This is a genomic window from Pectobacterium odoriferum (assembly GCF_009931295.1).
GTDB lineage: Bacteria > Pseudomonadota > Gammaproteobacteria > Enterobacterales > Enterobacteriaceae > Pectobacterium > Pectobacterium odoriferum.
Genome location: NZ_CP034938.1, coordinates 3631451 through 3746793, shown reverse-complemented (window position 1 = coordinate 3746793; position 115343 = coordinate 3631451). Strand labels below are relative to the sequence as shown.

At 51.4% G+C, this 115343-nt stretch carries 113 protein-coding genes, 8 tRNA genes, 3 rRNA genes, 8 pseudogenes and 1 other annotated feature (1 of these 133 cut by a window edge); of the genes and pseudogenes, 58 read left to right on the top strand and 74 right to left on the bottom strand.

Annotated elements, in window-relative coordinates; genetic code table 11:
- Positions 1-265 precede the first annotated feature (265 nt).
- The 3 genes from EO763_RS16950 to EO763_RS16940 form a co-directional block, all read right to left on the bottom strand.
- Complete coding sequence (locus EO763_RS16950) at positions 266-1864, bottom strand: sensor domain-containing diguanylate cyclase (RefSeq protein WP_161529645.1); 1599 nt, start codon at positions 1862-1864, stop codon at positions 266-268.
- Positions 1865-2012: 148 nt separating this feature from the next.
- Positions 2013-2687 carry a MarC family NAAT transporter gene (locus EO763_RS16945; protein ID WP_161529644.1) on the bottom strand — a complete coding sequence of 225 codons (675 nt, stop codon included), beginning with the start codon at positions 2685-2687 and terminating at the stop codon, positions 2013-2015.
- Between the two features lie 82 nt (positions 2688-2769).
- The gene (locus EO763_RS16940) at positions 2770-3258 is read right to left on the bottom strand and encodes an SRPBCC family protein (RefSeq protein ID WP_161529643.1); all 489 of its coding nucleotides are present in this window, start codon (positions 3256-3258) and stop codon (positions 2770-2772) included.
- A gap of 479 nt (positions 3259-3737) precedes the next feature.
- Here EO763_RS16940 and EO763_RS16935 point away from each other — a divergent pair, with 479 nt between their 5' ends.
- The 14 genes from EO763_RS16935 to luxS all read left to right on the top strand — a co-directional run bounded on the left by EO763_RS16935 (position 3738) and on the right by luxS (position 14234).
- Entirely contained in the window at positions 3738-4073 is a 336-nt protein-coding gene (locus tag EO763_RS16935) for a hypothetical protein (protein ID WP_039494471.1), read from the top strand.
- A gap of 235 nt (positions 4074-4308) precedes the next feature.
- Positions 4309-4803 (top strand): nicotinamide-nucleotide amidase, encoded by a 495-nt coding sequence (pncC, locus tag EO763_RS16930; protein WP_161529642.1) that lies wholly within the window; start codon positions 4309-4311, stop codon positions 4801-4803.
- 107 nt (positions 4804-4910) lie between these two features.
- Entirely contained in the window at positions 4911-5984 is a 1074-nt protein-coding gene (gene recA / locus EO763_RS16925) for a recombinase RecA (RefSeq protein ID WP_039494475.1), read from the top strand.
- A 45-nt stretch (positions 5985-6029) separates the two neighbouring features.
- The gene (gene recX, locus EO763_RS16920) at positions 6030-6515 is read left to right on the top strand and encodes a recombination regulator RecX (protein WP_039494478.1); all 486 of its coding nucleotides are present in this window, start codon (positions 6030-6032) and stop codon (positions 6513-6515) included.
- A gap of 137 nt (positions 6516-6652) precedes the next feature.
- Positions 6653-9280: an alanine--tRNA ligase gene (gene alaS, locus EO763_RS16915; RefSeq protein ID WP_103199359.1), complete on the top strand. Its 2628-nt coding sequence runs from the start codon at positions 6653-6655 to the stop codon at positions 9278-9280.
- Between the two features lie 333 nt (positions 9281-9613).
- A complete protein-coding gene (gene csrA, locus EO763_RS16910; protein WP_005972168.1) occupies positions 9614-9799 on the top strand; it encodes a carbon storage regulator CsrA in 186 nt (61 codons plus the stop codon).
- 294 nt (positions 9800-10093) lie between these two features.
- Positions 10094-10186: transfer RNA gene (locus tag EO763_RS16905), tRNA-Ser, on the top strand.
- An 8-nt stretch (positions 10187-10194) separates the two neighbouring features.
- Positions 10195-10271 (top strand) — tRNA-Arg (locus EO763_RS16900).
- Between the two features lie 71 nt (positions 10272-10342).
- Positions 10343-10419 (top strand) — tRNA-Arg (locus EO763_RS16895).
- Between the two features lie 52 nt (positions 10420-10471).
- A tRNA-Arg gene (locus EO763_RS16890) sits at positions 10472-10548 on the top strand.
- A 389-nt stretch (positions 10549-10937) separates the two neighbouring features.
- A complete protein-coding gene (yqaB, locus tag EO763_RS16885; protein WP_039494482.1) occupies positions 10938-11504 on the top strand; it encodes a fructose-1-phosphate/6-phosphogluconate phosphatase in 567 nt (188 codons plus the stop codon).
- Positions 11501-11929, top strand: coding sequence for a YqaA family protein (locus tag EO763_RS16880; RefSeq protein ID WP_161529641.1), 429 nt, complete (start codon positions 11501-11503; stop codon positions 11927-11929). Before yqaB ends, EO763_RS16880 begins: the two co-directional genes overlap by 4 nt.
- An 82-nt stretch (positions 11930-12011) precedes the next feature.
- Positions 12012-13565 (top strand): glutamate--cysteine ligase, encoded by a 1554-nt coding sequence (gshA, locus tag EO763_RS16875; RefSeq protein WP_161529640.1) that lies wholly within the window; start codon positions 12012-12014, stop codon positions 13563-13565.
- A gap of 153 nt (positions 13566-13718) precedes the next feature.
- Positions 13719-14234, top strand: coding sequence for an S-ribosylhomocysteine lyase (luxS, locus tag EO763_RS16870; RefSeq protein ID WP_010286009.1), 516 nt, complete (start codon positions 13719-13721; stop codon positions 14232-14234).
- Positions 14235-14303: 69 nt separating this feature from the next.
- Here luxS and EO763_RS16865 read toward each other — a convergent pair whose 3' ends face one another.
- A complete protein-coding gene (locus EO763_RS16865; protein ID WP_161529639.1) occupies positions 14304-15098 on the bottom strand; it encodes a cytochrome C assembly family protein in 795 nt (264 codons plus the stop codon).
- A gap of 23 nt (positions 15099-15121) precedes the next feature.
- A complete protein-coding gene (locus EO763_RS23425; RefSeq protein ID WP_158020512.1) occupies positions 15122-15262 on the bottom strand; it encodes a hypothetical protein in 141 nt (46 codons plus the stop codon).
- Positions 15263-15267: 5 nt separating this feature from the next.
- Between EO763_RS23425 and ffh the strand changes: the two genes are divergently transcribed.
- From ffh to rplS, 5 genes are all read left to right on the top strand, one after another.
- Positions 15268-16629: a signal recognition particle protein gene (ffh, locus tag EO763_RS16860; protein WP_161529638.1), complete on the top strand. Its 1362-nt coding sequence runs from the start codon at positions 15268-15270 to the stop codon at positions 16627-16629.
- A 157-nt stretch (positions 16630-16786) separates the two neighbouring features.
- Complete coding sequence (rpsP, locus tag EO763_RS16855) at positions 16787-17035, top strand: 30S ribosomal protein S16 (protein WP_010285998.1); 249 nt, start codon at positions 16787-16789, stop codon at positions 17033-17035.
- 18 nt (positions 17036-17053) lie between these two features.
- A complete protein-coding gene (gene rimM, locus EO763_RS16850; protein ID WP_010308358.1) occupies positions 17054-17602 on the top strand; it encodes a ribosome maturation factor RimM in 549 nt (182 codons plus the stop codon).
- Positions 17603-17640: 38 nt separating this feature from the next.
- The gene (gene trmD, locus EO763_RS16845; RefSeq protein WP_039360953.1) at positions 17641-18396 is read left to right on the top strand and encodes a tRNA (guanosine(37)-N1)-methyltransferase TrmD; all 756 of its coding nucleotides are present in this window, start codon (positions 17641-17643) and stop codon (positions 18394-18396) included.
- Between the two features lie 63 nt (positions 18397-18459).
- Positions 18460-18807, top strand: coding sequence for a 50S ribosomal protein L19 (gene rplS / locus EO763_RS16840; protein WP_010285987.1), 348 nt, complete (start codon positions 18460-18462; stop codon positions 18805-18807).
- Between the two features lie 172 nt (positions 18808-18979).
- Here rplS and EO763_RS16835 read toward each other — a convergent pair whose 3' ends face one another.
- The 13 genes from EO763_RS16835 to EO763_RS16775 all read right to left on the bottom strand — a co-directional run bounded on the left by EO763_RS16835 (position 18980) and on the right by EO763_RS16775 (position 30521).
- Entirely contained in the window at positions 18980-19198 is a 219-nt protein-coding gene (locus EO763_RS16835; protein ID WP_072010066.1) for a DNA-binding transcriptional regulator, read from the bottom strand.
- Positions 19199-19280: 82 nt separating this feature from the next.
- Entirely contained in the window at positions 19281-20444 is a 1164-nt protein-coding gene (locus tag EO763_RS16830) for a phage late control D family protein (protein ID WP_161529637.1), read from the bottom strand.
- Positions 20441-20926 (bottom strand): phage tail protein, encoded by a 486-nt coding sequence (locus EO763_RS16825; protein ID WP_161502206.1) that lies wholly within the window; start codon positions 20924-20926, stop codon positions 20441-20443. The genes EO763_RS16830 and EO763_RS16825 overlap by 4 nt, the downstream gene beginning before the upstream one ends.
- A gap of 1 nt (position 20927) precedes the next feature.
- Complete coding sequence (locus EO763_RS16820) at positions 20928-23756, bottom strand: phage tail tape measure protein (RefSeq protein ID WP_161529636.1); 2829 nt, start codon at positions 23754-23756, stop codon at positions 20928-20930.
- Positions 23749-23871, bottom strand: a complete 123-nt coding sequence (locus tag EO763_RS16815; protein ID WP_010310409.1) for a GpE family phage tail protein — start codon at positions 23869-23871, stop codon at positions 23749-23751. Before EO763_RS16815 ends, EO763_RS16820 begins: the two co-directional genes overlap by 8 nt.
- A 14-nt stretch (positions 23872-23885) precedes the next feature.
- Positions 23886-24182 carry a phage tail assembly protein gene (locus tag EO763_RS16810; protein ID WP_116167077.1) on the bottom strand — a complete coding sequence of 99 codons (297 nt, stop codon included), beginning with the start codon at positions 24180-24182 and terminating at the stop codon, positions 23886-23888.
- Positions 24183-24249: 67 nt separating this feature from the next.
- Entirely contained in the window at positions 24250-24771 is a 522-nt protein-coding gene (locus EO763_RS16805; protein WP_039512476.1) for a phage major tail tube protein, read from the bottom strand.
- Positions 24772-24783: 12 nt separating this feature from the next.
- A complete protein-coding gene (locus tag EO763_RS16800; protein ID WP_161529635.1) occupies positions 24784-25953 on the bottom strand; it encodes a phage tail sheath protein in 1170 nt (389 codons plus the stop codon).
- 365 nt (positions 25954-26318) lie between these two features.
- Positions 26319-28025, bottom strand: a complete 1707-nt coding sequence (locus EO763_RS23675) for a phage tail protein (protein ID WP_244322008.1) — start codon at positions 28023-28025, stop codon at positions 26319-26321.
- Positions 28022-28633 carry a phage tail protein I gene (locus tag EO763_RS16790; protein WP_161529634.1) on the bottom strand — a complete coding sequence of 204 codons (612 nt, stop codon included), beginning with the start codon at positions 28631-28633 and terminating at the stop codon, positions 28022-28024. The genes EO763_RS23675 and EO763_RS16790 overlap by 4 nt, the downstream gene beginning before the upstream one ends.
- Positions 28626-29534: a baseplate assembly protein gene (locus EO763_RS16785; RefSeq protein ID WP_161529633.1), complete on the bottom strand. Its 909-nt coding sequence runs from the start codon at positions 29532-29534 to the stop codon at positions 28626-28628. Before EO763_RS16785 ends, EO763_RS16790 begins: the two co-directional genes overlap by 8 nt.
- A gap of 4 nt (positions 29535-29538) precedes the next feature.
- On the bottom strand, positions 29539-29883 hold the full coding sequence (locus tag EO763_RS16780; RefSeq protein ID WP_039475889.1) for a GPW/gp25 family protein: 345 nt from the start codon (positions 29881-29883) through the stop codon (positions 29539-29541).
- On the bottom strand, positions 29880-30521 hold the full coding sequence (locus EO763_RS16775) for a phage baseplate assembly protein V (protein ID WP_161529632.1): 642 nt from the start codon (positions 30519-30521) through the stop codon (positions 29880-29882). Before EO763_RS16775 ends, EO763_RS16780 begins: the two co-directional genes overlap by 4 nt.
- A gap of 98 nt (positions 30522-30619) precedes the next feature.
- Here EO763_RS16775 and EO763_RS16770 point away from each other — a divergent pair, with 98 nt between their 5' ends.
- Positions 30620-31678 carry a hypothetical protein gene (locus EO763_RS16770; RefSeq protein WP_103161047.1) on the top strand — a complete coding sequence of 353 codons (1059 nt, stop codon included), beginning with the start codon at positions 30620-30622 and terminating at the stop codon, positions 31676-31678.
- Between the two features lie 44 nt (positions 31679-31722).
- Here EO763_RS16770 and EO763_RS16765 read toward each other — a convergent pair whose 3' ends face one another.
- Positions 31723-32361, bottom strand: a complete 639-nt coding sequence (locus EO763_RS16765) for an ORF6N domain-containing protein (RefSeq protein WP_103161046.1) — start codon at positions 32359-32361, stop codon at positions 31723-31725.
- A 343-nt stretch (positions 32362-32704) separates the two neighbouring features.
- Here EO763_RS16765 and EO763_RS16760 point away from each other — a divergent pair, with 343 nt between their 5' ends.
- Both EO763_RS16760 and EO763_RS16755 read left to right on the top strand, forming a co-directional pair.
- On the top strand, positions 32705-33019 hold the full coding sequence (locus tag EO763_RS16760) for a type II toxin-antitoxin system RelE/ParE family toxin (RefSeq protein ID WP_103161045.1): 315 nt from the start codon (positions 32705-32707) through the stop codon (positions 33017-33019).
- Positions 33020-33097: 78 nt separating this feature from the next.
- Positions 33098-33439 (top strand): HigA family addiction module antitoxin, encoded by a 342-nt coding sequence (locus EO763_RS16755; RefSeq protein ID WP_103161044.1) that lies wholly within the window; start codon positions 33098-33100, stop codon positions 33437-33439.
- Positions 33440-33467: 28 nt separating this feature from the next.
- Here EO763_RS16755 and EO763_RS16750 read toward each other — a convergent pair whose 3' ends face one another.
- The 11 genes from EO763_RS16750 to EO763_RS16705 form a co-directional block, all read right to left on the bottom strand.
- A complete protein-coding gene (locus EO763_RS16750; protein ID WP_161529631.1) occupies positions 33468-33917 on the bottom strand; it encodes a phage virion morphogenesis protein in 450 nt (149 codons plus the stop codon).
- The gene (locus tag EO763_RS16745; protein WP_161529630.1) at positions 33910-34365 is read right to left on the bottom strand and encodes a phage tail protein; all 456 of its coding nucleotides are present in this window, start codon (positions 34363-34365) and stop codon (positions 33910-33912) included. Before EO763_RS16745 ends, EO763_RS16750 begins: the two co-directional genes overlap by 8 nt.
- A complete protein-coding gene (gene lysC, locus EO763_RS23670) occupies positions 34328-34570 on the bottom strand; it encodes an Rz1-like lysis system protein LysC (protein WP_244322099.1) in 243 nt (80 codons plus the stop codon). Before lysC ends, EO763_RS16745 begins: the two co-directional genes overlap by 38 nt.
- The gene (gene lysB / locus EO763_RS16740) at positions 34455-34898 is read right to left on the bottom strand and encodes an Rz-like lysis system protein LysB (RefSeq protein WP_161529629.1); all 444 of its coding nucleotides are present in this window, start codon (positions 34896-34898) and stop codon (positions 34455-34457) included. Before lysB ends, lysC begins: the two co-directional genes overlap by 116 nt.
- On the bottom strand, positions 34895-35404 hold the full coding sequence (locus tag EO763_RS16735) for a lysozyme (RefSeq protein ID WP_161529628.1): 510 nt from the start codon (positions 35402-35404) through the stop codon (positions 34895-34897). Before EO763_RS16735 ends, lysB begins: the two co-directional genes overlap by 4 nt.
- Positions 35388-35606, bottom strand: a complete 219-nt coding sequence (locus EO763_RS16730) for an HP1 family phage holin (protein ID WP_039537277.1) — start codon at positions 35604-35606, stop codon at positions 35388-35390. Before EO763_RS16730 ends, EO763_RS16735 begins: the two co-directional genes overlap by 17 nt.
- Entirely contained in the window at positions 35597-35800 is a 204-nt protein-coding gene (locus EO763_RS16725) for a tail protein X (protein ID WP_161529627.1), read from the bottom strand. Before EO763_RS16725 ends, EO763_RS16730 begins: the two co-directional genes overlap by 10 nt.
- Positions 35800-36303, bottom strand: a complete 504-nt coding sequence (locus EO763_RS16720; protein ID WP_161529626.1) for a head completion/stabilization protein — start codon at positions 36301-36303, stop codon at positions 35800-35802. The genes EO763_RS16725 and EO763_RS16720 overlap by 1 nt, the downstream gene beginning before the upstream one ends.
- A gap of 91 nt (positions 36304-36394) precedes the next feature.
- The gene (locus EO763_RS16715; RefSeq protein WP_161529625.1) at positions 36395-37054 is read right to left on the bottom strand and encodes a phage terminase small subunit; all 660 of its coding nucleotides are present in this window, start codon (positions 37052-37054) and stop codon (positions 36395-36397) included.
- A gap of 3 nt (positions 37055-37057) precedes the next feature.
- Positions 37058-38185 carry a phage major capsid protein, P2 family gene (locus tag EO763_RS16710; RefSeq protein ID WP_161529624.1) on the bottom strand — a complete coding sequence of 376 codons (1128 nt, stop codon included), beginning with the start codon at positions 38183-38185 and terminating at the stop codon, positions 37058-37060.
- Positions 38186-38235: 50 nt separating this feature from the next.
- Positions 38236-39090 (bottom strand): GPO family capsid scaffolding protein, encoded by an 855-nt coding sequence (locus tag EO763_RS16705; RefSeq protein WP_161530425.1) that lies wholly within the window; start codon positions 39088-39090, stop codon positions 38236-38238.
- A gap of 139 nt (positions 39091-39229) precedes the next feature.
- On the opposite strand from EO763_RS16705, the gene EO763_RS16700 reads away from it, so the two are divergent.
- Positions 39230-40999: a terminase ATPase subunit family protein gene (locus EO763_RS16700; protein ID WP_161529623.1), complete on the top strand. Its 1770-nt coding sequence runs from the start codon at positions 39230-39232 to the stop codon at positions 40997-40999.
- Positions 40996-42009 (top strand): phage portal protein, encoded by a 1014-nt coding sequence (locus EO763_RS16695; protein ID WP_161529622.1) that lies wholly within the window; start codon positions 40996-40998, stop codon positions 42007-42009. Before EO763_RS16700 ends, EO763_RS16695 begins: the two co-directional genes overlap by 4 nt.
- A gap of 34 nt (positions 42010-42043) precedes the next feature.
- Here the strand turns inward: EO763_RS16695 and EO763_RS16690 are convergent, their stop codons facing one another.
- The 12 genes from EO763_RS16690 to EO763_RS23315 all read right to left on the bottom strand — a co-directional run bounded on the left by EO763_RS16690 (position 42044) and on the right by EO763_RS23315 (position 49832).
- Entirely contained in the window at positions 42044-43297 is a 1254-nt protein-coding gene (locus EO763_RS16690) for an ATP-binding protein (protein ID WP_161529621.1), read from the bottom strand.
- 278 nt (positions 43298-43575) lie between these two features.
- A complete protein-coding gene (locus tag EO763_RS16685) occupies positions 43576-43797 on the bottom strand; it encodes a 3-isopropylmalate dehydratase small subunit (protein WP_044208969.1) in 222 nt (73 codons plus the stop codon).
- A 158-nt stretch (positions 43798-43955) separates the two neighbouring features.
- The gene (locus EO763_RS16680; protein ID WP_161529620.1) at positions 43956-44294 is read right to left on the bottom strand and encodes a hypothetical protein; all 339 of its coding nucleotides are present in this window, start codon (positions 44292-44294) and stop codon (positions 43956-43958) included.
- 192 nt (positions 44295-44486) lie between these two features.
- Positions 44487-44840, bottom strand: a complete 354-nt coding sequence (locus tag EO763_RS16675; protein WP_161529619.1) for a hypothetical protein — start codon at positions 44838-44840, stop codon at positions 44487-44489.
- Positions 44833-47091, bottom strand: coding sequence for a replication endonuclease (locus EO763_RS16670; RefSeq protein WP_244322007.1), 2259 nt, complete (start codon positions 47089-47091; stop codon positions 44833-44835). Before EO763_RS16670 ends, EO763_RS16675 begins: the two co-directional genes overlap by 8 nt.
- Positions 47088-47837 carry a hypothetical protein gene (locus EO763_RS16665; RefSeq protein WP_039491325.1) on the bottom strand — a complete coding sequence of 250 codons (750 nt, stop codon included), beginning with the start codon at positions 47835-47837 and terminating at the stop codon, positions 47088-47090. Before EO763_RS16665 ends, EO763_RS16670 begins: the two co-directional genes overlap by 4 nt.
- Positions 47834-48118 (bottom strand): hypothetical protein, encoded by a 285-nt coding sequence (locus EO763_RS16660; RefSeq protein ID WP_167521827.1) that lies wholly within the window; start codon positions 48116-48118, stop codon positions 47834-47836. Before EO763_RS16660 ends, EO763_RS16665 begins: the two co-directional genes overlap by 4 nt.
- Positions 48115-48540, bottom strand: a complete 426-nt coding sequence (locus tag EO763_RS16655) for a Lar family restriction alleviation protein (RefSeq protein ID WP_161529618.1) — start codon at positions 48538-48540, stop codon at positions 48115-48117. The genes EO763_RS16660 and EO763_RS16655 overlap by 4 nt, the downstream gene beginning before the upstream one ends.
- Before the next feature lie 2 nt (positions 48541-48542).
- Positions 48543-48848 (bottom strand): DUF5405 family protein, encoded by a 306-nt coding sequence (locus tag EO763_RS16650; RefSeq protein ID WP_161529617.1) that lies wholly within the window; start codon positions 48846-48848, stop codon positions 48543-48545.
- Positions 48848-49096 carry a DUF2732 family protein gene (locus tag EO763_RS16645; RefSeq protein ID WP_161529616.1) on the bottom strand — a complete coding sequence of 83 codons (249 nt, stop codon included), beginning with the start codon at positions 49094-49096 and terminating at the stop codon, positions 48848-48850. Before EO763_RS16645 ends, EO763_RS16650 begins: the two co-directional genes overlap by 1 nt.
- 62 nt (positions 49097-49158) lie before the next feature.
- Positions 49159-49659 (bottom strand): replication protein B, encoded by a 501-nt coding sequence (locus tag EO763_RS16640; protein ID WP_161529615.1) that lies wholly within the window; start codon positions 49657-49659, stop codon positions 49159-49161.
- A complete protein-coding gene (locus EO763_RS23315; RefSeq protein WP_165708442.1) occupies positions 49656-49832 on the bottom strand; it encodes a hypothetical protein in 177 nt (58 codons plus the stop codon). Before EO763_RS23315 ends, EO763_RS16640 begins: the two co-directional genes overlap by 4 nt.
- Before the next feature lie 132 nt (positions 49833-49964).
- On the opposite strand from EO763_RS23315, the gene EO763_RS16635 reads away from it, so the two are divergent.
- Positions 49965-50216: a hypothetical protein gene (locus EO763_RS16635; RefSeq protein WP_039491335.1), complete on the top strand. Its 252-nt coding sequence runs from the start codon at positions 49965-49967 to the stop codon at positions 50214-50216.
- 224 nt (positions 50217-50440) lie between these two features.
- Here EO763_RS16635 and EO763_RS16630 read toward each other — a convergent pair whose 3' ends face one another.
- Positions 50441-50950 (bottom strand): phage regulatory CII family protein, encoded by a 510-nt coding sequence (locus EO763_RS16630; RefSeq protein ID WP_161529614.1) that lies wholly within the window; start codon positions 50948-50950, stop codon positions 50441-50443.
- A 38-nt stretch (positions 50951-50988) separates the two neighbouring features.
- The gene (locus tag EO763_RS16625) at positions 50989-51213 is read right to left on the bottom strand and encodes a hypothetical protein (protein ID WP_161529613.1); all 225 of its coding nucleotides are present in this window, start codon (positions 51211-51213) and stop codon (positions 50989-50991) included.
- 118 nt (positions 51214-51331) lie between these two features.
- Between EO763_RS16625 and EO763_RS16620 the strand changes: the two genes are divergently transcribed.
- From EO763_RS16620 to EO763_RS16610, 3 genes are read left to right on the top strand one after another with little or no spacing between them, the layout of a single operon-like run.
- On the top strand, positions 51332-52195 hold the full coding sequence (locus EO763_RS16620; protein ID WP_161529612.1) for a helix-turn-helix domain-containing protein: 864 nt from the start codon (positions 51332-51334) through the stop codon (positions 52193-52195).
- A gap of 18 nt (positions 52196-52213) precedes the next feature.
- Positions 52214-53251: a site-specific integrase gene (locus EO763_RS16615; RefSeq protein WP_161529611.1), complete on the top strand. Its 1038-nt coding sequence runs from the start codon at positions 52214-52216 to the stop codon at positions 53249-53251.
- On the top strand, positions 53248-54243 hold the full coding sequence (locus EO763_RS16610) for a GTP pyrophosphokinase (protein WP_161529610.1): 996 nt from the start codon (positions 53248-53250) through the stop codon (positions 54241-54243). The genes EO763_RS16615 and EO763_RS16610 overlap by 4 nt, the downstream gene beginning before the upstream one ends.
- Positions 54244-54746: 503 nt before the next feature.
- Here EO763_RS16610 and EO763_RS16605 read toward each other — a convergent pair.
- From EO763_RS16605 to btsR, 3 genes are all read right to left on the bottom strand, one after another.
- The gene (locus EO763_RS16605; RefSeq protein WP_161529609.1) at positions 54747-55685 is read right to left on the bottom strand and encodes an SAM-dependent methyltransferase; all 939 of its coding nucleotides are present in this window, start codon (positions 55683-55685) and stop codon (positions 54747-54749) included.
- Between the two features lie 262 nt (positions 55686-55947).
- On the bottom strand, positions 55948-56295 hold the full coding sequence (locus tag EO763_RS16600; protein ID WP_103158077.1) for a DUF2799 domain-containing protein: 348 nt from the start codon (positions 56293-56295) through the stop codon (positions 55948-55950).
- 46 nt (positions 56296-56341) lie between these two features.
- Positions 56342-57058, bottom strand: coding sequence for a two-component system response regulator BtsR (btsR, locus tag EO763_RS16595; RefSeq protein ID WP_010306189.1), 717 nt, complete (start codon positions 57056-57058; stop codon positions 56342-56344).
- A gap of 249 nt (positions 57059-57307) precedes the next feature.
- Here btsR and EO763_RS16590 point away from each other — a divergent pair, with 249 nt between their 5' ends.
- Positions 57308-58381, top strand: coding sequence for a 3-deoxy-7-phosphoheptulonate synthase (locus EO763_RS16590; protein WP_161529608.1), 1074 nt, complete (start codon positions 57308-57310; stop codon positions 58379-58381).
- Positions 58382-58387: 6 nt separating this feature from the next.
- On the top strand, positions 58388-59509 hold the full coding sequence (tyrA, locus tag EO763_RS16585; protein WP_161529607.1) for a bifunctional chorismate mutase/prephenate dehydrogenase: 1122 nt from the start codon (positions 58388-58390) through the stop codon (positions 59507-59509).
- 81 nt (positions 59510-59590) lie between these two features.
- Here the strand turns inward: tyrA and pheA are convergent, their stop codons facing one another.
- The 3 genes from pheA to bamD form a co-directional block, all read right to left on the bottom strand.
- Complete coding sequence (gene pheA, locus EO763_RS16580; protein ID WP_161529606.1) at positions 59591-60751, bottom strand: bifunctional chorismate mutase/prephenate dehydratase; 1161 nt, start codon at positions 60749-60751, stop codon at positions 59591-59593.
- A gap of 28 nt (positions 60752-60779) precedes the next feature.
- Positions 60780-60905: a sequence feature (Phe leader region), on the bottom strand.
- A 194-nt stretch (positions 60906-61099) separates the two neighbouring features.
- The gene (gene raiA, locus EO763_RS16575) at positions 61100-61438 is read right to left on the bottom strand and encodes a ribosome-associated translation inhibitor RaiA (RefSeq protein WP_010306175.1); all 339 of its coding nucleotides are present in this window, start codon (positions 61436-61438) and stop codon (positions 61100-61102) included.
- 326 nt (positions 61439-61764) lie between these two features.
- The gene (gene bamD, locus EO763_RS16570) at positions 61765-62499 is read right to left on the bottom strand and encodes an outer membrane protein assembly factor BamD (RefSeq protein ID WP_161529605.1); all 735 of its coding nucleotides are present in this window, start codon (positions 62497-62499) and stop codon (positions 61765-61767) included.
- A 134-nt stretch (positions 62500-62633) separates the two neighbouring features.
- Here bamD and rluD point away from each other — a divergent pair, with 134 nt between their 5' ends.
- From rluD to EO763_RS16505, 14 genes and pseudogenes are all read left to right on the top strand, one after another.
- Complete coding sequence (gene rluD / locus EO763_RS16565; protein ID WP_039475975.1) at positions 62634-63611, top strand: 23S rRNA pseudouridine(1911/1915/1917) synthase RluD; 978 nt, start codon at positions 62634-62636, stop codon at positions 63609-63611.
- Positions 63612-63654: 43 nt separating this feature from the next.
- A complete protein-coding gene (gene yfiH / locus EO763_RS16560; RefSeq protein WP_161529604.1) occupies positions 63655-64380 on the top strand; it encodes a purine nucleoside phosphorylase YfiH in 726 nt (241 codons plus the stop codon).
- A 133-nt stretch (positions 64381-64513) separates the two neighbouring features.
- On the top strand, positions 64514-67090 hold the full coding sequence (clpB, locus tag EO763_RS16555) for an ATP-dependent chaperone ClpB (RefSeq protein WP_161529603.1): 2577 nt from the start codon (positions 64514-64516) through the stop codon (positions 67088-67090).
- 486 nt (positions 67091-67576) lie between these two features.
- A 16S ribosomal RNA gene (locus EO763_RS16550) occupies positions 67577-69118 on the top strand.
- 73 nt (positions 69119-69191) lie between these two features.
- A tRNA-Ile gene (locus tag EO763_RS16545) sits at positions 69192-69268 on the top strand.
- A 42-nt stretch (positions 69269-69310) separates the two neighbouring features.
- Positions 69311-69386: transfer RNA gene (locus EO763_RS16540), tRNA-Ala, on the top strand.
- A 224-nt stretch (positions 69387-69610) separates the two neighbouring features.
- Positions 69611-72515 (top strand): 23S ribosomal RNA (locus EO763_RS16535).
- Positions 72516-72644: 129 nt separating this feature from the next.
- Positions 72645-72760 (top strand): 5S ribosomal RNA (gene rrf / locus EO763_RS16530).
- Together the 16S, 23S and 5S rRNA genes with 3 tRNA genes alongside form the textbook arrangement of a ribosomal RNA operon.
- Positions 72761-72812: 52 nt before the next feature.
- Positions 72813-72889, top strand: a tRNA-Asp gene (locus EO763_RS16525).
- A gap of 221 nt (positions 72890-73110) precedes the next feature.
- Positions 73111-74336, top strand: a protein-coding gene (locus EO763_RS16520; RefSeq protein ID WP_244321988.1) for an IS3 family transposase whose coding sequence is annotated in 2 segments (ribosomal slippage) — positions 73111-73453 and positions 73453-74336 — 1227 coding nt in all. Because the reading frame shifts where the segments join, the coding sequence is not laid out codon by codon here.
- Between the two features lie 78 nt (positions 74337-74414).
- Positions 74415-74540 carry a transposase gene (locus tag EO763_RS23965; RefSeq protein WP_161530423.1) on the top strand — a complete coding sequence of 42 codons (126 nt, stop codon included), beginning with the start codon at positions 74415-74417 and terminating at the stop codon, positions 74538-74540.
- 119 nt (positions 74541-74659) lie between these two features.
- Positions 74660-74797, top strand: a pseudogene (locus EO763_RS23960) (hypothetical protein); the annotation flags it as partial.
- An 81-nt stretch (positions 74798-74878) separates the two neighbouring features.
- Positions 74879-75052 carry an IS3 family transposase gene (locus EO763_RS23665; protein ID WP_244322006.1) on the top strand — a complete coding sequence of 58 codons (174 nt, stop codon included), beginning with the start codon at positions 74879-74881 and terminating at the stop codon, positions 75050-75052.
- Positions 75053-75188: 136 nt separating this feature from the next.
- Positions 75189-75986, top strand: coding sequence for an endonuclease/exonuclease/phosphatase family protein (locus tag EO763_RS16505; protein ID WP_161529601.1), 798 nt, complete (start codon positions 75189-75191; stop codon positions 75984-75986).
- A gap of 59 nt (positions 75987-76045) precedes the next feature.
- Here the strand turns inward: EO763_RS16505 and mltD are convergent.
- Positions 76046-77420: pseudogene (gene mltD / locus EO763_RS16500) on the bottom strand (murein transglycosylase D).
- A gap of 71 nt (positions 77421-77491) precedes the next feature.
- A pseudogene (gene gloB / locus EO763_RS16495) lies at positions 77492-78245 on the bottom strand (hydroxyacylglutathione hydrolase).
- Between the two features lie 43 nt (positions 78246-78288).
- Between gloB and EO763_RS16490 the strand changes: the two are divergent.
- Positions 78289-78997: pseudogene (locus tag EO763_RS16490) on the top strand (class I SAM-dependent methyltransferase).
- 19 nt (positions 78998-79016) lie between these two features.
- Here the strand turns inward: EO763_RS16490 and rnhA are convergent.
- A pseudogene (gene rnhA, locus EO763_RS16485) lies at positions 79017-79584 on the bottom strand (ribonuclease HI).
- Between rnhA and dnaQ the strand changes: the two are divergent.
- Positions 79538-80275 carry a DNA polymerase III subunit epsilon gene (gene dnaQ / locus EO763_RS16480; RefSeq protein ID WP_161529599.1) on the top strand — a complete coding sequence of 246 codons (738 nt, stop codon included), beginning with the start codon at positions 79538-79540 and terminating at the stop codon, positions 80273-80275. The pseudogene rnhA and the gene dnaQ sit on opposite strands and share 47 nt — an antisense overlap.
- Positions 80276-80446: 171 nt before the next feature.
- Positions 80447-80523, top strand: a tRNA-Asp gene (locus tag EO763_RS16475).
- Positions 80524-80633: 110 nt separating this feature from the next.
- Here EO763_RS16475 and nrdF read toward each other — a convergent pair.
- The 7 genes and pseudogenes from nrdF to EO763_RS16440 form a co-directional block, all read right to left on the bottom strand.
- A pseudogene (nrdF, locus tag EO763_RS16470) lies at positions 80634-81596 on the bottom strand (class 1b ribonucleoside-diphosphate reductase subunit beta).
- Positions 81597-81620: 24 nt separating this feature from the next.
- Entirely contained in the window at positions 81621-83702 is a 2082-nt protein-coding gene (gene nrdE, locus EO763_RS16465) for a class 1b ribonucleoside-diphosphate reductase subunit alpha (RefSeq protein WP_244322098.1), read from the bottom strand.
- A 77-nt stretch (positions 83703-83779) separates the two neighbouring features.
- Positions 83780-84187, bottom strand: coding sequence for a class Ib ribonucleoside-diphosphate reductase assembly flavoprotein NrdI (nrdI, locus tag EO763_RS16460; RefSeq protein ID WP_010280810.1), 408 nt, complete (start codon positions 84185-84187; stop codon positions 83780-83782).
- Between the two features lie 9 nt (positions 84188-84196).
- Positions 84197-84435 (bottom strand): annotated as a pseudogene (gene nrdH / locus EO763_RS16455) (glutaredoxin-like protein NrdH).
- A 608-nt stretch (positions 84436-85043) separates the two neighbouring features.
- Positions 85044-85838 carry an adenosylmethionine decarboxylase gene (gene speD / locus EO763_RS16450; RefSeq protein ID WP_125232994.1) on the bottom strand — a complete coding sequence of 265 codons (795 nt, stop codon included), beginning with the start codon at positions 85836-85838 and terminating at the stop codon, positions 85044-85046.
- Between the two features lie 45 nt (positions 85839-85883).
- Entirely contained in the window at positions 85884-86747 is an 864-nt protein-coding gene (speE, locus tag EO763_RS16445; protein WP_161529598.1) for a polyamine aminopropyltransferase, read from the bottom strand.
- Between the two features lie 107 nt (positions 86748-86854).
- Positions 86855-87202 (bottom strand): YacC family pilotin-like protein, encoded by a 348-nt coding sequence (locus EO763_RS16440; RefSeq protein ID WP_011094845.1) that lies wholly within the window; start codon positions 87200-87202, stop codon positions 86855-86857.
- A gap of 294 nt (positions 87203-87496) precedes the next feature.
- Between EO763_RS16440 and EO763_RS16435 the strand changes: the two genes are divergently transcribed.
- Positions 87497-89119 carry an ABC transporter permease gene (locus EO763_RS16435; RefSeq protein ID WP_161529597.1) on the top strand — a complete coding sequence of 541 codons (1623 nt, stop codon included), beginning with the start codon at positions 87497-87499 and terminating at the stop codon, positions 89117-89119.
- Positions 89120-89123: 4 nt separating this feature from the next.
- Complete coding sequence (locus EO763_RS16430) at positions 89124-90209, top strand: ABC transporter ATP-binding protein (RefSeq protein ID WP_161529596.1); 1086 nt, start codon at positions 89124-89126, stop codon at positions 90207-90209.
- On the opposite strand, the gene EO763_RS16425 is transcribed toward EO763_RS16430, so the two are convergent.
- Positions 90210-90644 carry a GNAT family N-acetyltransferase gene (locus tag EO763_RS16425; RefSeq protein ID WP_161529595.1) on the bottom strand — a complete coding sequence of 145 codons (435 nt, stop codon included), beginning with the start codon at positions 90642-90644 and terminating at the stop codon, positions 90210-90212.
- A 152-nt stretch (positions 90645-90796) separates the two neighbouring features.
- On the opposite strand from EO763_RS16425, the gene hpt reads away from it, so the two are divergent.
- Positions 90797-91330: a hypoxanthine phosphoribosyltransferase gene (hpt, locus tag EO763_RS16420; protein ID WP_029369092.1), complete on the top strand. Its 534-nt coding sequence runs from the start codon at positions 90797-90799 to the stop codon at positions 91328-91330.
- 59 nt (positions 91331-91389) lie between these two features.
- Here hpt and can read toward each other — a convergent pair whose 3' ends face one another.
- Positions 91390-92031: a carbonate dehydratase gene (gene can, locus EO763_RS16415; protein ID WP_010280785.1), complete on the bottom strand. Its 642-nt coding sequence runs from the start codon at positions 92029-92031 to the stop codon at positions 91390-91392.
- Positions 92032-92293: 262 nt separating this feature from the next.
- Between can and EO763_RS16410 the strand changes: the two genes are divergently transcribed.
- Positions 92294-93232 carry an ABC transporter ATP-binding protein gene (locus EO763_RS16410; RefSeq protein WP_161529594.1) on the top strand — a complete coding sequence of 313 codons (939 nt, stop codon included), beginning with the start codon at positions 92294-92296 and terminating at the stop codon, positions 93230-93232.
- Positions 93229-93999 carry an ABC transporter permease gene (locus tag EO763_RS16405; protein ID WP_039360891.1) on the top strand — a complete coding sequence of 257 codons (771 nt, stop codon included), beginning with the start codon at positions 93229-93231 and terminating at the stop codon, positions 93997-93999. Before EO763_RS16410 ends, EO763_RS16405 begins: the two co-directional genes overlap by 4 nt.
- A gap of 60 nt (positions 94000-94059) precedes the next feature.
- Here EO763_RS16405 and panD read toward each other — a convergent pair whose 3' ends face one another.
- The 9 genes from panD to thpR form a co-directional block, all read right to left on the bottom strand.
- Entirely contained in the window at positions 94060-94440 is a 381-nt protein-coding gene (gene panD, locus EO763_RS16400; RefSeq protein ID WP_010299570.1) for an aspartate 1-decarboxylase, read from the bottom strand.
- 17 nt (positions 94441-94457) lie between these two features.
- A complete protein-coding gene (gene panC / locus EO763_RS16395; RefSeq protein ID WP_161529593.1) occupies positions 94458-95312 on the bottom strand; it encodes a pantoate--beta-alanine ligase in 855 nt (284 codons plus the stop codon).
- 337 nt (positions 95313-95649) lie between these two features.
- Positions 95650-96447, bottom strand: a complete 798-nt coding sequence (gene panB, locus EO763_RS16390; protein WP_161529592.1) for a 3-methyl-2-oxobutanoate hydroxymethyltransferase — start codon at positions 96445-96447, stop codon at positions 95650-95652.
- Between the two features lie 108 nt (positions 96448-96555).
- Positions 96556-97098, bottom strand: coding sequence for a 2-amino-4-hydroxy-6-hydroxymethyldihydropteridine diphosphokinase (gene folK / locus EO763_RS16385; protein ID WP_161529591.1), 543 nt, complete (start codon positions 97096-97098; stop codon positions 96556-96558).
- Positions 97098-98510, bottom strand: a complete 1413-nt coding sequence (pcnB, locus tag EO763_RS16380) for a polynucleotide adenylyltransferase PcnB (RefSeq protein WP_205621384.1) — start codon at positions 98508-98510, stop codon at positions 97098-97100. Before pcnB ends, folK begins: the two co-directional genes overlap by 1 nt.
- Positions 98511-98649: 139 nt before the next feature.
- Positions 98650-99582: a tRNA glutamyl-Q(34) synthetase GluQRS gene (gluQRS, locus tag EO763_RS16375; RefSeq protein WP_161529590.1), complete on the bottom strand. Its 933-nt coding sequence runs from the start codon at positions 99580-99582 to the stop codon at positions 98650-98652.
- A gap of 128 nt (positions 99583-99710) precedes the next feature.
- The gene (dksA, locus tag EO763_RS16370; RefSeq protein WP_039493379.1) at positions 99711-100166 is read right to left on the bottom strand and encodes an RNA polymerase-binding protein DksA; all 456 of its coding nucleotides are present in this window, start codon (positions 100164-100166) and stop codon (positions 99711-99713) included.
- Between the two features lie 539 nt (positions 100167-100705).
- A complete protein-coding gene (gene sfsA / locus EO763_RS16365) occupies positions 100706-101410 on the bottom strand; it encodes a DNA/RNA nuclease SfsA (protein ID WP_039493377.1) in 705 nt (234 codons plus the stop codon).
- 36 nt (positions 101411-101446) lie between these two features.
- Entirely contained in the window at positions 101447-101977 is a 531-nt protein-coding gene (thpR, locus tag EO763_RS16360) for an RNA 2',3'-cyclic phosphodiesterase (RefSeq protein WP_161529589.1), read from the bottom strand.
- 92 nt (positions 101978-102069) lie between these two features.
- Between thpR and hrpB the strand changes: the two genes are divergently transcribed.
- The 5 genes from hrpB to fhuB all read left to right on the top strand — a co-directional run bounded on the left by hrpB (position 102070) and on the right by fhuB (position 111413).
- Positions 102070-104532 carry an ATP-dependent helicase HrpB gene (gene hrpB, locus EO763_RS16355; RefSeq protein WP_161529588.1) on the top strand — a complete coding sequence of 821 codons (2463 nt, stop codon included), beginning with the start codon at positions 102070-102072 and terminating at the stop codon, positions 104530-104532.
- A gap of 102 nt (positions 104533-104634) precedes the next feature.
- Entirely contained in the window at positions 104635-107112 is a 2478-nt protein-coding gene (mrcB, locus tag EO763_RS16350; protein WP_161529587.1) for a bifunctional glycosyl transferase/transpeptidase, read from the top strand.
- Between the two features lie 549 nt (positions 107113-107661).
- Complete coding sequence (gene fhuC / locus EO763_RS16345; protein WP_010299547.1) at positions 107662-108459, top strand: Fe3+-hydroxamate ABC transporter ATP-binding protein FhuC; 798 nt, start codon at positions 107662-107664, stop codon at positions 108457-108459.
- A 16-nt stretch (positions 108460-108475) separates the two neighbouring features.
- Positions 108476-109402: a Fe(3+)-hydroxamate ABC transporter substrate-binding protein FhuD gene (gene fhuD / locus EO763_RS16340; RefSeq protein ID WP_161529586.1), complete on the top strand. Its 927-nt coding sequence runs from the start codon at positions 108476-108478 to the stop codon at positions 109400-109402.
- Positions 109395-111413, top strand: a complete 2019-nt coding sequence (gene fhuB, locus EO763_RS16335) for a Fe(3+)-hydroxamate ABC transporter permease FhuB (protein WP_161529585.1) — start codon at positions 109395-109397, stop codon at positions 111411-111413. Before fhuD ends, fhuB begins: the two co-directional genes overlap by 8 nt.
- A gap of 42 nt (positions 111414-111455) precedes the next feature.
- Here the strand turns inward: fhuB and EO763_RS16330 are convergent, their stop codons facing one another.
- Positions 111456-112046, bottom strand: a complete 591-nt coding sequence (locus EO763_RS16330) for a LysE family translocator (protein WP_105879422.1) — start codon at positions 112044-112046, stop codon at positions 111456-111458.
- A gap of 136 nt (positions 112047-112182) precedes the next feature.
- Between EO763_RS16330 and EO763_RS16325 the strand changes: the two genes are divergently transcribed.
- The gene (locus EO763_RS16325; protein ID WP_161529584.1) at positions 112183-113652 is read left to right on the top strand and encodes an aminotransferase-like domain-containing protein; all 1470 of its coding nucleotides are present in this window, start codon (positions 112183-112185) and stop codon (positions 113650-113652) included.
- Positions 113653-113668: 16 nt separating this feature from the next.
- On the opposite strand, the pseudogene EO763_RS16320 reads toward EO763_RS16325, so the two are convergent.
- Together EO763_RS16320 and hemL are read right to left on the bottom strand one after the other, a co-directional pair.
- A pseudogene (locus EO763_RS16320) lies at positions 113669-114127 on the bottom strand (glutathione S-transferase N-terminal domain-containing protein).
- A gap of 173 nt (positions 114128-114300) precedes the next feature.
- On the bottom strand, positions 114301-115343 hold the 3' portion of the coding sequence (hemL, locus tag EO763_RS16315; RefSeq protein ID WP_161529583.1) for a glutamate-1-semialdehyde 2,1-aminomutase. It continues 238 nt past the right edge of the window; the window shows 1043 of its 1281 coding nt (coding positions 239-1281); its start codon lies off the right edge, out of view; the stop codon is at positions 114301-114303.

Sequence of the window (115343 nt, the reverse complement as noted above, 5' to 3'; positions counted from 1 at the left end):
CAATCGGAGGAAAGCAGGCTGAAATAGCCAGATATGGTGGCTGGGAAATCTCGCCAATGTTGTTTTACAACCGGTAGATTAACCTTACTTGCCGATGACAATACTATACATTTGGCTTGCTATAGTCCTTGCATCCCTTGTCAGTACCTCACATCTCTGTGAGTGTTGTTTAGTTAACCATCCCTGTCATTAGAATGACCTTACCCGCCTCGTGCGGGTTTTTTTTGTCTACACCTCGCTGGTGGCTGATTAGCTCTGCGCGTGCCTATACCGTATCGTTTTTGACTGAATGATCGGGGACTACTTTGGTAACGACTCGGTTTCTTCCTTCATGCTTGGCCTGATAGAGGGCGTCGTCCGCGATTTTCAAAACGCTATCGATCTGCTCCATTCCAGGAATAAAACAGGTGACGCCTAGTGAAATCGTGATGTTTTCAGGAATCGGCAGCGGCATTTTTTCCACTTTTTTACGCAGCCGTTCAGCAATATCAGCGGCTTGCTTTATGTCCGTATCGGGCAAGAGCGCGAGGAACTCCTCCCCTCCGGTACGACCGATCAGATCGGATTCGCGTGAGCCCTGCTTTATGTTTTTAGCCAGTAGCCTGATGACATCGTCGCCAACATTGTGCCCATAGGTATCATTCACGCGTTTGAAGTGGTCGATATCAATCACGATGGCGGCAACCTGATGACTCTTCGACAGTATGAGTTCGATGTTTTCATAGATACCACGGCGGTTGAGTAACCCGGTGAGCGGATCGGTGTGGGCTTGCAAACTCAGTTTGCCGATTCGTTTGTGCAGCAGCAGAGTACCGAAAAGAATGACGCGTTTTAGCTGGTCAACCTCAAAATACCAGGAAGGGACTTTCTTAATTTTTTCAATGACGTCAGGTTCCTCCATTTTACTGGCAGAAACGGCCAGTAAGCGCAGAGGGTTGGCAATAGAGAAAGCGAGTAGGGTGAGAGCAATAAGCGTTAATATCATCACTGGCGCACCTTCATATAAGACGGAGCGCATCACACTGTCGAGCGAATCGATAACAGTTTGAGAAGGGTGCAAGGTAATGATGATCCAGCCGGATGAATTGACCGTATCAAAACCCGCCAGAGACGGCATGCCCTGCATATCGGGCATGGCGGCGGTGCCACTTTTCTTGTTCCGAAACGCTTCTTTGATTCTTTCGTCGCTGACGGGCTTACCGACCCACTGCTTATCTTGATGGTAGAGAACAACCCCATTTTTATCGATCACGTAAACGCTGGAGTAATCGTTATAGAAATGGGTATTCATGAATTCGTTTAAGACGCTTTCACTCTTTAAATAAATTGTCCCGCCGATGTAACCGAGATAATTCCCCTGTTTGTCTTTTATCGGGGAAGACACCAGTACGATTAAATTCCCTGTCATAGAGACATAAGGCTGGCTGATTAACGGTTTCTGTTCCGCCAATGCCAGCTTACTGGCCTCTGAAGTCAGTGTATTTCCTTTCAGGTTCAGCGAGGTTGGGTAAACCGCGTGTATCTTATTCTGGGTATCCGCAATGAAAATAGAATTAAAACTTTGGCTCATGCGGTATGTCTGTTCACTTTTCTCCAGTAGCGCAGCATTGTCACTAAAACTCTCGGCGACGGATGTCGCGCTGTAAGCCAGCTCCTGCTGTGCCGAAGATAAAAAACTTTCTGTGGTAGCCGCTAATTTGGACGAATAGTTAAGGTTTGAACTCAGTATCTGATCGGTAATGAGCTTCTTCTGTACGTTATAAACGGCAACATAAGCGTTAGTCAGCGTAATGATCATGCTGACAATGGCGAGGGATAAAATGAGTGAACGTAAATTGATTGAGAACCGTTTTCTTATTTTCATGGTGGCCGCACCTACTTTCCGCTAGGTAAGCAAAAATTAATCTTTATTGTTATTATGTAACACTGGCTGAACATCTCTTACGGCCGTTAAATAAACCCCGCTATTCAAAGTTATAGACGCTAATTGGGCTATCTTGCAACGTTTCAACTTAATGGAGAGAATGCACGATCTCCAGCGTACCGTTAATGATGAACTGTACGCCCATGCAAACCAGCAGGAATCCCATCAGCCGTGAAATGGCTTCAATGCCGCTTTTCCCGATCAGACGCATAATCAGGCCAGAACTTTTCAGGCTGAGCCAGACGATCAAGCTGATCAACATAAACGTGAGTACGGGGGCAACGGTAATCACCCATGGTGTGATGTCGACGCCGCTCTTGATTTGTGAGGCAGAACTGATGATGAGGGCAATGGTTCCTGGCCCCGCGGTGCTTGGCATCGCCAGTGGAACGAAGGCGATATTGACGTCATTGGCAGAGAAACTGTCGTTAATTTCTTCTTTCTTGCTTTTGACTTCAGGTGCATGTTCTGGCTTTTGCTGAGGAAAAAGCATGCGAAAACCGATAAATGCGACGATGAGCCCGCCAGCAATGCGCAACCCAGGAATGGAAATTCCGAAGGTATTCATTACGACCTGACCCGCGTAGTACGCGACGGTCATAATAATGAAGACGTAGAGCGAGGCCTGAAAGATCTGGCGATTTCGTTCCCCCTGGCTCATGTTGCCGGACATCGCTAAAAATACCGCTACCGTTGTCAGTGGGTTCGCGAGTGGCAGGATTAACACCAGACCAAGACCAATGGTTTGAATCAATTCCAGCATTCTACGTTCCTTTTAGTGGGGCGCTTTCGTCAGTTCAGGAAAACGGTCAATGATGACCTGTTGCTATGGTGTCTGATGCGGCTTACGCCAGCTCATCCTCCGCTAATTTTTTGAAACGATAGAGCGTTTTCGTCAGCATATCGCGAGAAAACATATCAAACATTTGGCCGATCTTTTTCCCGATCAAGCCCCCTGGTGGGTTGTAGCGAATAGTCAGCGTTACGGTTGTACCCACTTCCGATGTGGCCGGTTGAAAAGAAAGTCGGCCTTCATTGGGAACCCGTGCCCCTGCCAGCGAACGCCAGTGGATATACTCCCCCAGTTTTTCATCAATAATACGAGCCTGCCATTCAATAAACGCGCCAATCGGCGTGTTAATCCGCCAGTTAGAGTCGGTATAGTTCAGTATCTCGATACTGGCGAAATGGCCCATCAGAATCGGCAATGTTTCCGGTTTGCGCCAGAGATCAAACAAGCGTTCCGCTGGGCGATTGATCGTAATGCTGCTGCTGATTTCATTGGCATAGCTGCCGTTTTTCGCTGCTGTTCTTCTTAAAAAAGAGGGAAACACCCGTCATCCTCCCTAATGGATTATTACCCCTTTATGGGCATATGCAGGCCATTCTGACCGATCTCGACCAACGAAGCAAAGCGTAGACGGTGGCGATAGTGTTTGTGCAGGCTATCACAGCAATCGTCAGAATTTTTCCACGCCTAATGTTGCGTTAATGTTCGTTAGGTACTGTAAGTATCAGACAGAAGCCGAATGACGTGCCGCAAAACACCAGGGTTTTTACATAACGATAATAGTCGTACCCCGCCCACTATTTTTAGTGGGCTTTTTTTATTTGAATCCCCCGTTTATATATTTTATTTTTATGTGAATTGATATTTGTCAATTTATTGTTAATGGCTTCGTACCTATTAAGGTGTAATGAATTTGCATCCCTATATTTTGGCGTGTAAATGACACGTTGATTGTGAGGTGATTTACTTTATAAATATGTCGTGATAGGTTTATAACCAGCTTTTATGCTGGTAGGAATAAATATGAGTAACCCATTTTTTGCTAAGTGGAGTCGCAATGGCAACCTGCTTTGCCACGGCCACTGGTTAATATCTTACAAAGAAAAAGAGTTCACGTTACCGGAAAAATATAAAGAAAATCATATGGGAACGATGGGGATTTACTCTATCATCGATCCTGATGATGAAATGTATCGGGACGGGTTAGATGAGGATGATTGGATTCTGGAAAATATCGACTGGCTGGCCGATAGCTTTGAAGAAAATAATATCCCTATCGAAGAGTGCTATTTTAGATATTTCTTTCAGGCTATAAATAAGCAGGACTGGCGATGCACCAGTTGCGCTGGCTGTATGTAAATTGTCCCATCACTATTAATGACTCCTATTTCCTCTGTATTCCTGCCGACCGACAACCTATTAGAGTAGTGCTATTTTCTCTCTGACTATTCGGCGGCGTTTTATTCGATCTTCTTCGGTTTTCATCCCTTTTTCATCTTCTTTGCTATGCGCTTCGCATACCGTGCAGCGGGACGTCTTTTTCGGGGAAAAGTGTTACCCTGACCCAACAATCCTTGATTAAGATGAGGCAGCAATGATGGAAGCTGACATTCTGCGGTTAAGTGCTTTGGTGGGCGAAAAACTGAAGGCGCGTGGTGCCACGTTGACGTGTGCAGAATCCTGCACCGGAGGCTGGCTGGCTAAATCTATTACCGATATCGCAGGTAGTTCTGGCTGGTTTGACTACGGCTTTGTGACATACAGCAATTTAGCCAAGCAGCGTCTGGTGAATGTAAACGCAGAGACACTGGAACGGCATGGCGCGGTGAGTGAAGCCGTCGTCAATGAGATGGCCGCAGGGGCTTTACAGGCCGCCGATGCCGATTTTGCCATATCGGTAAGCGGCGTCGCGGGGCCAGACGGGGGGACCGAAGAGAAGCCTGTCGGCACGGTGTGGTTTGGCTTCACAGATAAACAGGGTGGGGCATTCGCTCGGACAATGCGGTTCAGCGGAGACAGAAACGCGGTACGTCTGCAATCGGTCCATTTTGCGCTACAAACGTTGCTCGACACGTTTCTGAAAAAATAACCTTGATGCTGTATGCGCATACAGTATAATGTCAGTAATTATTCGGCAATTCATGATTAAGCAGCCGCGTAGAGACAGCAGCGCTACGCCGCATGACAGGAGCAGAAATGGCTATTGATGAGAACAAACAAAAGGCACTTGCGGCAGCACTGGGCCAAATCGAAAAGCAATTTGGTAAAGGTTCTATCATGCGGTTGGGCGAGGATCGCTCAATGGATGTTGAAACCATTTCTACAGGCTCTTTGTCCCTTGATATCGCTCTGGGCGCCGGTGGTTTACCGATGGGGCGTATCGTTGAGATTTATGGCCCGGAATCTTCCGGTAAAACAACGCTGACCTTACAGGTGATTGCTGCCGCTCAGCGCGAAGGTAAAACGTGTGCGTTTATCGATGCTGAGCATGCGCTGGACCCGATTTATGCGAAAAAACTTGGCGTAGATATCGATAATCTGCTGTGTTCTCAGCCGGATACCGGCGAGCAAGCGTTGGAGATCTGTGATGCATTAACGCGCTCTGGCGCTGTTGACGTTATCATCGTCGATTCCGTTGCAGCACTGACGCCGAAAGCCGAAATTGAAGGCGAAATCGGCGACTCCCACATGGGGCTGGCTGCACGTATGATGAGCCAGGCGATGCGTAAACTGGCGGGTAACCTGAAGCAAGCCAACACGCTGCTGATCTTCATTAACCAGATTCGTATGAAAATCGGTGTGATGTTCGGTAACCCTGAAACCACTACCGGTGGTAACGCACTGAAGTTTTACGCCTCTGTTCGTCTGGATATTCGTCGTACTGGCGCTATTAAGGAAGGCGAAGAAGTTGTCGGCAGCGAAACCCGCGTGAAAGTGGTGAAGAATAAAGTAGCAGCACCGTTTAAACAGGCTGAATTCCAAATTCTGTACGGCGAAGGCATCAATATCCACGGTGAGCTGGTTGATCTGGGTGTGAAACACAAGCTGATCGAAAAAGCTGGTGCTTGGTATAGCTATAACGGCGACAAGATCGGTCAGGGTAAAGCCAATGCCTGTAATTTCCTGAAAGAGAACCCGACGATTGCTGCGGAACTGGATAAGAAATTGCGTGAAATGCTGTTGCACAAAGGCAATGAGCTGGCGCCAGCCACAGCGGGAAATAGCCGTGACGAAGATGAATTCGCTGGTGAAGGCAACGAAGAGTTTTAATGGTGGCTAAGTGGCTTGTGACAGAGCACTCCAGCGGATAGGTGGATGAATAAACCATTACGCTATGCGATGAATGTGCTTTCTGTTCGCGATTATAGTGAAACCGAAATACGCCGCAAATGTGCGGCGTATTTATATAAATCAGAAAGTGCAGAAGCAGCAGATGAAGCCACGGCTCGAACTGCGGCAGAAGATGTGGAAGCAGCTATTGCGTACTGCAAGGAACACGGTTGGCTGGATGACGAGCGCTATGCTCGCCGTTATATCAGCAGCCGGAGTCGTAAAGGCTATGGCGCCCAACGGATAAAAATGGAGCTAAGCCAGAAAGGAGTCGATAAGACAACGTTAGCCACAGCATTAAACGAGAGTGATATCGATTGGTGTGCGCTTGCGAAATCGGTTGTGGAACGAAAATTCGGGCATCCTCTGTCCGATGAATGGAAAGACAAAGTCAAACATCAGCGATATCTGCTCTATCGTGGCTTCTTTCATGAAGAAATCCAGTCAATTTATACGAATTTTTCAGATTGAACGCACACGGGATTTTACTTCCCATCGAAGAAAATTTATCTTATTCCCACTTTTTGTTCGTGAGTTGCTCGGTAACGTCAGCATGCTGGACTAACCTTGCCCGCGATCTGTTCTTCTAGCTTGATTCCAGGACAATTATGAGCAAGAGCACCGCTGAGATCCGTCAAGCGTTTCTCGATTTTTTCCACAGTAAGGGACACCAGGTTGTTGATAGCAGCTCTCTGGTGCCGAACAACGATCCGACATTGTTATTCACCAATGCGGGTATGAACCAGTTCAAAGATGTGTTCCTCGGTCTGGATAAACGTAGCTATGTCCGAGCGACGACCTCGCAGCGCTGCGTACGTGCCGGTGGTAAACATAATGACCTGGAAAACGTAGGTTATACCGCACGCCACCATACCTTCTTTGAAATGCTGGGTAACTTCAGCTTCGGTGACTATTTCAAGCATGATGCGATTCGCTATGCGTGGGAATTGCTGACGTCTCCTCAGTGGTTCAATCTGCCGAAAGAAAAATTGTGGGTAACGGTGTACGCAACGGATGATGAAGCCTACGACATTTGGGCTGATGAAGTTGGCGTGCCGCGCGAAAGAATTATTCGTATTGGTGATAACAAAGGCGGACCTTACGCCTCTGATAACTTCTGGCAGATGGGTGAAACGGGGCCGTGCGGTCCATGTACCGAGATTTTCTACGATCACGGTGAGCACATCGCAGGTGGCCCGCCGGGAAGCCCTGATGAAGACGGCGATCGCTATATCGAAATCTGGAATCTGGTGTTCATGCAGTTCAACCGTCAGGTTGACGGTACAATGCAGCCACTGCCAAAACCTTCCGTCGATACAGGCATGGGGTTAGAGCGCGTTTCTGCCGTCTTGCAGCACGTCAATTCAAACTATGACATTGATTTGTTCAAAACGCTGATTGATGCGGTAGCGAAAGCCGTCGGAACGACGGATTTAACCAACAAGTCGTTGCGCGTTATCGCTGACCATATCCGCTCTTGTGCGTTCCTGATTGCCGATGGCGTGATGCCATCTAATGAAAACCGTGGTTATGTTCTGCGTCGTATTATCCGCCGCGCTGCGCGCCACGGTAATATGCTGGGCGCTACGGATGCTTTCTTCTACAAACTGGTTGCGCCGCTGATTCACGTCATGGGGCCAGCAGCCGAAGAATTGAAAAAGCAGCAGTCTGTAGTTGAGCAGGCGCTGAAGACGGAAGAAGAGCAGTTTGCCCGCACGTTGGAACGCGGCTTGTCTCTGCTGGACGAAGAAATTAAAAACCTGAAAGGGGATACGCTGGATGGTGAAACAGCCTTCCGCCTGTATGACACCTATGGTTTCCCTGTCGACCTCACTGCGGATGTGTGCCGCGAGCGCGGCCTGAAAGTCGATGAAGAAGGCTTTGAAGCTGCGATGACGGCTCAGCGCCAGCGCGCACGCGAAGCCAGCGGATTTGGCGTAGATTACAACAGCCTCATCCGTGTAGATGAAAACACACCGTTCTGCGGCTATGAAAAAACGCAGCAGCAAGCGAAGGTTATTGCGATTTATCACAATGGAAACGCGGTTGATCAGATTGCGGCAGGTGATGAAGCGGTTGTGATTCTGAACGAAACGCCATTCTATGGTGAATCCGGTGGTCAGGTTGGTGACCAGGGTGAACTGAAAAATGCGGGCGTCAGCTTTGCCGTTCAGGATACTCAGAAATACGGTCAGGCAATTGGTCACGTCGGTAAACTGACTCAGGGTACGCTGCGTGTTAACGACAGTGTCGATGCAAACGTTGATAACCAACGCCGCGATCGCATTCGTCTGAACCACTCTGCGACGCACCTGCTGCATGCCGCGCTGCGTCAGGTTCTGGGCGATCACGTTGCACAGAAAGGCTCTCTGGTTAACGATAGCTATCTGCGTTTTGACTTCTCACATACGGAAGCGATGAAACCTGAGCAGATTCGTCAGGTTGAAGATATCGTTAACGCGCAAATCCGCCGTAACCTTACCGTGCAAACGGATGTCATGGCGCTGGATGATGCAAGAGCGAAGGGCGCAATGGCGCTGTTCGGCGAGAAGTATGACGACCATGTCCGTGTTCTGACGATGGGTGATTTCTCCATTGAACTGTGTGGCGGCACGCACGCAAGTCGTACCGGTGATATTGGCCTGTTCCAGATCATTTCTGAATCAGGCACTGCTGCCGGCGTGCGTCGTATTGAAGCGACCACGGGTGAGAATGCGCTGTCTGCGCTGCATCGCCAAAGTGATGTTTTGCAAGACATCGCGCAACTGCTTAAAGGAGATAGTCACAACCTGACGGATAAGGTACGCTCTGTTCTGGATCGTGCCCGCGCGTTGGAGAAAGAGCTTCAGCAGTTGAAGGCTCAGCAAGCGGCGCAGGAAAGCTCGTCGCTGTCTGGCAAAGCAAAAGAGGTTAACGGTGTGAAGTTGTTGGTTACGCAACTGGACAACGTGGATCCTAAACTGCTGCGCACGATGGTTGATGACCTGAAGAATCAGCTTGGATCTGCTGTTATCGTTCTTGGAACGGCGGCAGAAGGTCGGGTTAGCTTGATTTCTGGTGTAACGAAAGATCTGACTGACCGCGTAAAAGCCGGTGAACTGATTGGGTTTGTTGCCCAGCAGGTTGGCGGTAAAGGCGGTGGTCGCCCAGATATGGCTCAGGCTGGTGGTTCAGACGTGTCTTCACTGCCTGCTGCGCTGGCAAGCGTTGAATCTTGGGTTGCTGCTAAGCTGTAAAACGACAGATAACGTTTTATTCGCGTTATCCGACAAAACGCCATAACTTTCTGGTTGTGGCGTTTTTGTCTGCGGAAAAGGATCCGGCAAGCAGGATAGAAAGTGTGTTACCTTCAGATATTCTGAAGCTTTACATGCTCAGTTCTGTTGTTGTGATAACAGTGATAACAACAGCACAAGCTACTGATATCGACTAAACTAACAAGTAGTGACAAACCGGAGTGTGATGGTGTGGTTATACCATCGTCTAGGTTTACGTTTTCACGGCACATGATGGATAATGGCGGGGAGACAGAGAGACCCGACTCTTTATAATCTTTCAAGGAGCAAAGAATGCTTATTTTGACTCGTCGAGTTGGCGAAACCCTCATGATCGGCGATGAGGTAACGGTTACCGTATTAGGAGTGAAAGGCAACCAGGTGCGTATTGGTGTTAATGCACCTAAAGAGGTTTCTGTCCACCGTGAAGAGATCTATCAGCGTATTCAGGCCGAAAAATCTCAACCAACGTCATATTGATTGACAATGCGTCTCGTGTTCGCGGGACGCACTTGTTATTTCCCGCTTTTCCCCCACACATTTATCGATATATCCATTTTTACTGTGCGCTTCCTTTGGCAAGGTAACCGCCTGTTTTTCTGTCGATAAAATAGACTTTTTGTTGTGAAAGTGCGCGTCTTGGATGCGAATTGTTCAAACGAACACAAGGTGGGAAAAATTGTTTGACTTATAAGTCTGGGAAAGTAATATGTGCGCCACGCAGTACCGGTGAGCACTAACAAGAAGTTCTTAGTAGCAAATCAGGTAATGTAAGGTGAGGTGGCCGAGAGGCTGAAGGCGCTCCCCTGCTAAGGGAGTATGCGGTCAAAAGCTGCATCGAGGGTTCGAATCCCTCCCTCACCGCCATTTAATATGCATCCGTAGCTCAGCTGGATAGAGTACTCGGCTACGAACCGAGCGGTCGGAGGTTCGAATCCTCCCGGATGCACCATTAAATACTGCCTTTGCAAGGCAAGTAGTATTAGTGAAAGCAAGTTTTGTCGCAGATGAAGAATTATCAATGCATCCGTAGCTCAGCTGGATAGAGTACTCGGCTACGAACCGAGCGGTCGGAGGTTCGAATCCTCCCGGATGCACCATTCTTAAGTATCTCGTTTAATTGCTCACCCCTTTATTTCTGCACCACACTCTGCATCCGTAGCTCAGCTGGATAGAGTACTCGGCTACGAACCGAGCGGTCGGAGGTTCGAATCCTCCCGGATGCACCATATTTCGATGTAAATAAAACTCTTACCTTAGTGTTAATTGATAAGCGTAGAGTAATCTTGCTTTAGCAACGTCCTGAAGTACTCAGCAAGCCAGATAATTTTCTCCGATGTACCATTTCTGTTTTAGCAACTGCCCTCTACCATACTTTTAGCGCTACAGTGGCACAGGCTCCTATTCTGCTGATATCAGAACGATATTTTTCTCATCACTCCCGTGTATTAATTCTTACCTCTCCCCTGCCTATATATTGAGATTACGCTGAAGCGTAAATGAAGGCTGCCTACTACTATGGAGGTAATAACCTGTTTTTTATAAGGTTATTGAGTAAGCGACAACGTTTTCACTTTACGATAAAGTAAGCTCTCTTTTCAGTGATCATGGAGTCATGATGTACGATCGCTATCAAGGGCTGATCTTTGATATGGATGGCACCCTGCTTGATACCGAACCGACGCACTATAAAGCGTGGGATCAGGTTCTTGCCCGATATGGTATGAGATATGATGCCAGTGCCATGACTGCATTGAACGGCTCGCCCACCTGGCGTATTGCACAGCATATTATTGACAGCCATCAGGCTGAGATTGATCCTCACCAACTCGCGGCTGAAAAAACGGCTGTTGTTGAGGAAATGCTGCTGGATACCGTAAAACCACTGCCGCTGATTGATGTTGTTAAGCATTATCGCGGACGGCGTCCGATGGCAGTTGGCACGGGTAGCACGCATGGCATGGCTGATAGATTGCTAACGCATTTGGGGTTGCATGATTATTTTGATGCAATCGTTGGGGCAGATGATGTTATTCAGCATAAGCCTTTCCCCGATACCTTTCTGCGCTGCGCAGCATTGATTTCTGTCGCACCAGAACACTGTATCGTGTTTGAAGATGCAGATTACGGCATTGAAGCCGCTAAGCGCGCTAACATGGCCGTGGTTGACGTTCGTACATTGTGAGTGAGTTCTGGGCCGTTTTTTCTCTTTTCTGGAGTAGCCTGCTTAGTGCAACACTGCTGCCTGGCAGTTCAGAAGTGCTACTGGTAACGTTATTGCTTTCGGACAGCGCAAAACCCTACCTGTTGGTTGCTGTGGCAACGGTAGGAAATACGCTGGGCGGGTTAACAAATATTTTTATAGGGCGCTTACTCCCTCAGCCAAAACAACAAGCTGGGTATTCGGTGGCCATGCGCTGGTTACAGCGCTATGGCTGCGCTGCGCTGTTATTTAGCTGGGTGCCGGTAGTAGGCGATTTATTGTGCGTGTTAGCGGGTTGGCTACGCATGCCCTGGGTGCAATCGGCGGTTTTCATCGGTATTGGAAAAGCGCTGCGGTATATCGTATTGGCAGGTATAACGTTACAGGGGATGGCGTGGTGGTCTTAACCAGATTGCAATGCGAACTGGTGAGTGCTGCTGAGTTTCAATTATGCTTACAACCATTACATTTTAACAACGGGAGGTCGATTTGATCCCGGACATTTCAGAAGCACTTTCTTGGCTGGAAAAACACCCACTGGCAGTGAAGGGTATTCAGCGTGGAATTGAACGCGAAACATTGCGCGTAACAGCAAACGGACATCTTGCTACAACAGGGCACCCAGAAATATTGGGCTCGGCGTTGGCACACCCGTGGATCACGACAGATTTTGCTGAAGCGCTGTTGGAGTTCATTACGCCAGTCGACAAAGATGTCGATCACCTGCTGACGTTTCTGCGCGATATTCATCGTCACGTTTCCCGCAATCTGGGCGATGAGCGGATGTGGCCATTGAGCATGCCGTGCTTTATCGACAGCGAGCAAAATATCGAGCTGGCGCAGTATGGTTCATCAAATGTTGGGCGCTTCAAAACGCTTTATCGCGAAGGGCTGAAAAACCGCTATGGCGCGTTGATGCAGACTATTTCTGGCGTGCATTATAACTTCTCTCTTCCGCTGTCATTCTGGCAGGCGCGAGAGGGTGTCGCTGATGCAGATAGCGGGAAAAAAGCCATTTCTGCGGGATACTTCAGGCTGATCCGCAACTATTACCGCTTTGGCTGGGTGATCCCTTACCTGTTCGGTGCTTCTCCGGCGATCTGTTCTTCTTTCCTAAAAGGGCGGGAAACCTCACTGCCGTTTGAGCGTACGGAAAAAGGCATGCTTTATCTGCCTTATGCAACCTCTCTACGGCTTAGTGACCTAGGCTACACCAATAAATCACAGAGTAATCTGGGAATTACGTTTAACGATCTTGATACCTATGTCGCCGCGTTAAAGCGCGCGATAAAAACGCCGTCTGAGGAATATGCCCAGGTTGGTATGAAGAAGGATGGCCGTTATCTACAATTGAATACGAACGTCTTGCAGATTGAGAATGAGCTCTATGCGCCGATTCGTCCGAAGCGTGTGACGCGTGCGGGTGAAACGCCATCTGATGCCTTGCTGCGTGGCGGAATTGAATATATCGAAGTGCGTTCACTGGATATCAACCCGTTCTCTCCGACAGGAGTGAGTGAAAGCCAGGTGCGTTTCCTGGATTTATTCCTGATCTGGTGTGCGCTGGCAGATGCACCTGAAATGAGCGCGGATGAGCTACTGTGTACGCGTAAAAACTGGAACCGAGTGATTCTGGAAGGGCGTAAACCTGGGCAAACGGTGGGGATGCGGTGTGAAACCATCCAGCAGCCGATTGCTGAGGTGGGGAAATCTCTGTTTGCGGATTTACGTCGCGTTGCGGAAGTGCTGGACGCTGAAAACAATCAACCGCACTATCAGCAGGTATGTGATGAACTGCTTGTTGGTTTTGACGATCCAGAAACGACGTTCTCTGGTCGACTATTAACGTTGATGAAGCAAGAAGGCAATGGTAGCGTGGGGCTGAATTTAGCGGAAGAATACCGCAAAATGCTCAGCAGTGAGCCGCTGCAAGTGTTGACGGAAGAACAATTGGCTGTTGCGAGTGAGAACTCCTGGCAGCGTCAACGTCAGATTGAGTCTGAAGATCCGATGAGTTTTGACGACTATCTGGCGACGCATTAAAAAGAAAAGGCCACAGAAGCTGTGGCCAAATAAACATCTCTAATAGGGATGATGATAATAAATGCGCGTCTTTCAGTAAGTCAGACTCGCATAAAAAGGAAAAGTTCTCGGAAACGAGAAAAAATGAATTTTTTTCTTTGAGGAGGTGAAATTATGCCGTTACTAGACAGCTTTACCGTTGACCATACTCGTATGGCCGCACCCGCAGTTCGGGTCGCTAAAACCATGAAAACCCCTCATGGCGACAATATCACGGTATTTGACCTGCGCTTCTGTCGTCCGAACATCGAAGTCATGCCAGAGCGTGGCATCCATACGCTAGAGCACCTGTTTGCTGGCTTTATGCGCGATCATTTAAACGGTGATGGCGTTGAAATTATCGACATTTCTCCGATGGGATGTCGTACGGGTTTCTATATGAGTCTGATTGGTACGCCGGACGAGCAACGCGTTGCCGATTCTTGGAAGGCGGCGATGGCGGACGTTCTGAAAGTGACTGACCAGCGTAAAATTCCTGAGCTGAACGAATTTCAGTGTGGCACCTATGAGATGCACTCACTGAAGGAAGCACAGGAGATTGCTCAGCACATCGTGGATCACGATATTGGTATCAACCAAAATGACGATCTGGCGTTGCCGAAAGATAAACTGGCTGAGCTACATATCTAGTTTGTTGGATATGCGCAGATAAAAAAGAGAGCCGAACGTTGGCTCTCTTTTTTTGTACTCGTGAATGTGTCAGACCGCGAGAAAGTGCTGTATAACCCGGCTGCCGAAGTAGGACAGCGTTAGCATCAGTGCGCCGATTAGACTGAACCAGACGACGCGCCGTCCCCGCCATCCTTCATGGTAATGTCCCCAGAGCAGCAGAATATAGATGAACCAGGCAAACAGGGAGAACACGGCTTTGTGCAGGTTCTCTTTGTTATCGATCAGGTCATCCATATAAAACAAACCGGTACAGAGCGTTAGCGTGAGCAAGATGACACCAATCTGCGTGATGTGAAACATCTTACGTTCAATGCCCATCAGCGGCGGCATGTCAGCGGCAAAACCCAGCTTTTTATTCTTGAGCAGATAATCAAGCCAAGCAAGCTGGAGCGCATAAAGTGCCGCAATCAGCAAGGTTGCATAAGAGAAAAGTGCCAGACCGATATGGACCATCAAACCCGGTGACGCTTCCAGATGCGTAATAAATTCACTCGGCATGAAGCTAGCGAAGGCTAAATTGATCAACGCAAAGGTGTAGACGATAGGAAGAATAAACCAGCCGCGATCGCGCGCGGCGACAATCGTCATAACCGTACAGATGATGAGACTGACCAGCGAGCCGATATTCAGCAGGCTAAGGTTTTGACCTACCTGAACATCGAAAATACGTTGATAGAGCGCCACCGCATGGCAGAGTAGCGCAGCGCTGGCCGAGAGTATTGCCAGCCGACGATATGCACTGTTCTTGCGCAGCAGACTGGGGATAATCAGTCCGAGGCTGAGTGTGTAGGCGACAAGCGCCACAATAGCGAAAACAGACATACAAATAGGTTATTAAATATCAACTAGGTAAAATAGAGAATCAGTATAGCGTTAGTCGCCGTAGGCACCAACAGTTCTCCATCAGCAGCGCTGAGATCGTTGCCGCTTTTGTGTATAATCTCTTCCATTCGTGTCGCGCTGGCGGCCTGTCTTACGTTGAGCATGAGATATGTTTGAAAATTTAACCGATCGACTCTCGCGCACATTGCGCAATATCAGCGGCCGCGGGCGGTTGACTGAAGAAAACATTAAAGAAACGCTGCGTGAAGTGCGTATGGCATTGCTGGAAGCCGACGTCGCGTTACCCGTGGTGCGTGATTTTATCAATCGTGTAAAAGAACGTGCTGTTGGGCATGAGGTCAACAAAAGCCTGACGCCGGGTCAAGAGTTCGTCAAGATTGTTAAGAATGAACTCGTCAGCGCAATGGGTGAAATTAACGCCGAGCTGAATCTTGCCGCACAGCCGCCTGCGGTTGTTCTGATGGCCGGTCTGCAAGGTGCGGGTAAAACGACCAGCGTGGGCAAGCTGGGTAAATTCCTGCGCGAAAAGCATAAGAAAAAAGTGCTGGTGGTTTCAGCTGACGTTTATCGCCCTGCGGCGATTAAACAGTTGGAAACATTGGCAGAGCAGGTGGGGGTCGATTTCTTCCCGTCAGACGTGCAGGAAAAGCCGCTTGCTATCGTACAACGTGCGTTACAGCACGCTAAGCTGAAGTTTTACGATGTCCTTTTAGTCGATACCGCGGGTCGTCTCCACGTTGACGATGCGATGATGGACGAAATCAAGCAGGTTCACGCGGCGATTAAGCCAGTTGAAACGCTGTTTGTGGTTGATGCCATGACGGGGCAGGATGCGGCGAATACGGCGAAAGTCTTTAACGAAGCGCTGCCGCTGACCGGTGTGATCCTCACCAAAATTGATGGTGACGCTCGCGGTGGTGCGGCGTTGTCTATCCGCCATATTACTGGCAAGCCAATTAAATTCCTCGGTGTTGGCGAAAAAACCGAAGCGCTGGAACCGTTCTACCCTGAGCGCGTTGCCTCGCGAATTCTTGGTATGGGAGATGTGCTTTCACTGATTGAAGATATTGAAAGCAAGGTCGATCGTACACAGGCAGAAAAACTTGCCAATAAGCTGAAGAAGGGCGATGGGTTTGATTTGACCGATTTCCTGGATCAGCTCAAGCAGATGCGCAATATGGGCGGCATGGCAAGCATGATGAGCAAAATGCCGGGCATGGGCCAACTGCCTGATAATGTGAAGTCACAAATGGATGACAAGGTGCTGGTGCGTATGGAGGCGATCATTAATTCGATGACGCGTCAGGAGCGTGCCAAACCTGAGATTATTAAAGGATCGCGTAAACGTCGTATCGCGCAGGGTTCTGGTATGCAGGTACAGGACGTGAACCGTCTTCTGAAACAGTTCGATGATATGCAACGAATGATGAAGAAGATGAAAAACGGCGGTTTGGCGAAAATGATGCGCGGTATGAAAGGGATGATGCCACCTGGATTCCCAGGACGTTAATCACCAAAATAGATGGTGTAGAGAAACTCTTGGCGTGATTATACGCTTTAGATTGCTTTTTGCGCCAAAATGAGTAAAATTTTCGGGCTTTTTATATGACATACTGGGCTCCGTTCCTCGATGGAGCCCAGTTGTTTTATTCACTAAAGAGGATGTTATGGTAACAATTCGTTTGGCACGTGGCGGCGCGAAAAAACGCCCCTTCTATCAAGTAGTCGTGACTGATAGCCGCAATGCGCGTGATGGTCGTTTCATCGAGCGCGTAGGTTTCTTCAACCCAATCGCATCTGGTCAAGCAGAAGCCCTGCGTCTGGATCTGGACCGTATCGAGCATTGGCTTGGTCTGGGTGCAACTGTGTCTGATCGCGTATCTTCGCTGATCAAAGACGCTAAAAAAGCAGCATAATCTGTTGCGGTGGTGATAATGAGCAATCAACTCAGCCCAAAACCTCCCGTTAACCCGATTGTGATGGGGAAGATTGGGTCGGCATATGGCATCCGAGGTTGGCTCAGAGTGTTTTCATCCACCGAAGATGCCGAGAGCATTTTTGATTATCAACCTTGGTTCATCCAGAGTAAAAGCGGTTGGCAGCTTGTCGAGATTGAAGGCTGGAAGTATCACAATCAGGATCTGATCATCAAAGTGAAAGGTGCTGATGACCGTGATGCGGCTAATTTACTGACTAATTGTGAAATTGTCGTAGATTCGTCACAACTGCCCGATCTGGGCGAAGGTGATTATTACTGGAAGGATCTTATTGGCTGTCAGGTCGTGACCGTAACGGGTTATGAGTTAGGTAAAATCATCGACATGATGGAAACCGGCTCGAACGATGTGATGGTAATAAAGGCTAACCTGAAAGATGCCTTCGGAGTCAAGGAACGGCTGGTTCCGTTCCTCACCGAACAGGTTGTTAAGCGCGTCGACCTTTCTGCTCAAACTATTGAAGTAGATTGGGATCCTGGTTTTTGAACTCTGAATCGACCAGTAGTACCCAGCGGAACGAGACTATGTGGATTGGGGTGATTAGCCTGTTTCCAGAGATGTTCCGGGCAATTACTGATTACGGAGTCACTGGCCGGGCAGTTAAAAATGGCCTGCTGAACGTACAGTATTGGAGTCCTCGCGATTTCACTTACGATCGGCATCGCACCGTGGACGATCGACCTTATGGCGGCGGTCCCGGAATGCTGATGATGGTGCAACCTTTACGGGATGCGATCCACGCAGCAAAAGCAGCGGCAGGCGAAGGCGTGAAAGTGATTTATTTATCACCTCAGGGCCGTAAATTAGATCAGCAAGGCGTACATCAACTCGCTACGAACCAGAAGATGATTCTGGTCTGTGGACGGTACGAAGGGATTGATGAGCGCGTAATTAAAACCGAAATCGATGAAGAATGGTCGATAGGAGATTACGTACTCAGCGGTGGGGAACTGCCAGCGATGACCCTGATTGACTCCGTTGCCCGCTTTATACCGGGCGTTCTGGGGCATCAGGCTTCAGCAGAGGAAGATTCTTTTGCTGATGGATTGCTGGATTGTCCTCATTTCACTCGCCCTGAAATACTGGAAGGCATGGACGTTCCGGCAGTGTTACTGTCTGGCAACCATGCAGAAATACGCCGCTGGCGATTGAAGCAGTCGCTGGGCCGAACCTGGCTTAGAAGACCTGAACTTCTGAAAAGCCTAGCTCTGACTGACGAGCAAACAAGGTTGCTGGCTGAGTTCCAACGTGAATATCAGTCTGAGCAACAAGAGTATTAGGTGGTTACGCCGATTTGACCTGGCGAACCCAACTATCAGTTTACCTAGGGTAAGAGACATATTATGAGCAACATTATTAAGCAAATCGAAGACGAACAAATGAAGCAGGACGTACCTGCATTTCGTCCGGGTGATACCGTAGAAGTGAAGGTATGGGTTGTTGAAGGTAGCAAAAAACGTCTGCAGGCATTCGAGGGCGTGGTTATCGCTATTCGTAACCGCGGTCTGCATTCTGCATTCACTGTTCGCAAAATTTCTAACGGCGAAGGCGTGGAGCGTGTATTCCAGACTCACTCTCCGGTTGTTGACAGCATCGCTGTTAAACGTCGTGGTGCCGTGCGTAAAGCCAAACTGTACTACCTGCGTGAGCGTACTGGTAAGTCTGCTCGTATCAAAGAGCGTCTTAACTAAGATAGCGCTTTCGCAACATCCGAAAGTTGTTATTTTTCAATGGCCTAGCGAATTCGCTAGGCTTTTTTTTGCCTTGATGTCCACATTATGTCCACGGAAAAATAAAATTCAGGTGTCATTGTTATCTAATGGACGTAAAAAACCCGCTTTCGCGGGCTTCGTGGTTGGCTCATCAAATCCAAAGCGACCCTTGATTTGACCGATCAGGATGTGGCGGTACGGGTTTAACATCGCCCGGTGTCATAATAATATCCGCTATAGTTTCCATTGATTTGAATGTACAACCACAGTTGATATTCTGGCACTGGTGATAACGTTCTTTTGTTTTATTTGTAATGTAGCGACTGGATCTCGCGTGCGCTGCATTTTGGCAGAGCGGACAATGCATCATAGAAATCACCTGTCTTGTCTAATAATGTCCGCATTATAGACAAAAACATGAAACTTAAAAATTTAAACTTAATGTTATTTTTTTAAGATTCCTCATCACTCTCATACTCAATATCAGACAGCAACACTTCCAGCTCCAGCGCGGTAACGTACCCTGAATTACTCAAACTGTGCGTCACTTTTGAGATTGTCCATTCCTGCTCATCGATCACCTGTTTGAATCCGCTCACCTGAACGGGCGTTTCCGGGAACAGGTCAGCGCGTCCCATCGCCAGCGTAATAGAAAACTCCGCGACACCGCGTTGCAGCTTGTCCCACTTTGCCTGTGCAGCACGCGTGGCCTGTGCCTTAGTCGCAAAAACCGTGGTCAGCGCCAGCACGTTTTCATCCGTGCCAACCAGATAATCCCCCTCACGGGCTTCTGGCTCCTTCTTTGCCTTTTTCGCTTTAGGGTGCGGCTTCTGGGGTTGCGCTCCCTGATGCAATAACACTTTTTTCTGACGCTTTACCTTTACCGTTTTCGGCTTTTCAGGTTGCGGCTCTTTGGTATGCAGCCAGCTTGCCGTTACGCCTGTGTACGCGCCCCGGTCAGCCAGGCTAAAACTGTGCTGATCGCCGTCGCTGCGTTCAATAATCTGCTGTGGGATAGGTTTGCCGCTGGCCGTCTTCCCCGTTCCGGGACGGATAAACAGCAAACGCCCGGCTTTGATCGCCACAATCGCCCCGTTGCGCTCAGCCAGGCGCGTAATAAATACCGCGTCGGTTTCCTGCGTCTGGTCGATGTGCGGAATTTTTATCCCCGCGAATCCGTCGGCCAGCATCGGCGCAAGGTTGTTACGCTTCGCCACCTGTTCAACAATCGCCCCCAGCGTCGTATCGTGATACGACTGCTCACGCCGGGCGTTCAGCGACCCGCGAAAATCGGCACTCCGCGCCCTGATGGTGAGCGTATCCGGCGTGCCACGGTGTTCTATTTCATCCACCGTAAAATCGCCTTTGCCGATCAGCGCGTCTCCTTCCCAGCCCAAAAACACCGACAGCACCGCGCCCCGGCGGGGTAACTGCAACAGCCCGTCGCTGTCGTCCAGCTCGATGTCGAGCTGATCGGCTTCAAATCCCCGGTTATCGGTCAGGCTCAGTGATAGCAGGCGCGGGCTGATAACGGTTGTGATGTCCTGCTCATTGAGTCGCAGCAGGTACGCCGGGGCAGTTTTACTGCCTGCGCGAACGTTCAGCGGGTTAATCATGCGAATAATCCCCCGAGGGCGGATTGTGCCCGGTTAGCCATTTCCCCGGCGCTGCCGATCAATCCCTCCGCCTGCTGGCGTAAATCGCCCAGCATCGCAGACAGCGACGAGTCAACGCGGGTCAGCGTGATGGTGAACTCAATCCGCCGGGCGCGGCCATCGGTGAAAAAATCGGTTTTCGTCTGGCTGATACTGTTCACCACAAATACACCGTAAATGGTGCCGCTACCCTCAATCAGCGGCCATGCGCGTCCCTGATCGGCCATCGTCTCCAGCATCAACAATGACAGCGTGCCGCCTGTGATTTCCGGCAGCAGCTCCCCTGACAGCGTGATTTTCTCATCTTCAATGCCTAAGAACTGCAACGCCGGGCGCTGGCCGACGCGACTGTTTGACGGCCAGCGGTAATCAACGTTGCGCTGCATGTTCTGGTAAGGCAGGGTCTGGAGCTGGAACACAAACAGCCCTAACGTGAGCATCATCTTATTCACCTCCCTGATAACTATACTGACTGAAGGCGCGTGACCGCGCCGCCCGTTCCCGCTGTTCAAGCTGACGGGCGACTTCCTGCGCGATGCCTTTTTCACTCTGGCCGGGTTGGGCAACGATACTGATCGGCGCGTGAATGCTGACCGGGGATGATGCCGTACTGGCCTGAACTGTCGGTGCTATCGGCCGATAAGCCGACATGTTCATGTTCGCTGACGCCATCGCCGCCGTGTCCTGACGGTGGGTGATGGTCGCCGGATCCGCTACTGTTTTCGGTTTACTCACTCCGCTGTATCGGGCAGCAATCGCCTGTGCGTCATCGCCCTGCGGAACCGGTGCACGGCTCACGCCGACCTTGAGCGCGGCGGCCTCTTGTGGCGGCAGGATACTGTCAGCGGTTGGCAGCTTCTTCGATTTCTCGTCAACCAGCCCCAGTTTTTCCAGCAGCCACGACACGCCTTTTTTCAGCGACTCCAGCGGGTGCATGATAATGTTCAGCCCGTTAGCCAGTGCCTCACCGAACCGTTTCCCCATGCTGGCCGCACCGTCCAGCTCGGCGGCAGTGGATTTGACCGGATTCAGCAGATCGCCGAACCAGCCAAACAGCGCCCGGATTTTGTCACCCATCCACGTAAAGACAGGCTGGAGCGGCTCAAACGCCGCAATAATGGGCGCACTTGCTGCAACAAATCCCTCAACCACGCCGCCGATAAAGGCCTGAATCGGCTCCCAGTATTTCCAGATAAGTAGCGCACCGCCGACAATCGCCGCGACGGCCAGCCCGACGGGAGACAGCAGGACGCCTAACGCACTGCCAACCAGCGTAATGCCAGTGCGCAGCAGTGCCAGCGGTGACGTAAACAGCCACATCAGCACCCGGCCAAACCCTGACATCGCGCCCCGGATAATGGTCAGCGGGTTACTGACCGCCCCGAACACCGAGGTCAGCGCAGAGGTTCCGGCACGTAGCAGCATCAGCGGCGACTTTGCCAGCCAGCCGATCATGCCGCCGAGGCGGTTTAATCCCCCTGACAGCGGCGTAATACCGCGTGTTCCGGCGAACCGTAATCCGGCACTCAGTAAACCCGCTCCGCCGACTAATGCGTTAATCCCACTCATGACAGGCCACGCAACCAGCCCGATCCCGCCCAGCACAGTAATTAACGCCGTGGCAGCGCCACCCACCATCACTATCTGCCGTGTCAGCTCCGGGTTAGCCTTGACCCATTCATTGACGCGGGTTAACCATTCTGTCGCGGCCTGCGTCAGTTTGCGCAGTGCGCCGTCATCGTCACTGAACAGGTTAAATCGCAGGCTGGCCATTGCGCCCTGTAGCCGCCCGATATCCCCCTCAAGGTTATCGCGCAGGGTATCGCCCATGCGATCAGCCGCCCCGGACACATCACCCAGCTTGTTCTCGGCTCCGGCCAGTGCGGTCAGAAATTTCGGTATCTGGTCAATCGACAGGTCTTCAATCGGCGTACCGAACAGGGCGATAGCGGCATTTGCCCGTTCTGCCGGATCTTTAATTTTCAGCAGCCCGTTGGCGGTTTTCTGCATCGCGACCCGCGCCTTATCGCCGCCGCTGGCAATCGCGGTAGACATTTTGGCGGCATTGAGTCCGGCGGCGTCATACGCTTCAATGCTGGCTTTGGACATGTCCGACCCACGGATCGAGAACTCTTTAACCGCGTCGCCTGTCTTGTCCAGCGCAAACTTGCCTTGCTGCGCCATCTCAACCAGCAGCGTCATGGCTTCCGATCCGCTGAATCCCATGTTGCGGAAGTGGGTCGAATATTCGTGCAGGATTTCCGGCAGTTCGCCGCGCATCTGCGCCGACACGCGCTGCATCCCGGATACCATCAAATCAAACGCCTCGTCGCTGTTCTTCGCGAGGCCGTTTTTCATCATGATGGTGGCTATCTGGATACTCTCGGTTGCATCGCCACCGAGCGCCGTTTGTATGTCCAGCGCTTTCCGCGATATCCGCGCCAGCTCGGTTTCCCCGACGTCTCCCATCGCCCCCAATGTGCTGCGCACCGCAGCCACCGCGTCCGCTATCTGGTTGAGGTCGTTACTTACACCCGAGGCGTTAACCTCTTTGATAACGCGGGTGTACTGTTCGCCGTCGGCAGCATTTCCGCCCGTCTGTGCCGCGATACGCGCCCCGTGTCCGTCGGCCTGTACCGAGGGCGCAATCAGGCGGCTTTCGGCATACAGCGCCGCGGAACCGAGGCCAAACGCCGCCGCACTGGTATTGCGCACACCTGCGGTGATTTCCGCGTCTTTCTCGTAGCGCTTTCTGACCGCGTTCAGTTTTTCCTGTTGCTGGCTGACGCGGGAAAGCGCGGCGCGTTGCTGGTCAAGCAGCGTCGTTGTCTGGGTGATGTCCGTGCGTAACTGGCGTTCCGCGCCGGACAGATTGCGCGTGCTGATGCCTGCCTGCTCTAACTCAGTACGCTGGCGCTGTACCGACTGGCGCAGTTGGCCATACTCCGTTTTTAGCGTGGCGGCCTGACGTTTCGCCCGCTCCAGCGCCTGCGCCTGCCGTTTGGTGGGATTCTCGCTATTGCGCAGTTCCGCCGACAGTTCGGCGGCTTTGGCCTGCGCCTGCTGGAGTGCTGCGCCTGTTTCGCCGAGCTGGTTTTTTGTCTTGCGGAAACCGTCGATACGCCCGGCCTGTGCGTTCAGGTCTTTGAGCTGGGTCTGTGAATCACGGATATCGCCCGACAGTTTTTTACTGGCGGTTTGCACCGCCTTAAACGGGCGAGTCGCACTGTCCACGGCTTTCAGCAAAACGCTTAACTGTAGAGTGTTACTCATTGTTATGGTGTCCGCTGCGTTTCAGCGCCTTGTCGCGCCACAGGATCAACTCGGTGAGGGTCATTGGGTACAACTCCGATGGCGGCCAGTGAAAAATTACCGCGATATCCGCCATCAGCTCATCAACACTCAGGCCTCGGGGGAGGTCTCCTGTTGCGATTTCGGCGTCAAAAAACCGATCACCTTGCCTGCGATGGCAATCATATCCGGCAGTTCAAGGCGGGTGATTTCGCTTTCGGTCAGTGCTGGTAGCGTCATGCGCGGAAGTACTTTAATCATCGCGTCGACGTCCGACCCGGCCAGCGCCGCCAGGCTGACGCCGCGCAGTGTTCCGGTAGTCGGTTTAATCAGGGTGATAGTATCGATGACGGTTTCGCCGCGCTTGATAGGGGTTTCCAGTGTGACCACGTTGTCGTTTTTGTTCATGATGTTGCCTCTGTGTTCAGATAGAAAATAGAAAGAAGACGGCCAGCGCCGGGCTGGCCGGATAGGGTTACGCCAGACCAATCGCCCGGCGGTGTTGTTCCAGACGGTCAACGCCGTTGACACGTTCAATCATGTTGATGGTGTCAATCTCGATCATTTCTTTGCCGTCCACGGTCAACTTGTAATAGGTACATTGAGTGGAAATTTTGGTTTCTGTGTCTTCGCCCTGCTTGCTTTCGCCGCCGTCGATTTCTTTATGACGGCCACGCATCACAACCTCTACCGTCACAATTGCCCCGGTGTCGTCACGCTGATACGACCCGGTAAAGCGCAGCAGCACCGCATCGGCACCCGGTGCGGCATACTGTGCCAACAACGTTTCGTCAGCGAATCCGCCCATTGTCCATTCCATCGATAGCGCGTCATCGTCCAGACCAAAATCAATCGGCGCGGTGCCGTTCATGCCGCCGCCGCGATAGTTCTCCAGCTTGCGCGTGAGTTTCGGCAGCGTAACCGCGGTGGCGACACCCATGTAGCTCATGCCGTCATTGAACAGGTTCATAAATTTTAGTTTGCGAGGCAGTGCCATAGCGCTAGCTCCTTAGCTGTTGACCGACGCGGCCAGATTCACCAGATATTTATCGGTGATGCGCTGGCGCAGGGTGAGATTTTCCAGAGGTGGAACGGGGGTATAGTCGTAATCGATATACAGTTTCCCCGATTTCAGCGTTTCCTTATCGTTGGCGGTGTCGTCATACCAGCAATCGGCATCAATGATGTAGCCGTTAGATTTCAGCTCACGGAATTTCGCCTTGATACCTTCGATAATGTCTTTGATAAGCGTGGGTGTAACAGGCTTATCAACCGCCCACATGTGCGCTTCGGCCATCGTATCGGCCAGTACCTGTGCGGTGCGGGTGTAGTTCTCAAACAGGAACAGCGGATCGTCAGAACAGGTGCGGTTACCCCAGAAGCGGAAGCCGTCTTTACGAACCAGCGTGGTGACACCTGCTTCATTCAGTAAATCCGCGTCGGTGCTGGGTGCCTGCAAATCCCAATACACCGAGGCGCTGATACCCGTCACGCCGTTCACGCCGACGTTAGACAGGGTTTTATGCCATCCTGTTTCTTGGTCGATTTTGGCGCGCAGACCGAGGGCGCGGGCGGTGGCATACGCCGTGGCACTGGCGTTGGCAGTGGTGTCCCACGCGATAAAATCCGGCCAGATCACCATCAGTTCCCGCTGGCTGAAATTGTCGCGGTAGTTGATGGCGTCCGACAGGGTTTTGCAGCCCCATGCGCTGACGTAACCGAATGCGCGCAGCGACTGACAGATGGAGGCTAACGCCGTGGCAACGGGCAGCGAGTCCAGCCCCGGCGCACCGAGAATGCGCGGCTTCACGCCTGTTACCGACAGGGCATCTAACAGGGCTTTCATCCCGGTGTATTTGCCGTTTTCGTCACTGCCGCCGATCACATTGCTGATGGTTTTGGCTTCGTCGTCGCCCTCTTCAACACGCACCACAACGGTGACGGGTTTGGACTGGTCGGCGATGGCGGACAGGGCGGCGGCCAGCGTGCCTTTTTTCCCGGCCTTGCCGACGGCGGACAGCACGTTGGTAATCAGTACCGGGGTATTCAGGGGAAAGGTGGCTGCGTCGGCATCGGGTGCGGTACACACCATGCCGATAATGGCCGTGGATACGGTGGAAATAACGCGCGTGCCGTCGTTAATCTCGACGACCTGCACGCCGTGGTGAAAATCACTCATACATTCAGGCTCCAGCTAATAGCACTATTGCTGCATTAGGAGCGGTTATTGTCCGGTGTGGTGCGAGCATGGGCGAGTGATGCGGGTGCGGTGGGGGCTGGTACAACAAAGAGACGGAAAACAGGCACAAAAAAAGCCCACCGTCTCGCTAACGGTGGGCTTTGCTTTCCCTGATATGTCATTATTTTTTAAAACCAACAACATAATGACATTTTGGGGGACTACTTTATAAACGTTTATACAGATCGATTAAGCGTTATTGATCGGCGATGACGATCAATTTGTGTTTGCGTATGAACTGACTGCATGCGATACAACATCAGGTAAATGCACGGTATGCTGATAAATCTTTATCTCTCCATCAACTAGATTCCATAGGCAATGTATGAATATCTACTAACCGCACTCGCATTCACTTTAAATCCCGCTCTTGTAATTGAATTTGGAATAATATTGGCAATTTCAGCTAGACCACTTGTATCCTGACCGGCTCCCATTATTACTGTAAAAACTTTAGCATCGAACGAGCGTGGAAAACTGACTTGGAGTCCATCAACTTCAATGTAAAAACTCCCCCATTGAATAATCAACCCTCCTGGTAAAACCTGATATCCATTCTCAGCTAACAGCGCCTCTCCAAAACCAAGATTTTCAGGGGGCAGTGTAATATCAGCCGTCCCATCGAACGTCACGCCATTAATTTTTCGTGGGGTCGCTAGTTTAGTCGCTGCTGCCGCAGTTCCATCCGCTGGCAACGCTGCGTTCGCTTTTGCAAGTGCGTTAGTTGCAACATTATTAGCTATAGAAACCTGCTGCGCTGTCGCAGCCATAGTTCTGCTACTACTGCTAATTGACGAGCTCAACAACACCACACCCGCCACGTCATATGATGCCGCGGGAACGTTTTTAATCTGTGACCAGTCAGAATCAACGCTAATATCTGCCGAACCGTCAAATGCCACGCCGTTGATTTTGCGGGCTGTAGCAAGCTTAGTCGCCGCAGCCGCAGTGCCACCCGTAGTCAGCGCACCAACGTCACCAGCAGTGAGCGCGATATCTGCCGACAGCGCTTTACCGTTGACAGTACGGCCAGACGGCACGCGGCCATTGGCATTCGTGTTGGCGTTAGCCGCTGCCGTAGCGGCATTATTCGCGGCGGTGGTTGCTGCGGTGACGCGTGTGTCGGTTTCGGCTTTGGTGTATGCCCCCACATCCCCGGCACCCAGCACGATATCTGCCGACAGCGCTTTACCGTTAACGGTACGCCCGGACGGCACGCGGCCATTAGCGTTCGTGTTGGCGTTAGCCGCTGCCGTAGCGGCAGTGTTCGCGGCAGTGGTGGCGACAGAAACAGCCGTATCGGTTTCCAGTTTGGTATATGCCCCGACATCTCCGGCACCCAGCGTAATGTCAGCCGTCAGCGCCTTACCGTTTACCTTGCGGCCAGACGGTACGCGCCCATTGGCGTTATCATTCGCTGCTTTCACCGCTTTAGGGGTTGCGGCCAGTAGCTCACTGTCGCTGTTCGTCGCGCTGCTCAGTTGCACGAACCCTTTTGCCGTCAGTGTCCCGTCAGGGTGTTTGCGGCTCTTTTCATGCTCCGCCAGTGCATCATCCACATAACCCCGCGTTGCCAGCACGACAGCCGGGTCGATTTTCAGCGTCACTGCGTCGGTACTGCTGACAATCAAAATCATGCGCACGGTCTGAATGCGGCCGCTTCCCTGCTGCAATAGCGGTTTGTACGTTTCAGGGCAATTGGCGACAGCAATCAGATTGCCGTCGTCATCAAACAGGCCGACTTCCCGCACCCACCAACCGCCCTCATTTTCGGGGATCACCTGCTCGGCGATAATCTGGCTGGGGTTTTTCGGGTCAATGCTCAGGTTGTTAAGTGCCGCCCGGCGCTTTTCGTTAATCAGCGAGGTTTGTGCCGGGTTTGGGGTTGGCAATACGCCGCCGCCGTCACCGACCGCCATTTGGGTAATATTCAGACGACTACCCAGCGCGGTCGCGTTAGCCAGTTTGGCCGCGCCGATGTTAGTTAACAGGGCAAAATAGATTGCACTCATGCGGTTACGCTCACGTTGTCGATTAAATGAAGTGCTGCCCCGGTCACATCCAGACCGGACACAGTAATGGTTTCAGGAAAATAGGGGTAAATGGTCAGGTCATCGCCGCTGTATGTTGTAGCGGCAACATAGGCCGCACCTTGTGTGTCGAGGTTGATATTCAGCCCCAACATGTGGCGGGAGGCGGGTTTGGCGTCGGCAATCAGGCGCTCCAGCTCGTAAAAGGTTTCTTCGGTGATGCCGTTATCCTGCACGCCGATGTCCAGTCGGAACGTGCCAGGCTCTCCGCCGTTCTGAAACCATTCGCTGATGCGGATCAGATAGCCGAACGGCTCCACCACGCGACGCAGCGCACCAATCGTGCCTTTGTGACGGTGGATAAAGAACGCATCGCGGATCACCTGACGTTTCACGCTTTCCGGCCACGCCTCATCCCAGCGGTCAACGGAAAACGCCCACGCCAGATACGGCAGCAGGTGTGCCGGGCAGGTATCCGGGTTCCACAACTGGCGCAGCGGAACCGGTACGCGGGTAATCTCGGCGCAGGCCGTGGCGGCGGCCACTTCCAGCGCAGACGACCCGACAGGCAGCAGGCGGGTATCACTCATCGGCACCACCTACACCCAGCCGATAGCCGGAACAGTAGGACGCCTGCGCGGCGGTCAGCACGATATCAGCGGCGGGTGTCGTCAGCTCGACCCGTTGCACGCCCTCGACGTGCAGCGCAGCGTAAATCGCCGAGCGGCGAATATCCCGCCCCAATCGGTGCTGCGCACTGATATAGGCTTTCAGCTTCTGTTCGGCGGCGGCGCGCACTGGCTCCGCTTCAGGACTCCGATATAGATACAGCGTGGCATCAATCTCATACGGCACAATGGCGGCGGATTGCACCGTTACCCGGTCAGCCACCGGGCGCACGTCTTCGCCGTTCAGCGCAGCGGCAACGATGGCGACCAGTTCCGCACTGGCGCTGCCGTCGCCCTCGCGTGACAGTACCGACACCGTAACGCTGGCCGGGCTGGGGCTGATAACCGATACATCTGCCACACGTCCATCGGCGCTGCGTCCGTGATACTGATAGGCACCAACCGACCCGGCAACGCTCAGCCCTTCGAAAGACTGCTGAACACGCAGGCGAAAATCGCTGTCGGATTCCATCAGAGCAGGCGTTGGCGGCAGGGTTGAATCGTCAGCTGGGGTGATAACCAGCCGAGACACGCTGAAATTGGCGCCGAGCTGGTCGAGGTCATCCCCCTGCGCAAACGCCACCATCACGGCGCGTGCGGCTTCATTAACGCGCTGGCGCCACAGCAATTCCCGATAAGCGTTTTCCTGTAGCAACTTGACGAGTGGCTCTGATTCCAGCGTCAGCGTGCGGGCAACGGCGGTGCGCTGGTCTTCCGGGTAGAGTGATAGCAGCATCGCCTTGCGCTCGGTGTAAATTGCCTCGTAGTCCAGTTCTTCCACTACGGCAGGCGCGGGAAGTTGGCTTAAATCAATCATCGCCATCGTGTCAGCTCACAGGAACAGAAAGAGAAACGGCGTTGCTGTCAGCCAGCACGCCCGTAATATCAACGGCCAGCTTGCCGTCGAATGTGCTCGTCAGGTTGATGGCCGTCAGCGTGATGCGTGGCTCCCAGCGCAGCAGCGCCATGTAACACGCCGCCATCACCTGCAATTTCACGGCGGGGTTTTGCGGCTGGTCGATTAATGCTGACAGCAGCGAACCGTAATCCCGGCGCATCACCCGCGACCCGACGGGCGTGATGAGAATATCGCGCACGCTCTGGCGAATGTGCTCAAGGTCGCCGAGGGTCTGGCCGCTGTCACGGCTCATGCCGAGGTAGCGTGCTGTCATCGCGTCCCCTCCGTCCAACCGCCGCCGTTCTGTACGCTACCGTGATTGTGTTTATCCACTTGCACGCCGTTTGAGGTAAACGCGCCGCCGGAATGCTGAATAGTGCCGCGCATTTCCCCGCCTTGTTGCACTTCCAGCGTTCCCGTAATTAGCTTGTTGGTGCAGACCACTTCCGGTGTATCCAGCGTGATGCGGGTTGACGCTCTGACCGTGACCAATGGCACCGTGGCGGTGAGGGATTCAGATGCGGTGATATCTGCGGTTTTAATCCCGCTGACGGTCAGCGCCCCGGTGGCGGGTTCGTACTCGACAACCGCACCATCGGGAAAGCTGATATGTAACGCATCGGCAGACGCCGACGGCGCGGGGTGGTCATTGGAATAGATGCCGGGCAGCACAAAGGCGGTGTCCAGTTCGCCGCCGATGGACAGGATCAACACCTGCTCACCGATGGACGGTGCCCACCAGTCGCGGGAACGGCCAGCACGGCGGGTTAACCAGTTCAACCAGCCTGTCGTCATGCCTCCGGTTTGTACCCGGCAGAGGACGTCCGCTGTGTTGACGTGGGTCACGACGCCGACACGGATCAGATTGCGCAATAAGCGCTGGATTTCGTTAAGGGTGGCTTGTGTTTTCATTGCTTCATGGTGGATACTTTTTGCGACTCACACAAACCTTTGACGTTGTTTCATGCTCGAAACAACGCTATTAATTACTCTAAATGAGATGTATTGAAATGGATGAATTCTTTAAAATAAAAGAAACAAAAACATTAATTCAAAGAAAAATAGCCTCCATATCCGAGGTTATTTCAGGAGGGGATTTCAAAGCATCAAGAAGTTATTATTGTACTGTTATTTTGAAAAGTATGTTCAGCAATGCTGACGATTGGGATAAATACACATCCTTTAATATAAGGGAGATGTCTGGTAATTTAAATGAGTTGCTTGAATTTGGTGGTACTGATGATAATAGTTTAAATCTTTTATTTTCAACTTTATTCAGGTTTTTAATGGAGTATAGTTTTAAAATAGATTTTGAATTAGGCCCCCCGCTAAGTGAGGTTAAATTCTTCGCGATAAAAGAAAGAGGGGAATTTAACGGGACTGCTCTAACAAGAATAGATTTCTCGATAAACATTCTGCCATTTTATTTAATGCGTGAAAAATACCAATCTGATGATGTGAAACATTTCATAAAAGCTGCTGAATCAGAAGGCTCAATGAAAGAGCTTATGACTAGTTGGAATAAAAAAATAGAAACGCAAACCAAGAAAGTTGAGGCTTTAAGTACAATACTTGAAAGGCAAGAAATTGCTTATAATTTTGTGGGGCTGAGTAAGGCTTTTAATAATTTATTAATCATAAAAAGAGTTGAGTCAAGAAACGCTCTTGCATATGTTATTATTTTAGCTACATTAGCATTGTTACCATTAGCTTCTGAGTTTTTTTATTTTCTATCGATTAAGGATGATGTGAAAATTGACCAATCAAAGTTGGCTTTATTAATACCAGCTGTATCAATAACTGCTATAATGGTTTATTACTTTAAGGTTTCACTAAGTAACTTTCAATCAATAAAATCTCAAGTGGTACAAATCGAACTTAGAAAATCGCTATGCACATTTATTCAAAACTATTCAGAATATGCTGAAGATATGAAAGATAAAGAATCATTGCGAAAATTCGAAAATGTAATTTTTTCAAACATCATGCCATCAGAAGATAAGATCCCTTCAACCTTTGACGGAATTGAGCAAATTGCTAAATTGATTGAAAGCGTGAAGGGAAAATAAATGCGTAAGTAGCCCCGCCACAAAGCGGGGCAGTTACCAATAAATCAGTCCTGCTTACTCAATTCCTCACACTCTGCACGTTTATCCTTCAACAACCGCATCAGCAGATTCACGGTATTAACCGCTGAACCGTGTTTGCAATCCAATGTTGGGAACAGCGCTTGCATATGCGGCCAAAAATCCATGGTCAAATATTCCACAGATTTGAATAACGCATTGAGTTGCGAGGTTTGGATATGGTTGAAGATAAGCGGCGTCTCAGGAATATAAAATTCCAGTTCGCAAGGGTGAACAGGTTTTTTAGGTTCTGGCTGAACAACTTTTGCTTGCGGATTGAAGTAGCATTCTTCCAGTTTCTCGAACACATCCCACGCCTGATCGGTTTCAAGCATCTTCGCGTGACGGGCAGCGCCGCGTTCTGTCCAGAGGATGAGGCTACGAGCATTACGGGAAACTTTCACTGAAGGTCTTAAAGACATTCTGTTCTTAAACTCACGAAGAGTATCGCCTTCAAGCAAAAAGTAATGTTTTCCAGCAACGAAACGCTCGGTATTACGACTGTAGTTTTTACGGATGTAATCTGGTTGCGTATTGTACAGATTTGCCAATAACTCAGTCGTGATTACTGGAGCATTTGAGTACAAGATAACGGACAGGCTTTCTACAGATAGTTGGGTAGTCATAACGACCTCACTGATTTCTTTGAGATAACCACTTTTGATGGTGGTGTCGGGAGGCTCAAAACGGCTCAGTGAAGCCGCGGACTTATTCCCCTTTCGGGTGTTGTATTCGTCGCCCTCCCGACATTGATCGGGGTGTGACCGCGCTATGCGTTCACTGAATGACAGGCATAAAAAATCCAACACTAACGGGGTTGGTTCTGACCGCACTGAGAAGAGGTTTTGAGTCCTCGTGGAGCGAACCATAGCGGAAACTGTCAGGTAAAATCAACCGTTTTGTTTATGCACTTGCGCACAGTGCATGAGTGCATTACAATTGCACGCACAACAAATGAGGGAGCGACGGATGCAAAAAATGCGCAGCATTCATAGCTTTCGGGATCAGTGGCTGGAAGATTTTTTTATGTATGGCAAGTCGCATAAAAAGATACCTGTCGATGTGGTTACATCCTTGTCCCGCAAGCTGGATATCATCAACGCGGCGGTTTCAGCAAAAGACCTTAGATCGCCGCCGGGGAACCGATACGAGAACCTTAACCCACCATTGGGGGAATATTCATCCATCAGAGTAAATATCCAATATCGCCTGATTTTTAAATGGGTTGATGGTAAAGCAGAGGATATCTACCTTGACGACCATGGTTATAAAAAGCACAAATAACCCGTAGACCCGTAGACCCGTAGACCCGTAGACCCGTAGACCCGTAGACCCGTAGACCCGTAGACCGAAGGAAAATATATGGCACAGGCACAACGCAAGCCGACATCCGTAGGCGATGTCTTGTTATATGAATATCTAGAACCTACAGGTTTGAAGATTAATGACTTGGCGGAAATGCTGAATGTCCACCGCAACACGATAAGCGCACTGGTCAATAACAACCGTAAGTTAACGGTTGATATGGCGTTCCGGTTGGCGAAAGCATTTGATACGTCAGTTGATTTTTGGCTGAACCTGCAAAATAGTGTTGACGTGTGGGAAGTAGAAAACGACGCACGTACTCAGGAAGAAATTAGTCGGATTACTACGCTGGAAGATTTTCTGGCGCAGCGTGATGAAAATGTGAAAGACGTAGCGTGATGTTTGCCCCGCACTCGCGGGGCTGATTTCATTGACTCAGGTGTTCTATCAGTAATCCCTCAACCTCTTTTATCTCCCGATCGCTAAACCCCAGCAGCGGCCTTGCCTCGTATTGCACATCAGCACCGTTGCGGCTAGGCCGATCACGCAGGCCGTAGTGATGCACCCGCGCCATACGCTGCACCCGTCCGATAAATTCCACGCTGGCCACATCGGCAGTGCCTTTGGCTTTCAGGTATTTAGCGGTGCGCAGTTTCTGGAACATCTGCCGCTTCACCCGACCTTTTTTGCCCTTGATTGGCTGGGCTTTACGCGGGGCATAGGCCGTACCATCCGGTGCGGTCTGCGCTTTGATGTGCTGTTGCTGGCTACCGCGCAGGGCTTTTGCCACCGTTCCGGCCAGCTTTCGACGGCCAGACGCCGACAGGCTGGCAAGCAGCCCGGCCAGCTTGTCGTCAAACGGTTTCAGCTCATTCATGCCACTGACTCACTAACTTGCCGCTGATATACATGGAATCTGGGCGCGTGACGGGAAGCGGTAACGGCGGCTCTGGCGCGTGGGTGACGTGCAGCGCTTTATCTACCTCCCTGACGATCACACGCTCGGTGAGTTTCAGGCTGATGCTGATATCACAGCTACCGTTATCGTTAATGTCGGCGATGTAGGTAAAGCCCTTAGGTTCATGGGCGATATCGGGCTGATTCTCACGTATCCACGCCTGAATCGGCACAAGTAGCCAGTCGATATCGTCAGTAAAATCCGTGATGACCAGATTCAGCGTGTACTGGTTCTCAAACGACAGCGACGCGGCCAACGTGGACACTACCGCGCCACTGTCGATAAAGATATGCAGCATATCCGGGTTATTTTTCAGTACCGGCACCGCGTCACTTAAGGCGCTGCGCAGGCTGTTGGGTTTCAGCATCGTGTTGCTCCTGACAGTGTTTGATGGTTTCGACCTGTAGCGCACAGCTCACCAGCGCGCCTTCTAACTGGCGGTTATCCGCGCTTAAATCACCGTTCGTTTCCGGGCGGCTGCCCGGTATCGGGCAACTGGTGACTTTCGGACAGCCAACGTAAATAATCGTCGGGGTTGTCAAAGGCGGGGCGGTGGTGCAGCCGCTTAAGATCGTCAGGCAAATTAGCGCTGTACCAGCGGCGTAAATCGGCGTTTTCATTAAGCAACCTCGTTAGTGTACGTTCGCGCCCGGCGGCCAGTTGCCCGGCCTGTGACAGTTTCGTGCGGAGTTCCGCCTGTGCCTGTTCATTGCGTATCGCGCTGGACTGCAACGTGTCGATCACCCCCTCCCTGACCAGCAGTTCAAGCGACTGTTTAACCAGCGTTGTGCTCTGTTCGCTAATCAGTTTTTCCGCGTCAGACAGTTGCCGCTTAGTTACGTACAACAGCGCGAGGAACAACACGGCAACAACAATGATTACGCGGGTAAACGTGCTCATGCTGCCCCCTTCAGGCATACGGCGCGCTCACGCTGGCGACGGGTTTCAATACCGCGTGATATCTGGCCGTTGACATAGACCCAGCGTAATAGCTGGTCACAGGCGTTGCGCCACTGGCCTTTGTTGATAAAAAACGCCAGCGTAGATCGGCACGCCGCACCGACGCCGACATTAAACGCAAAGCTCACTATTGCGTCATAGACGGCCTGCGGCATATCAACGGCCATACAGCGCGCTAGCGCCTTTTCGACCCGCAACACATCGGCAACCAGATTAACCGCCGCCTCACGCTCGGTGATGGTTTTTCCCGGCACCACGCCTGCGGTGTGTCCGATCCCGTTTGTCCACACGTTCGCGCTGCACTGATACGGGCTTAAGCGGCATCCCTCAAGGTCGGCAATCAGCGCCAGCCCCTCTTGTGACGTTTTCAGCAAGGAAAAATCCGGCACTAACGCGGCCAGCGCTAACACAGTGGCGATAACGCAGCGTTTAACGAGTGATTTCATTGATAACCTCGCGGGGATCGATAGTCTTCAATAGCTGGTAGCTCTTGCGGCGGTAGTACCAGTTAACACCGACAGTGAACACCACCCCCAGCGCCCCGAAATAGGCCGCGAAATCCTGCGGCGTCATGGCACCAAAAAAGGCCATTGCGACGCTTATCCAGTACGCGATAAACGACGTGATTTTTTCCATATTCAATCCCATAAACTCACCGTTTCTGCGACAGGGGCGGCGGCAATATCCGGCAGGGTGACGGCGGTGCCGTGGGGCAGAATCGCCCCGTATTCGGCTAACCCCGGATTGGCGGCTAATACCGACTCGACAGCACCCTGCGTGCGCCCGTAGTGGCGATAACACAGGGCGTCCAGCGTGTCGCCCTGTTGGGCGATAACGTTCATCAGATATGCCCGATGATGCAGCGGGGCTTGTCCTGCAACTGACTGATTGACCAGCGCGCATCGCGCCACAGTTCATCAATAGTGCCGTCGAGTGCATCGGCTTTGCGGTCGCCTTTGGCGCTGGCGTCATAGCACCGGTAACGCTCGTACAGCGTCGCCGTGGTAATGGCGCTGACGGCGCGTAGGTAGTGATGGTGTTTCTCGCTCTGGCCGTCGAGTCGCTCGGCGGGAACGGCGTCCAGTGTGGTGAATCCTGCCGCTATCTGCTCTCGGCGGAACTCGAACAGCTCCGCGTTAACCTCTGAAATTGCGGTTAATGCCGCATGGCGCAGGCGCTCCGGCGTGACGGTGTTCTCAAGGCGCATCAGCGTGCGCAGCGTTCCCGGCTCCACGGCAGGCCAGAAAAAGGTGTTTTCGATTACGGCATCCTGTTTTACAGGCACAGGGATAACCACCGCATCCGGGTGTGGCTCCGCTTTCGCGGGGAAAATCATTGTCGTCATGACAACCTCTGAATAGGTGGGCGGTGGACACAGGCACAGAAAACAGTGAGCTGTTCCGACCTGTGTGCCGCCCGGCGCGGGGCGCGTTGGGTTAACGGCTGGCCGCTGCTTTGCGCAGCGCGGTTTCCAGCCGCTCTATGTCTTTTTTTACACCGCTTCGGCTATCAAGCTGAAAGGCGCGTTTCAGGTGAAACAGGGCTTGCTCCGGCTTGCCGCTACGCAGTATCAGGCCAATGATTTTGTGCAGCTTGGCGCGCACCTGATCGGGCATGTCCTCTGCATCGGTGAGCGTCAGCGTGTCGATCAGCAGGTCAATGTTGACCGTCTGCCCGGCGGTATGGGCGCGGGTTGCGGCGTCGGCTACATCTTCGGCCAACAGGTACGGCGTCGGGCGGGTGTATCCCTCCGGCATCACCAGTTTGTGCTGAATGGCATAACGGGCAATCTCCAGCGCACCGGGGATGTCTCCGGCGTCGAGCTTCCAGACCATGACCGTCATCAATACCGCATCTTGTGCGCCGCGACCGCTGGCGAGGACACCCGCCACCCACGGTGCATAGCCCGGCAGCAAGACATTTTTCATCTCGGCTTTACGCTCGATTGAGCGCACCTGTTTTAACGTGCGTTTGTCAGCCGCAAGCCGGAACAGCATTTGCTCGTATCCGGTGGCCTGTCGCAGCGGATCATTCTCCCGCTGCGACGCCTCAGCAGCCGACACCCGCATCATGTGACGCTGGGCGGGGCTTAGCATGGTTTAGGCTCCGGCGTTATCGGTTGAGGTTTCAGTCGGGTTTTCAGTACCTGACGGGGCTGGCTCAGCGGCTTTTTCCGCTTCCGGCGGTTTCGGGAACTTACCGAGCTGGATGTTTTCGATCACGCAACCACAGCCATAATCTTCCACGACGTAATCCTGTTTAATGGATTCGTAGTTTTCGATACGGTCACGTTTAGCGACTTCCTCAATGTGTCGGCGGTGGCTATCGTCCATGTAGTAAATGGACAGGTTATCCAGACGGTTCACCATCAGGGCATTGGCCGGGAAATACGGCACACGCACCGCAGGCAGATTGCCGATGCGCTTCTGGCTGACAATCACATCAGCGGCCAGTATTTCGCTGTTTTCCTGCTGTTTGTTGACCAGTGGGAAATATTTATCAGACAGCAACTGACGGCCACAAATCACCACCAAGTCGGGGTCTTCCTGATGCCATTCGTCGATCATGGTGTTGGTCGCATCCATCACCAGCGCGTCGAGGCTTTCATAATCGCCGTTCTCACCGACACGGATTTGCTCGGAAATCACGGTGCCATCCTCCGCGACAACACGCCCCATCACGCGCTTGGCTGATTCGTTACGGTATTTTTGCAGCCAGCCCACCGCCACATCCTGCAACAGCGGGTTTTTAGCACGGTCAGAGGTCGCCGCACGTTTCACGCCATGCCATCCGGCCATGATGTAATCCAGCGACTGACGTTTGGCGATGGCGTTACGTAAACGCAACTGGAAATCCTGAAAACGCGCCCACAGGTCAAGGGTGTTGTAACGGATATGGAAATCAAAATTCATCTGTTCGCACTTGTACTGACGCGCCTCAAGACTCAGTAGATCGGCAGTTTCGCGCTCGTCACCGCTTGAGGTGTCCGTGGTGCTGGCAACTGACCCGGACACGCCGAGGCCGATTTTTTCCCCGGTCAGCTCGGCAACCGGCACGATGTTGATACGGGTCAGGAAGTCGGACGACTCTTGCACAACTTCCATCAGCGCCTGCGTGACGGACGGCTCAACGCTGAATTTCTTGCTCAGGGTTTCCACCTCAACACCATTCAGCGCAGCAAGCTGGGTCATGTAGGCATTAAATTTAAAACGGGTTTCTTTACGCATTGTTTTTCCTGTTCTTTCTGAAAAAGGGGGGCGAGGGGGCTACACCCCGGTTAGCAGTTGGTCAGCAACGAGGCTTCACCGTCGCCACCTGTCGCCGGGGGGCGTCGCTTCTGCGACAGGCTTTCGGTGCCGTCCAGCGTCGCTTTGAGGTCGGTTAACTGCTGCTCACTGGCGCTCAGCTTCTGCGTCAGCGTGGCAACGTCCTGCTGCTGGCGCTGCTCAAGTTGGGTAAAGCGCTGCTCCACGTTGTCGGCATTGGTCTGCACCTGTCCGGCCACTTCGGCCACGGCTTCATGCACATCAGTAAAACGGGTGTCATCGCTGGACTGTTTTCGGCTCAGTAGGGTTTTGATGCGTGACAACAGTGTCGGCTCCACGTCCGGCAGATCTTCAAACTCCAGCGTCACTTCGGTGGCGACAGAAAAGAGGTTTTCCGGGGACGATTTACGGGTTGCCAGCGGGTTGTGTTTGGCTTTGGCGCTGAACTCCAGCATTTCCGTGCCGAGGCTGGCCGGGTCATCAGTGACCGCCAGACCGACCAGATAGGTTTTGCCTGTGTTGGCAAAATTGGGCTGGATCTCCATGGAGGTATAGATTTTCTGACTGGCTTTATTCATTGCCACCAGTTCATCTGTCGGGGTGATTTTGGCGAACAGCGCCAGCTTGCCGTTAAGCACCGAGTCATCTTCAATCTTCTCGGCTTTCAGCTCGACCACATCGCCGTAGCGCCGGAAGGGACTATCGGGCAGCAAGCCTTTCACGTGTTCAATGTTGATGCGGCAACCGTAGACACGCGGATCAAATCCCTCGCCCATCTGTTGAATATCGTTCGCATCAATGATGCGACCATCGCAGGTGTCACCTTCAACACCGACGCGGAACCACTTAGAAATTTTCTTTGCCATTTTCTCATCCGTTGTTTGCGGGAAGTCGGGGCGAGTATCCGGCGTGACGGCATGCCATTCCATTAGTCATGGTTTGCTAAGCGCTTGCACAACAAGGGGTTAAGGCGGTGAGGGGCGGCGCGGACGTAACCTTGCCGTCATGAATACAGCCATCGATACCACCATCATCAGCGACCCACGGCGACAGGCGGCCTTGCTCTATTGGCAGGGCTTTTCGGTGCGTCAGATTGGGGAAATGCTGAACCAGAAAACGCCGACCGTTCAGAGCTGGAAGCAGCGCGACGGCTGGGACGCTATCGCCCCGGTATCGCGTGTGGAAGCCAGCCTTGAGGCACGGTTGATTCAGCTCATCATGAAGACGAAAAAGGAGGGGCATGACTACAAAGAAATCGACCTGTTAGGCCGTCAGATTGAGCGGCTGGCGCGGGTGAACCGCTACAGCCAGACGGGCAACGAGGCCGATCTCAATCCCAACGTTCGCAACCGCAACAAGGGTGAACGCAAGGCACCGGAAAAAAATCTATTCAGCGAGTCGGCCATCGAGAAGCTGAACGACATTTTCCTGAGTGAGATTTTCGAATACCAGCGCGGCTGGCATCAGGCCGGGCTACAACACCGTATCCGCAATATCCTGAAATCGCGTCAGATTGGGGCGACGTTCTATTTTGCGCGTGAGGCGCTGATTGATGCGCTGACCACCGGGCGTAATCAGATTTTCCTGTCAGCGAGTAAGGCGCAGGCACACGTCTTTAAAAATTACATCATCGACTTTGCCCGGCTGGTCGATGTTGACCTGAAAGGCGATCCGATGGTGCTGCCCAACGGGGCGCGCCTGTTCTTCCTCGGCACCAACATTCGCACCGCGCAGAGCTACACCGGAAACCTGTATCTGGATGAATATTTCTGGATCCCCAAGTTTCAGGAGCTGCGCAAGGTCGCCAGCGGCATGTCACTGCACAAGAAATGGCGCAGCACGTATTTCTCCACACCGTCGAGTCTGGCGCACAGTGCTTACCCGTTCTGGTCGGGTGAGCTGTTCAACAAGGGACGCAGCAACAAGGCCGATCACCTCCATCTGGATTTAAGCCACGCGAATTTGTCCGGCGGCGTGCTGTGCGGTGATGGACAGTGGCGGCAGATTGTGACGGTAGAAGATGCGCTGGCCGGGGGCTGTAACCTGTTTGACCTCGACCAGCTCACGCTGGAATACAGCCCGGCGGAGTATCAAAACCTGCTGATGTGTGAGTTTGTCGACGATAAGGCGTCGGTGTTCCCGTTTGAGGAATTACAGCGCTGCATGGTCGATGCGCTGGAAGAGTGGGAGGACTTTAACCCCTACGCGCTGCGGCCGTTTGCCTACAAACCTGTCTGGATTGGTTACGACCCGTCACACACAGGTGACAGCGCGGGCTGTGTGGTACTGGCACCGCCGCAGGCACCGGGCGGTAAATTCCGCATCCTTGAGCGCTTCCAGTGGAAAGGCATGGACTTTGCCGCACAGGCCGAAGCTATCAAGTTGCTGACGGAAAAATACATCGTCGAATACATCGGCATTGATGCAACGGGCATCGGTCAGGGCGTTTACCAGCTTGTGCGCGGCTTCTTCCCGGCCGCACGCGAAATCAAATACTCACCGGAAATTAAAACCGCGATGGTGCTCAAGGCGAAAGACACCATCACCAGCGGGCGGCTGGAGTACGACACCAGCCACACCGACATCACCCAATCGTTCATGGCCATACGCAAAACCATGACGGCCAGCGGTAACCGCACCACCTATGAAGCCAGCCGCAGCGAAGAAATCAGCCACGCCGATGTGGCATGGGCAACCATGCACGCGCTGTTAAACGAACCCCTGACCGCGATTAACGGTCATGTCCCTGTCAGCATTTTGGATTTTAACGAATGAAAAAGCGTAAATATCGCCAGCTAACATCAGCACCCGTCACCCAGGCACAGCCAATGGAGGCGTTTACTTTTGGTGAGCCGTCCGCCGTTCTGGATCGCCGCGACATTTTGGACTATGCCGAGTGTATCCATAACGGCAAGTGGATTGAGCCGCCGATCAGCTTTAGCGGTCTGGCTAAAAGCCTGCGCGCTGCCGTTCATCACAGCTCACCGATTTACGTGAAACGTAACATTCTGGTAAGCACGTTTATTCCGCACCCGCTACTAAGTCAGCAGGACTTTAGCCGCTTCGTGCTCGACTATCTGGTGTTTGGGAATGCATTTCTGGAAAAGCGCCTGAATCGGGTAGGGGGCTTATTACGGCTTGAGTCTAGTCCGGCCAAATATACCCGGCGCGGCGTAGAGGAGGATGTTTACTGGTTCGTGCAGTCATTCAAAGAGCCGCACCGCTTTGAACCGGGTAGCGTGTTCCATCTGCTGGAGCCGGATATCAATCAGGAAATGTACGGCCTGCCGGAATATATCAGCTCGTTGAACTCGGCGTGGCTGAATGAGTCGGCGACGCTGTTCCGGCGTAAGTATTACCAGAACGGTGCACACGCGGGTTACATCATGTATGTGACCGATGCGGCACAAAGTGGCACTGACGTAGACAAGTTGCGCGCCGCGATGAGTAATACAAAGGGGCTGGGGAATTTTAAGAACCTGTTTTTCTACGCACCCAACGGCAAGCCGGATGGCATCAAGATAGTGCCGTTAAGCGAGGTGGCGACCAAAGACGACTTCTTTAACATCAAAAACGCCAGCCGTGACGATCTGCTCAGCGCACACCGCGTGCCACCGCAGATGATGGGGATTATCCCGAATAATACGGGCGGGTTTGGGGATGTGGAAAAGGCGAGTCAGGTGTTTGTCAGGAACGAGCTGACGCCGTTACAGGAACGGATGAAGGAGGTGAATATTTGGGTTGGATTTGATGTTATAAAATTTAGCCCTTACGAGCTTGATTAGTCGTGATTTTTACCGGCCAATATTGGCCGGTTTTTTATTGATCACGCCATTTTAGGTAAAAGGCAAAAAATGGATCAGTGATATGTAATTTTTGCTCTTCTTTCTCCCAATCGATAACTGGGGTTGAGGCTTCATCACTTGAAGCAATTTCACTCATTTTTTCAAGAACCCTTGTTACCTCATGGGCCTGAGGCGGTGCATCGGCAACAATTTCTCTTATTGCTCCGCGCAAAGATTCATATTGAATCGTTTCCATTCCAGGTTTCATTCTAGATAATGCATAAAGCACTACTTTATAAATATCTACTCGCTCCCCATTCTTTAATCCTCGGGCCATACGGTCAGAGCGTTGACGAGGTCCTGTAGCTAACTTATCAAATACGGTTTTACCAGTGGCTTCAGCTACTTTTTTGAAGAGGGTATCGTCAATTTTTTTGACAGGGACTATATTGTCAGATGTCTCAAGTACACCATAGACCTGACACAACGCTCTACAAAATTCCTGCATAAGGTGGGGACTGCCAAGCGCTTCACTACAAAGCCTGTCCATGACAGAATCATCGACAGCCATATTCAAAAGAGGGAAACCTTTTTCTGCTATTTGCCTCAATTCACTCATAGACCAATAAGGGATCTGAATATTTTCCAATCTCCCTGTTATTTCTCTTTCGACTTTTATAGCATCATAACGGCGATGAGGAATTGCTATTAATATTATAGATATTCCATGGAAGACCAATGGTTTTATAGCCCTAACGAAATTACCTTGTAATTCTCTTGGTAAATAATGGAAGTCATCAATGACCAAACTTTTTCCTGATTGTTGAAGTGCTTTTAATGCGGCTGTTTTTGCTGAAACACTTCTGCTCTCTTTAGTACTTGAACCGTTTCCATCACTTTGTGAAACGCTAATTTCTCCAGATCCTTTAACTACCAAGGCACTTGCAGATGCTGATGCCTTACCTTGTATATTTGTCGTTGCCGTATCAGTCACAACGAATTCGCTACTTTGCCAAGCATTAATAGCAACTAGGACTTGTGCCCACAAATCATTTTCGTCGTTAACACTACCGCCTTCAATCCAAATGTTATTTTCATCAATACTTGGAAATACCATTTGAGTTAGAACTGTTTTTCCTGATTTAGTTTGCCCGGTTAGGGTAACCAATTTACAAAGATTATCTTTAACGCCCTCAAGACGTTTTCTAATTTCGCCTTCGGTTCTTTCAATGTATGTTAGTTGAGGCATGCCTCCCGGTACGAAAACTTTTGATGACCGATATTTCATTTCTTTAGTCCATTGGTTAAATGAGGCCAAGGTAATACTAGAGTTTCTATCGCGAAGGTTACCACTATGCTTCAAATCAGTACAACCAGGTATTTTTAACTGTATAACATACAGCTAAGCGCTTCGCGCGCAATGCTATCCCCGCCACGCCTGCCCGCTTTGTGTGTCGCTTTTCATGCACTCGCACGATCCAGCGCGATCCGCGCCAGCCGTGGCGTTAACGGGGATAAATTAGCAGTAGATCATCATGCAAAATCATGCGGGTTATGCATGCATTGCTAGAAGACGGCTTCCTCTAATCGTTTTTTCAGGTATTCGACCAGTTCCGACTTATCAGTAATCTGCCGATATTCTCTGGTTTCTATCGTGCCGTTCGCTAAATCCGCAATGATTGACATCGCGGTTTTTAATTCGTCTACATCGCACTGAGCCACTAACGATATGTCTGCGATTAACTGAACCCGCGACAAAACGGCTTGTATGTGTTCCGTGTTTTCCAAGGGGTGCCATTTCCTTATTTTACTGTATGCGTATACAGTATTTTACATATTGAAATTTTCGTCAATCACTTAGTGTGCTACGGGTGACTGATTGGTTATGTGTTCAGCGCGATTAATGCGGCGTGACATGTCACTTAAACATTTCACGCCGTGACACGTCACAGAATTAACTTTAAATCATGCCAGCCCTGCGTGTTCCAGCACTCAGACGCACCGGACAGGCAACACTTAGCGACGGGTAATTTCTCTCCGCATTTCTGGCAGTTACGCTTATTCAGAACGGCTATTTTTTGCTGTAGGGCAGCAGCATCCTGACGAATTAACGTGGTCAGGTACTCGTCGATATCATACGGATCGCGCCCTGGACGACGAAGGGCGCAGTTGCGCTTAAGCATCTCCAGCTCTTGCGCATCAACATGAATCTCGACCTTCACCACGCCAGCATCACGCTGACGTGCGCGCTGTGCGGCTTTACGGTCTGCGGGGGATTTAGACATTATTTCCCCCGTTTTTTCTCTGCAAAACGAAATCTATTCGCCTCTGGCTATCTCTGACCGCCTCAGAACAACTAACCAGCTCATCTGGTGTAATATTTTCGTTAACCATGATGTCCTGTAAGCGTTGAATTACCCCAGCTAATTTCAGGTGGCGCAACGTAAATTTAGGAACTTCTCGCGTTAACTGATGCATTATTTTGCCCTTATGCCTGCGGCGTTTATTGCCCCTATACAATCTTTCCGCATAGAACGCGCCCCGGCAGCAAACCCCTGATACCACTCCGCATCGCTACCGAGAACAGGCAATCGCGGCAAGCTGATTGACCGCACCTCTAGCTTTTGAATCTTCTGGTCTTGCATTTCAATCGTGGCGATTAGAGCATCGTTGTTTTGAAGTAGCGCCTTGACGTTCTCAGCACTGAATACGCTATCTGCGCGGTCATACAGATGTATTAAGTCACTCCCACCACGTCCTTCCGCTTGCAACTCCAGTATCTCTTCGGCTAACTCACCCATCTGTTTGATTAATTCATTGATTTTATTCATTTACTATCTCCATCTGATTACTAAATCCCGGCCACTCATCAGCCGCCGGGTATGAAATAAGTTCGCCGTCAATCTTCATCTTTGCCCCACGCGCCAGCGCTTCCAGCTCCCAGCGTTGAACGCTGATACCACGCTGGGATAAATCACGCTGGATACGGGGTATCCGCTCCCGTTCCTCGCCCGTCAATCTGGCCGACGGTGACGGATCGCGGAGGGTATTGGGGTTAAAGTCGCGTTGCTTATGGTTTTTCCTGACGGATTGTTCACGCAGACGCATTCCTAGCGCCCTCACAGCCGCGTCGTCACTCCAGTCAATCGCTGGGTTGTCGGTTTCTGATGTCGCCGCTATGCCGCTGTTTTCAGCCTTCTTTTTGACATCTGCGCCCGACCGTTGAGAACCCAACCCACAGTTATTGACAGGACTCCGAGGCGCGCCGGGGGCGCTTTTTAAAGTCAAAGGCTCAAGGTCAACGGCTTTAGAAACGATGCGCCACTCGGTTGTCCGGGTTTCAAAAACATGACCGGCACCCAAATGCGGGGCGAAAATCCCGACAACCCGTTGCACTTCTTCGTCATACTCGTTGAGCGTGTCCGACACCCGGCGCGCAACACGCACCGTTTGCAGTTCGCGGGAAACATTCGCGCCGCCCTGCGCTGTCATGTATGTGGCAAAGTCGCCAGCATCGGCGGCACAACGAACGGCTTCGACTTGCTCATCGAACTGGTCAGTGAGATTGACGGTACGCAATGGGCTACTTCGGCATTCACGGTACGCGCCCATTGTGGGGATGCCGATAGCCTTAAATTGAGGGATGCGCCACGTTGACGCCCACGCTGTGACTGCGGCGGCCATATCACGCAACGGCTTTCCGGTTTCGCTATCCAGTTGACCGTCGAGCGCGTAGCCATCAATGTTTTTACTGATATATTTTGCGATATAGCCAGCCGCGCCGCCCTTATTTAGGTGTTTACATTCAAAGCGGTACTTAGCTGCGCCGCGCTCGTCGCCATCTTCTTTCAGGGCGTAGCGGCGCATAATATCGATGACTGACTGGCGATATGCGCGCTTGCAAAACAGCATCATGTGCCAGTGGGGGGTCCCGTCGTGATGCGGCTCGACAACGCGCATCCCGTAAACCTTCAGGTCTGCGTCTTTAAATGCCGTGCGCATCTTGCTCCAAATTTTTACCAGATAGCGCTGGCCGTCTTTCGGCGTAAACGCTTCACCGTCCCAGCTCCGGTTAAACTGGACTTTCTCGTTTTCGCCCTTACCGATCACGCGGGTCGGGTGATATTTCGACGGGGTAGTAATAGTGATAAACATCCCGACGTCTCGCTGTTCGCTGGCGTAACGCTCAATCCCGGCGATAGTGCTCATCAGCTCCATACGGCGGATTTCAGGGTTAGAAATACTCGCCATCACTTTATCGATCAGGTCGATACGTTCGCCTGTTGCGACGTTCTCAAGCTCACAGTTTTTCAGGTAATCCATGTTGGCAAGGCGACGCGCCTGTACATCGCGGATCGCCATCTTGCTGGCATAGGGTGACGCTTTCTTACTGACCTGACCGACGGCAATATTCAGCGCTTCACGCCAGCGGGTGCGCTGGGCTTTAAGCTGACGAACCCACCATTCCTCATTAATCAGGCGGGAAACGCTGGCTATCGCCTTGCGTATATCCAGCGTACCTTTGCGGTAGCTCTTCCAGAAAAGTGGGGTGATATTGAACGCACGCGCCATGCTGGCGACATGGCCGAAAAGCTCGGCCTGTGCTGCATCGGTAAAGAGATCATCAGGCTGGCCGCCGTGCTCCTCTTTCATGGCATCGCTCATTTCCTCATACGCTGAAAATATCTGGCCGGAAATACGCGCAGCCAGACGCCCCAGCGCTTTGTCATTCATGCCGGGCAACGTTTGATAGGCGTCAGATTCAGACAGGAAACGCTCGGAGGCGTGGCGATTCATGGCATGGCGGGTATTGATTGCATCGATACGCGGCCACATGCGCTGCATAAAGCTGTTAGTCAGAAAACGATTAGCGCTCAGCATCCCTTTATTTTTTTTCAGGTACGCGTAACGATTCAGGCAGATTTCGCGTAGGAAATGCGGTTGCTGGTTAATTTTCGCTAAAACGGCTTGCCCCTGAGTCCATTCCTCACGGGTAAGCTGTCTTTCTTCCGGTACGATGGCCGGGCGGGGAGCGTTCCACGAATGCGCCCATTCGGCTGGCTTTTGAATCTCCGGGCTCATAGCTCAAAAGCCAGTTGCGGTTGAAAGCGGTCTTTTTCTTCGCAGTAGTTGAGGGAGGACGCGCTGTTATATGACTCAATACGTTCAGCCAAAACATGAGCACGAGTTTCTTTACTGGCTGGAGAATATGAACCTTTCCAGTTTTTATCGATGCCAATATTGCGCGCTATATTCGTACTGTCTGCCGATGCTAACGGAATGCGTGTAAACACCGCTCGATTTAGCATTCTCAGACCGTGTAATTTACATATTGGATAACCGTTCTCATCAACAACATGCCGAATGACATCACGCAATTTCATCAACGCTTTAGCGGGTTTTCTCACGTCATATTCACCACATGATCCGATAGCCACGCGAGGGAATGATTTACATAATTCAATGAATCGCTGCTCACTTTCATTCATATGCCAGACAGGGACGCCGACAATAGAACCATGCGGCCACGATTCAATTAGCCGATCATTTTCACAGGCACCACCGCCAATAACATCAGGGATGATTGCGAATGCGAAACGGGGATGATTTTTCCACTTACTAATAAATTCATAATACGCCGACCAATCAATCTCTCTGCCTGATTTCCAGAATGTAAACGCACCATTATCGATGGCAAAGGATTGTGTTATTTCACTGGCTAGACCTATTTGAGCTGGGTTAGCAAAAGAAATAAAAGCATGGCGCGCACGCCATGCCTTAATTGCACACGTATCGGGGGTAATCGGCCCACCGTGAAAATGAATCACAGGCTTCCGGCCTCCATTACCGCCCTGACACGCGCCATTAATACGGCCTGCATTTCTTCGGGCGTCACTGGTGCGCCGGGCTGGCCGATACCTGCAAAAAAATCACTAATTTCGCTGAGTACCAGTTCAGTTAAATCGGTTTTTTCTCGCCCCTGCGCGGCAATCTCTTGTGCTAATGCACGCGCTTGGTTTGCTAACCCTATCGCCTTAAGGTATGGAGACGGCGGAGACGGTGGGCAATTGGGACGAACAAGCCCGGCGGGCATAATGCGAGGACTCATGCTGCACCACCTTGCGCTACTCGTCGGCAATTCCAATCTGTAGCGGCGGCTTCTTTAGTTTTGTACCAGCCTGACCCCGCGTAGTTTCTTACCGGACCGTTCATTAGTTCGCATGTGCATTCGGTACATGCGGGGGCGTAAACCCGTTCATCGGACATGAGATGTTCACTGACCGAGTCAAAATGTGCTTCTGAACCGCAGAACGGGCAAGGCAGCAATTTGAGCTGGCTTGCGCTGGCTGCTACCGATACTAAAAAGTTCTGTTCGTACTGCCAAACACCATCATCAGCGACTAATGCGCCTCCAGAAACACCACTATCTGGATCACGAAATATGGCAAGCCCGATGGGGTGCATAATTTCGTTATTTATGCGGACTAAAAGCCCGCGGCGTGAAATTTCGTTCCAATCAATAGACTGCATAATTACTCCACCTTATCGCTGTTTAACTGGTCAAAGGCTGACTGGCACAGCGCCGCAAAGCGTTTGCTTTCTGTCAGCAGCTTCTTTGAATCGGTGACATTGCCGCGCCAGATTTCGGTGGCGATAGCACGATGCACAAAATCGTTAATGAGGCTGACGGGATTCTGATAAACGGCCAGCGTGGATAAATAAGGCTGATCGCCGTCTTCTTTTCCGCATTTAACTTCGCCCAGCGCAAAGTCATAGCCAACTTTAGCTATTGCATAATTGCCGTTAATATCGACGCGGTTATAAGCGGGGTTTTCCATTACATCACCGCCCTAATATCTGACCCGGAATTATTAAAGGCTGCGGATTCCTGCCGTAATAATTCGATAATTTCCACACTGCTTAATTCGTGGATAGCGGCATGAGTCGCCAGCTTATCCAGACGTGAAGAAAAAGACGTGTGTGCATCGGCTTTCGCCTCGGTGCGTGCCTGAGAAAGCATTAACTGAATGCCCTCGCTTTCAGCCTTGCGATGCATCGCCTGACCGACTGTTTTATACATGTGCATATAATCCTCAGATAAAGGGAGTCCCGACGCGGTTAAGCGCCTAATTAATTTCAGGTGGTTATTTAATTCAGATATTCTTCGGGTTTAATTGCCGTCAGAATGTCGGGAGCAGCGTCAAATAAGCTGAATAGCTCATTTAATGCATGTGATATTTTATTCCGCCACGGACATGAAATATCATCAATCCGCCAATAGGGCTGATTAAATTCATTCTCAGATAATCCGGCATGGAAAAATAACGTCCGTTTTTCGCTGACGCTTAACCAGCTCAGAAACGTTGACGTATTCACACCACGGATGCGACCTTTTGAGAAAGCCCGGCGCAGTTCATCAATCGCGCAAACAATCCGCTCACGCTCTGCGGTTGGCATTTCGTCAAGACGGTAAACTGTCTGGCTCTTTTTCATCTGCGCATGAAAGCAGATGGTCAAACGGTCACGCTCATGCAGGCTGTTGTAATAGGCACAGGTTTCACGCCAGCGGCTATCGGCAAAGTGTTTGCCGATCACGTTGCGCAGCCCGGCGGGTAAGTTCTGCATACTGCTGACAGTAAAGGCTGTCATGCGTTCCCCCGTATCACTGACTTGATAGAACGGATAACCCTCTGGGCATAATTTGCCGAGCGGGTACGGATGATGATCCCCTGACGGCCTTTGCCTTTGGTAATCGTAAAATCGGGCTTTGTCTCCGTCTGGTGCCACCAGAGGAACGGCGCGATTGATATCGGTGCTTGCATGGTTTCCTCCTTCCTATTGGTAACCGCCCACGGATAGACGGTTGCGAATAGGTGCCGGGTATTTAACAAAGGCCACATATGGCTATATGATTAACCGCTAATGTTTTTTGACTTTCTCGATGGACTGACCCCATGCTTAATGACGCTGAATACGAAAAAATCCAATTCCTTGAAAACCAAATAGATACACTGCAAGATAAAATTAACCTCCAAAACATTGTTATCACTGGGCTACTTTCTCAGGTCTTGAACCTTGCTCAGGGTGACTACACTCAACTCACCGAGACTATTCGCAAAGAACTTAACCAATATCCTCCTCAAAGCGATCAGCGTGAAACCTACCTTCATACAATCCAAAGCCTGATTGACAGATTTACACGCTGATTAATCTCTAGCGGCAGACCGTAGTTAAAGAGCTAAATGACTCTCGCCCTTGTGTAACGATTTCCCTGACGTTTTTAGCCCGGAATGTTCTGCCGCTCTTTGTAGTCAAAAAATGACTACCGTCATCTGCAATAGATGGATAAAAAAACGCGACATCATCCCCATCTATACAAACTTCCTTCCCCACACTCTCAAAAATAAAGCGTGTGCCCGAATACATGCTGTTACCCAATATTCAACGACGCACTAATACCGCTCAGTGCATCTACGGTTGACGCTAACGCGGGGTTAGCTTGAATACGCGTCTGTAACGTTAAGCCGACCAGCGACAAATAACGCACACCCGCGTTGATACGCTCGATCACGTTATGCCGACGCGCTGGCGTCATTCGCTCATCTGATACGCTTTCAGCAGCGACCGCGCCCACTGCGGCGGTTGCCTGCAATACATACGTGGTTAGTCGTTCTGCCTTAGCCTCGTTGACTGGCACGGCTGGCAGACAATTAAGCTGTGCCAAAAGCCCATCGATCAGCGTGGCGTCTTCGGTTACATCGGTGAGGGTCATTAATTCGTCACAGGTCAGCTTGTGCGGCTGGTCTGGATTCAGTTTGTTACGCAACATTTGCGCATTCATGCCGATGCGTTCGGCCACATCGGCCAAATTCTGCTTGTTAGCGAATGCCCGGCAAGCATTGTTGAAGTGCGGTTGTTTAGTCATTTGGTAATCAAACATAGCCATCATTCCTGTTAACTTAAATAATTAAGTTCAACTTACGCGGCGACGTAACGGCAATTGATGCCTTGCTGTAGTAACCGTGCCCGAAAGGCCACCATGTTGATGCGGGCTGCGCTGCCTTCTTTTTTTCGAGGCATGATCAGCAGATCACCATCGGCAACCATCTGCTTAACAGTTCGCAAACTGTAGCCGTAGGTTTCGGCAAACTCGTCATATGACATGACATCTTTGCCTGATGGGATTGCAATTTGCGGAGTCATAAATCAATATCTCCAGTTGGTTGTTGTTTTAGTGCATTGGCGTGCATTTTTGTCTCTGTGAGAGGCACTCTAAAACATCATTTGGTTTGTGTAAAGTCTTTTGGTTTTGGGACGCCTTATGATCGATGAAACTTTGAATGCTGAAGAAGTGCTGGAGAGGCTCTATGCCTCTTATAATGTCTCTTCCCAAAAGGCTTTAGCGGAGAAGATGAACATTCATCCCGGTAATGTAAGTAACTGGATGCAGAGAAACAGTGTTCCCAGCAGCGCCATTCTTACCTGTGCTATTGATACAGGTGCAGATCTGCAATGGTTGTTAACTGGGGAACTTAAAAATTTAAGTTTTGAGGGTTTAAAAGACAGGCTCAAAGGTCTATCAGGGAAAAGCCTTTATGATGAAGTGTTAACAGCCGGTGGAAAACCTATCCTCAGACGCATGCTGGACGCTTACGGCTTTGAGTTGCAGAAAGACCTTGGCGATCGGTTCAATCTGTCATCCGGTACGATCAGTTCATGGGTTCGCCGTAATTTTTTCCCCGGCGATATCGTTGTGGCCTGTGCTCTGGAAACGGGGGTTTCGCTCCGGTGGTTGGTAACAGGGCAGGGGGATATGAAAGGTGAAGCGGCGTTCTCTCTACCAGCGAATGAGAACGTAACGGATATCCCTAAATACCAGCTCTTGTCTGGCGAGTTAAAATCCGTTGGCTCATGGGCGTGTGATAAAGCTCTTATCCCTGTTTCTGTATCCTCTCCCGCGTTTGTGGATGGCACTAAAAATTCTTGGGTAATCGATAGAGACGCAAAAACCCTTAGCAATGGGCGTTGGTTCGTTGATTTAGACGGGGCTATTGATGTTTGTGATATTGCTCGGTTGCCGGGGAACAAGATCAAAGTAAGCAGCACCTCTGCGCAGTTTGATTGTGATGTCAGTGACGTTAAACCTGTCGGTTTAGTTTTCTTAACGTTGGAAAAACATATTTAAATAGCAGGCATTAACGTTATGGCTGTAACTAAACTCCCGTCAGGGGAATGGCGCGCGGATTTTCGTATTAACGGGCGCGACAGTAAGCGCGTTCGTAAAACCTTTCAGACCAAAGGCGAAGCGGTTGCATTCGAACAATTTACGCTAAATGAAGCCAGTGAAAAGCCGTGGTTAGGAGAGAAAGAAGATCGCCGCCGTCTTAGTGAAGTTATCGATCTCTGGTATCACTTACACGGCCAATCCCTCACGGCGATAGAGTCCCGCATGGGAAAGCTAAAAATCGTCTGTGATGGTCTGGGCGATCCTGTTGCTTCGCGTTTCACCGCTAAAGATTTTGCGCACTATCGTGATAAACGACTACGGGGTGAAATCAGCAATGGATACCACGAAAACCCTGAGCGTTGGGCGGTGAAGCCGATCACGGTCAACCGTGAACTACAGTACCTGACTGCGGTATTCAGTGAGCTGAAAAGGTTAGGGGAGTGGACGCTACCGAACCCTTTGGATGGTATCCGCGTTTTCAAAGAAGAAGACCGCGAAATGTCGTGGTTGACTCATCCACAAATACACGAATTACTGGGGGCATGTGACGCCTACGGCAATCAGGATTTAGCGTGGATTGTGAAAGTGTGCTTGTCTACCGGCGCACGTTGGAGTGAAGCGGAAAATCTAACTCGTTCTCAGTTGTCTCCCTGTAAAGTTACCTTCTTCAAAACCAAGGGGAAGAAGAACAGAACGGTGCCGATCTCGCAGTGGTTGCACGATGAATTAGCAACAAGACAGGGGCGTATGTTCAAACCCTGTTACCAGATCTTTAAGAAGGTGCTGGCGAGGACAAACATCATTTTACCTGAAGGACAAAAAACGCACGTTTTGCGACATACATTTGCTTCTCATTTTATGATGAATGGGGGTAATATTTTAGTGCTTCAGCGCATCTTGGGGCACGCCAATATTCGTGAAACTATGAGGTATGCTCACTTTTCGCCAGATCATTTAGAAGAAGCTAGATTATTTAATCCGATATCAAAATATGATGAGTGGTTGACAAAATGACTAATTTTTTAGATGAGTATGACAATATACGACCTCTCTACGATAAATTAAAAAATCACTTGAGTGATATCATGAAGGACCTTTTAGATACTCACTCAGTCGAAATATTCTCGATCGAAGGAAGAATTAAAGAAAAAGAATCAATAATATCTAAAGTATCTCGTAAAACCTATGTAAATCCTTCGGTTGATGATATTGAAGATTTGTGTGGAATAAGAATAATTTGTTATTATGAGTCAGATTTAAATAAAATAGAAAGTATAATAAGAAAAGAGTTTCCAGTCATATCTGGTTCAGATAAACAATTGGAAATAGATGTAGATCGGTTTGGGTATTCATCGAGACATTTCATTGTTAAATTTAATGCTGAATGGTTGAAATACCCAACAGCAAGAGGGTTAGAAAATTTAAAGGCAGAAATTCAAATTAGGACTATGTTGATGCATACATGGGCCGCAATAAGTCATAAACTGTTATATAAACAAGAAGATGACGCTCCTCGAGAGATTAAAAGAAATTTAAGCATGTTGAGTGCATTAATCGAGTTGGCAGATGAAAAGTTTGATCAAATAAAAGAAAATAAATTACAATATCAGGATAAAATATCAAAAAATAAATATGTTGCTCATGATAATGAACCATTGAACTCTGATAATCTTATTTTTTTAGTTTCTAAATATTCACCTAACAGAGAAACAACAAAAGAAAATCTTCCGAAAGTTTTAAACGAAATTAAAAAATATGATAATAATATTGGAGATTTTGAAAAAAGAATTCAAGAGTGTTTGCCATATATTGACAAGTTGGAAAGTGACGAAGCAGGTTATTCTGGTGAGTCTAAATTACCAATGTGGGCTGTGGAAGGCTTCTGTCGAACAGTTTTAGATCTGACATGTGATGACTATTTCTATAGTCGCTGGAACAGGTCATCTGATAATGAGTTGCAGGTTATAACAGAAAAATACCGTAATCTGATAAAAAATAGACAGTGAGATGATTGGCCATGTTGATGTCCACAATCTGTCCACGCAGCATGTTTTAGGCTACACTCGGTTGCACCAGAGATACACATAACTAACTGTTTTTAAAAAAATATCTATATTTATCAATAGCTATTCATAAGAGCGTCTTAACTAAGATAGCGCTTTCGCAACATCCGAAAGTTGTTATTAATAAGGGGTTTAGCCAAAGGCTAAGCCCCTTTTTTTATGCTGGATGGCCGCAAAATGTCCATAGAGCATGGTTGTGTGGTAGTTCTCTTTCTGGAATGAGGGCTTTGCTTAAGGCTCGGGTCTAAATGATGGGCCGTGTTGGTAGTAAAAAGCCCACCATTTTGGTGGGCTTCGCTTTCCCTGGTGCCATCATTATTGTTTGAATTTCAGTACCATGATGACATTAGGTGTGGTTATTTTATAAACGTTTATACAGATCAATTTTTCAATATTGATCGGTTACGGCGATCAAAATATCGTGTTGATACCGTTTTTTACTCTTTTCAGAACGGCTTATTCGCGATGACTGTTGGGTACATATGCATACGATCGTTAATGAATTGAATATCTGTAAATCCTGCCTGCTCTAGCTGCGACTGTGTTTTTTGGTGGGTACGAAACGCTGTCCATGTTGCCCCAATAATGCGTGAGAAAAGCACATATTGGAGGGCTAGCAATTTTGGATTGGTGTTTATCCATGGGGAATCTTGCGACAGCGTAGGAGGCGGTGTCATAAAGCTGGTGATCAGCGTACCTCCTGGCTTTAAACTTGAGTAGAATACGTGGTAAAGCTTGGTAACTTTGTCATCATCTTGCTCATAAACATTGAGTCCGTTGCTGGTAATCACATCCGCTTGTGCTGCCAAATCCATTGTCCAGGCATCAGTAAGCACCAACGATATCTGGTTTTCTAAACCTTGCTGACTGGCAAGTTTATAAGCTTCTTCCAGCGCCTGTTTATCCAGATCGATTCCGATTAATTTCACATCTCGATACCGCGTATAGTCCAGCAGCAGTAAATCGGCCATGACGCCGCAAGGGACGGACACCATGATGGCATCTGGACGCAAGAGTTCTTGAAGCAGACGTTGGAAAATACTGAATCGTTCGCGTGTCGCTAAAACATTGGGTAACTGGGTGTAGATGATTTCTTCGAGCGGATTAACATAGTGAGCTGGCTGATGTGTTATCACATTATGCGTCCAGTACGCATTTAACCCGTGATGTTTCAGTAAAAACTGGCCTAACTTGAGGTGAGAGAAAGCGTCCAGAAGCGCGAGTTGCTCTTCTACGGAAATGCCGGGATAGTCGCCGGATTCGATAATGTTGTTCTTTACCGCGGCGACTCGTTCATCATGGCTTTCCTGCGATGAGGTCGCATGTGATAAGAGTCTTGGGCTGCTATTTAGAGACGAGTTATGAGGCTTGCTTAAACCGGACATATGAGCACTCCATAATATCAATCGCTATCAGGAATAATGGTTTTAACTATCAGTGAGGTATGCCTTTCGTTATCCCAGCATCAGATTATTAATAACCTAAAGTGACTATTTAATGTGAGCGATAATAGAGGGGAGGTATGTCTGACGTATTTCTGTGTGAGTACAAAAGTGAGTAGAATTGTTACCAGATGCGATGAGCCATAGCGCTTTGCCAGCTAAATTGCTAATGAGTATGGATCATCGTTTTATCCTCGGGAGGATATCAAGGCAGGCTCTGTTGCCAGCGAGTTCGCAGTGTCTCCGCATTCTCTACGCCATCGCAGCTGGCGGGAAAATTTTTCCCTGCTTTTCCCCATTCTTCCATGTTATCAGCACCACAAAAAGCCGACTGCCCAGCCTGATAGCCACGTAGGTAGGTTTCACGGTCTATCTGTGGATTACCAAACCATTCCTGTAAGGTGCTATCGTCCTTTACGACCATGCCAGAGGTTGCATCCTGATAACCCGCTTCGTACCAGAATCCTGATTCACTTTTAGCAGGTAACGACGGGACGTTGCTTTGGCATGCTGTCATTAAAAGAATTACAGCCAAGACATAACTGTATTTCATCATCAAACCTTCAATGTTTCGGCCATCGGCCTGAAGAAGCATCGCATCAGGCGATGCCCAATTTTTCTTTCAGTAATTTGAGGTAGCGGCGACTGACGGGGATGTGTTTTCCCGTATGCGTCAATACTTCTGCTGCGCCGTTCTCCATTAACTGGATTTCTTTCAACTGTTCCGTGTTAACCATATATTGCCGATGACAACGGACGAAAGGCGTTTTCTCTTCCAGCGTTTTCAGTGAAAGCTGGGTATAGCCAGATTGACTGACGCCCACGACGTGCACGCCGCTGAGTTCTGAACAAAGATACTCGACTTCCTCAATCTTGAGCAAAAAAATACGATTGTGTCCGTTACAGGGGATGTGGCGAAGCAAGGGTTCTGAAATTATCTGTACGTTTTTGTTTACACTTACGCCGCGGCGTAAACGATTTAGCGTTTTGCTTAGTCGCTGTGCATCGAGTGGCTTGAGTAAATAGTCAAAAGCATGTTCTTCAAATGCCCTCACTGCGTACTCATCATAGGCTGTCACGAAGACGACATAAGGCATATTTTCTGGATCCAACATAGCCACCAGCTCTAATCCGCTGACCTTTGGCATCTGTATATCCAGAAAAATCACATCCGGTTGTAGCCGATGGATAGCCGGGATCGCCTCCAGCGCATTGCTGCATTGTGCAATGATGGTGATATCAGACTCATTTTCCAATAGTAGGCTGAGCTCTTCACGTGCCAGCTGTTCGTCATCGATGATTATGGCTTTCAGCATCCTTCCCCCTTGTTGGCGTGATTCTATCACTATTCCCGCCAGGGATTCGCATGGTTGCGTCGGGAAGTGATAGGCCAGACAGATATCGTTTTTCTGGCAATATTTAGGGTGGTAATTTTTTATTTACACTAAGTGGATTGAAATCTTTACGGTTCATGTTATGGTGTAAACATCACGCGTAGGCAGGTTGTACAGACAGCCGTCTTTACAGGCGATCGCGAACATACCGAACTTTTCAGGAATGGGATCATGCAAAAAGATTCACTTAACAATATTAATATTAGTGCAGAGCAAGTTTTAATTACTCCCGATGAATTGAAAGCCAAGTTTCCGCTTAACGACGCAGAGCAGCGCGATATTGCGCAAGCGAGAGCGACCATTGCGGATATCATTCATGGTCGTGACGATCGGTTGCTGATCGTCTGCGGGCCTTGCTCGATTCATGACACGGATGCTGCGTTGGAATACGCGCGCCGCCTGCAGTCGCTTGCCGCTGAACTGAACGATCGCCTCTACATTGTGATGCGCGTTTATTTTGAAAAACCGCGTACCACCGTGGGCTGGAAAGGGCTCATCAACGATCCGTTCATGGATGGTTCATTTGATGTGGAATCCGGGCTGCATATTGCGCGCGGATTGCTATTGGAACTGGTGAATATGGGACTGCCGCTGGCGACGGAAGCGCTTGATCCGAACAGCCCACAATACCTGGGCGACTTGTTCAGTTGGTCGGCTATCGGCGCACGTACAACGGAATCACAAACGCACCGTGAGATGGCTTCCGGTCTATCGATGCCTGTTGGGTTCAAAAACGGCACGGATGGCAGTTTGGGAACGGCGATCAATGCGATGAGAGCCGCTGCCATGCCACACCGCTTTGTTGGTATCAATCAAACGGGCCAGGTCTGTCTGCTGCAAACGCAAGGAAACATTGATGGCCATGTGATTCTGCGCGGCGGTAAAACACCAAACTACAGTGCACAGGATGTCGCCGAATGTGAAAAACAGATGCAGGAAGCGGGACTGAGACCAGCGCTGATGATAGATTGTAGTCACGGCAATTCGAATAAAGACTACCGCCGTCAGCCACTTGTTGTTGAATCTGCGATTGAACAAATCAAGGCGGGGAATCGTTCCATTATAGGCTTGATGCTGGAAAGCCACCTTAACGAGGGGAGCCAGTCTTCAGAACAGCCGCGTTCAGATATGCGCTACGGTGTATCGGTCACGGATGCCTGTATCAGTTGGGAAAGCACAGAGACGTTGCTGCGTTCCGTTCATCAAGAGCTGAGTGCTGCACGAGTGAAACATTCAGGAGAGTAACAAAATATGGTAGCTGAACTGACCGTATTGCGTGATCAGATAGATGAGGTAGATAAGGAGCTTGTTGCGCTGTTATCACGTCGGTTGCGTTTGGTGGCGGAAGTGGGTGAAGTGAAAAGCCGCCATGGTTTGCCCATCTATGCGCCCGATCGTGAAGCGGCCATGCTTAGCTCGCGTCGTAAAGAAGCGGAGTCGATGGGGGTTCCGCCGGATCTCATTGAGGATATCCTGCGGCGTACCATGCGTGAGTCTTATACCAGTGAAAACGACAAAGGCTTTAAACCGCTGTGCCCGCAGTTGCGTCCGGTTGTCATCATCGGTGGCCGGGGTCAAATGGGCAATCTGTTTGAGAAAATGCTGACGCTGTCGGGCTATCAGGTGAGAATTCTGGAGCAAGATGACTGGCCGCGTGCGGACGAGCTGCTGTCTGATGCTGGCATGGTGATTGTTAGCGTGCCGATTCACGTGACTGAGCAGGTGATTGCTTGTCTGCCTGCTTTGCCAGATGACTGTATTTTGGTTGATTTGGCATCGGTAAAAAATGGCCCGCTTCAGGCAATGCTGGCTGTGCATAGTGGTCCCGTACTTGGGTTACATCCTATGTTTGGGCCAGACAGCGGTAGCCTTGCTAAGCAGGTTGTCGTCTATTGCGATGGGCGGCAGCCGGAAGCCTACCAGTGGTTACTGGAACAGATTCAGGTGTGGGGCGCGCGTCTGCATCGTATCAGTGCAGTCGAACACGATCAGAACATGATGTTCATTCAGGCGCTGCGCCACTTTGCGACATTCGCGTATGGCCTGCATTTAGCGGAAGAGAATGTGCAGCTTGAACAGCTATTAGCGCTGTCATCGCCAATCTATCGTCTGGAATTGATCATGGTTGGACGGCTGTTTGCGCAGGATCCGCAGCTGTATGCCGACATCATTATGTCTTCAGAGGATAATCTGGCGTTGATTAAGCGTTACTACAAACGTTTTGGCGAGGCGATTGAACTACTGGAGCAGACGGATAAGGCTGAATTTATTAACAGCTTCAAGAAGGTCGAACACTGGTTTGGCGACTATGCCAAACGCTTTCAGGCGGAGAGCCGGGTGCTTTTGCGTCAGGCAAACGATATTCGTCAATAAGTACGTTTACTATCTTGGTTGTGTTTAAGAAGCCATCCCGGGGATACCAGGATGGCTTTTTCAATTCTTCGTTCACATCGACTATTCGTTCACATCGACGGGTACGACGTTTTCACTCGGGTAGCAGCCCAACACTTTTAACGAGCGGGTTATAGGGGCTAATCCTTTTAGCGCTTTCTGCATGGCATCGCTGCGCAGGTTGGCTTGTACGTCCAGATAGAACATCTCTTCCCACGGGTTACCGTTGATCGGTCTGGATTCCAGCTTGGTCATCACAATGCCGTTATCACGCAATACCAACAGAGCTTCCACCAGCGCACCTGACTGTTGGCCAGTTGCCATAATTAGCATGGTTTTTGCTGGCACTTGTTCCGTCACGTCAATGGGCTTACGTGCTAATACAATGAAGCGGGTGATGTTTTGCGACTGATTGGCCAGATCGTGTTCCAGCATCTGTAGCTGATAAAGCTGACCACCGGCTTCGCTGCCGAGCGCTGCTGCTTTTGGTGAGTTGAGCGCCGCGACTTTTTCCATCGCCGCAGCCGTGCTCTCACAATATTCAATCTTCCAGTGTGGAAAACGGTTAATGAAATGGCTGCACTGCTGGAACGGTTGCGGGTGGCTGTAAACCGTTTCGATCTGTTCCAGTGACGTATCGGTGGCAACTAAAACGCAGTGATTTATCGGATTGGTTAATTCGCCGACGATGGATAAAGCCGTGTGTTGCAGCAGGTCGTAGACGTCGTTAATCGAACCAGAGCTGGTGTTTTCAATCGGCAGAACGGCATAGTCTGCTTGCCCTGTTTCCACCATGTTGAAGATGTCCTGAAATTTCTGGCAACCACATTCGATAAATTGTTCGAAGTGTCGCGCGGCATATTGGCGAGCGGCAAGATGGGAATAAGATCCTTTCGGACCGAGAAACGCAATACGGGCAGAGTGTGACGTTGTTTGGTTGAGGTGATGCTGTAAGAGTGCCTGCTGCGTCAGTACAGAATCTTCAATGATGAGCTGGAATAAGCGGGTAATGTAGTGGCCATCAAGATGATGCTTTTTCCCAGCAGCGGTCAGTTTATCTAGCAAATCACGCTCACGCTCTTTATCACGGATTGGGCGATGCGAATGCAATTTGCTGCGGGCAACGTCCAACGCGAGTTCTCGTCTTTGTGCCAACAATTCAATTAATTGCAGATCCAATGCGCTGATGCGTTCTCGCAGTGCCAGTAATGGGTTGTCTGTCATGATGCTGTTACCTGTCTTATGTTCTTATATAAAAAAAGCCTCCTGGTCAGGAGGCTTTTTTGTTCGTCTTCGTATTCTTGCTCTTACGACGAATCGCCTCCCAAATCAGGGGAAGGTGAAAAAGAATACGAAGAAGAACAGTTTATTTATCATGTTTACTCGGTTAGTCAGGAGGATATCCAGATTCTGAGTAGGTAAGGTAACTGTTGGCTTTTCATCCTGTCAATACAAAATCGCCGAGCGCAATTTTAAACTAGGGATAGCATTGGCTCTTTAGGGTGCGGATTGCGGAGTTTGATATGCAAAAACGCGCCCTCAGGCGCGTTATATTGAGGTAAAGAGAATGAATTACTCTTCTTGAGTCGGCTGGAGATTCGCTTCTTTGACGCTAGCTACCGCACGTCTGGCTTCACCTTTATGCTGGAGTTTGTCCAACTGGCGTTCGAGCTTGGTAATGAGCTCATTGATGGCGGCATACATATCGTCATGCTTGGCACTGGCAACCAGCGGGCCATTTGGCGTACTGATAGTGCCATCAGCTACAAAACCCTGAGGCTCTTTTGACAGAATGATATGCGGATTAATCAGCTGGGTTTGCCACTTATCCAGCTTAGAAAGACGGTCTTCGACATGTTGACGAATTGCGGGGGTGATATCCATTTGCTTACTGGTAATATTAATAGTCATATAAACTTACCTCTCTGCCTATGTCCGTCTTGGATAATTTCAGCATACAGTGAGTTGTGACAAAAAGCGTGATATTGATCGCTTTTTTTCGTCACTTTTTGTCAAGAAAACGCGATTTGTGAAGCATCATCGGGAATAGGAGGGAAGTACTTGAGGGGGCATCTGGCCTGTGCCATTATTGATAGGATGTATTGACGTTACCGCGCTGTTGTTGACTTCCGTCGACCCGCTTTTTTCTACATCATCATCGATGTATAGCCAATCGCTCGAACCATAAAAAAACGGCAACCGAAGCTGCCGTCTTATTACTCTGTGTCGCTTGTCGTTTATGCTGGGTTCGCCGCGATAACTTTTGCGACTTTGTCCGCCAGTGCGGCCAATTGCAATTCGCGATAGGCATTTTCCATCAACGGCAGGGCATTTTTTGTTGCCTGGGTGTCTGGGTAATCACGCAGCATTTGCTCAACGCGATTAACTACTGCCACATAAGCGCCGCGTTTCGTGTAGTATTGCGCGACAGAAAGTTCATACTTGGCCAGACGCTCTTTGAGATAAACCAAACGCTTGTTTGCGTCGGTGGCGTATTGGCTGTTCGGATATCCCTGAATGAGCTTACTGAAATCCCGAAAAGCGGTGTGAGCATACTGCGGATCGCGATCGGAACGATCAACGCCGAAGAAGCCTTGTAACGCACTATCATCCAACGCCATGTCGGTCAGGCCGCGCATGTACAGGACATAATCCACGTTTGGATGGGTTGGGTTGAGTCGCAGGAAGCGGTCAATAGAAGCTTGGGCCAATGGCAGCTCTGCGGATTTGTAATAGGCGTAGATCAAATCCAACTGTACTTGCTGCGAGTAGGGGCCAAAGGGATACCGGTTATCCAGTGCTTCCAACTGCGTGATGGCTGCTTTAAAGTTGCCGTCTTGCAGTTTTTGTTGAGCATTGGCATAGATTTCAGATGGCGGACTATCAGGAACCGCATCTTTGGAATTGCTGGAGCAACCAGCCAGCGCCAGGCTCAACGTGGCGGCAGCCACCAGATATTTCATACGCGTCATGACGTTTTGATTATCCTCAGAATGTTATTCCGGGAGACTGTCCGTGAAGCTCCCGATTTAGACCAGCTACAATAGTACATTATTTTAAACGGCGTCGCCGTCAAAACCCAACGTTAACGAAGAAGCTGCATAATATGGCACAACAAGTACAACTCACCGCAACGGTGGCCGAATCTCAACTCGGACAACGTTTAGATCAGGCTTTGGCCGAATTGTTCCCTGATTATTCACGATCCCGCATAAAAGAGTGGATTCTTGAGAATCGAGTACAGATTAACGGCAATGTTACCAATAAGCCAAAAGAGAAAGTACTTGGCGGCGAATCGGTAGCGATTGATGCGTTGATTGAAGAAGAAGCACGCTGGGAAGCACAGGATATCAAGCTGGATATCGTGTACGAAGATCAGGATATCCTGGTCATCAATAAACCCAGAGATCTGGTGGTTCACCCCGGTGCGGGTAACCCAGATGGCACGGTATTGAATGCCTTGTTACATCATTATCCCGAGATTGTCGACGTGCCCCGTGCTGGGATTGTGCACCGGCTTGATAAAGATACGACTGGGCTCATGGTGGTTGCGAAAACCGTACCAGCACAGACGCGTTTAGTTGAGGCGCTACAGGCGCGTGAAATTACGCGTGAATATGAAGCCGTTGCGATTGGTTCGATGACCGCGGGTGGCATGGTCGAGCAGCCTATCGCTCGCCACGCAACCAAGCGTACTCATATGGCCGTGCACCCAATGGGTAAACCTGCCGTGACGCATTATCGCATCATGGAACATTTCCGTGCGCATACCCGCTTGCGGTTGCGTCTGGAAACGGGGCGAACCCATCAGATTCGTGTGCACATGGCGCACATTAATCATCCTCTGGTTGGCGATCAGCTATACGGTGGTCGTCCTCGCCCGCCAAAAGGCGCGTCGGAGGATTTCATTGAGACGCTGCGTGGGTTCGATCGTCAGGCGCTGCATGCCACCATGTTGCGTTTCTACCATCCTATTACTGGCATTCACATGGAATGGCATGCGGAATTGCCACAGGATATGGTCGATCTGATTAATGCACTGAAAGCGGATACCGAAGCGTTTAAGGATCAGCTCGACTGGTAATGTATTCAATACGATAAGTGCCGATTTATAGAGGTGACGGACTATGCTGATATACCCCGACTGGCCTTTGCCAGAAAGTGTGAAATCTTGTAGTACGACGCGTGTTGGCGGACGTAGTGTTGTACCTTATGATTCGCTGAATTTAGGGAATCATGTGGGCGATGAGCCTGCGCATGTTACCGCAAATCGGCAAACGCTGGTGGAGATGGCTGGCCTTCCCGCTATGCCGCATTGGTTGGAACAGGTTCATGGCACCGATGTGATTCGTATTGGCGAGACGTCCCCAACGTCCGTTTGTGGTGATGCTGCTTATACGGATAAGAAAGGAAAAGTCTGTGCGGTGATGACGGCTGACTGCTTACCCGTGCTTTTTTGTGCAATCAACGGCGACGAAGTCGCTGCCGCCCATGCTGGCTGGCGGGGATTGCACGCCGGGGTACTGGAAGAAACGTTAGCCTGTTTCCGTGCGCAACCCGCGCAAATTATGGCGTGGCTGGGGCCTGCTATTGGGCCTGATGCCTTTGAGGTCGGTCCTGAAGTTAGGGACGCATTTATTCAGCATGATATGGTTGCGGCCTCTGCATTTCGGCCAGAAGGAAATAAATTTTTTGCCGATATCTACCAACTGGCAAGTCTGCGTTTACGTGCCGCAGGGGTAACGCAAATTTTTGGTGGAAATACCTGTACTGTGAGTGAATCTCACAAATTTTTCTCTTATCGACGTGATGGTGTGACTGGCCGTATGGCAAGTTTAATCTGGCTGATATAACCTATTGAATTAAGACGATCCGAGACAAGTAACGTTTAAATCCTGTCACGACTGGCAAAATAACCTTGAAATTTTTGAGGGATGACCTCATTTAATCTCCAGTAGCAATTTTGACCAGTGTACGGGAGGTGTTATGCGTCTGGATCGTCTTACCAACAAATTCCAACTTGCTCTTGCTGATGCCCAGTCTCTTGCCCTTGGGCGCGATCACCAGTTTATTGAACCACTTCATTTGATGAGCGCTTTGCTTCATCAGGATGGTGGAACTGTTGGTCCACTTCTGACTGTTGCCGGAGCTAATCTTAATCACCTGAAAACTGAAATCGACCAGGCAATCACGCGTTTGCCGCAGGTTGAAGGCACTGATGGTGATGTCCAACCTTCTAACGAGTTAGTCCGCGTATTGAATATGTGTGACAAACTCGCGCAAAAGCGCGGCGATACCTTTATTTCCTCGGAACTTTTCGTGCTTGCTGCTTTGGAGTCTCGCGGCACGCTGGGGGATATATTGAAAAAGGCGGGCGTCACGCAACAAGGTGTAACCAACGCTATCGATCAAGTGAGAGGAGGGGATCAAGTGAACGATCAGGGGGCTGAAGATCAGCGCCAGGCATTGAAAAAATTCACGATTGATCTCACGGAGCGTGCGGAACAAGGCAAACTCGATCCTGTGATCGGGCGTGATGAGGAAATTCGCCGCACTATTCAGGTTCTGCAACGTCGAACCAAAAATAACCCGGTATTAATCGGTGAACCCGGCGTGGGTAAAACCGCGATAGTAGAAGGGTTAGCCCAGCGTATCGTTAATGGCGAAGTGCCGGAAGGCCTGAAAAACAAGCGCGTACTTTCACTGGATATGGGCGCGCTAGTGGCGGGTGCGAAATACCGTGGTGAGTTTGAAGAGCGTTTGAAAGGCGTGCTCAACGACCTGTCTAAGCAGGAAGGCAACGTCATTCTGTTTATTGATGAACTTCATACGATGGTGGGGGCAGGCAAAGCCGATGGCGCGATGGATGCCGGTAATATGCTAAAACCTGCGCTGGCTCGTGGTGAGTTGCATTGCGTCGGGGCGACAACGCTCGATGAGTATCGGCAATATATTGAAAAAGATGCGGCCCTTGAGCGTCGTTTCCAGAAAGTGTTTGTCGCTGAACCTACCGTTGAAGACACGATTGCTATTCTGCGTGGGCTAAAAGAGCGTTATGAATTGCACCATCATGTACAAATTACTGACCCGGCAATTGTTGCGGCGGCAATGCTATCTCATCGCTATATCGCGGATCGCCAGTTACCGGATAAAGCCATAGACCTTATCGATGAGGCTGCATCCAGTATTCGTATTCAGATTGACTCGAAACCCGAGCCTCTCGATCGGCTTGAGCGTCGAATCATCCAGTTAAAGCTGGAGCAACAGGCGCTGAAAAAGGAATCAGATGAAGCCAGCCAAAAGCGACTTGAATTACTGAGTGCGGAACTTGATCAAAAAGAGCGTGAATATTCCCAGCAAGACGAAGAGTGGAAAGCGGAAAAAGCGTCACTCACAGGAACGCAGAATATTAAGGCGTCTTTAGAACAAGCGAAAATTGCGCTGGAACAGGCTCGCCGTCAGGGAGACTTGGGGAGAATGTCTGAGCTGCAATACGGAAAAATCCCTGAGCTGGAGAAACAACTGGCAGCAGCAACGCAGCAGGAAGGGAAAACGATGCACTTGCTGCGTAATCGGGTAACAGATGCTGAAATCGCTGATGTGCTGGCGCGTTGGACTGGGATTCCTGTTTCTCGCATGTTGGAAAGCGAGAAAGCAAAACTATTGCGAATGGAAGATGAGCTGCACCAGCGTGTGATCGGACAGAACGAGGCCGTCGAGGCGGTAGCGAATTCTATTCGTCGCAGTCGGGCAGGGCTATCCGACCCAAATCGTCCTATTGGCTCGTTCCTGTTCCTTGGGCCAACAGGCGTTGGGAAAACGGAACTTTGCAAAACGCTGGCGACTTTCCTCTTCGACAGTGATGACGCCATGGTACGTATTGATATGTCTGAGTTTATGGAGAAACACTCGGTTTCGCGTTTGGTCGGTGCGCCTCCTGGATATGTTGGTTACGAAGAAGGGGGCTATTTGACAGAAGCAGTGCGCCGTCGTCCTTATTCGGTCATTTTGCTGGATGAGATCGAAAAGGCACACCCTGATGTGTTTAATATCCTGCTTCAGGTATTAGATGATGGCCGTCTCACTGATGGGCAGGGTAGAACGGTCGATTTTCGTAATACGGTGGTCATCATGACGTCAAACCTGGGATCCGACCTTATTCAGGAACGTTTTGGTGAGCGTAGCTATACCGAAATGAGAGACATGGTTCTCGAAGTCGTTAGCCATAGTTTCCGTCCTGAATTTATTAACCGTATCGATGAAGTCGTCGTCTTCCACCCATTGGGAAGGTCACATATTACGTCGATTGCGCAAATTCAGCTTCAGAGACTGTACAAGCGTCTTGAAGAGCGTGGATATAGTGTCACTATCACGGATGCGGCTTTAGATATGCTCGGGGAGGTCGGTTTTGATCCTGTTTATGGTGCACGTCCGCTTAAAAGAGCAATACAGCAACTGATAGAGAACCCACTTGCTCAGCAGATACTGGGTGGGAAATTGATACCTGGTAAACCGATCACATTAGATGTCGAAGGAGAACAGATAGTCGCACGACAAGAATAATGTGAAACGGTAAGTAATCAACGGGGACATTTGCCAATCGATGTCCCCGTTTTCATGTCTCAAGCTCAAATTACATTCATTTTTTGTATGGAGAGTGCACGAAACACTGGTTTTTGGTTTGTTTTTGAACGCTTGAAAAATAATTTGCATTTAGCGCTTGTCAGCGTGCAAGAAGTCCCTATAATGCGCCTCCACTGACACGGCAACAGCGACACGCGGTTGTGGTGACAGGAAAAAAGATTCAACGAAGGCGGTCAGTAATGACTTGACTTCACAGCGGAAAAGCATAGTATATGCAGCCCGCGCCACCGATGAAGTGGCACTGCTCTTTAACAATTTAATCAGACAATCTGTGTGGGCACTCACAAGACCGTATCTTAACGATATAAAAAGTCTTGAAGAGTGAACAACAGTAAATTCATTACGAATAAACAGTTACTAATTCTTTGAGCATCGCTGACGAGTTCAGCAAATCAAACAAATCTTAAATTGAAGAGTTTGATCATGGCTCAGATTGAACGCTGGCGGCAGGCCTAACACATGCAAGTCGAGCGGTAGCACAGGAGAGCTTGCTCTCTGGGTGACGAGCGGCGGACGGGTGAGTAATGTCTGGGAAACTGCCTGATGGAGGGGGATAACTACTGGAAACGGTAGCTAATACCGCATAACCTCGCAAGAGCAAAGAGGGGGACCTTCGGGCCTCTCGCCATCAGATGTGCCCAGATGGGATTAGCTAGTAGGTGAGGTAATGGCTCACCTAGGCGACGATCCCTAGCTGGTCTGAGAGGATGACCAGCCACACTGGAACTGAGACACGGTCCAGACTCCTACGGGAGGCAGCAGTGGGGAATATTGCACAATGGGCGCAAGCCTGATGCAGCCATGCCGCGTGTGTGAAGAAGGCCTTCGGGTTGTAAAGCACTTTCAGCGAGGAGGAAGGCAGTCGTGTTAATAGCACGGCTGATTGACGTTACTCGCAGAAGAAGCACCGGCTAACTCCGTGCCAGCAGCCGCGGTAATACGGAGGGTGCAAGCGTTAATCGGAATGACTGGGCGTAAAGCGCACGCAGGCGGTCTGTTAAGTTGGATGTGAAATCCCCGGGCTTAACCTGGGAACTGCATTCAAAACTGACAGGCTAGAGTCTTGTAGAGGGGGGTAGAATTCCAGGTGTAGCGGTGAAATGCGTAGAGATCTGGAGGAATACCGGTGGCGAAGGCGGCCCCCTGGACAAAGACTGACGCTCAGGTGCGAAAGCGTGGGGAGCAAACAGGATTAGATACCCTGGTAGTCCACGCTGTAAACGATGTCGATTTGGAGGTTGTGCCCTTGAGGCGTGGCTTCCGGAGCTAACGCGTTAAATCGACCGCCTGGGGAGTACGGCCGCAAGGTTAAAACTCAAATGAATTGACGGGGGCCCGCACAAGCGGTGGAGCATGTGGTTTAATTCGATGCAACGCGAAGAACCTTACCTACTCTTGACATCCAGAGAATTAGCTAGAGATAGCTGAGTGCCTTCGGGAACTCTGAGACAGGTGCTGCATGGCTGTCGTCAGCTCGTGTTGTGAAATGTTGGGTTAAGTCCCGCAACGAGCGCAACCCTTATCCTTTGTTGCCAGCGATTCGGTCGGGAACTCAAAGGAGACTGCCGGTGATAAACCGGAGGAAGGTGGGGATGACGTCAAGTCATCATGGCCCTTACGAGTAGGGCTACACACGTGCTACAATGGCGTATACAAAGAGAAGCGACCTCGCGAGAGCAAGCGGACCTCATAAAGTACGTCGTAGTCCGGATTGGAGTCTGCAACTCGACTCCATGAAGTCGGAATCGCTAGTAATCGTAGATCAGAATGCTACGGTGAATACGTTCCCGGGCCTTGTACACACCGCCCGTCACACCATGGGAGTGGGTTGCAAAAGAAGTAGGTAGCTTAACCTTCGGGAGGGCGCTTACCACTTTGTGATTCATGACTGGGGTGAAGTCGTAACAAGGTAACCGTAGGGGAACCTGCGGTTGGATCACCTCCTTACCAAGAAGATGTGCGTTAAGTGAAGTGCTCACACAGATTGTCTGATGAAAATAACGAGCAGAAATACCTTAATAGGCTTGTAGCTCAGGTGGTTAGAGCGCACCCCTGATAAGGGTGAGGTCGGTGGTTCAAGTCCACTCAGGCCTACCAACTCTTCCATGAGTGGTATCTAAGGTATCTGTAAGCAACGATGGGGTTATAGCTCAGCTGGGAGAGCGCCTGCCTTGCACGCAGGAGGTCTGCGGTTCGATCCCGCATAGCTCCACCATCACTACTCGCTATATAGAAAACTTCAGAGTGTACCTGTTTGGGTGCACTGCGACGTTTTGCTCTTTAACAATCTGGAACAAGCTGAAAATTGAAACATGACAGCTGAACATACTGATATGACATTTATGTCATGTGAGTGATGTGTCAGTCTGTCAATGAGTCTCTCAAATAATCGCAGCACGACAGTGACTTTGATTAATCAAAGACACCTTCGGGTTGTGAGGTTAAGCGACTAAGCGTACACGGTGGATGCCTAGGCAGTCAGAGGCGATGAAGGGCGTGCTAATCTGCGATAAGCGTCGGTAAGCTGATATGAAGCGTTATACCCGACGATACCCGAATGGGGAAACCCAGTGTGTTTCGACACACTATCATGACATGAATACATAGTGTCATGAGGCGAACCGGGGGAACTGAAACATCTCAGTACCCCGAGGAAAAGAAATCAACCGAGATTCCCCAGTAGCGGCGAGCGAACGGGGAGGAGCCCAGAACCTGAATCAGTTTGTGTGTTAGTGGAAGCGTCTGGAAAGTCGCACAGTAAAGGGTGATAGTCCCGTACACAAAAATGCACAAGCTGTGAGTTCGATGAGTAGGGCGGGACACGTGACATCCTGTCTGAATATGGGGGGACCATCCTCCAAGGCTAAATACTCCTGACTGACCGATAGTGAACCAGTACCGTGAGGGAAAGGCGAAAAGAACCCCGGCGAGGGGAGTGAAATAGAACCTGAAACCGTGTACGTACAAGCAGTGGGAGCCTACTTGTTAGGTGACTGCGTACCTTTTGTATAATGGGTCAGCGACTTATATTCTGTAGCAAGGTTAACCGTATAGGGGAGCCGCAGGGAAACCGAGTCTTAACTGGGCGTTAAGTTGCAGGGTATAGACCCGAAACCCGGTGATCTAGCCATGGGCAGGTTGAAGGTTGGGTAACACTAACTGGAGGACCGAACCGACTAATGTTGAAAAATTAGCGGATGACTTGTGGCTGGGGGTGAAAGGCCAATCAAACCGGGAGATAGCTGGTTCTCCCCGAAAGCTATTTAGGTAGCGCCTCGTGAATTCATCTTCGGGGGTAGAGCACTGTTTCGGCTAGGGGGTCATCCCGACTTACCAACCCGATGCAAACTACGAATACCGAAGAATGTTATCACGGGAGACACACGGCGGGTGCTAACGTTCGTCGTGAAGAGGGAAACAACCCAGACCGCCAGCTAAGGTCCCAAAGTCATGGTTAAGTGGGAAACGATGTGGGAAGGCACAGACAGCCAGGATGTTGGCTTAGAAGCAGCCATCATTTAAAGAAAGCGTAATAGCTCACTGGTCGAGTCGGCCTGCGCGGAAGATGTAACGGGGCTAAACCATGCACCGAAGCTGCGGCAGCGACACTTAGTGTTGTTGGGTAGGGGAGCGTTCTGTAAGCCGTCGAAGGTGGCCTGTGAGGGCTGCTGGAGGTATCAGAAGTGCGAATGCTGACATAAGTAACGATAATGCGGGTGAAAAACCCGCACGCCGGAAGACCAAGGGTTCCTGTCCAACGTTAATCGGGGCAGGGTGAGTCGACCCCTAAGGCGAGGCTGAAAAGCGTAGTCGATGGGAAACAGGTTAATATTCCTGTACTCGGTGTTACTGCGAAGGGGGGACGGAGAAAGCTAGGTTATCCGGGCGACGGTTGTCCCGGTTTAAGCGTGAAGGTGGATGACTTTGGTAAATCCGGGTCATTGTTAACACTGAGGCGTGATGACGAGTCACTACGGTGATGAAGTAACCGATGCTACGCTTCCAGGAAAAGCCTCTAAGCTCCAGGTAACATCAAATCGTACCCCAAACCGACACAGGTGGTCAGGTAGAGAATACTCAGGCGCTTGAGAGAACTCGGGTGAAGGAACTAGGCAAAATGGTGCCGTAACTTCGGGAGAAGGCACGCTGATGGTAGGTGAAGTGACTTGCTCATGGAGCTGAAATCAGTCGAAGATACCAGCTGGCTGCAACTGTTTAATAAAAACACAGCACTGTGCAAACACGAAAGTGGACGTATACGGTGTGACGCCTGCCCGGTGCCGGAAGGTTAATTGATGGGGTCAGCCGCAAGGCGAAGCTCTTGATCGAAGCCCCGGTAAACGGCGGCCGTAACTATAACGGTCCTAAGGTAGCGAAATTCCTTGTCGGGTAAGTTCCGACCTGCACGAATGGCGTAATGATGGCCAGGCTGTCTCCACCCGAGACTCAGTGAAATTGAACTCGCTGTGAAGATGCAGTGTACCCGCGGCAAGACGGAAAGACCCCGTGAACCTTTACTATAGCTTGACACTGAACCTTGAGCCTTGATGTGTAGGATAGGTGGGAGGCTTTGAAGCGTGGACGCCAGTCTGCGTGGAGCCAACCTTGAAATACCACCCTTTAATGTTTGATGTTCTAACGTAGACCCGTAATCCGGGTTGCGGACAGTGTCTGGTGGGTAGTTTGACTGGGGCGGTCTCCTCCCAAAGCGTAACGGAGGAGCACGAAGGTTAGCTAATCCTGGTCGGACATCAGGAGGTTAGTGCAAAGGCATAAGCTAGCTTGACTGCGAGAGTGACAGCTCGAGCAGGTGCGAAAGCAGGTCTTAGTGATCCGGTGGTTCTGAATGGAAGGGCCATCGCTCAACGGATAAAAGGTACTCCGGGGATAACAGGCTGATACCGCCCAAGAGTTCATATCGACGGCGGTGTTTGGCACCTCGATGTCGGCTCATCACATCCTGGGGCTGAAGTAGGTCCCAAGGGTATGGCTGTTCGCCATTTAAAGTGGTACGCGAGCTGGGTTTAGAACGTCGTGAGACAGTTCGGTCCCTATCTGCCGTGGGCGTTGGAAGATTGAGAGGGGTTGCTCCTAGTACGAGAGGACCGGAGTGAACGCACCACTGGTGTACGGGTTGTGATGCCAATTGCATTGCCCGGTAGCTAAGTGCGGAAGAGATAACCGCTGAAAGCATCTAAGCGGGAAACTTGCCTCGAGATGAGTCTTCCCTGGGCACTAGATGCCCCTGAAGGGCCGTTGAAGACGACGACGTAGATAGGCTGGGTGTGTAAGCGTAGCGATACGTTGAGCTAACCAGTACTAATGACCCGAGAGGCTTAACCTTACAACACCGAAGGTGTTTTGAGATGACTCAAAAGACAATACTCAGCTTGTTCAAAGATTGGTTCTGATGGTTGTACAGATAAGAAGCGAAAGCAACTTAAGTGCAACGGTTGGGATGAAACAGAATTTGCCTGGCGGCGATAGCGCGGTGGTCCCACCTGACCCCATGCCGAACTCAGAAGTGAAACGCCGTAGCGCCGATGGTAGTGTGGGGCTTCCCCATGTGAGAGTAGGGAACTGCCAGGCATCAAATTAAGCAGTAAGCCGGAGCAATCTGGTGGTTGTAGAGAAATTCGGTGGAGCGGTAGTTCAGTTGGTTAGAATACCTGCCTGTCACGCAGGGGGTCGCGGGTTCGAGCCCCGTCCGTTCCGCCACTTATTATGAAAAAAGCCCTAAGCGTTAGCTTAGGGCTTTTTTCATATTTGAATATTAGAATTTTTAGATGAATCTTCCTCTTTGTTTTGTCGATCTGATCTGTCCTTGATTTAATGCCCACCTTGTTTTCAAATCAGTCAACGAAAGCGAGGTCACAATGACGATGTAGTAGCCCCCATTTAAACCGGACACTTCATCAATAAGACATAGGCATAGACCTATGTTTAAGGAGTGTCTTGTGCAAAGAATCGAAGTGATCACTGGCGAGCAGAAGCGACGCCGTTATACTGCCGAAGAAAAATCCCGTTTTGTTGCGCTGTCCATGCAACCCGGCTATTCCGTTTCTCTGGTTGCCCGGCAATATGGCATTACACCCAGTCTGCTTTTTAAATGGAAACGACTTATGAACGAAGGTGGCCAATCTGCGATCGCTGCTGGCGATGACGTTGTCAGTGTTGCTGAAGTTAAGGCACTGGAAAAAAAGGTAAAACAGCTTGAGCAGATGCTGGGACGTAAAACAATGGAAGCCGAAATCCTCCGCGATGCGCTGGAGATAGCGCAGTCAAAAAAGTTGATATCGCGCATGCCATTGCTGCCACCGGACGATATCCCCTAATCCGGATAACACAGGTACTGCAGGTATCACGCTCTAATCTTTATGAACGCCTGAGTGGGCAGCGACTGCCCCGTATGGCGCGTTACAGCAAAGAAGCGGATGAGGAATTATTGCCATCAATCAGACAGATATGCAGCCAGCGCTCGACAAATGGCTATCGCAGGGTCACCGCACATCTGAATCGCAGGTTAAAGGAAGACGGTCGCCGGGTAAATCCAAAGCGGATATACCGGATCATGAAACACCATAACCTGCTGCTGGCAAAATCGGGTCATGAGAAAAAACACCGCAACCATACCGGTAGTGTGATCACACTGAAACCGGATACCCGGTGGTGCTCTGACGGCTTTGAAATCCGCTGCTGGAACCGTGAAGTGGTACGAGTGGTGTTCAGCCTGGACTGCTGTGACCGAGAGGTTATCGGCTGGAGTGCCACCACAGGGGGTATCAGCAGTGTAATGGTACAGGATCTGCTGACAGAAAGTCTGGAGAAGCGGTTCGGTAACGCACTGATGGTCCCACATGCAGTAGAATGGCTGACTGATAACGGCAGTTGCTACATAGCCGATGCCACGCGTACGTTCGCCAGTTCACTGGGGTTCATCGTGTGTACCACCCCAGTACGTAGCCCGGAAAGCAACGGCATGGCAGAATCGTTCGTCAAGACGTTCAAGCGGGATTACGTCTACGTAAATGACCTGCCGGATGCAGTATCAGTGATGGAAAAAATGGCAGAATGGATGGAGGACTATAATAACCTGCATCCGCACAAGGGGCTGAATATGAAATCCCCACGCGAATATCGCGATGCCATGTTAGCTGCTAATTAGCCGTGTCCGTTTTAGTAGGGGCAACTCCAGACGAGACAACAATATACCCCAGAGTTCAAGCGCAGAGCTGTCGCGTGACTGCTCGAAAGCGGCAAGCCTGTTGCCCGTATAGCACAGGAGCTTGATATTAAAGAGAACACGCTCTACAACTGGAAAAAACTCTATCAGGATAAGGCGGGGGGCTTTGCGCGGGAAAGCCGCTAAAATACGCCATGGTCACTCAGTTATCGGCTTTCCATGCGGTGAAACGCATTTGCCTGTTGCTCAATGTCAGCATGCGGGGTTATCGCTCATGACGCAACCGAACACCCAGTCAACGACAGGTGGCTGACGACATCCTGAACCTGAGTAACAGACTGAACACTCAGGTTGTGATTGAGGCACTGGAGAGGGCGATAAAGCGGCGAAAGCCGACAAGGCAGGTGATAGCGCATTCGGACAGAGGGCGTCAATATGCGAGCCATCGATATCGGGACGTGCTGAAAGATAACGATTTACGCTGCTCAATGAGTGGAAAGGGTTGCTGTTACGATAATGCAGTAATGGAAAGCTTTTATCACACGCTGAAAACGGGGCTGATGTGTGGAAAAGCGTTTGTCAGCAGAGAAGAGGCGCTGAACGTGATATTCGATTATATCGAGGTGTTTTATCATCGTCGTCGCAACCATTCAACGCGGGGTTATCAAACACCGGTGGATTATGAAATGATGGCGTAATTAGGTGGGAGTAATTTCAGGGACAGATCACCTATCACTGAGCGTACATTGCAAGTCGGCGATAAAATTCTTATAACGGAAGTGGGCTCTTTTTTGATAGGGTATTTGGTGTATTGAAACTGATAGTGGATGAGGCGTGCGGAAAAGAACCTATGCAATGAGGTATGTTGCCGGCCAACCAGCTGAACGTATCTTTCCTCCCGGGGAAATGCATTATCCGGGGCAAGTGCTACCGACAGGCTCATTGTTGCTGGAGGGGGATGTTTTACGTGTAATGGTGTGGAACATTTTTAAGCAGCAACGAATGAATTGGCTTTCCGTATTGCAGAATTTTGGCAAAGGTACCCAATTAGTCCTGTTGCAGGAAGCGCAAAGTACGCCAGAGCTCATCCGTTTTGCAACCACCAACTACCTCTCAGCCGATCAGGTCCCCGCCATTATCCTCCCGCAACATCCATCCGGTGTAATGACGCTATCAGCAGCCCAGCCAGTATATTGCTGCCCCTTACGTGAAAGGGAACCCTTGTTGCGTTTGGCTAAGTCCTCTTTGGTGACGGTCTACGCGCTTCAAAATGGCCAAAGACTGATGGTTATTAATATCCATGCGGTTAACTTTAGCTTTGGTGTTGAGGTTTATACTAAGCAGTTGGCTACAATTGGGGAGCAACTTGTACATCATCAGGGGCCCGCTATTATGGCTGGAGATTTTAATGCATGGAGCCAGCAGCGTATCAACGCACTTAATCGGTTTGCGGCAAGGATGGGGCTGCAGGAGGTACATTTCGTTGATGACCACCGGCGCAAGGCTTTTGGTCGACCACTCGATTTCGTCTTTTACCGTGAGCTGACTGTTAACCAGTCTTCTGTATTAGTGACTCAGGCCTCAGATCACAACCCACTGCTCGTCGAATTTAGCCTGAGTTTATCGCTATAAAAAAACAGCCCTCTACATCTGTAGGAGGGCTGTTTTCCATTACTGATTCTGATATGACGTTAAGAATCAGGTTTTATATTGCTGCTAACATAAAGCGTCAGACGATCGCCTGGCTGAATATTGGCATTCTTGTTGATAACCGTATTCCAGCGCATCACATCAGCGATATTTACACCGTGACGTTTGGCAATGCTTGCCAGTGAATCACCCTTCCTAACCTGGTAGGTGATAGAACTACTATTGCCTGAAGCTTTGGCAACTTGCAGCGTTTGACCAACCTTGAGCGCACCTGCGCTACGTAAATTGTTCCAGCTCTGCAAATCTTTCGTGCTGACATTAAGCCGTGCCGCAATGGCTGATAAGGTATCACCTGAGCGTACCTTATACTGCTGTGATGCTGGCGTTGACTGTGTTTGCGCTAAGCGTGTTGGTTGAATCGCTGCGATGTCACCATCAGCCAGTGAATCTTTCAACTGCTCAACGTGAGCTTTAGGAACCATAATGTAATGTGGCCCATTTGGCGCGGTAACATTACGTTTATAGCCCGAGTTATAGCTCTTCAGCTTATTCAACGACAAACCAGCCATCTCAGCGGCTTGTGTCAATTCTATCTGCTGCCCCAGCTCGACCTTTGCTAATGCACGGCTTTCATTGGGCTGCGGTAGGCTCACGCCATACTTCTTACTGTTTTTAAGAATATCGCTCAAAGCCAGCATCTTAGGAACATAGATCGACGTTTCACGCGGTAACGCCAGTGCCCAGAAGTTGGTTGATTTCCCTTTTGCTTTATTCGCTTTCATCGCCTGCATGACGCGGCCTTCACCACTGTTATAAGCAGCAACTGTCAATAACCAGTCGCCATCAAACATTGTGTTAAGTCGTTGCATCATATCCAGCGCAGCTGTCGTAGACGCAATCACGTCGCGACGTCCGTCGTACCACTGGTTTTGTTTCAAACCATAATTACGTCCTGTGCCAGGGATAATCTGCCATAGCCCAGCGGCATTGGCGGATGATGTGGCACTTGGATCAAAAGCGCTCTCCACTATGGGTAGCAGTACCAGTTCCATCGGCATTTTACGTTGCTTAATCTGCTCGACTATCCAGTACATGTACGGCTCTGCCCGTAATGTTACATCGTGGAGATAGCTCTTATTTTTCAAATAACGCGTTTTTTGTTCGCGGATCCGGGCGTTTTCCGGAACCTCCATCTTCAGCTCGTCGCCAATGAAGTTCCACAGATCTCGTTGCGCGAGGCTATCGTCATCTAACCATCGCGCGGAGGCCTTTCGGCCATCTGTGTACTTTCCTGCTTCACTTTGACTTGCCGAAGACAAACTCTGTTGCATGCTGTTTAGGTTGCGAGGTGTCATGTGGTGAGACCTGACAACCCGCCAGCAAGACTGAGGCGATGAGCATCGCTTTAGCCTTCATATGTTGGTCAATAGTTGCTTAAAAAGACGAGCAAGGATACTTTGATTAGATGAATAGCACAACCTAAACCTTCAGAAGCAGTCTTTCTTGCTGCGTAGCATCTCAAAAACTTGCCAATTCTCTATATCTTCAGGTTTCTTTGATAATTTCCTTTTTAAATCAATTTCATGACAGCGTAGGAATAGGTTAATTCTTCTCTCCAGCCCTAATGTGGTAGGTAAGCTAGACTGCAATTTTTCTCGTATCTGACTGATTTCATGGAGATAAGCTTCAATATTGGGATCTTCTGGCAATATCGCATTAGAAAATCTTAAGTTTGATAGTGTGTATTCATGAGCACAGACACTACCGTATCATTAGGGAGTTTCGCTATTTTTTTGAATTGATTCCATCTGTCTCGGTGTGCCTTCAAGAATACGACCGCATCCCGCTGAAAATAGGGTGTCACCACAGAACAAAAATGGCGCATTGTAGTAAGCAATATGACCTGATGTGTGTCCTGGAACCTCAATTACAGAAAATTCCGAATTTAACAAAGAGACGGTATTTCCTTCTTCCACCAGGTAGGTTGCGCCGCATTTAGCGGTTTCTTTTGGACCAAAAAACAGGCAGATTAGGGTAATGCCTGAGGAGCTCACTGACGCCTCCTACATGGTCATTATGATGGTGAGTGAGTAAGATTGCTTTGGGGAAAAGTGAGTGTTGAGCGAGCGCATTAAGCACTGGGGTCGCTTCACCAGGATCGACGATCACACAGCGGTTTTCTTTATTGCTCAATAGCCAAATGTAGTTGTCCTGAAGTGCGGGGATACTGATAAGATTCATTCATCACCCTTTTTTTCTAGCAGCCTGAGGACGAGAACAGAAGATGAAATTAGCACGAACCCCTCAGACCATGGTTGCACCTGATTCATGGGATTATATCACCTGCGGGCAATTTTATCGCGAGTCGATTGAACTGGCTTTGTTGCCATGGTGGCCAAAACTCTTGGTTTTCATCTTATTAAGGTAGGAGCGCTAAGCGCGGGAATCCATGTAACAGAGTGCGCGATTGCGCATCAGGTTAATGTTGCTCCACATGGTGTAATCTTCAGGTTATAGCAGATGCTCATCAATTACCTTTCTCTGAAAAGTCGATCGATGCCTGCTTGCTTGCTCAAACGCTGTCTTATTCATCGGACCCGCACCGTATTTTGCGGGAGGTTGATCGTGTCTTGATCGATGACGGTTGGCTAATTCTGAGCACGTTTAACCCGATCAGTCTGGTTGGTCTGGGTAAACTGATCCCCAGACTCAATAAAAAACACCCTTATTGCAGCCGCATGTTTACTCAAATGCGTATTACGGACTGGCTGGGAGTATTGAATTATGAGGTTATCCATCAAACCCATTTTCACGTTACGCCATGGCGAAGAAACAAGGGGAAGTTGAATAAACATATTCCGATGCTGGGGTGCCTGACGCTGATTATTGCCCGGAAGCGCACCATTCCGCTGACGTTTACGCCGATGAGGGCGAGGTTGCGCAAAGCATCAGTGCGCCGCACGGTGGGCGCAACAAAGATATATCGGAGATGAGGCGGACGCCTACGGTGATTTACTCAGCCTGATAACCGGTGTCTTCAAGCGTTGGTGCACTTGCGGCTGCGCGAGCGAGTTCATCACAGCGCTCGTTTTCAGGATGCCCAGCGTGTCCTTTTACCCATTCCCATTGCACGGAATGGTGTTGAATCGCGGCATCCAGTTTTTGCCAGAGATCGACGTTTTTGACCGGTTTTTTGTCGGCGGTTTTCCAGCCACGTTTTTTCCAGTTATGAATCCAACTGGTTATTCCCTGACGAACATATTGGCTGTCAGTGCAGAGCACCACATCGCACGCGGTAGTCAGTGTTTCAAGTGCTGCAATCGCAGCCATCAGCTCCATTCTGTTATTCGTCGTAAGACGATAACCTGCACTTAACGCTTTTTCGTGCTGCTTGTAGCGCAGCAGGGCGCCATAGCCGCCGGGGCCGGGATTACCGAGGCAAGATCCGTCGGTGAAAATTTCTACCTGTTTGCGCATCTCTGGTAGACTCTCCCTTATGGTAAAAACGGCAAGTCTGACATAAAACGAAAACGATGAGCACTGAAATTACGCGACAAATCGTCCTGGATACAGAAACCACCGGTATGAATAAGCTGGGGGTTCACTACGAAGGGCATAAAATTATCGAGATCGGTGCGGTCGAAGTGATTAACCGCCGCCTGACTGGCCGTCATTTTCACGTCTATATCAAACCCGATCGTTTAGTCGATCCCGAAGCGTATAACGTACACGGTATTAGCGATGAGTTTCTTGCTGACTATCCGACGTATGCCGATATCGTGGATGAGTTCCTCGATTTTATCCGTGGCGCGGAGCTGGTCATTCATAACGCGACGTTTGATATCGGCTTTATGGATTACGAATTTCGGTTGCTGAACCGAGATCTTCCCAAGACGGAGACGTTCTGTAAGATCACCGATAGCCTGTTGATGGCGCGGAAGATTTTTCCCGGTAAGCGTAACAGTTTGGATGCGCTCTGCGATCGCTACCAGATAGATAACAGCAAGCGTACGCTGCACGGCGCATTGCTCGATGCCGAGATTCTGGCAGAAGTTTATCTGGCGATGACTGGCGGTCAAACGTCTCTGACTTTTTCTATGGAAGGTGAAACGCAGCAGAAGAGCGAGAATACCGAAACGATCCAGAGAATCGTCCGCCCTCAATCGGCGTTAAAGGTACTTTACGCTGATGAGGCAGAGCTGTTGGCGCATGAACAACGTCTGGATCTGATTGCTAAAAAAGGCGGTAGTTGCCTGTGGCGGGCAGAATAGCACTGCCGTAATATCGTCCTTTGCGCAGTAAAAAGAATCGGTTGATCGCACCGTGGGTGAGAGAATAGCCAGTAAGATGAAATTATAAGCAAACAGAAGCGGTTAGTTATAAAAAGCATTGACGTAATAGTGCCATCATCTTAGTATTCATCCCGCTCAATGAGCGCGAGTGGAGCGGTAGTTCAGTTGGTTAGAATACCTGCCTGTCACGCAGGGGGTCGCGGGTTCGAGCCCCGTCCGTTCCGCCACTTATATGAAGACCCTGAATCAGCAATGATTCAGGGTTTTTTCATTTCTGGCTCTGTAGAAAAAGGGCTGTAGAAAAAATTCGGCCACCCAGAACGCGGTGGCCGTTTTTTTAGAAGTCCCAGTCTTCGTCTTCGGTGTTGACGGCTTTACCGATCACATAAGATGAACCTGAGCCAGAGAAGAAGTCGTGGTTCTCATCAGCGTTTGGCGATAGCGCCGAGAGAATCGCGGGATTCACATCCGTCATGCTGGCGGGGAACAACGCTTCATAGCCCAGATTCATCAGCGCTTTGTTCGCGTTGTAGTGGAGGAATTTCTTCACGTCTTCCGTCCAACCGACGCCGTCATAGAGTTCCTGCGTATACAACACCTCATTGTCATACAAATCCTGTAGCAGATCGTAAGCGAAATTTTTCACCTGCTGCTGACGAGCGGGATCGGCCTTCGCCACCCCGCGCTGGAATTTGTAGCCAATATAGTAGCCGTGTACCGCTTCGTCGCGGATGATCAGTCGGATCAAATCCGCTGTGTTGGTCAGTTTGGCGCGGCTTGACCAGTACATTGGCAGATAGAACCCAGAGTAGAACAGGAATGATTCCAGAAACACGCTGGCGACTTTCTTCATCAGCGGATCGTCACTGCGGTAGTGCGACAGAATAATGTCGGACTTCTTCTGTAGCGCCGTATTCTCTTCGCTCCAGCGATACGCATCATCAACTTCGCTGGTAGACACAGCGTCGAGAAAATAGAGCTGTATGAGCGGGCATGCACCGCTTCCATAAAGCTGATGTTAGACAGCACGGCTTCTTCATGCGGTGTCACCGCATCGGGCATGAGCGTCGGCGCGCCCAGCGTATTTTGGATGGTATCTAACAGCGTTAGGCCGGTGAACACGCGGATCGTCAACTGACGCTCGTGAGCATTCAGCGTACTCCACGACGGAATATCGTTAGAAAGCGGCACTTTTTTCCGGCAGCCAGAAGTTAGACGTCAGCCGGTTCCAGACTTCCAAATCTTTGTCGTCTTCAATTTTGTTCCAGTTAATCGCCTGGACGCGAGTGAGTGCGGTCATGCTTCGATTTCCTTCCGCGATGGCTTATAGCGCACAGGACACGCAGCCCTGAACTTCGGTGCCTTCCAGCGCCATCTGCCGTATGCGAATGTAATAAATAGTCTTAATGCCTTTGGTCCAGGCGTAGATCTGCGCTTTATTGATGTCGCGCGTGGTGGCGGTATCGCGGAAAAACAGCGTCAGCGACAGCCCCTGATCGACGTGCTGCGTGGCGGCGGCATAGGTGTCGATAATCTTCTGCGGCCCGATTTCATAGGCATCCTGGTAATACTCCAGATTGTCATTGTTCATATAAGGAGCAGGGTAGTAGACGCGACCGATCTTGCCCTCCTTACGAATTTCGATACGTGACACAATCGGGTGAATGCTGGATGTCGAGTGGTTGATATACGAAATCGAACCGGTCGGCGGAACCGCTTGCAGGTTCTGGTTGTAAATGCCGTGCGCAATAACAGATTCGCGCAGTGCCGCCCAGTCCTGCTGAGTGGGAATGTGGATGCCAGCCTGTTCAAACAGCTCACGTGCGCGCGCCGTTGTGGGTTCCCAGCGTTGCTCAATGTATTTATCAAAATACTCGCCTGTGGCGTATTTGGAGAGTTCAAAGCCTGAAAAACGCTGGTTCCGTTCTATTGCCAACGCATTCGATGCCCGAATCGCGTGGAAGGCGACGGTGTAAAAATAGATATTGGTGAAATCAACGGCTTCTTCTGTACCGTAAAAAATACGTTCTTTCGCCAGATAGCCGTGCAGGTTCATCTGGCCTAAACCAATCGCATGCGATTGGTCGTTGCCTTTCTCGATGGATGGCACGGAGCTGATGTGGCTCATATCGGAAACGGCGGTCAGCGCGCGGATTGCCATTTCAACTGTCTGACCGAAATCGGGCGAGGCCATCGCGTTGGCGATATTCATCGAAGCGAGGTTACAGGAGATGTCTTTACCAATATGGCGATAGCCAAGATCGTCGTCGTACAGGCTGGCCTCGTTGACCTGCAAAATCTCAGAGCACAGGTTACTCATATTGATGCGGCCGTGAATTGGGTTCACACGATTCACGGTATCTTCAAACATCATGTAGGGATAACCGGACTCGAACTGGATTTCAGCGAGAATCTGGAAGAATTCGCGTGCCTTAATTTGGGATTTGCGGATGCGCTTGTCGTTTACCATCTCGTGGTATTTTTCGGTCACGCTAATTTCTGACAGCGGCACGCCATAAACCTGTTCGACGTCATACGGCGAGAACAGGTACATCACCTGATTATTCTTCGCCAACTGGAACGTGATATCGGGGATGACCACACCTAAAGACAGCGTTTTGATGCGGATTTTTTCATCGGCATTTTCCCGCTTGGTATCCAGAAAACGCAGAATATCCGGGTGATGCGCATTGAGGTACACCGCCCCTGCGCCCTGACGCGCACCAAGCTGGTTGGCGTAGGAGAACGCATCCTCCAGCATTTTCATGATCGGGATGATGCCGGACGATTGGTTTTCGATGCGTTTTATCGGCGCGCCGGTCTCGCGGATGTTGGTGAGCATGAAGGCCACACCGCCGCCGCGTTTTGAGAGCTGAAGCGCGGAGTTAATCGCGCGACCAATCGATTCCATATTGTCTTCAATGCGCAGCAGGAAGCAGGAGACCAGTTCGCCGCGCTGCTTTTTACCGCAATTGAGGAACGTGGGGGTGGCTGGCTGGAAGCGTCCGCTGATGATCTCGTCGACCAGCGCGCTAGCGAGTGCAGTATCCCCTTTGGCGAGGGTCAGTGCCACGAGGCAGACGCGATCTTCGTAGCGTTCCAGATAGCGTTTGCCGTCAAAGGTTTTCAGCGTATAGCCGGTGTAGTATTTGAACGCACCCAGAAAGGTTTGAAAGCGGAACTTGTGAGCGTAAGCCTGCTGGAATAGGCTTTTGATGAAATCGAAGTGGTATTGATCCAGCACGTCCGCTTCGTAGTAGCCTTCTTCAACCAGATAACGCAGCTTTTCTTCCAGATTGTGGAAGAACACGGTGTTCTGGTTCACATGCTGTAGGAAATAACGGCGTGCCGCGAGCTTATCCATCTCGAACTGGATATTCCCCTCTGCGTCGTAGAGGTTGAGCATCGCGTTCAGCGCATGGTAGTCAAGTGTATGGTAATCGAGTGAGTGGGCATCCGCTTCGGCTTTGGTTGCCTTTGCACTCACGTGGTCTGTTGTTGCCAAAATTCAGTTACTCCCTTACGCACGTTTGCAACGTCTTCTGCCGTGCCGAGCAATTCAAAGCGGTACAGGTAGGGCACCTGACATTTCTGCGCAATGATGTCGCCAGCGATGCAGTACGCTGCACCGAAATTGGTATTGCCTGCGGCAATCACGCCGCGCAGATAAGCGCGATTGTGCGGATCGTTGAGAAAGATGATGACCTGACGCGGCACAGCCCCTTTCGTGCTGCCTCCGCCGTAGCTGGGGACAACCAGAATATAGGGGCGATCAACTTTCAAAGCAGGCTGTTCTGTCGCTATCGGGATTCTCAGGGCTGGTAAGCCAACCCTGGAAATGAAGCGATGCGTGTTTTCCGACTGGCTGGAGAAATAGACCAGCGGGTTCATATTCCCCCCTTACTGCAATTGCAGGGCGGCGTTCAAAGTACTGATCTTATCTGGGCGGAAGCCGCTCCAATGATCGTCGGCCGTCATCACGACGGTACCTGCTGATAGCCTAACGCTCTTACCTGCTGTAACGCCTGTTCATCTTCAGTTAAGTCCACCAGTTGATAGTTAATTCCTTGCTTGTCCAACGCACGGCATGTGGCGTTGCATTGAACACAATCTGGCTTAGTGAAAATAGTAATACGCATGATTCGTATTTACCCTTTGGCGTGAAAGAAGTATGTCGGAGCGGCTATCTTCAGGGCATGTGTGCCCGAACCGATCCACTGGGTAGCGACCCCTTACGCGAGGGCTACACAAAGAATACTAGATGTAGGTGTTTTAAATTTCAACCACACAAGATATATGATTTTTAATTGACCTTATACAAAATGACGCAAACCTAGATGCAGCAAGGGTGAGAGAGAATGCAAGTAAAAAATGCAGAAAGAAATAAATGTGACGCGCATCATTTTTGACGAAATAGTGTGCGACGAAATGAAAGATATATGAACGTGTTACACCTCAACCCTCCTCAGGCGCTGTACCTTATACATTAATACAGGGAGTCATCATGGGCTTTGTCCTTATCCGGCGTAAAAATTATGCAGCGGTGAACATGAACACCGATGGCACCGCGTAGCGGCATAATTTAGCCGGAAGCCTGGGTTCGCAGGGCGGCGGCGACTGAGCGCCCTGCGTCGGGCGCGTGCTACGGGGTAGCATGAAAATGACGGCATCATCGCGCACGAAATAGTCTCTTAGTCGGCATAAAAAATGTGACTAAGAGACAACCCTGTGAAGGGATATGTATTGATTACAGTACTGGCAGGTTTCTGCCGTAATAGATTTCCTGCATTTCGTGATACAGCAGATCGGTGATTCTTTTCCGTTCAGCCGTGCTGAGTTCTTCAGGGCTGACGTTGAACAGGTAGTGTTTCAGGTCGAAGTCTTTCAATAGCATCTTGGTATGGAAAATATTTTCCTGATACACGTTCACGTCCATCATGTGATAGAGCGCTTTCATATCCTCGGACATGAAGTTCTGAACCGAATTGATCTGATGATCGATGAAATGTTTTATGCCGTTGACATCACGGGTAAATCCTCGCACGCGATAGTCGATGGTCACAATATCAGATTCAAGCTGGTGGATGAGGTAGTTCAGTGCCTTCAGCGGCGAAATTACGCCACAGGTAGAGACTTCGATATCCGCACGGAAGGTACAAAGCCCACCTTCCGGGTGGCTTTCCGGATAGGTATGAACGCAGATATGGCTTTTATCCAGATGCGCAACAACGGAATGGGGCAGCGGCCCTGGATGTTCTGAGGTATCGACATCTCGTGGATCGATGGGCTCTTCGCTGACCAAAATGGTCACGCTGGCACCTTGTGGATCGTAATCCTGACGCGCGATGTTAAGGACGTTGGCACCGATAATTGAGCAGGTTTCAGTGAGGATTTCTGTTAAACGGTTAGCGTTATATTGTTCGTCGATGTAGGCGATGTAACCATCGCGATCGTCGGCCGTTTTGGTGTAACAGATATCGTAGATACAAAAACTCAGGCTTTTCGTCAGGTTGTTGAAGCCGTGTAGTTTCAGCTTGTGCAATTTACGTCACCCCCTTGTGGTTGTGTGGTTACCCTAAGTGATGGGCTATTGCGCATTCTGTAACGCGCTCAACAGATACTGTGGCAGGGCAAAACTGCCGACGTGAACATCCGGTGTGTAATAGCGACAGGTGATACCAGAGTGTGCAAAACGCTGGCGCAGCGTGGCGGTGTCTATCTGACGCAGCGCCGGGTTATTGCTGGCCCAGGCGAACGTCATAATGCCGCCGTAATACGTCGGGATCGCTGCCTGATAAAAGCTGACATCGTTGAAATAGTGGCTGAGTTTTTTATGGCTGCCGACGGCTTCATCCTGTTGCAGGAAGCACACGCCATTCTGAGCGACGAAAATCCCGCCTTCGTTCAGGCAACGGGCGCAGCCCTGATAGAAATCGGAGGTGAACAAGCTTTCGCCGGGGCCGATAGGGTCGGTGCAATCGGAAATGATGACGTCAAATTTTTCGCTGCACTGTCTGACGAAGTTAACGCCGTCATCAATCACCAGATTAAAACGCAGGTCGTCATAGCTACCGGCGCTGTGATTGGGCAGGTACTGGCGACAAAACTCCACCACGCCCGCATCGATTTCTACCATCGTGATCTGTTCGACGCCGCGGTGTCGGCTGACTTCTCGCAGCATACCGCCATCGCCGCCACCGATAATCAGTACGCGTTTGGCGCTGCCGTGTGACAGAAGGGGAACGTGGGTGAGCATTTCGTGATAGATGAATTCATCGCGCTCGGTGGTTTGCACCACACCGTCAAGCGCCATCACGCGACCTAATGCGTCGTTTTCAAAGATGATGAGATCTTGATGATCGGTCTTCTCGTGATACAGCACGCGATCAACCGAAAAGTACTGACCAAAGTTGGCATGTAGGGTTTCATACCAAATTTCTTTCTGGGACATGTTAGGGCTTCCTCCGCGATAACAGCCATGAAAATTGGCGCGCCATCATAGCCGACTCTTTTGCCGCTTGCACGGTCAAATTTCAGTCAGCGCGGAGGAGGGGGGAACTACTGTGCGTAGGAGAGCAGACCGAGTGAATTACGTGCCAGAGACTGGCATTTCTTCGGCGTCGGGATAGCGATTTTACTCAGGTCGCGATAGCTGTCTTCACCCATCGCCGTCATATCGTAAGCGTTGTAATTGCTGAGATCCCAGCGATTTTGCTGAGCAAATGCGACCAGTGTCCGACGAATCTGTTCATTCGGCAGATCTTGATAGCCACAGTGGTTTTTCAGATAAACAAAGATTGCGGTCAGATCGGCGAGATCTTCCGCTTCAAATTCATTCAGCGCCTTGCTGGCGGAAGAGAAGCTCATCAGGCTTAGCAGGAGCAGAGCCAGCGCAGAGTTTTTCATGGTTGAACCTGTTCCAAATGTTGTCAGATGACGTTATCACAGATATCCCGTGAGGTTCCAAGTTTTCTTACGGGAAACCTCTGATTGCGATAAAAAATGAATGGCGAAAAGGCGGAAAACTCATAATCGCAATCTATTGAAATGGTTGATTTTTATTTTGGTGACAGTCGGCGATGGCAATCGCCTCAGGTTAATCGCAGGATTAAAGCCCATTTATCGCTGTTTGATACGATGACGCCACCGTCAGCCTCTGTTATTAATAACAGCGATCTCACCTAATACAGTTTTTATTCTATGATCTCCGGTGTCTGGCGCGTCAGTAGTTGGTTGTTGGCGGGACTGTTGCTGCTTCCTTTAGCAACGGTTTTTTATCAGGCTTTTTTTGCCGATGGGATGGGATTTACCCAACTGTGGCAAATCGGGTTACCCACCTATCTGATACATTCAGCGGTCATCGTAATTGGCACGCTTTTCTTCAGTTTACTGTTTGGATTGCCTTCCGCCTGGTTTATCGCCATGTACCGTTTTCCCGGTCATCGCGTGTTGCAATGGGCGCTTTGCCTGCCGCTCGCGATGCCCGCGTTCCTGCTCGCCTACCTTTATACTGATGTGTTACGGCATCTGTCCCGGTTGTTGCAGGAAGGCGGGTGGCAGATAGCCCCATCGTGGGGAGAATCCCACGTTGCTGGGCTACCCGTTGCGCTAGGCTGCATAAGTCTGGTGTTGGCACTGGTGCTCTATCCCTATATTTACCTGTTGGTGCGCGAAGCGCTGGTGAAACAACCTGCCAGCCTTATCCATTCGGCGCGTTTACTGAATCAGACGCGCGCTCAGGTATTCCGCCGCTTATGTTTACCTATTGCACGGCCTGCGATTGCCTGCGGCGGTGCGCTAGTGGTGGTTGAAACATTGGGCGATTATGGTGCGGCGTCTTATCTTGATACCCCAACCCTGACAACACAGGTGCTGGATATCTGGCAGCAGCAGGGCGATCTCGGTGCGGCAGCACGCCTTGGCGTGTTGATTTTACCTGCGATCTTCCTCTTGATGTTTCTGGTTAATTTCTGGCGTCGCAAGCAGAGAATTTATCAAGCTCAAGCGAATCCTTCTCAGGTGGTTCCGCCTGTGTTGAGCGGGTGGCGCAGCAGGGTAGTACGTGGCTACTGTTGGGGAATCGTTTGTCTGTCGTTTCTGTTCCCGCTGTTGTATCTACTCTTTTTGGCCCTCCGACACATGCTGTCGGTGTGGGATATGACGTTCCTCCATGCAGTGATGAATAGCCTGTTGGCGTCCGCCATCGCGACAGCCGTTATTACGCTGATGGCGCTGTCGTTTATCTTCTATACACGCACGGCTGGAGTGTTTGCCAATCAGACGCCGGTTCGGCTAGTCAGCCTGAGTTTTGCTTTGCCTGGCGCGATACTGGCTGTTGGGCTATTTACCTTGCTGTCGCTGGTGGACAGCGGAATTAATCTGTTTGCCAGCGCGGCGGGGTTACCTCCAACGGATGCCTTGCTTGCGGGATCGCTGTTTATTCTCATCCTCGCCTATAGCGTTAAATTTGGACGCCTGATGCTGGACAGCCTTGAGCGCAGTATGGAAGCCATCCCGCGTTCGCTGGATAGCGTGAGCCTTGTACTGGGCGCTTCTCCCCTCAGCCGCTGGTCACGCGTGCATATTCCTCTGTTGCGCCGTAGCCTGTTCATCGGGGCGCTGCTGATTTTCACGGAAAGCATGAAAGAGCTGAATGTGTCGCTGCTGCTGCGCCCTTTCGGGATTGATACGTTGGCAACGTATGTTTTTCGCTTTACGGCGAGTGAGCAGATTGCATCATTTGCTTTTCCTGCGTTTGTGCTGGTGGCGGTAGGGCTAATCCCTGTTTTCTGGCTGAATCGCGTACTGAATATAAAAGGATAATGACATGGCCGCGTCGATAGATATTCTGAGCGTTCAGGCGGTAAGTTGTACGCTACAGCAGTCTCCCGTGTTGGAGAACATCTCGTTTGCCGTGCGTGATGATGAGACGATTTGCCTGCTGGGTAGGAACGGCTGCGGTAAAACGGCGCTATTACAGGCGATCGCTGGCCTGCTGCCGATTACTCAGGGCAAGATCTTGCTGGAGGGTGAACCCGTCAGTTCACCGCAAGAGTATGTCCTGCCTGAGCTGCGTCAGGTTGGCCTGATTTTTCAAGACTATGCGCTCTTTCCGCATCTGACGGTGGAAGGCAACATTGCGTTTGGTTTATATGGCCGCCCGGAAAGCGAGGTGAAGCCAATCTGTGCGGAGATGCTGACGCTCTTGCAACTGGATGATGTTGCCGCGCGTTATCCGCATGAGCTATCGAATGAACAGCAACAGCGTTTGGCGATTGCCCGCGCGCTAGCCTGTGAGCCGAAACTGCTGTTGCTGGATGAACCCTTCCCAGGGCTGGACAGCCAGACTCGCTACCGCTTGATCACCGAATTGCGGCAGGTTCTCAAACAGCGCCATGTCGCGGCGGTTTTTGCCACGCACAGCCGAGAGGAGGCTTTTGCCTGCGCCGACCATCTGATTCTGCTGGATGAAGGGAAAATTATGCAGCAGGGCTATCCCTCCGAGCTGTACCATCGGCCGAATAGCCGCTTTGTCGCTGATTTTATGGGGAATACGAACTATTTGCCTGTGAAAATTATGAGCGACCATCAATGGCAAAGCCCATTGGGCGATCATCAGGCGACACATCCGCTCAATCAGCCGATGGATTCACAATGCGACTGGATGGTGCGCCCAGCAGACGTGGCGCTGGCGCTCGATCCCGATGGTCCGGCGTCGATCGAAGATAGGCTATTTATGGGCACATCAAACTTGTATCGGGTGAAGATGGGAGAACTGATGCTGCTGGTGCAGACCGGCAACTGGTTTGAACCGGGACAGCAGGTGCGTTTAAGCATTAAGACGGATCCGCCAGTCTTGTACCCTGCTTTACCCGCCGCCAGCGGTCTGGCTGACGGCCCTGAAACGAAATGATTATGTCTCTGCATGCAGGTCTGCTGCTGGCATGAGCCACGTGCTGTTGTGTTTTTCAAACCCTAATTTCGGGTAGTAATCCACCGCCAGCGGCGCGGCCAGCAAAATAATTTTGCAGCCTTTTTTAAGCTGTTGAGCGGTTTGTTGAATCAGCTTCTTACCTATTCCCGCATGCTGACAGTCCTCTGATACCGCCAGATCGGACAGATAACAGCAAAAATGAAAATCCGTCACGCTGCGCGCGATCCCAACCAGTGTCTCCCCTTGCCAGGCGGAAACCAGCAAGTTGGCGAGCTTAAGCATACCTGCAATTGCCGCCTCATCATCCAGTGGGCGGCGTGGCCCCAATGAGGTTTTCGCCAACAGCTCAATGAACTGCTGGCTGGAAAGTGGGGCATTCACTTTGTAGCAAACATCCACTGGTGGTGTACGCATGGTGTCTCCTTCATGGTGTAGTTTCTGATATACTTCGCGCGCTTGGGCATTGCCCGGGCTGATTCAAACGTCAGCATTGGCGCATCATCGATAATGAATCTGTCATTTTGCCGATGGTGCTGAATACCTTACTTCAAAGAGTTATCAGTATGATGAAACATACCGTGGAAGTCATGATTTCTGAGCAAGAAGTGATGGCGCGGGTTACCGAACTGGGGCAACAGATCAGCGAACACTACCGTGATAGCGGCAGCGATATGGTGCTGGTGGGGTTGTTGCGCGGATCGTTTATCTTTATGGCCGATTTATGCCGGGCGATTGATGTCCCTCACGAAGTGGATTTCATGACGGCATCCAGCTATGGCAGCGGTATGAACAGCACGCGCGATGTTAAGATCCTGAAAGATCTGGATGAGGATATTCGCGGCAAAGACGTGTTGATCGTGGAAGATATTATTGACTCGGGCAATACGCTGAGCAAAGTGCGGGAAATTCTGCAACTGCGTGCGCCGAAATCGCTGGCGATCTGTACGCTGCTGGACAAACCAGAGCGCCGTGAAGTGGCGGTGAAAGTCGAGTGGGTTGGGTTCTCGATCCCTGACGAATTCGTCGTGGGTTACGGTATCGACTATGCTCAGCACTATCGCCATTTACCTTACGTCGGCAAGGTTGTTCCACAGGAATAGCGTACCAGATAAGGCTGATGCCGTGAGCGACGCCCAGCGAGTGGGCGTCAGACAGCGTATCAAGGCAGAGAGGAAATCGCGCGGCGATAACGCTGTTCCAGCGTCTCCCGGTTGGTTGCGGTCACTTCCAGATCGCGCAGACGGCCATCCTGAATACCGTAAACCCAACCGTGGATGGTGACTTTCTGCCCACGCTTCCAGGCGGACTGCATGATGGTGGAGTGGCCGAGGTTATAAACCTGCTCGACAACGTTGATTTCACAGAGCGTATTCAGCCGCTGTTCGGGAGGCAATTCCCCCAGCAGCGAACTATGCTTGTACCACAAATCACGGATATGCAGCAGCCAGTTGTTAATCAAACCCAATTCTGGGTTTTCCACCGCAGCCTGAACACCGCCGCAGCCGTAGTGGCCGCAGATAATGATATGTTCGACTTCGAGAACTTCGACGGCATATTGCACGACAGACAGGCAATTGAGGTCGGTGTGAATAACCAGATTGGCGACGTTCCGGTGAACAAACAGTTCACCTGGCTCAAGGCTGGTCAGACTTTCCGCAGGTACGCGACTGTCCGAGCATCCAATCCATAGAAAACGGGGTCGTTGTGCCTGCGCCAGACGTTCAAAATAGCCAGGATCCTCTTCCACCATCGTTTTAGACCAAAGCTGGTTGTTCGCGATGAGCGTTTCAATTTCTTTCATGAAAGTAAATGACCTGTAACAAACAAGGGGCAGTGAGGAGTAATATAAGGCAACATGCGTCGTTTGAAAAACGATAGTTTATACTCGTCATACTTCAAGTTGCATGTGCGTTGGCTGCGTTCACTCACCCGAATCACTTACTTGAGTAAGCTCATCGGGCTTCCTTCTCTTGCCGCCTTCCTGAAACTTGAATTATTTAGAGTATATATTTGTCACACTTTGAATCTGTAGAACCCACTGATAATAAGGCAATCCATTTCTTATGACATATGCACTGGAACTGGCGCAATTAACCAAAACCTATCCGGGAGGCGTCCAGGCGTTACGGGGGATCGACCTGAACGTGGAAGCGGGCGATTTCTATGCGCTACTGGGCCCGAATGGCGCGGGAAAATCGACTACGATTGGGATTATCAGCTCGTTAGTGAATAAAAGTGCCGGGAAAGTTCGCGTCTTCGGCTATGACCTTGAGCGGGATAAAGTGAATGCGAAACGCCAACTGGGGTTGGTCCCGCAGGAATTTAACTTCAATCCTTTCGAAACGGTATTACAGATTGTGGTTAATCAGGCCGGCTATTATGGCGTGAAACGTCAGGACGCGTTGCAGCGTGCCGAAAAATACCTGAAACAGCTCGATCTGTGGGAGAAACGCAGCGAAAAAGCGATGATGTTGTCCGGTGGGATGAAGCGTCGCCTGATGATTGCGCGTGCGTTAATGCATGAGCCTAAGCTGCTGATTCTTGATGAGCCGACTGCGGGTGTAGATATCGAATTACGTCGTTCCATGTGGGGCTTTTTGAAGGAGCTGAACGCGCAGGGCACCACGATTATCCTGACGACGCACTATCTGGAAGAAGCGGAAATGCTGTGCCGCAACATCGGGATCATTCAGCGGGGTGAGCTGGTGGAGAACACCTCGATGAAGCAGCTGCTTGCTCAGCTGAAGTCCGAAACGTTTATTTTCGATCTGGCGGCGAAAAGCCCGCTGCCACAGCTTGAAGGCTATGCGTTCCGCCTGATGGATACGTCAACGCTAGAAGTCGATGTGATGCGCGAGCAAGGTCTGAACGCGTTATTCAGCCAGCTCAGTGCGCAGGGGATAACGATATTAAGTATGCGTAATAAAGCGAACCGGTTGGAAGAGCTGTTTGTCACGTTGGTTAATGGGGACGGGACGAACGGTAAGGGAGAAAAGGCATGATGCACTTGTATTGGGTAGCACTACAGAGTATCTGGGTGAAAGAAGTCACTCGATTTGGGCGTATCTGGATTCAGACGCTGGTGCCGCCAGTGATCACCATGACGCTGTATTTCATTATTTTCGGCAACCTGATCGGCTCACGTATTGGGGAAATGCACGGTTTTACCTACATGCAGTTTATCGTGCCGGGTCTGATCATGATGGCGGTGATTACCAACGCCTATGCCAACGTCGCTTCTTCCTTTTTCAGCGCCAAATTTCAACGTAATATTGAAGAACTGCTGGTCGCGCCTGTTCCGACCCATGTGATTATTGCGGGTTATATTGGCGGCGGGATCGCGCGTGGCCTGTGTGTGGGGGTTCTGGTGACGGCGGTGTCGCTGTTCTTTGTCCCGCTGCATGTTCATGCCTGGTGGATCATCGTTCTGACGCTGTTGCTGACGGCGACGCTGTTCTCGCTGGCGGGCTTATTGAATGCGGTCTTTGCGAAAACGTTTGATGATATCAGCCTGATTCCGACATTTGTGTTAACGCCGCTGACCTATCTGGGTGGGGTGTTTTACTCACTGACGCTGCTGCCGCCGTTCTGGCAGGCTGTTTCCAAGCTGAATCCGGTGGTGTACATGATTAGCGGTTTCCGTTACGGCTTCCTCGGGATTCAGGATGTGCCGCTGCTGTTCACGATGTCGGTACTGATTGCCTTTATCGTGGTGTTTTATCTGCTGGTCTGGTGGCTGATTGAGCGCGGACGCGGACTGCGGACGTAGTGTGTGAACGCTGCAAATGAGAAGGCGGTGGTAACACCGCCTTTTGCTTATCTAAAACGATCAGGCGACCTGAACTGGAATCGCTTTTGCCTGACGTTGCAGCTCGTTATCGCCAGAGAAATAGGCGACCTTCGGGCTGTGGCTTCTGGCTTCCTCGTCGGACATCTGCACATAGGAGCAGATAATCAGTTTGTCGCCCACGCAAGCAAGGCGAGCGGCAGCCCCGTTCACGGAGATAATGCGTGAGCCTCTTTCGCCCGCAATGGCGTAGGTCGAGAAACGCTGACCGTTATCAACGTTGTAGATATCAATCGCTTCGTATTCCAGAATGCCAGCGGCATCCATAAAATCCTGATCGATGGCGCAAGAGCCTTCATAATGCAAGTCGGCCTGAGTCACTTTGACTCGGTGCAGCTTGCCTTGCAGCATGGTACGTATCATCGCTTTGTTACCTCGGTTCATACAGTCAAATCGACCTGGTGGTTATCAATCAATCTGGCCTTGCCTAACCAGGCAGCCATCAAAATCACTGCTCGTGTGCTGGCCGCGTTCAGCGGTTGCAACGTATCAGCATCGCGGATAAACAGTTCATCAGGCGTAAAGCCCGCTTCACGCAGCTTGTCTGCCGCCTGTCCCAGCAAGGTGTCTATCTGACGATCGCCGTTGTCCAACTGTGTCGCCATGTCCATCATCACCTGATAAACATGCGGTGCCCGCTGGCGTTCTTCCGCACTGAGATAGCCATTACGTGAGCTCAATGCCAAACCGTCTTTTGCACGCACGATAGGGACACCAATAATATCAATGTCATAGCCCATATCGCGGACAAGCTGCCGAATCAGCGCTAACTGCTGGTAATCTTTCTCACCAAAGCAGGCGACATCCGGCTGTACCATATTGAACAACTTACTGACGATGGTCGCAACGCCTCTAAAATGGCCAGGACGGCTGGCACCTTCCAACAGGGAAGACAGACCGGGCACATCGACAAACGTTTGCGACTCCAGTCCATTGGGGTATATCACATCCGGGCTCGGTGCGAAAACCAGATCGGCACCGCGGCGATTCAATTTCTCGCAGTCTTCCTGCAACGTCCGGGGGTAGCGGGCTAAATCATCTGGCCGCTCAAACTGCATAGGATTGACAAAAACGCTGACAATAACGATATCGGCACGCGCTCTGGCTTCATCGACCAGCGTCATGTGCCCGTCATGCAAATTACCCATGGTGGGAACTAAAGCAATGCGTTTCCCTTCCTGACGCCAGCGACGGATTTCGCGGCGTAGCAGCAGAGGGGTTTCGATTATTAACACACTCGTACTCCTAAAAAATATACCCGTCATCTTTCAAGCTGCATGTGCGTTGGCTACGCTACTCGGCCCACTCGCGTGGACCTCGCCCCGTTGGGGTCGCTGCAAGCAGCGTTCAAATCTGCCTTTGGCTGATTTGTCACTCACCCGAATCACTTACTCAAGTAAGCTCATCGGGATTCTTTCTCTTGCCGCGTTATTCGGCCTTATGGCCTCACCCCTGCGGGGTCAGCGCAAACGCTGTTCAAAAACGCTTTGCCGTTTTTGTCCTGCAACTCGAATTATTTAGGGTATAAGCCCGATTAACGGAATGCTCGTTTTTTAATGAAACGATTGTTCTTTAATGAAATGAATGCGCTTCGGCCGGGTAGGTGCCCTGTTCGACTTCTTGTGCATACAAACGCACTGCCGCGCGGATATCCCCCCCGCTGGGCGCCAGAAAGTTCTTGGCAAACTTAGGCGTGTTGTCGCCGGTAATGCCGAAGGCATCATGCATGACCAGAATTTGTCCGTCGGTCACGTTGCCTGCGCCAATGCCGATCACCGGAATCGACAGCGCTTCCGTTACGCGTTTCGCCAGCGCGACAGGCACGCATTCCAGCACGAGCAGCTGCGCACCGGCTTCTTCAAGCGCAAGGGCATCGGCCAGTAGCTGATTGGCATCGCTTTCGCTCCGGCCCTGAATTTTATAGCCGCCGAAGATGTTAACGGACTGCGGCGTCAGACCCAGATGACCGCACACCGGCACGGCGCGTTCTGTCAGCATTTTTACCGTCGGGGCAAGCCAGCTTCCGCCTTCCAGCTTCACCATATTCGCACCGGCACGCATCAGTTCTGCGGCCTGGCTGAACGTTTGTTCTGGCGTGGCATAGGTCATAAAAGGCATATCGGAGAGAACCAGAGCCAGCGGTGCGCCACGGCGGACGCACCGCGTGTGGTAAACGATATCGTTTGTGGTCACGGGCAATGTGGAATCGTGACCCTGCACGGTCATTCCCAGTGAGTCACCCACCAGCATCACGCGGATGCCTTGCTCGAAAAACAAGCGAGAGAAACTGGCGTCGTAAGCAGTAATCGTAGCGAATTTTCGCTGCTCTTGTTTCCATTGGCGCAAATGGGAGATAGTCGTCGGTTTCATGACGGTCTTCCTATGTCAATAGGGCGAAGAATTGAGGGGGACATTCTAATGTAAGCCGACGTGTAGCGATATACCCGTCGCGCTTCAAGTTGCAGATGGGGAGTATTATTAGTGGTCGACTGTTCCGGTCAGCTTCTCGTCATCCCAACGTTGATTATCCCACTTTTTATTATCCCATAAGGTCAGACCGTTGCGGTCGACATGGGTTAACCGCTGGGCGAGTGTGTCGCCGTCGGGGAATGCCAGTTCTGGGGCGATTTCTGCGAGTGGGTAGAGCATGAATTCACGGTTCTTCATGTCGTAATGCGGCACAGTCAGACGATCAGTCTGGATGACGACATCGCCGAACAGCAGAATGTCCAGATCCAACGTGCGTGGACCCCAGCGATGTTCCTTGCGTTCGCGACCTTGTTCCAGCTCGATGGCCTGTGTGTGGTCCAGCAGCGATTCGGCCGCTAATGCGGTTTCCAGTTCAACGACGGCGTTGAGGTAGTCTGGCTGATCCTGCGGGCCAAGCGGGCGGCTACGATAAAATGAGGAGCAGCAAACGACGCGCGTATGTGGAATTGCATCTAGCGCAGACAATGCCGCGCGCACCTGTTGCAAAGGCTGGGCAAGATTGCTGCCCAGCGCCAGATACACGCGCGTCATTAAGCTGGATCTCGACGTGCTGTTGTCGGTTTACGCGGTCGACGAGGGCGGGAACGACGATGTGGCGTCGGGCCGTCATCCAACGATTTCAGCATGTTTTGCTGACGTGGCGGTGCGGCTACCTGGAATTCTCCCCACCACTGAGCCAGGCGCAGCAGCTCCTGGTGGTTTTCGATTTCGGCACGCAGGCAAAGCAAGTCATACGCGGCGCGGAATTTAGGATGTTCCATCAGCTTATAAGCGCGTTTACCTTGACGGCGAGACAGCCGCGTTTGCAACTGCCAGATATCACGAACTAAAGAAGTAATGCGTTTAGGGATCGCCAGAGAACGGCACTGTTCATCCAGTACATCGTTCATCGCTAGCGAGAAGGCATCGAAGTAAGCCAGCCCGCTTTCCTGAGCCAACTTTTGTGCATGCTCAACCAGCGGATACCACAGCATGGCGGAAAACAAAAACGCCGGATTGACCCGCATGTCATTTTGCAGACGCTGATCGGTATTTTTCAGTACCTGTGCAACCATGCGTTCCAGCGTGGAATCGCCATTTGGTGTGAAATAGCGACTCAGCAGCGGGAAAAGCGGCTGGAACAGCTGGTATTCACACAGCATTTTATAGGTCGGGTAGCCATAGCCTGACTGAAGCAGCTTCAGCGACTCTTCAAACATGCGCGCCGCAGGGATATCGTGCAGCAATGAAGCCAGACGAGGAATCGGCTCTGCGGTTTCCGGGCTGACCGTCATGTTCAGCTTAGCGGCGAAACGGACGGCGCGCAGCATCCGCACCGGATCTTCACGGTAGCGCGTTTCAGGATCGCCAATCATACGGATGACGCCCTGACGCAGATCGTTCAGGCCATCGGTATAGTCACGTACGCTGAAATCAGAAATGCTGTAATAGAGGCTGTTGATCGAGAAATCGCGGCGCTGGGCGTCTTCTTCAACGGAACCGAAAATATTGTCGCGTAACAGCATGCCGCTTTGGGCCTGCTGAGAGGAGTTTTTGACTTCTTGCTGTTCCTGATGCTGTTCGTGGTGACCACGGAACGTGGCAACTTCAATCACCTCTGGCCCGAACATGATATGGGCGAGACGGAAACGACGCCCGACCAAACGACAGTTGCGGAATAACTTGCGCACCTGATCGGGAGTGGCGTTAGTGGTGATATCAAAATCTTTCGGCTTTTTGCCCAGAAGCAGGTCGCGTACGCCGCCGCCAACCAGATAAGCCTCGTAGCCCGCTTTGTTCAGGCGATAAAGTACTTTCAGCGCGTTATCGCTGATATCGCTGCGTGAAATAGTATGTTGGTCACGCGGAATCACCGTCAGATGCTGGCGCGGTTCCTCTGATTCGACCATTTCGTTCTCACGATTCAGTACCTTACGACAAAAATTAGCAACTCGGGAAAAGATAATACACCTCGATAGTGATGGATAAATCAACGGCACAGCAAAAAATTTCCGGGAAACGTTTTTGACGTCGACCCAGTGACGGCCTGCAAATGTGACGGCCAAAGAGAGTGCGTCACTAAAAATAGCGGCTAATCATAGCTCACCAATGCCCCTTTGAGAATGCCGATGTGATCGTGGATGGGTTTATTGCCGCCTGTAACGGGACAACATCAAGGGACCAGTGCGCGACAGACCAGGCCAGAAGGGCGGAAAGCGTCATATCCTGACCGTTCTCCGGCAGCGGTTGGTTCAAGAATTGCAGTGCAGCCAGCAGCACGGGACGCGGATCGCTATTCGGCAGTGCCGGTGCATGATTTTGCTTAGAAAGCTTATTTCCCTCGGTATTCAGCACCAGCGGCAGATGAACGTAGGTAGGGATCGCGTAGCCTAACTGCTGATAGAGCGAAATTTGCCGCACTGTCGGTTCGATCAGATCGGCACCGCGCACAATCTCCGTAATCCCCTGATCGTTATCGTCGATCACGACGGCCAGATTATAGGCAAACAGCCCGTCTCGGCGGTGGATAATAAAATCTTCCTGCGCGAGTGCCGTGTCGGCATACAGCTCGCCACGCAATTTATCGTGAAAGTGAAATACCGGCGTTGTCTGGCGCAGGCGTAGCGCGGCGTTATCGGGCGGTAGGTTACGCGTCCGGCAATAACCGTCATAATGCCCGCCTAGCTGCTGGATACGGCTACGCGTACAGGTGCAGTAGTAGCTCATGCCCTGCTGTCGAAGCTGCTGAAGGATCTCGCGGTAACGCGCATGCCGCTGTGACTGGTACATCACCTCGCCGTCCCAGTGCAGGCCGTAATGGTCTAATTGTGCAAGGATACGGGAAGCGGCGCCGGGAATTTCCCGTGGCGGATCGATGTCTTCAATGCGTACCAGCCAGCGCCCTTGTTGGGAACGAGCTTGCAGATAACTACCGAGTGCGGCGATCAGTGAGCCAAAATGCAGGTCACCAGAAGGAGAGGGAGCAAAACGCCCGACGTAATGATGTGTTTCCGTGAAACCAGTTGTTCCAGACATAAGAGGTTGGTGCTATCTCGTCAGCGTTTTATCCAGACAGAAGATAGAGTGATGAACATCATTCATCAACGGTAGAGTATCTGAAGTCGGCCCCCACGACGGGCAGGAGCCGATTCGGGACAGGAAAATTAGCCTGCCATTTGCTTTTCGCGTATCTCTGCCAACGTTTTGCAGTCGATACACAGATCGGCGGTCGGACGGGCTTCCAGACGGCGGATGCCAATCTCGACGCCACAGGATTCACAGAATCCGAAATCCTCATCTTCGATTTTCACCAGCGTTTTGGCGATTTTCTTGATCAGCTTGCGCTCACGGTCACGGTTACGCAGTTCGAGACTGAACTCTTCTTCCTGCGCTGCACGATCCACGGGATCGGGAAAGTTAGCGGCTTCATCGCGCATGTGCGATACCGTACGATCCACTTCATTCATGAGTTGGTTGCGCCATGCTTCAAGAATACGCTTGAAATGAGCTAGCTGAGCGTCGTTCATATACTCTTCGCCCGGCTTCTCCTGGTACGGCTCTACTCCGGCAATTGCGAGAATGCTCAGAGAAGATGTCTTACGGTTTTGCCCTTCTTGCATGTTGCTTCTCCTACATAACACGACACGCATAATACCCTTTTATGCAGTGAAGTTGCGGCGTTGTTGGCCATAAACTTCAGCTATCTGGGCATATCGGCCCCCAAAGGGGGAAAAAACAGGCCGCTATAAATAGCAGATGAAGATGGGGTTGGCAATGCTTCCTGACACCGGCCTGATAAAGTGTGAGGAACAACCTGCTTAACCCGTCATACTTCAAGTTGCATGTGCGTTGGCTACGATACTCGGCCCACTTGCGTGGACCTCGCCCCGTAGGGGCCGCTGCAAGCAGCGTTCAAATCTGCCTCTGGCAGATTTGTCAGTCACCCGAATCACTTACTTGAGTAAGCTCATCGAGATTCCTTCGCTTGCCGCATTATTCGTCCTTATGGCCTCACCCCTGCGGGGTCAGCGCAAACGCTGTTCAAAAACGCTTTGCCGTTTTTGTCCTGAAACTTGAATTATTTAGGGTGTACATTAAATAATAAACAATGTTTTACGCCTTTGGTGGTACGTTCGGCGTGTTATGCAATGCTTGTACGTCATCCCAACAACGGTAGCTTATGCGTCAATTTAATACCATCAGGGCATAATGTGGAGCCGTAACATAAAATTTCAACCCCAGCCTGTTGTGCTTCGATAAATAATTCCGCATAGCGTGAATCAATATGCCGGGCGGGAGAAACCTGCTGGATGCCTGAATGGAGCACGGCGAAAAAAAGGACTGCACGTTTTCCATTGGAAACCATCTGTTGTAGCTCACGCAGATGCTTTTGCCCTCTGAGTGTAACCGCATCCGGAAAGTAACCACATTCATGTTGCAATAATGTGACAGATTTCACCTCAATATAGCAGTCAATCCTGTCCGGCGCCTGTAAAAGCAGGTCGACTCGGCTATTTTCCGTACCGTATTTTACTTCCGTTTTTACGTCTGGGTAGCCTGCTAGCTCTTCTATGCGATTCTCCAATAAGGCTTCGTACAATAATGTGTTGGCACGCAGAGTATTGACACAAATCCAGTGATTTTGTTGTGTTTCAGTCAGTTCCCAGCTCTGGGCGTACTTGCGCTTAGGGTTATTCGATGTGGAGTACCAGACGGTATCGCCGGGCGTGGCACAGCCTGTCATCGCACCGGTATTGGCACAGTGCAGCGTGAGCGTCTCGCCTTCTGGGGTTACGACATCGGCCAAAAAGCGTTTGTAACGTTTAATCAACCGGGCGGGTTGTAAGCGTGGGGTATAGTCCATGTATATCCTGTTTTTTTCATTTATTCACTCGACCACTTATTTTATAAATGACCAGCTTTCCAACTGCTGATAGCGGGTTTTGCCATTATCGAAAAGTGACTCGAAAAGTGAAAAGTGCGTCATGTCGACCTGCCAGCTAAAGGTGGCGGGGGGAATCGCAACGGGGCGAGTCGCGCCACGTAATAGCGTAATGTGCGGATGAAACGGCAAGGCCGTTTGATAGCTGCCGTTGCGCGCGGCCTGAGAACGCAGCAGTTCCGCCAACTGTGACAGCCCGCGCGGTGCACGACGGCATCCCAGCCAGACCACGCCGGGGCGCGGCCAGTGTCCAGCGTCATTCAGCGTAAGGGAAAAAGCGGGTTGATGGATGCGGCCCGCCAATGTCTGCAAGACCTGCGCTTTTTGCTCGCTGACATCGCCCAAAAACGCCAGGGTCAGATGAAGATTCGCGGCGGCGACCGGACGACCCGCTTCCAGAGGGAAGTGTTCGGCACGCCAGCGGATAATCTCTTGCTGTGTGGCTTCTGGCAGTGATAAGGCAAAAAACAGGCGGCGGGTGGCTGACATGGCGATCTCTCTGTTCTGATTCCATCAGATACTGCATTCATCCAGATGCTACAATGCTCGCCGCTGAAAGTTAACCTTATACGGAGATGTCTGTGATTTTACCGCCCGTCAGCGCCGTGCTGGATGATGTGATAACGGCGCTACATACCGCGCCTCAGGTGCTGCTTAATGCGCCAACGGGGGCAGGGAAATCGACCTGGCTGCCGTTGCAGTTGCTACAACAGGGCAATGTGAACGGGCGCATCATCATGCTGGAGCCACGCCGTCTGGCGGCAAAGAGCGTGGCTTGGAGGCTGGCGCAGCAGCTAGGGGAAGAGCCGGGGAAAACCATAGGCTATCGCATGCGGTCGGAAAGCTGCGTGAGTGACGCAACGAGGCTGGAAGTCGTCACCGAAGGCATGCTGACTCGTTTGCTGCAACAGGATGCGGAACTGCAAGGCGTGGCGCTAATCATCCTTGATGAATTTCACGAGCGCAGCGTGCAGGCCGATTTAGCATTGGCGCTGTTGCTCGATGTGCAACAAGGGCTGCGTGAAGACTTAAAGCTGCTGATTATGTCCGCCACGCTCGACAATGCGCGGCTGGCGACGCTGTTGCCGGGAGCCGTCTGCGTGGTTTCCGAAGGTCGCAACTATCCGGTAGAGCGGTGTTATGCGCCATTGAACAATCAGGAGCGTTTTGAAGAAGGCGTTGCGCGACAGGTGCGGCGTTTGCTCAGCGAAGAAGCCGGTTCGCTGTTGCTGTTTTTGCCCGGCGTCGCGGAAATTCGCCGTGTGCAGGCGCTGCTGGAAAATAGCGTGTCAAGCGAGACAGATCTTTGTCCTTTATATGGTGCATTGACGCTGGCGGAGCAGCAAAAGGCAATTCTGCCTGCGGAATCGGGTCGTCGTAAGGTGGTGTTAGCCACCAATATTGCCGAAACCAGCCTGACGATTGAAGGTATCCGACTGGTGATGGATAGCGGCCTTGAGCGCGTAGCCAGCTTTGATGTAAAAAGCGGTGTCACCCGACTAGTGACGCAGCGAACCAGCCAAGCGTCGATGGTGCAGCGCGCCGGGCGTGCTGGACGTTTAAGCCCCGGCATATGCTGGCATCTGTGCTCGCGTGAACAAGCAGAGCGCGCGGCGGTGCAAAGTGAAGCCGAGATATTGAACAGTGATTTAAGCAGCATTTGGCTGGATTTATTACAGTGGGGCTGCACTGATGTGGCGCAGTTAACCTGGCTGGATACGCCGCCAGCCTCTGCGCTTTATGCTGCACGTCAACTGCTGTGCCAGCTTGGTATTACCGATGAGCAGGATAGGTTAACCGCCGAGGGGCGGAAGATCGCCGCGTTAGGCTGCGATGCCCGATTGGCGACGATGCTGTATGCCGCATCACAGCAAAGTTCAGATGCGTTGGCCACGGCTGGATGTCTGGCGGCGATACTCGAAGAGCCGCCGCGTAGCGGGTCGATCAATCTGGCTGATTGGCTACATCGCCCATTGCCACACTGGCTGCGGCGGGCAAAACAGCTGACGCGTCGTTTATCGACGACCTCGGGACGTATTAACGGCGGCGAAGCCGACTGGCTGTTGGCACAGGCTTTCCCCGACCGCATCGCCCAGCGGCGTAGTCAGGATGGGCGCTACCAGCTTGCTAACGGCAGCGGCGCGATGATGTCGCCTGATGAGGCGCTGTCAGGTACGGAGTGGCTGCTGACCCCAGCGTTGCTACAGAACGATCGATTAGTGCAAAACAAGCAAAGCGCAGAGGCACGGATCCTGCTGGCGTTGCCGCTGGATATTGAACGTCTGGAACGGCGGTTACCTGGATTAATAAATGAACGTAACGTGGTGCACTGGGACGAAGAAAAGGGTACTCTGCGCGCCAGCCAGCGCGACCAGATAGGTTGTCTGACTCTGCGAACGCGCCCGCTGAATAAGCCATCCGATGAGGCACTACAGCAGGCGATGTTATCCTGGATTCGGGAGCAGGGGATGGATGCATTAAACTGGGATGCTGCGGCGTTGCAGTTACGCGCCCGGCTACAGTGCGCGCACCAGTGGTTGCCTGAGCTTGACTGGCCGCGAGTGGACGATGAAGCGCTGCTGGCAACGCTGGAAGTCTGGTTACTGCCGTCACTGGCTGGCGTGCGTGATTTACGGGCGCTGCACCAGATTAATTTGAGCGATGCGTTGCTGCGGCTGTTGGACTGGTCGCTGCGCCAGCGGCTGGATAGCGCATTGCCCACGCACTATATGGCCCCCGGCGGCAGTCGCTTGCCTATCGCCTATTATGACGATAAGCCACCGGTGCTGTCGGTGCGGATGCAAGAAATGTTCGGTGAGCAGCAGAGCCCGCTGCTGGCGGAAGGGCGTGTGGCGCTGGTATTGGAACTTTTGTCACCCGCACAGCGTCCACTACAGATTACGCGAGATTTAGCGGCATTCTGGCAAGGCACCTACCGCGACGTGCAAAAAGAGATGAAGGGGCGTTACCCCAAGCATGTCTGGCCGGACGATCCGGCGAATACGGCTCCGACGAGACGTACCAAGAAATATCAGAATCACTAATTTCAGACGTTTCCGCTTTCCCAAAAAAGGGGCTGGAAACAGAGTAGGCGGCTTGAGCGCAGAGCAGATAGCCGTGAACAACCTGATGGAGAAGTTATTGTAATGTCTCGGGATGACCGCGAACCTATCGGGCGCAAAGGGAGAGCGCCAAAACGTAAGCCTGAACGCAAGCAGGCCATACGCCGTCGCAGGGATGACGACTATGATGATGAAGACTATGACGATTATCAGGACGACTATGACGATGATGATGACGACGGCGATGACACCATGACGCGTAAATCGCAGAGAAGACGGCGCTGGCTGGGGCTGGCGATCAAGCTGTTCCTGATCTTTGCCGTGGCGATGGCGATCTATGGTGTGTACCTCGACAGCCAGATCCGTAGCCGTATTGAAGGCAAAGTCTGGCAGTTGCCTGCCGCCGTCTATGGCCGCATGGTTAACCTTGAGCCGGGCATGGCCTATAGCCAGAAAGAGATGATCAGTCTGCTGGAAGGCATGCAATACCGTCAGGTGAGCCGCATTACCCGTCCGGGTGAATTCAGCGTGCGTGGCAACAGCATTGATATGCTGCGCCGTCCGTTTGACTTCCCTGATGGAAAAGAAGGGCAGATTCAGGCGCGCCTAATGTTTGCCAACGATCGTCTGTCGCAGATCCAGAATCTGGACAACCAGCGTAACTTCGGCTTTTTCCGTCTCGATCCGAAACTGATCACCATGATGCAGTCGCCGAATGGCGAACAGCGTTTGTTCGTGCCGCGTGCCGGTTTCCCCGATCTGCTGGTTGATACGCTGGTCGCGACCGAAGACCGTCATTTTTATGAGCACGATGGTATCAGCCTGTACTCCATTGGCCGTGCGTTCTTAGCGAACATCACGGCGGGGCGCGCGGTACAGGGCGGCAGTACGCTGACGCAGCAGTTGGTTAAGAACCTGTTCCTGACCAACGAGCGTTCGCTGTGGCGTAAAGCTAACGAAGCCTATATGGCGCTGATCATGGATTATCGCTACAGCAAGGATCGTATCCTTGAGCTGTATCTGAACGAAGTGTATCTCGGTCAGAGTGGTAACGATCAGATTCGCGGTTTTCCGCTTGCCAGCCTGTATTACTTTGGTCGTCCGGTAAATGAACTGAGCCTCGATCAGCAGGCACTGCTGGTGGGTATGGTGAAAGGGGCGTCGCTGTATAACCCGTGGCGTAACCCACAGATTACGTTAGAGCGACGCAATCTGGTGCTGCGTCTGTTGCAGAATCAGCAGGTTATTGATGCCGATCTGTACAACATGCTGAGCGCGCGCCCATTGGGCGTACAGCCGAAAGGCGGCGTCATCAGCCCGCAGCCGGCGTTTATGCAACTGGTACGTCAGGAACTGCAACAGCGGCTTGGCGACAAGGTTAACGATCTCTCCGGCGTGAAGATCTTTACCACGCTCGATCCGGTCTCGCAGGATGCGGCGGAAAAAGCGGTGGAAGTCGGGGTTCCGGCACTGCGTGCTGGTCGTAACGTCAGCGATCTGGAAGCGGCGATGGTGATTGTCGATCGCTTCAGCGGCGAAGTTCGCGCGATGGTTGGCGGAGCTCAAACGCAGTACGCCGGGTTTAACCGTGCGCTACAGGCGCGTCGTCCTGTCGGATCGCTGGCGAAGCCGCCGACCTACCTGACCGCGCTGAGCCAGCCGGACACCTATCGTCTGAATACCCTGCTGGCGGATGAACCGCTGTCGATCAAACAGTCTAACGGACAGCTATGGCAGCCGAAGAACTACGATCGTGAGTTCCGTGGCCGCGTCATGCTGGTCGATGCGCTGGCGAACTCGCTGAACGTGCCGACCGTCAATCTGGGGATGGCCGTTGGGCTGAATCAGATTACGGAAACGTTGAAGCGTTTAGGGATTCCTGAAAACGTGATCCAGCCTGTACCGGCGATGCTGCTGGGGGCGATCAGTCTGACGCCGATGGAAGTCGCGCAGGAGTACCAGACGATCGCCAGCGGCGGTAATCGCGCACCGCTTTCCTCACTGCGTTCGGTGATTGCGGAAGATGGCACGGTGCTGTATCAGAGCTTCCCGCAGGCGGAACGCGCGGTTCCGGCGCAGGCAGCCTATCTGACGCTGTATGGCATGCAGCAGGTTGTTGAACGCGGTACGTCGCGTTCGCTGGCGGTAAAATTCCCGAATTATCATCTGGCAGCGAAAACCGGTACGACTAACGACCTGCGTGACAGCTGGTTTGCTGGGATCGACGGTAAAGAAGTGGCGATTAGCTGGGTAGGGCGCGATAACAACGGCCCAGCCAAGCTGACGGGGGCGAACGGTGCGCTGACGATTTATCGTCGCTACCTGGAGAACCAAACACCGCTGCCGTTGATGCTGACGCCGCCGGAAGGCATTACGACCATGACGGTGGATGCCAGCGGTAACTTTATCTGCAACGGCAGCAGTGCCGGACGTGTATTGCCAGTCTGGACGGATAATCCGCAGGCACTGTGTCAGGCTAGTCAGCCGCAGCCTTCAGCACAGCAGGACCAGCAAAACGGAGAAGGCGTCGCTGACTGGATCAAAGAAATGTTTGGGCAATAAGCTCTCATGACTCCAAGGAGTTACTGTCTCTTAGCCAGATTTTTATGCAGACTGAGAGACGGTTTCGTGCGCTTACAATACGATTATTTCATGCTATTCCGTAGCACGCGCCCGACACGGGGCGGTTCAAGCGCCACTCGCCCCGTGACCCCTAGGCTTTTGGCGGAAATTATGCCGCTGACGCGGTGCCTTCGTCGGTATCAGGCTTAACGGACCGCTTGCGACACGTTTACTCGCCCCATTAATGGGACTCGCCCTTCGGGCCAGCACAAGTGCTGTTCAAAAACGTCAGAGACGTTTTTGTCCGACGTGGCGCAAGCTTTCGCCGCATCCATGCGGCTCATCCTAAGCCCGCTATCTCCTCAGCATAATTTTTTACGCCGGGGCACTCTGGTGCTGACAGGTAAAAGTCTTGCGATTGGCATTCCGTTGCGCCTATCATGCTGCCTTTATCGTAATCATTATCGTTCTCTTTTAGGCCGACGATTACGGAAATAGTGAATTCTGCTCACCCCTTTCCTTCGGTGACATTAAAAAACCAAAAGCGCTATGCAAAATCAAACTGTACTGCCTGACACTACCTTCAGACTGGACGACGTCAGCTTTTCCGTCGCCGGGCGCACGCTGCTACATCCGTTATCTATCACGTTTCCCGTGGGGAAAGTGTGTGGGCTGATCGGGCACAATGGCTCAGGCAAATCGACATTGCTGAAAATTCTGGGTCGCCATCAGTCCGCCAGCAGCGGAACCGCATTGTTGGGTGAACAGGCGACCGGAAGCTGGGACAGTAAATTGTTCGCCCGTCAGGTGGCTTATTTACCGCAGCAGCTTCCCGCTGCCGAAGGGATGACCGTGCGTGAGCTGGTTGCTGTGGGGCGCTACCCGTGGCACGGCGCATTAGGCCGTTTCGGCAGCGCCGATCGGGAAAAGGTCGAAGAAGCCATCACGCTGGTGGGATTAAAGCCGTTTGCTAACCGTCTGGTGGATAGCCTGTCCGGCGGTGAACGGCAGCGAGCCTGGCTGGCGATGACGGTGGCACAGGATAGCCGCTGTCTGCTGTTGGATGAGCCGACCTCCGCGCTGGATATTGCGCATCAGGTTGAGGTGCTGGCGCTGATTCAGCGTATGAGCCGCGAGCGCGGCATCACCGTCATTGCGGTGTTGCATGATATCAACATGGCTGCGCGCTATTGCGATCATCTGGTGGCGTTGCGCGGCGGCAAAATGATTGCGCAGGGTGAGCCTGTCGCGCTCATGCAAGGGGACGTGCTGGAAAATATCTACGGCATTCCCATGGGCATTCTGCCTCATCCGGCGGGTGGTGCGCCGGTCAGCTTCGTTTGTTAACTCGGTTTTCCTGCTCATGATGCCTGAATTTTCTTCTTCTCCATCCTCTCCCGATCCGCTACGCCGTCGTTTGCTGACGGCGCTGCTATTGTCCCCGCTGGTGTATTCTGCGGCGAGCCGGGGAGCCACTGCCACATTTCCCGATGTAAACCGCATTGTGGCGCTGGAGTGGTTGCCTGTTGAACTGCTTCTGGCGTTGGGCATCACGCCCTTCGCGATTGCCGATAAACATAACTACAACCTGTGGGTGAAAGAGCCAGCACTGCCTGAATCGGTGATTGATGTGGGGCTGCGTACCGAGCCCAATCTGGAATTGCTGACGCAGATTCGCCCGTCCCTGATTCTTTACTCTGAAGGCTACGGTCCTTCGGTCGCGAAAATGTCCCGTATTTCTCCGCTGCTGGGCTTTGGCTTCAGCAACGAACAGGGAAAACCGCTGACGTCGGCACAGGCCTCGGTCATGAAACTGGCCGATGCGCTCAATATGAAAGCGGCCGGAGAACGGCACCTGACGGAGCTGGCGCAGTTTCTCCAGCAGGAAAAAATCACGCTCCAGCCTTACACCCAGCGGCCTCTGTTGCTCATCACGCTGGTCGATAGCCGCCATGTGTTGGTGATCGGCAAGAACAGCCTTTTTCAGGAAGTGATGGATCACATCGGAATAGAGAATGCCTGGCGCAGCGAAACCAGTTTCTGGGGCAGTACGATTGTCGGCATTGAGAGCCTGGCAGAAATCGGCGATGCCAACGTACTCTGTTTCGAACATGGTGATAGCGCCATCAGCGCTCAGCTTGATAATAATCCGCTTTGGCAAGCCATGCCGTTTGTGCGTAACCAGCGTTTGCAACGTGTGCCAGCCGTCTGGCTGTACGGCGGAACGCTCTCGGCGATGCGCTTCTGTCGCGTATTGAATCAGGCATTGGAGGCGAGAACGCATGCCTAACTCTCTGTCTGCCGCGCACAAGCGTGCTGTGCATCCGCTGGTGCTTCCTGTTGCTTTAATCGGTTTTCTGCTGTTCGTGATTCTGGGAATGGGCAGCTACAACTTGCAGCAGCAATTGCCTACGTCGCAGTGGCTTCAGGGGCTGACACAGCCCGCCTTGAACAATATGCAGCAGCTTCTGTTTCACTACAGCTTGTTGCCGCGCATGGTACTGGCGCTGCTGATTGGCGCGGGGCTGGGATTGTGTGGCGTGCTGTTCCAACAGGTCTTGCGTAACCCGCTAGCTGAGCCATCAACGCTGGGGATCGCCACGGGTGCACAGCTCGGCATCACGGTGGTCACGCTGTGGGCGCTGCCTGGTGGCGTATGGATCCAACAGGCTGCTGCGATGATCGGGGCGCTGGTGGTTGGCGCGCTGGTGTTTGGCGTCGCCTGGGGCAAGCGGTTATCGCCGGTGACGCTGATACTGGCGGGGCTGGTACTGAGTTTCTACTGTAGCGCGGTCAATCAACTGCTGGTGCTTTTCCATCATGAGCAGCTTCAGGGCTTGTTCCTGTGGAGCAGCGGCGTGCTGAACCAACAGGACTGGAGCAATGTGCAGTTTGTTCTCCCGCGTCTTCTGGTGTGTTTCTGTCTGGCGCTGTTGTTGATTCGCCCGCTAACCCTGCTGGGGCTGGATGACGGCGTTGCACGTAATCTGGGGCTTGGGCTGTCGCTGGCACGTCTGAGCGCGCTTGGGCTTGGGATTTTCCTGTGTGCCCAGTTGGTGAATGCGGCAGGCATTATCGGTTTTATCGGCCTGTTTGCGCCACTTCTGGCGAAAATGCTGGGCGCACGGCGTTTACTTCACCGTCTCTTATTAGCGCCGTTGCTCGGCGCGTTGCTGCTCGGCGTCGCCGATCAGGGCGTTATCTGGCTGAGCCGCGTGTGGCTTGATGTCCCAACGGGCGCAGCGACGGCGCTGATTGGCGCGCCGCTGTTACTGTGGCTGCTGCCGCGCCTGCGTAATAGCGGCCAGCCCGCGATGATCGACAGCAACAGCACGCCGACGGCTGAACGTCGCCTGTGGGGAACGTGGCTGGTACTCGGCATCACGCTGCTGGGAATGGTGGTGATCGCGGCGCTGATGTTGGGGAAAGATGCGGAAGGTTGGCAGTGGGGCGGTGGCGATGTGTTAGCGCAATTGCTCTCATGGCGCTGGCCTCGGGTGCTGGCGGCGCTAACTGCTGGGGTGATGCTGGCGGTCGCGGGAACGCTAATACAAAAGCTGACGGGCAACCCGATGGGGAGCCCAGAAGTGCTGGGGATTAGCTCTGGCGCCTCGTTTGGCGTCATTGTTTTGCTGTTCTTCATTCCTGGTAATGCGTTGGTGTGGTTGCTTCCGGCCGGTAGCGCGGGTGCGGCGTTAACGTTGCTGGTTATGGTGATTATCGCCGGTCGCGGTGGGTTCTCCACGCAGCGTATGCTGTTGGCGGGGATTGCGCTCAGTATGGCGTTTTCCACCGTCATTGCGCTGTTGTTAGCCAGTGGCGATCCGCGCATGGGAACGGTGCTGACCTGGCTGTCGGGCTCAACCTATGCGGTCGAACCGACTGACGCGATACGCACGGCGGTGATTGCAGTTTTGCTGTTGTTGATCGTCCCGCTCTGTCAGCGTTGGCTGCGTATTTTGCCACTGGGTACGACAACGGCCAAATCGCTTGGCGTAGCTGTCACGCCGGTTCGTCTGCTGGTGTTGCTGCTGGCATCGGTGCTGACCGCGATGGCAACCCTGATGGTTGGGCCGATGAGTTTTGTGGGCTTAATGGCACCGCATATGGCGCGGATGCTGGGCTTTAGCCGCGTGTTACCACAAATCGCCAGCTCAGCACTGATTGGTGGGGCACTGATGGTGATTGCTGATTGGTTTGGTCGGATGATCCTCTTTCCGGCGCAGATCCCAGCAGGGCTGCTCGCGACATTTATCGGCGCGCCTTACTTTGTTTATCTGCTACGCAAGCAGGTGAGATAACGCGAACTTCGGCGGGTAGATTAGCCCGCCGAAATCGTGTGATTAACCCGTGACGTTGATGGCTTCGGCCAGCATCCAGAACGTGGTAAGCACCAGAGAAAGCGCCATGATGCCGTTGAAGGCTTTCAGTTTCCACGGTTCCTGAAGATGTTTGCCGATACGATCGCCGAGCACGGCCCAAACGAGAATGCAGGGCAGATTGAGCGCCATAAAGGCGATCATCGTGGGGAGGATACCGTTGCTGGCGGTATACAGCAGCGCGATGTTGCTGGACATCAGCCAGGCTTTTGGGTTTACCGCCTGAAATAACGTCCCTTGCAGTACGGTCATCGGCTGTACTCGCCCTTGTAATTCCGGTGCCGATGAACGCACGATTTTCCACGATAGCCACAGTAGATAGACGCACCCCAGCACGGTAAGGGGCAGGCGGATCATGCTCAGCCAGCTCAGCAACAGCTCCAATGCCACACCCATCAGCGCCGTTTGTAGCGCACAGCCAATTAAAATACCCATCAGCATTGGTAACGTACGACGCAGACCAAAATTGACGCCTGACGTCGCCAGCAGCAGATTATTGGGCCCCGGCGTGATCGACATGACGGTGACGTAGCTGAAAAAAGAAGGGTCGAGCATGGTGTTATCCTGATGATGGGGTGAGAACACTATGGTAGGCAGAAAAAAGAAATGGTTACAGATACACAAAATGATTATTGTAATGGGTACAAATTGCATTAATCGTTAACTGTACTCATTGGCTGGCGGGGGAACTGTGTCCATCATCGACTCACAAGAAAGTACGCTCTATCAACAGCTCGCGGAAACCTTCGCCACAGCCATTCATCAAGGGACGTTAGCGCCGGGAAGTCGCCTGCCTTCTATTCGTCGCGTCGCCGGATCGCATCAGGTGAGTGTGAACACGGTATTAAATGCCTGGCGTATTCTCGAAGATCGCGGGTTGATCGAAGCACGGCCGCAGTCCGGCTATTTTGTTCGGGGGCGTCTGCCGTCGCTAACGGAAAGCAAGCCCCACCGTGCGCAGGTGATTGTGCCGGGCAGTGAGCAACTGGATCTGATTGATACCGTGTTTGCTGCTCAGACGCACCCAGATTACATCAACATTTCTCTGGCGTGTCCGCAACATTCCGATTTCTACCCTACCGAAAAGATCAGCCGTATTGCCGCTTCCTTGCTGCGGCGGCAGCCTGAACTGATTGGTCGCTATGCGCTGCCGCCGGGTAGTGAACGACTGCGGCGTGAAGTGGCGCGACGGGCGATGGACTTAGGCATGACATTGACCCGCGAGGACATCACGATCACCCACGGCTGTATGGAAGCGCTACAGCTGGCGCTACGCACGGTCACGCAGCCGGGCGACTGTGTGGGCTTGGAAACGCCAACCTATTTTTATCTCTTTCCCCTGCTAGCCAGTCTGGGGCTGAAAACGGTGGAGATTCCCACCGATCCGCAACGCGGTCTCGCGCTGGATGCGCTCGAGCTGTTGCTGTCAGAACAACGGTTACAGGCGATTATCGCCATGCCGAACGCGCAGAATCCGTTAGGGTGCAGCATGACGCTGGCGGATAAAAAGCGGCTGGCAAAGCTGGTGAACGATTATCAGGTGCCGCTTATCGAGGATGGGTTATACAGCGAACTTCAGTTTACCTGGCCGCTGTCGCCGACGGTGAAAGCCTTCGACCGCGAAGGTTGGGTGATTTACTGCTCCAGCTTCACGAAAACGCTGGCGCCCGATTTTCGTATCGGCTGGATGGCGTCAGGCCGTTTCCGCGCCAAAGTTGCGCGGCTGAAAGCGGTATCGTCAATGGCGGAATCGGCGCTGCTATCGGAAACGCTGGCGCAGTTTCTGGAGTCTGGCGGTTACGATCACCATCTGCGCACGCTGCGCCGCCGCTATGCCGTGCAGATGGATGAGGCGCGCGGGCTGATTGCCCGACATTTTCCGCAGGGGACACGCGCGACGCAGCCGCAGGGCGGTTTTGTTTTCTGGCTGGAATTGCCGGGTAATGTCGATGGGGTGGAATTATTCCATCGTCTGTTGCAAGAGAAAATTTGCGTCACGCCCGGCGAGCTCTATACGCTAAGCGGCCGCTGTAAGCACGCGCTTCGGCTATCGTGCTGCTACCCGTTTGATGAACGCTACACGTATGCGCTTAAGCGTGCGGGAGCGCTGGCGTGTGAGATGAGCGGTATCGAGCCGGGTAGCGTAGCCTTATCAACGTAGTCTTATCAATATAGCCTTATGGCGTGCCGTTTCGTCCCCAGGTCAGGTAGCCTGCGCGTTCGCTTAACCGCTCATAGTAGGCGCGGACAGTGGGATAAGAGAGTTGGATCCTGATGCGCGGGAGACTGGCATACCAGCGACATAAAGACGTAACGCCATGAGGGATTGAGTTCGGAGGCCTGCCAGTCGATCCATTGATCGAAGCACGGCTACACGGATCTTGCGGGTAGAGCTAGGCTCCGTCCTTCGCGTTGGCGAGGTAACGTATAATTGCGTTCGATTCCCACATGACAAAATTGTCGTCCTGAATAACCGGTATCATGGCATTGGGATTGAGCGCCAAAAATTCCGGTGACTGCGGTGACTGATAGCCTTCGCCCCAGTCTTCGCGGTGAAAGGGAATCGCCAACTCATCACACAGCCACAGTCCTTTCCGAACGTTGATCGACGACGTGCGCCCTAGAATCTTTGGCATGACCTCTCCGCTATTTTCAGGAACATAGACCTACTCATAACCAATTTGAGAGGGCTTGTCATTCTCGAACGACAGTCTTGGTGAAAAAGTAGGTGTGACGGGAGGGGGGAATGAAGGCGGAAACAAAAGCTGAAGGCGACGGCGTCAGTGAATGACGCCGTCGAGGTACGCTTTTACAGGCGTGAGAAGCAGAGCTGTGCGGCTTCGATGGTGCGATCGATGTCCTGTGGCGTGTGTGCCAACGACATAAAGCCCGCTTCAAACGCGGACGGCGCGAGGTAAATCCCTTCTTCCAGCATCATGTGGAAAAACAGCTTAAAGCGCTCGACGTCGCACTTCATCACATCCTGATAGCAGGTGACGCTCTCGGCATCCGTGAAGAACAGACCGAACATGCCGCCCGCCTGATTCACCACCAGCGGGATATTTTCAGCTTGCGCGGCAGCCAGCAGGCCATCAGCCAGTTGATTGGTCAATTCGGTGAGCTTTTGGTGTACGCCAGGTTTTGCCACTTCAGTCAAACAGGCAAAGCCTGCGGCCATGGCAATTGGGTTGCCGGACAGCGTTCCCGCCTGATAAACCGGGCCGGTCGGTGCCAGCGCCTGCATAACTTCACGCTTGCCGCCGAATGCGCCGACTGGCATGCCGCCGCCGATGATTTTTCCCAGACAGGTCAGATCCGGTACCACGCCGTAGTGCGATTGCGCCCCCGCTAGTGCGACACGGAAGCCGGTCATCACTTCATCGATGATGAACAGGGCGCCAAACTCATCGCAGAGGGCACGCAGGCCGGGAAGGAAATCTGGCAGTGGTGGAACGCAATTCATGTTGCCTGCGACAGGTTCGACAATGATCGCGGCGATATCATCGGGGTATTGTTCAAATGCAGCGCGAACCGATGACAGATCGTTATAGACGCAGGTCAGCGTGTGGCGGGCGAAATCGGCTGGAACGCCGGGGGAATTAGGTTGGCCCAGCGTCAGCGCGCCGGAACCGGCTTTCACCAGCAGGCAGTCGGCGTGGCCGTGGTAGCAGCCTTCAAATTTGATAATTTTGTCGCGGCCCGTGTAACCACGCGCCAGTCGGATCGCGCTCATGGTCGCTTCCGTACCGGAGTTGACCATCCGCACCATATCCATACTCGGCACCAACGAGGTGACAAGACGCGCCATCTGCACTTCCATTTCTGTCGGTGCGCCAAAGCTCAGGCCGCGTT

Coding starts and splice junctions, on each gene's coding strand:
- EO763_RS16950 (WP_161529645.1), bottom strand. CDS start 1,864: ATGAAAATAAGAAAACGGTTCTCAATCAATTTACGTTCACTCATTTTA.
- EO763_RS16945 (WP_161529644.1), bottom strand. CDS start 2,687: ATGCTGGAATTGATTCAAACCATTGGTCTTGGTCTGGTGTTAATCCTG.
- EO763_RS16935 (WP_039494471.1), top strand. CDS start 3,738: ATGAGTAACCCATTTTTTGCTAAGTGGAGTCGCAATGGCAACCTGCTT.
- pncC (WP_161529642.1), top strand. CDS start 4,309: ATGATGGAAGCTGACATTCTGCGGTTAAGTGCTTTGGTGGGCGAAAAA.
- recA (WP_039494475.1), top strand. CDS start 4,911: ATGGCTATTGATGAGAACAAACAAAAGGCACTTGCGGCAGCACTGGGC.
- recX (WP_039494478.1), top strand. CDS start 6,030: ATGAATAAACCATTACGCTATGCGATGAATGTGCTTTCTGTTCGCGAT.
- alaS (WP_103199359.1), top strand. CDS start 6,653: ATGAGCAAGAGCACCGCTGAGATCCGTCAAGCGTTTCTCGATTTTTTC.
- csrA (WP_005972168.1), top strand. CDS start 9,614: ATGCTTATTTTGACTCGTCGAGTTGGCGAAACCCTCATGATCGGCGAT.
- yqaB (WP_039494482.1), top strand. CDS start 10,938: ATGTACGATCGCTATCAAGGGCTGATCTTTGATATGGATGGCACCCTG.
- luxS (WP_010286009.1), top strand. CDS start 13,719: ATGCCGTTACTAGACAGCTTTACCGTTGACCATACTCGTATGGCCGCA.
- EO763_RS16865 (WP_161529639.1), bottom strand. CDS start 15,098: ATGTCTGTTTTCGCTATTGTGGCGCTTGTCGCCTACACACTCAGCCTC.
- EO763_RS23425 (WP_158020512.1), bottom strand. CDS start 15,262: ATGCTCAACGTAAGACAGGCCGCCAGCGCGACACGAATGGAAGAGATT.
- ffh (WP_161529638.1), top strand. CDS start 15,268: ATGTTTGAAAATTTAACCGATCGACTCTCGCGCACATTGCGCAATATC.
- rpsP (WP_010285998.1), top strand. CDS start 16,787: ATGGTAACAATTCGTTTGGCACGTGGCGGCGCGAAAAAACGCCCCTTC.
- rimM (WP_010308358.1), top strand. CDS start 17,054: ATGAGCAATCAACTCAGCCCAAAACCTCCCGTTAACCCGATTGTGATG.
- trmD (WP_039360953.1), top strand. CDS start 17,641: ATGTGGATTGGGGTGATTAGCCTGTTTCCAGAGATGTTCCGGGCAATT.
- rplS (WP_010285987.1), top strand. CDS start 18,460: ATGAGCAACATTATTAAGCAAATCGAAGACGAACAAATGAAGCAGGAC.
- EO763_RS16835 (WP_072010066.1), bottom strand. CDS start 19,198: ATGATGCATTGTCCGCTCTGCCAAAATGCAGCGCACGCGAGATCCAGT.
- EO763_RS16830 (WP_161529637.1), bottom strand. CDS start 20,444: ATGATTAACCCGCTGAACGTTCGCGCAGGCAGTAAAACTGCCCCGGCG.
- EO763_RS16825 (WP_161502206.1), bottom strand. CDS start 20,926: ATGATGCTCACGTTAGGGCTGTTTGTGTTCCAGCTCCAGACCCTGCCT.
- EO763_RS16820 (WP_161529636.1), bottom strand. CDS start 23,756: ATGAGTAACACTCTACAGTTAAGCGTTTTGCTGAAAGCCGTGGACAGT.
- EO763_RS16815 (WP_010310409.1), bottom strand. CDS start 23,871: ATGGCGGATATCGCGGTAATTTTTCACTGGCCGCCATCGGAGTTGTAC.
- EO763_RS16810 (WP_116167077.1), bottom strand. CDS start 24,182: ATGAACAAAAACGACAACGTGGTCACACTGGAAACCCCTATCAAGCGC.
- EO763_RS16805 (WP_039512476.1), bottom strand. CDS start 24,771: ATGGCACTGCCTCGCAAACTAAAATTTATGAACCTGTTCAATGACGGC.
- EO763_RS16800 (WP_161529635.1), bottom strand. CDS start 25,953: ATGAGTGATTTTCACCACGGCGTGCAGGTCGTCGAGATTAACGACGGC.
- EO763_RS23675 (WP_244322008.1), bottom strand. CDS start 28,025: ATGAGTGCAATCTATTTTGCCCTGTTAACTAACATCGGCGCGGCCAAA.
- EO763_RS16790 (WP_161529634.1), bottom strand. CDS start 28,633: ATGAGTGATACCCGCCTGCTGCCTGTCGGGTCGTCTGCGCTGGAAGTG.
- EO763_RS16785 (WP_161529633.1), bottom strand. CDS start 29,534: ATGGCGATGATTGATTTAAGCCAACTTCCCGCGCCTGCCGTAGTGGAA.
- EO763_RS16780 (WP_039475889.1), bottom strand. CDS start 29,883: ATGACAGCACGCTACCTCGGCATGAGCCGTGACAGCGGCCAGACCCTC.
- EO763_RS16775 (WP_161529632.1), bottom strand. CDS start 30,521: ATGAAAACACAAGCCACCCTTAACGAAATCCAGCGCTTATTGCGCAAT.
- EO763_RS16770 (WP_103161047.1), top strand. CDS start 30,620: ATGGATGAATTCTTTAAAATAAAAGAAACAAAAACATTAATTCAAAGA.
- EO763_RS16765 (WP_103161046.1), bottom strand. CDS start 32,361: ATGACTACCCAACTATCTGTAGAAAGCCTGTCCGTTATCTTGTACTCA.
- EO763_RS16760 (WP_103161045.1), top strand. CDS start 32,705: ATGCAAAAAATGCGCAGCATTCATAGCTTTCGGGATCAGTGGCTGGAA.
- EO763_RS16755 (WP_103161044.1), top strand. CDS start 33,098: ATGGCACAGGCACAACGCAAGCCGACATCCGTAGGCGATGTCTTGTTA.
- EO763_RS16750 (WP_161529631.1), bottom strand. CDS start 33,917: ATGAATGAGCTGAAACCGTTTGACGACAAGCTGGCCGGGCTGCTTGCC.
- EO763_RS16745 (WP_161529630.1), bottom strand. CDS start 34,365: ATGCTGAAACCCAACAGCCTGCGCAGCGCCTTAAGTGACGCGGTGCCG.
- lysB (WP_161529629.1), bottom strand. CDS start 34,898: ATGAGCACGTTTACCCGCGTAATCATTGTTGTTGCCGTGTTGTTCCTC.
- EO763_RS16735 (WP_161529628.1), bottom strand. CDS start 35,404: ATGAAATCACTCGTTAAACGCTGCGTTATCGCCACTGTGTTAGCGCTG.
- EO763_RS16730 (WP_039537277.1), bottom strand. CDS start 35,606: ATGGGATTGAATATGGAAAAAATCACGTCGTTTATCGCGTACTGGATA.
- EO763_RS16725 (WP_161529627.1), bottom strand. CDS start 35,800: ATGAACGTTATCGCCCAACAGGGCGACACGCTGGACGCCCTGTGTTAT.
- EO763_RS16720 (WP_161529626.1), bottom strand. CDS start 36,303: ATGACGACAATGATTTTCCCCGCGAAAGCGGAGCCACACCCGGATGCG.
- EO763_RS16715 (WP_161529625.1), bottom strand. CDS start 37,054: ATGCTAAGCCCCGCCCAGCGTCACATGATGCGGGTGTCGGCTGCTGAG.
- EO763_RS16710 (WP_161529624.1), bottom strand. CDS start 38,185: ATGCGTAAAGAAACCCGTTTTAAATTTAATGCCTACATGACCCAGCTT.
- EO763_RS16705 (WP_161530425.1), bottom strand. CDS start 39,090: ATGGCAAAGAAAATTTCTAAGTGGTTCCGCGTCGGTGTTGAAGGTGAC.
- EO763_RS16700 (WP_161529623.1), top strand. CDS start 39,230: ATGAATACAGCCATCGATACCACCATCATCAGCGACCCACGGCGACAG.
- EO763_RS16695 (WP_161529622.1), top strand. CDS start 40,996: ATGAAAAAGCGTAAATATCGCCAGCTAACATCAGCACCCGTCACCCAG.
- EO763_RS16690 (WP_161529621.1), bottom strand. CDS start 43,297: ATGAAATATCGGTCATCAAAAGTTTTCGTACCGGGAGGCATGCCTCAA.
- EO763_RS16680 (WP_161529620.1), bottom strand. CDS start 44,294: ATGTCTAAATCCCCCGCAGACCGTAAAGCCGCACAGCGCGCACGTCAG.
- EO763_RS16675 (WP_161529619.1), bottom strand. CDS start 44,840: ATGAATAAAATCAATGAATTAATCAAACAGATGGGTGAGTTAGCCGAA.
- EO763_RS16670 (WP_244322007.1), bottom strand. CDS start 47,091: ATGAGCCCGGAGATTCAAAAGCCAGCCGAATGGGCGCATTCGTGGAAC.
- EO763_RS16660 (WP_167521827.1), bottom strand. CDS start 48,118: ATGAGTCCTCGCATTATGCCCGCCGGGCTTGTTCGTCCCAATTGCCCA.
- EO763_RS16655 (WP_161529618.1), bottom strand. CDS start 48,540: ATGCAGTCTATTGATTGGAACGAAATTTCACGCCGCGGGCTTTTAGTC.
- EO763_RS16650 (WP_161529617.1), bottom strand. CDS start 48,848: ATGGAAAACCCCGCTTATAACCGCGTCGATATTAACGGCAATTATGCA.
- EO763_RS16645 (WP_161529616.1), bottom strand. CDS start 49,096: ATGCACATGTATAAAACAGTCGGTCAGGCGATGCATCGCAAGGCTGAA.
- EO763_RS16640 (WP_161529615.1), bottom strand. CDS start 49,659: ATGACAGCCTTTACTGTCAGCAGTATGCAGAACTTACCCGCCGGGCTG.
- EO763_RS23315 (WP_165708442.1), bottom strand. CDS start 49,832: ATGCAAGCACCGATATCAATCGCGCCGTTCCTCTGGTGGCACCAGACG.
- EO763_RS16635 (WP_039491335.1), top strand. CDS start 49,965: ATGCTTAATGACGCTGAATACGAAAAAATCCAATTCCTTGAAAACCAA.
- EO763_RS16630 (WP_161529614.1), bottom strand. CDS start 50,950: ATGTTTGATTACCAAATGACTAAACAACCGCACTTCAACAATGCTTGC.
- EO763_RS16625 (WP_161529613.1), bottom strand. CDS start 51,213: ATGACTCCGCAAATTGCAATCCCATCAGGCAAAGATGTCATGTCATAT.
- EO763_RS16620 (WP_161529612.1), top strand. CDS start 51,332: ATGATCGATGAAACTTTGAATGCTGAAGAAGTGCTGGAGAGGCTCTAT.
- EO763_RS16615 (WP_161529611.1), top strand. CDS start 52,214: ATGGCTGTAACTAAACTCCCGTCAGGGGAATGGCGCGCGGATTTTCGT.
- EO763_RS16610 (WP_161529610.1), top strand. CDS start 53,248: ATGACTAATTTTTTAGATGAGTATGACAATATACGACCTCTCTACGAT.
- EO763_RS16605 (WP_161529609.1), bottom strand. CDS start 55,685: ATGTCCGGTTTAAGCAAGCCTCATAACTCGTCTCTAAATAGCAGCCCA.
- EO763_RS16600 (WP_103158077.1), bottom strand. CDS start 56,295: ATGAAATACAGTTATGTCTTGGCTGTAATTCTTTTAATGACAGCATGC.
- btsR (WP_010306189.1), bottom strand. CDS start 57,058: ATGCTGAAAGCCATAATCATCGATGACGAACAGCTGGCACGTGAAGAG.
- EO763_RS16590 (WP_161529608.1), top strand. CDS start 57,308: ATGCAAAAAGATTCACTTAACAATATTAATATTAGTGCAGAGCAAGTT.
- tyrA (WP_161529607.1), top strand. CDS start 58,388: ATGGTAGCTGAACTGACCGTATTGCGTGATCAGATAGATGAGGTAGAT.
- pheA (WP_161529606.1), bottom strand. CDS start 60,751: ATGACAGACAACCCATTACTGGCACTGCGAGAACGCATCAGCGCATTG.
- raiA (WP_010306175.1), bottom strand. CDS start 61,438: ATGACTATTAATATTACCAGTAAGCAAATGGATATCACCCCCGCAATT.
- bamD (WP_161529605.1), bottom strand. CDS start 62,499: ATGACGCGTATGAAATATCTGGTGGCTGCCGCCACGTTGAGCCTGGCG.
- rluD (WP_039475975.1), top strand. CDS start 62,634: ATGGCACAACAAGTACAACTCACCGCAACGGTGGCCGAATCTCAACTC.
- yfiH (WP_161529604.1), top strand. CDS start 63,655: ATGCTGATATACCCCGACTGGCCTTTGCCAGAAAGTGTGAAATCTTGT.
- clpB (WP_161529603.1), top strand. CDS start 64,514: ATGCGTCTGGATCGTCTTACCAACAAATTCCAACTTGCTCTTGCTGAT.
- EO763_RS23665 (WP_244322006.1), top strand. CDS start 74,879: ATGGAAAGCTTTTATCACACGCTGAAAACGGGGCTGATGTGTGGAAAA.
- dnaQ (WP_161529599.1), top strand. CDS start 79,538: ATGAGCACTGAAATTACGCGACAAATCGTCCTGGATACAGAAACCACC.
- nrdE (WP_244322098.1), bottom strand. CDS start 83,702: ATGCTCAACCTCTACGACGCAGAGGGGAATATCCAGTTCGAGATGGAT.
- nrdI (WP_010280810.1), bottom strand. CDS start 84,187: ATGAACCCGCTGGTCTATTTCTCCAGCCAGTCGGAAAACACGCATCGC.
- speE (WP_161529598.1), bottom strand. CDS start 86,747: ATGTCCCAGAAAGAAATTTGGTATGAAACCCTACATGCCAACTTTGGT.
- EO763_RS16440 (WP_011094845.1), bottom strand. CDS start 87,202: ATGAAAAACTCTGCGCTGGCTCTGCTCCTGCTAAGCCTGATGAGCTTC.
- EO763_RS16435 (WP_161529597.1), top strand. CDS start 87,497: ATGATCTCCGGTGTCTGGCGCGTCAGTAGTTGGTTGTTGGCGGGACTG.
- EO763_RS16430 (WP_161529596.1), top strand. CDS start 89,124: ATGGCCGCGTCGATAGATATTCTGAGCGTTCAGGCGGTAAGTTGTACG.
- EO763_RS16425 (WP_161529595.1), bottom strand. CDS start 90,644: ATGCGTACACCACCAGTGGATGTTTGCTACAAAGTGAATGCCCCACTT.
- hpt (WP_029369092.1), top strand. CDS start 90,797: ATGAAACATACCGTGGAAGTCATGATTTCTGAGCAAGAAGTGATGGCG.
- can (WP_010280785.1), bottom strand. CDS start 92,031: ATGAAAGAAATTGAAACGCTCATCGCGAACAACCAGCTTTGGTCTAAA.
- EO763_RS16410 (WP_161529594.1), top strand. CDS start 92,294: ATGACATATGCACTGGAACTGGCGCAATTAACCAAAACCTATCCGGGA.
- EO763_RS16405 (WP_039360891.1), top strand. CDS start 93,229: ATGATGCACTTGTATTGGGTAGCACTACAGAGTATCTGGGTGAAAGAA.
- panD (WP_010299570.1), bottom strand. CDS start 94,440: ATGATACGTACCATGCTGCAAGGCAAGCTGCACCGAGTCAAAGTGACT.
- panB (WP_161529592.1), bottom strand. CDS start 96,447: ATGAAACCGACGACTATCTCCCATTTGCGCCAATGGAAACAAGAGCAG.
- folK (WP_161529591.1), bottom strand. CDS start 97,098: ATGACGCGCGTGTATCTGGCGCTGGGCAGCAATCTTGCCCAGCCTTTG.
- gluQRS (WP_161529590.1), bottom strand. CDS start 99,582: ATGTCTGGAACAACTGGTTTCACGGAAACACATCATTACGTCGGGCGT.
- dksA (WP_039493379.1), bottom strand. CDS start 100,166: ATGCAAGAAGGGCAAAACCGTAAGACATCTTCTCTGAGCATTCTCGCA.
- sfsA (WP_039493377.1), bottom strand. CDS start 101,410: ATGGACTATACCCCACGCTTACAACCCGCCCGGTTGATTAAACGTTAC.
- thpR (WP_161529589.1), bottom strand. CDS start 101,977: ATGTCAGCCACCCGCCGCCTGTTTTTTGCCTTATCACTGCCAGAAGCC.
- mrcB (WP_161529587.1), top strand. CDS start 104,635: ATGTCTCGGGATGACCGCGAACCTATCGGGCGCAAAGGGAGAGCGCCA.
- fhuC (WP_010299547.1), top strand. CDS start 107,662: ATGCAAAATCAAACTGTACTGCCTGACACTACCTTCAGACTGGACGAC.
- fhuD (WP_161529586.1), top strand. CDS start 108,476: ATGATGCCTGAATTTTCTTCTTCTCCATCCTCTCCCGATCCGCTACGC.
- fhuB (WP_161529585.1), top strand. CDS start 109,395: ATGCCTAACTCTCTGTCTGCCGCGCACAAGCGTGCTGTGCATCCGCTG.
- EO763_RS16330 (WP_105879422.1), bottom strand. CDS start 112,046: ATGCTCGACCCTTCTTTTTTCAGCTACGTCACCGTCATGTCGATCACG.